Origin of the sequence: Adlercreutzia muris, assembly GCF_008831045.1 — a bacterium.
GTDB classification, from domain to species: Bacteria; Actinomycetota; Coriobacteriia; order Coriobacteriales; family Eggerthellaceae; genus Adlercreutzia; species Adlercreutzia muris.
In genome coordinates this window covers 1-96,345 of the sequence record NZ_WAJS01000005.1, presented here as the reverse complement: position 1 = coordinate 96,345, position 96,345 = coordinate 1, and the positions used below count along the sequence as shown (strand labels likewise).

Here is a 96,345-nt window from a genome sequence, read left to right as displayed (position 1 = left end):
CTTCGGGGGTGGCGGCGGGCGGGCGGGGCGACTCGGTGGAGTAGACCACCTTCAGGCCGTCTATGCCCCGGCGGCGCAGTTCCCGGCGCATGACCCGGGCCAGGGGATCCACCGAGGTCTCGAAGATGTCAGCCACGCGGAAGGCCGTCGGGTCCAGCTTGTTGCCGGCGCCCATGGACGATATGATGGGGATGCCCGCGGCCCGGGCCGCCTCCACCAGGGCGATCTTGGCGCTCACTGTGTCCACGGCATCGATCACGTAATCGTAGGCGGCGAAGTCGAAGATGCCGGTCGTCTCGGGCAGGAAGAAACAGCGATGGGCCCGCACGGTGCAGGCGGGGTTGATAGAGGCCACGCGCTCGGCGGCCACCTCCACCTTGGGGCGACCCACGGCTGGCAGCGTGGCGATGATCTGGCGGTTGAGGTTCGTTGAGTCCACCGTGTCGCTGTCCACCAGATCGAGAGCCCCCACCCCGCTGCGGGCCAGGGCCTCGACGGCAAAGCCCCCCACGCCCCCCACGCCGAACACGGCCACGCGGGACGCGGCCAGGCGCGCCAGGCCCTCGTCGCCGAGCAGCAGGCGGGTGCGGGCAAAGATATCTTCCATAGGTTCTCCCATCGACAGTCGTTCCGAGCGGCCAATCCGACAGGCGAGACAACACGACCCGAAAGCCACCGAAACCTTGATCAAGCGGGCCGGGCTCGGGGCCGCTTAGGCGACCCCGAGTGGAGCAGATGCTCTCTTTTTGGACAAAATCGCCTCGAGTGAGCTCGATCCCTGTTTTTTCGGGCCCCATTATGCCCAATATGCCTCTTCTCAAGCCGAAAAGGCTGATTTTTCACGTTCAAAGACCACTTATTTCCCAACAAAGAGCTCACTCGAGGCGATTTTGTCCATTTTCTCGCGCCCAAACTGCAATGCTCGCGATAAGGTGGGTCTCAACTTATTTCTTGTACCTAAGGAGCCCAGTCGTGAAATCCTTGCCGCCTTCCCTCCCCCGCTTCGCGGCTCTACTTGCAGCCATCGCCCTGACCTGCACCGTTGCCGGTTGCAGCACGAGCGCCGAAATCACAACCCCGACGGCGGCAGGCCCCGAATCGCCAGCAGTCGAGCACGCGGCCTCCGAGGAACCGGAGTCGAGCGCGACCGATGCCGCCGCCCTCCCCGAGACAGCCGTCAAGCCCCCCTCCGCTGAGGATCCCGGCGCATCCGGCACCCCCGCCTACCACGACCTGCCCGCCTACGACGGCAGTCCCTATGTCTATGTGAACGACGGGGAACCCGCCTTCACCGACGATGAGCGCGCGGCGGCCGCGGGCACCGAGCTCTACGGCGAGCTGGACGCCCTCGGGCGCTGCACCGCCACCTTCGCCGTGGTGGGCACCGAGACCATGCCCACCGAGGAGCGGGGCTCCATCGGCGAGGTAAGGCCCACGGGCTGGAAGATGGGCAAGTACGACTTCGTGGACGGAAAGTACCTCTACAACCGCTGTCATCTGCTCGGCTTCCAGCTGACTGGCGAAAACGCCAACGTGAGCAATCTCATCACCGGTACCCGGTATATGAACGTAGAGGGCATGCTGCCCTTCGAGAACGCCGTGGCCGACTATGTGCACGCCACGGGCAACCATGTGCTCATGCGCGCGACCCCCGTCTTCGACGGCGACGATCTGGTGGCCCGCGGCGTGCACATGATGGCCGAATCCGTAGAGGATGGCGGCGACGGCGTGGCCTTCAACGTCTTTGTCTACAACGTGCAGCCCGGCGTGGTCATCGACTACCGCACCGGAGAGAACATGGCCGCCGAGGACGCCACGCCCCTGCCCGACGTCTCCGGCGACGGGGGCGACGCCTCGTCTGATGGCGGTGGCACCGGCACCAAGGGCTCCGCCGACGGTGGCACAGCCCTCTCCGATAGCGGCGCTGCCACCGAAAAGGGCACGACCGAGTACGTGCTGAACACCAACTCGAAGAAGTTCCATGTTCCCAGCTGCTCTTCGGTGGATCAGATGAGCGCCAAGAACCGCCAGGATGTGACCGACACTCGCGAGAACATCGTCGGCCGCGGCTTCGAACCCTGCAAGCGCTGCAACCCCTAGAGGCACGGCGCGGGCCCGGCCGCTGGACGCAATGCCGCCGGCAACACCATCAGGGTACCGCTTCCGCCGCAGTGCGACTAAGCCGACTGGGCCGGCCGCAGCCAGCCGCGCCACCGCCATTCGGTCGCCGCCGGCTGCACCCGGCAGCCGGCGGCGTCGCCCCCCCCTCCCCCCGAGCACCAAAAGGCCCCCGCCACTACTGACGGGGGCCTTCTCATAGGCTGGTAGGGCCGCCCGGACTCGAACCGAGAACCAAGGGATTATGAGTCCCCTGCTCCACCATTGAGCTACAGCCCCGAATGCGTTGGCTATTCTAACGCAACTCTCCCGCGCTCGCCAAACCTACATCTTCTGGGGAGCGGAAACGCCCAGCAGCGTGAGCGTGAGGGCCAACACGATGCGGGTGGCGTCGCACAGGGCCAAGCGCGCGGTCTGCACGGCCGCGTCCTCAGTGAGCACATGGCAGTTGGTGTAGAACTGGTGGAACAGGGCCGCCAGATCCTGGGCGTAATGGGTCAGGCGGAAGGGAGCGCGATCGCGGGCCGCCAGGGCGATGAGGTTGCCGAAGTCGGCCATCTTGCGCATGAGGGCCAGCTCGGAGGGATGGGTGAGCGACGAGAGGTCGCAGCCCTCGGGGGCCACCTTCGCGGCCAGCTCGGCCATGGTCAGCTGTCCGGCCTCCACGGCTGCCACGTCGGCCTCATCGGCCGCCTTGCGCAGGATGGAGCAGATGCGGGCGTGGGCGTACTGCACGTAGTACACCGGGTTGGAGGCGTCCTTCTTCTTGGCCACCTCGATATCGAAGTCGATGGGCTGGTCGGCCGAGCGGGACAGCATGAGGTAACGGGTGGCGTCCACGCCCACCTCGTCGATGAGCTCCTCGAAGGTGACCATCTCGCCGGTACGTTTTGACATGCGCACGGCCTTGCCGTCGCGGAACAAGTTCACCAGCTGGCCGAGCTGCACCTCCAGCGCCCCGGGCCAGCCCCAGGCCTCCAGCATGCACTCGCAGCGCTTGATATAGCCGTGGTGATCGGCGCCCCACAAATCGATGAGGTGGTCGAAGCCGCGCATCATCTTGTCGTAGTGGTAGGCCACGTCGCTCATGAAGTAGGTGGCCTCGCCGTCGCCCTTGATGAGCACGCGGTCCTTGTCGTCGCCCAAATCGGTGGAGCGGAACCACAGGGCGCCGTCCTTCTCGTAGAGGTAGCCTTTCTCACGCATGGCGTCCAGCGAGCGGGACACGGGGCTTTGGCCGTTCTCGTCCTCCACGTACAGGGAGCGCTCGGAGAACCATTTGTCGAAGGTGGTGCCGAAGCCGGCGAGCACGGCCTTCTGGTTGGCCAGGGTCTGCTCGTAGGCCATCTCTCGGAAGGCCTCCAGGCGCTCCTCATCGGACACGGCGAGCCACTTGTCGCCGTCGCGGTCGATGATCTCCTGGGCGATATCCTTCACATAGGCGCCGCCGTAGCAGGCCTCGGGCATCTCCACGTCGCGGCCGAGCAGCTGCTGGTAGCGCACGCTCACGGAGTTGCCGAACACGTCCATCTGGTTGCCGTGGTCGTTGATGTAGTACTCCTCGTACACGTCGTAGCCGCCGTGGCGCATGACGCGCGCCATAGCGTCGCCGAGCGATGCCCAACGGCCGTGGCCCACGTGGAAGGGGCCCGTGGGATTGGCCGACACGTATTCCAGGTTCACGTAACGCTCACCCTCGGGGACGATTCCGCGGCCGAAGTTCTCGGCCTTATCGCGCACCTCGCGCACGACGCTCTGGAGCACGGCGTCGGACAGGCGGATATTGATGAAGCCGGGGCCCGCGATCTCAACGGCGGCAATCATATCGTTGGCGGGAATGTGGTCCGCGATGACCTGCGCCACCTCGCGGGGGTTCTTGCGAGCGAGCTTGGCGCAGCGCAAAGCGACGGTGCTCGCCCAGTCGCCGTTGGCCTCGTCGCGGGGTCGCTCCAAGGCGGCTTCGGGGGCTTCCGTCAGCTCCAGGGAGCCGTCGGCACGGGCCGCCTCGATGGCGGCGTCGATGATCGCTTCGAGAGATTCGCGAATTTCCATTGATCTTCTTCCTCTTCTGTGAGTCAGCCTTCTTCTCGCTGACAGGCTGTGCCGTACCTGCCCGCGTCTATAAGCTGCCATAATACCACGAAAGCGCAGGAAAACACAGAAGCACCCGAGCGCGATGCCCGGGTGCCTCTGCGAGCGGAAGCGCTGTCAAAACTGCGCGTCCGCACAAAATGTTGGTTGGCGAGCCCTAGGACAAGACCACCATGGCCACGGTCAGGATAGCCATGCAGACCACGCCCAAAACGATGAACAGCTTCGCGCCGAACTTCAGCCAGGTGGAGTACTCCACCTTCGCGAGGGCCAGGCCGCCCATGATAGCGCCGGAGGTGGGCGTGAACAGGTTCACGAGGCCGTTGCCGGCGGAGTAGATCATGACCATGGCCTCGACCGAGAAGTTCAGCTGGTGGGCCAGGCCGCCGAGAATGGGAATGGACACCGTGGCCATGCCCGACGAGGACGGGATGAGGAAGGACAGCACGATGTAAAGCAGGAACGACAGGGGCGCGAACACCACGGCCGACATGCCCGTGAGCGCCGCGGCTGCGTTGTTCAGAATCCACATGTCCAGGCCCGTCTTGGCCATGAGCACGGTGATGGAGCGGGCCAGCGCGATGATGAGCACGACCGACATCATGTCGGCGGCGCCGTTGATGAAGGCCTTCACGAAGCGGCTCTCGGACACGCCGCCGATGACGCCGATGATGAGCGCCATCAAGAGGAACCAAGTGGAGGCCTCGTCGAAGTACCAGCTGCCCAGGGGCACGCCCGTGAGGAAGCTCGACCAGGCCGGGGTGACCTCTTCCTCGGAGACGGAGGTAGCCTCAACAGGCTCAGAGAGCGTGGTCACCGTGGCGCCGTCGTTGGCGTCGTCGATGAAGGCGGTAATCTCGTCGCCGGTCATCGTGGTGGTGATCTCCTCGGTGGTGGCGCCGGCGTCGAAGATGGTGACGCCGAGGTCGGCCCAGGGGATGAAGGACACGATCATGACGACGAAGGTCAGCGCGAACACCACGAGGGAGGCCTTCTGGCGGCCGGTCATCTTCGGGGTCGCAAGGGCGTCGCCGTCGGCGGCCTCTTCATCGGACTCCTTCATGCCCCACTCGTCCATCATGGCCTGCTGCTCCTGAAGCGACAGGAACGTGGAGCCCTTGTCCTCCTTCACCTTCTTGGCGTAGCGCATGACGAAGACGATGGAGATGGCCAGGGTCACGAGCCAGAGGATGAGGCCGAGCACGATGATGATGGCCTGGTTCACGGCGATGCCGATGCCGGAGAGCGCGTCGACGGCCACGCCCACGGCAAAGGGGTTCACCGTGGAGCCCAGCACGCCGCAGCCGGCGCCGAGCAAGACGACGGCCGCGCCGGTGAGGCTGTCGAAGCCCGCGGCCACCATGGTGGCGGCCAAGAGCAGGTAGAAGGGCACCGTCTCCTCGCACATGCCGTAGGTGGTGCCGCCGATGGAGAAGATGAACATCAGAATGGGAATGAGCACGAGCTCGTTGCCCTTGAGCTTGTGCACCAGCGCCGCGATGCCGGCGTCGAGCGCCCCGGTCTCGGTAATGATGCCCAAAAAGCCGCCGAGGATCATGACGAACAGGCACACGCCGATGGCGTCCTGGAAGCCGAACACGGGCGCGGTGAGCACCTGGGACAGAGTCGCCCCCTGGACGCCCTCCACGCCGCTGGCGGCCATGATGACGGTGATAACAGCCAGCACCACCAAGATAATGAGCAGGATCGTGAACGAGGACAGCGGTGCCCTCTTCTTCTTGCCTTTCTCAGCCGTTGCCATGGTTATCCCTCCTTAATCTAAATGGGTAGAAAGCCCAGGGGCCGCGCGGTTATCCCTCCCGATTCCGCACGGCCCCGAGGTATCGAATATGTGCCAGCTACAGTAGAGCTACAGTAGAGCTACAGCAAAGCTACAGGGTTACTGCAGGGTGGCGTACATGACGGCCTTGATGGTGTGCATGCGGTTCTCGGCCTCGTCGAAGACCTTGGACTGCTTCGACTCGAACACCGCATCCTCCACTTCCATCTCGGTGACGCCGAAGCGCTTGGCGATGTCCTCGCCGGTGGTGGTGTTGGTGTCGTGGAAGGCCGGCAGGCAGTGCAGGAAGATGGCGGTCGGCTTGGCCATATCCATAATTTGGGTGGTCACGCGGTAGGGCTGGAGCTGCTCGATGCGCTGGGCCCACACCTCGTCGGGCTCGCCCATGGACACCCACACGTCGGTGTAGATGACATCGGCGTCGGTGGCCGCCTCCTTCACGTCCTCGGTGCACTTCACGGTGCAGCCGTTCTCGGCGGCGATGGCCTCGCAGGTCTTGATGAGCTCATCGTCCATCCAGCAGTCCTTCGGGCCGCAGCCAACGAAGTTCATGCCCAGCTTGGCGCACATCACCATGAGCGAGCGGCCCATGTTGTTCTTCAAGTCGCCGAAGAACACGAACTTCAGGCCCTTGATGTCGTAGTTGAAGTTCTCCTGCACAGTCAGCGCGTCGGCGAGCATCTGGGTGGGATGCCACATATCGGTAAGCCCGTTCCACACCGGCACGCCGGCCTTGGCGGCGAGTTCTTCCACGTCGGACTGGGCGAAGCCGCGGAACTCGATGCCGTCGTAGAAGCGGCCGAGCACGCGGGCGGTGTCCTCGATGGACTCCTTCTTGCCCATCTGGGAGGAGCCGGGATCCAGGTAGGTCACGCCCATGCCGAGGTCCATGGCGCCCACCTCGAAGGCGCAGCGGGTGCGCGTGGAGGTCTTCTGGAACAGGAGAACGATGTTCTTGCCCTCCAGGTAGCGGTGCGGGGTGCCGGTGCGCTTGAGGTCCTTGAAGTTCTTGGAGAGCTTCAACAGGTACTCGATCTGATCGGTGGAGAAGTCCAGGAGGCGCAGATAGGACTGGCCGGAAAGATTCACAGGCATAGTGTTTCCTTTCAAGAGGGCGGATGCCGCGCAAGCGGTGCCGCCGGGAGTGGGCGGCCGCTTAGGGCAGCCGCCCGACTAACGATTCAATGGGGCGCGGCGATCATGCCGCGCAAAGTGCGCCGTCGCCGGGGCGCCGACGCGGGACGCCGGTGCGCGTGGGGCCTACAGGGCCTCGCGCCAGGCCGGCATGGACATGCAGCGCGGGCCGCCGCGGCCGCGGGAGAGCTCCGCGGACGGCATGACCAGGCAGTTGATGCCGTTCTTGTACAGCACGTCGTTGGTGACGTTGTTGCGCTGGTACACCACCACGGTGCCGGGGCGGACGCACAGCGTGTTGCTTCCGTCGTTCCACTGCTCGCGCTCCGCGGCGATGCGGTCGCCGCCGCCGCAGGGGATGAGCGTGACCTTCTCGCCCACATACTCCGACAGCACGCTCTCCAAGTCCTCGTTGCGCTCGCGGATCTTGGTGCCGCCCTTGCCGTCGGGGGTGATCTCGAAGACGGTCAAAGGCCCCATGATGCCGGGATGGATGGTGAACTTGTCGCGATCGATCTGGGTGAACACGGTGTCCAGATGCATGAAGGCACGGGACACCGGGATGTTGAAGGCCAGAATGGTGTCGATGGGGCTCGTCTCATCGTTGAAGATGTTGTGGGCGATGTGGTCGATGGCGTCGGGCTCGGTGCGCTGGGAGATGCCGATGGCCAGCACGTGCTCGTTGATGTTCAGGATGTCGCCGCCCTCGATGTGGAAGGTGTCGTTGCGGCTGTAGTACTCGGGGGTGCCCACGAAGTCGGGATGGTTCTTGAAGATGTAGTCGCCGTAGATGGTCTCGCGGTTGCGGGTCTGGCTGTACATGCGGTTGATGGACACGCCGTTGCCGATCATCGCGAACGGATCGCGGGTGAAGTACAGGTTCGGCATGGGGGCGCACACAAGCTTGCAGCGATCGGACACCATGTCGACCAACAGGTGCGTGTCGCGCTGCGGCAGCTCCTGGAGATTGATGCCCGCCATGGTCTTCATGACCATGGCCTTGGTGTCGGCGTAGTTGCTCTCAATGTAATCGGTGATAATGTCGTGGTACATCTCGGTGCGGATGCCGGCCTCGTAGATCCACTGATCAAGGAACTGACGGCGCAGCTCGGGCTTCGCATCGAGCACCTCGGCCATGAGGTCCTCGAGGTAGACGACCTCCACACCCTCTTCCCTCAAGATCTTCGCGAACGCGTCGTGCTCTTCCTGGGCCACGGGCAAAAACGGGATGTCGTCGAACAGCAGCTCCTCCAGGGTGTTCGGAGTGAGGTTGAGCAGCTCGTCGCCGGGACGGTGCAAGATGACCTTCTTGAGGTTGCCGATCTCGCTCTTGACGTTTACTCCTTGCATAGAAGCTCTCCTATCTTGGAAACGGACCGATAGAAAACGTGCCAGCCACACAAGATCCCGTGCGCCCCAGAAACGCATTCCCGGGCCGTCTCGGTAGGTCGGTTGTGTTGTGACAGACTCTACCTTCCCACATTTTGCGGTTCGGCCCCTCCCAACCACCGTTTGTTTGCCAGAGCGCAAGCAAGCTGACACCAGACTGTCAACTAATGTTGAGGCGAAAGGTCCGTATTCCTGCCCAGTGGCTCGTCTGCGAAGTAAGGCCGCCCGAAGAAACCTCTCCGCGCAGACCTTCGGCAATGCTATAATCATCGGCACCGCAAGCGAAATCGCTCGCTTCGGCTTACGAGCGTCGGGATGTGGCGCAGTCTGGTAGCGCGCCTGCTTTGGGAGCAGGATGTCGCAGGTTCGAATCCTGTCATCCCGACCATTTTTGTTTCGTCGTCGCTGACGCAACGACGAACGAGGCCGATGCTGCGGTTCCGACATGCACCTGGCCTTGCACTTCACCGCTTTCCCTCACGACCCGAAGGCCGCTCGGCCGCGGTTCAGCACAATTCCAGGCACCTGTCGGATCCTCGCTGACTTCCTTGGGCGAACCTGTTCTACAAAATGTTTACTCTATTCATCTTCTTTGGTTCTGCTTGTCTAATTTCGGCATAATGCAGCTATGAGGAAAACGGAGACATACCAGCTAAAAAGGCTGTGGCTGCTGGCGCCCGGCATCGCGGCGCTGCTGCTGACGTGGGCGGCATCGGCGAATCCGGGGCTCACCGAGATGTGGTTCTCGCGGGGCGTGTACCCATGGCTATCCTCGGCCTGGGGCTTTCTGCCCTCGCTTGCGCCCTGGTCGGTGGCGCAGTGGGTCGTGGTGGCGTTTCTCGCGTTCTGCATCGGATGGCTCGTCTTCTACACCGTTGCCCTGGTGCGGGACGCGGGAGGGCGGCGGTTCGTGCTGTGGCGGGCGGCGGCCACGATGTTGGCAGTGGTGTCCGTGGGTTACTGCCTCTTCGCGCTCATGTGCGGGCTGAACTACCACCGGCTCACCTTCGCCGAGGACGCCGGGTTCGACCTGGCCCCGTCGAGCACGACCGAGCTTGCGGCCCTCTGCGAGCACCTGGCCGACGAGATGAACGACGCCCGGGCGGCCATCGACGACACCCCCGACGACTACGCCGCGGCCCGCGGCGGCTTCGAGGCCTACGCCCGCGAGGCCGTGGAAGACATGCGATCGCTGGCCGAGACCTATCCGGCGCTTTCCCGTCCGCTCTACTCCCCTCCCAAGCCCGTGCTGTTCTCCGAGCTCATGAGCTATGCCGACATCGCCGGGATGTACTTCCCCTTCACCGTGGAATCGAACATCAACGCGGACGGCCCGTTCTTCACCATTCCCGCTACCATGGGCCACGAGCTGGCGCACCAGTGCGGATTCATGCGGGAGGACGAGGCGAACTTCATCGGCTACCTCTCCTGCAAGCAATCCGACGATCCGCTCACGCGCTACAGCGGCTATACGCTTGCCTACGACTATGCGCTGTCGGCCCTCATCCGCGCCGACCGCGAGGCGGCCGTGGCCGTAAACGATGGCCTATCCGATGCCGTGCGCGCCGACCGCACCGCCCGGGCCGAGTACCTGAAACAGTTCGAGGGCCCCGTGGCCGAGGCCTCGAACGCCGCCAACAACGCCTACCTCAAGGCAAACAAGCAGGAAGACGGCACCAAGAGCTACGGTCGCATGGTGGACCTGCTTCTGGCCGAGGCGAAGCAGGAACAGAGCACGGCCCCGACCGCCTAGCCGAATAGCCGTCAGAACAAACTATCGCAAGAGCCGGTGCACGTGAGCACCAACCGAAAAGAGCAATGCAGTGTACGGGTCATGCAACTTTTCAGGATGTCCGCAAGAGAAACATGCGGCTTTTCCCGCTGCAGGCTGCTCTAGGCGCGGGCGCGAGCGAGGAAGAGACCGTACTCGAGGGAATCTACGAGAGCGTTCCACGAGGCCTCGATGACGTTCTCGGATACGCCCACCGTGCCCCAGGTATCCACCCCGTCGGTAGCGGTGATGGTCACGCGGGTGATGGCATCGGTGCCCTGGCTCTCGTCGAGCAGGCGCACCTTGTAGTCGATGAGCTCCATGGCCGCCACCTGCGGATACGACTCCACAATGGCGAGGCGCAGGGCGGCGTCAAGGGCGCCCACCGGTCCGGTGCTCTCGCCGGTGGCCACGAAGCGCGCGTCCCCCACGTGGATCTTCACCGTGGCCTCGGACAGCGCGTCTTTGGCAAGCGCGCCGGTGTCCTCGCGATCGTCCACGATGACGCGGAAGCTCTCCAGCGTGAACGCAGGCGCATACAGCCCCAGATGGCGCATGAGCAGAAGCCCCAGCGAGCCGTCGGCCACCTCGTAGGTGAAGCCCGCCGCCTCGCGGTCCTTGATGTCGTCGAGCACGTCCTGGGTGCTCACACCGGCCTCCTCCAGGTTGAACCCGAGGGCGGCCGCCTTCGACAGCAGCGATGCCTTGCCCGCCAGCTCGCTCACCACCGTGCGGCTCGCGTTGCCCACGGCCGCCGGGCTCACGTGCTCGTAGGCCTCGGGGAAGCGCGCGATGGCGCTCGCGTGCAGGCCGCCCTTGTGGGCGAAGGCGCTCGTGCCGGTGTAGGGGTGGTGGGCCGGCTTCGACACGTTGCAGAGCTCCGCCACGTACTGCGCCACGCCCGTGAGCTGCGCGAGGCTGTGCTTTCCCACGCAGGTGGCGCCCATCTTCAGCTCCAGGTCGGCAATGACCGTGAGCAGGTCGGTGTTGCCCACCCGCTCCCCGATGCCGTTCACCGTGCCCTGCACGCTCGTAGCGCCGGCGCGCACGGCCGCCAGCGTGTTGGCCACCGCGCACCCCGAGTCGTTATGGCAGTGGATGCCGAAGGCGGCGTTCGGGAAGGCGCCCGCCGTGGCGGCTACGACGGCCTCCACCTCGAAGGGCAGCGCGCCACCGTTGGTCTCGCAGAGGTCCACCGAGTCAGCCCCCGCTTCCACGGCGGCCCCCACGCAGGCCAGCGCGTAGTCGGCGTTGGCCTTGTAGCCGTCGAAGTAGTGCTCGGCATCGAACACCACACGCCGCCCGGCCGCCTTCAGATAGGCCACCGAGTCGGCGATCATGCGCAGGTTCTCCTCAAGGGTGGTCTGCAAAGCGCGCTCCACCTGGGCATCCCAGGTCTTGCCCACAATGGTTACCACCGGCGCGCCGCACGCCAGAAGATCGGCCAGGCCCGCGTCGTCGTCGGCGGCCACGCCCTTCTTGCACGTGGAGCCGAACGCCGCGATCTGGGCGTGACGCAGCTCCATGGCGGCCACCTCGCGAAAGAACGCCACGTCCTTGGGGTTCGACGCCGGAAAGCCGCCCTCGATGTAGTCGATGCCGAACTCGTCGAGGCGCCGCACGATGGCGAGCTTGTCGGCGAGCGAGAGCGTGATGCCCTCGCACTGCTCCCCGTCGCGCAGGGTGGAATCGTAGGTGTAAATGCGCGTCGCTTCCATAAGACCTCGTTCCCGCTCCGCCTCATCACTTTCTGCGATCATTATAGCGTTCGCGAAACCGATCTTTTCCGTTCCTTGCAATCTGAGCCGCCGCCAGTGACAAGTTTGAAGCGCTTCCCATCAGTCGAAGGGCGGCAGCGGGGCATCCAACCATCCCCTTTGAAAATGTCATCAGTTTTGAACTGGGATTTCTCTCTCAGTGTATGAAGTAGTCCGCACTCGCGCGGCCTTCATGTTGGGAACTGCCCCAAACTTGCCACAATACGCCAAAAAGAGGAAGGAGCCCCGAGAGGCTCCTTCGCGTCCGATCTGCGCGCGCCAGGCCCGCTTGGCCTTCGCGCGGCTGTACTTGGCGTCGCCGTGGGCGCCGTGGCCGCAGGCGTAGCCGTTGTAGCGCGGCTTCGCCGCCAGCGTGGCCTCCTCGGCCGTCTGGCGCCACAGAACGCCATCGCGCCCCGCGGCCCGAGCCTGCTGCGTCGCCGCCCGGCGCGCCCGCTCGGCCGCACAGCGCCCCGTGCGCTTTCGCTTCTTGGACATATCGCCTCACCTCCTTCAAACCCTCGGTTGCATCAGCCGCCATCATAGCACGACTCGCCAAGCGCCCGGGCGCTCGACGCACGATGTCGCCGACCTGCCGGCCGCTATCGGAGACGCCTTTACCCCAGCACTTTCTCGAAGGCGATGCGCGGGGCGCCGGCCTCGACGCCTTCCGTGAGCACGATGGGGCCGCAGTAGGTGAAGCCGGCCTTCTCGGTGGCGCGGCGCATAGGGGCGTTGTCGGCATGGGTGTCCACACGCACCGAGGCCATGCCGTCGGCGGCGGCCCTCTCGCAGGCGAAAGTGAAGAGCGCGCCCATGACGCCCCGGCCGCGACAGACCGGATCCACGGCGCAGCGGTGCACGGTGGCGTAGGGACCGCTCGCGAGCCAGGAGCCCTCGAGGGTGTCGTAGGCCGCCTCGGGCTCGGTGCCGTAGCGGAACACACCCACCACCCGGCCCTCGTCCAGGGCAACGTAAGCCGCACCTTCGGCCACATCAGCCTCCCAGGTGGCGCGGCACGGGTACCCGCACTGCCACTGGTCGAGCCCGCGGGCGGCCATGTCGGCCACCGCGGCATCGGTGATAGCGGTCATAGCGTCAATGTGCCCGGGCGTCGCGACGACGATCTCCATGGAAGCCTCCCTGCTCTCGAGCGCGTAGCTGCTGCACCAGATGCACGTGCTTAAGCTTCTTGCTAATACCCGCCTTACGATACAAGTTCTTGCAAAGGGATCGCACGGTGACGACGGAAACGCACAAGGTGTCCGCGATCCAGGGCATAGCGGAGCCGTCCGTCGAGCATGGGGGATCCTCGCGGCTCTTCGGGAGCTTGACGACTGCCGTTCCGGCTACGCCATGCCGCTGCCGCGCGGCGGCCACTTCCAAAGAATTCCCGGGGCCGGCGCGCACCGCAAACCGCCCCCCTCCTGGAAGAGCTCCAAAGGGACAGCTTTGCCCTTGCGCTGCGCTTACAAAAATGCAAGCCGCCCGTAAGGCACTTCGATGGCGACTCGCGGGCCATAGGCATAGCATCGAAGGCGCCTTGGGAAATCGCATCCGATCCACGGGAAGGAGATTCCAACATGCGCACAAAGGTAGCAGTAGCAGTGGGCTTTTCCATAGCAGCGGTGGCGGTAGCCGCGGTAATCGCCGGATGGTGGGTGCTCTCCGGCAACATGAACGCCGCGTACTACACGCAAGTGGACAACGCGCGAACCGAAGAGCTGGAATCGCGGGGCGGGGTCATCGACCCTACCGGGGGTATGAGCCTTCTCTACCGCCTGCCGGCCTACGATGAGCAGGGCAACGGGCGGGAGGTCTCGTTCGGTACCGAGCGCCAACTGAGAGAGGGGGCGTATCTGAAACTGGAGGTAGAGCCCATTCGTGGCGTGGTCGGGTGGGAGGAAGTCTCCTTCGACGAGCTTCCGCAAGAGGCGCAGGCGCACCTGAACGGCCCCGACCGCCCATAACGGTAGCACCGGGGTTGGCGTCCGTGCAAGGGCGGAGCATCGCCGCAACGGCGGAATGGAGGCCCACTTCTGTTTTCTCGTTGCAGGGCGGCCGGGTTGCGCTATACTATGCAAGTTACATCGTGCGGGCGTAGTTCATTGGTAGAACCTCAGCCTTCCAAGCTGATGAGGCGGGTTCGATTCCCGTCGCCCGCTCCAGAGCATTCGAAAGGCCGAGGTCAGCGACCCCGGCCTTCTTGTTTCTGGCGCGCCCAGTAGGAATCGAACCTACAACCTACGGATTAGAAGTCCGTTGCTCTATCCGTTGAGCCATGGGCGCAAAAACGCCGAGCCACCTCGGCAGGTTGCCTATTATAGCGCAACCGGCCCGCTATGCCCATCGCTCGCGCATATAGGCCCAGCGCTCGTCGCGGGCGGCCTCGATGGCGGCCAAGTCGGCCTCGTCATCGGCGCGGAAGCGGCCCTGGCGGCGCAGGTAGGGCTCGATGGGCTTGAACGCCTTGGGATTGCGGTTCAGGCGGAAGGCGCCCCCGGGCACACCCGACAGGGCCGGGCCCTCGTACTCGGCGAGGTACCACAGGCCCGTGTCCACGACCTCCTTGGCCACGTCCACCATGTCCTCCGAGGGAAAGCCCCAGCCCACCGGACAGGGCGCCATCACGTGGATGAAGCGGCACCCGCGCACGTCGCGGGCCCGTTCCACCTTCTTCAAAAAGTCGCTCAGATAGCCCACCGAAGCCGTGGCAGCGTAGGGAATGCCATGGGCCGCCACAATATCGAACAGGCTCTTCTTCTGCGTGAGGCAACCGTGCTCGCGCGCACCCGCGGGTGTGGTCGTCGTGGAGGCGCCGAAGGGGGTGAGCCCCGACTTCTGGATGCCCGTGTTCATGTAGGCCTCGTTGTCGTAGCAGATGTAGAGCACATCGTCGTTGCGGTCGATGGCCCCCGACAACGCCTGCAGGCCGATATCGGCCGTGCCGCCGTCGCCGGCGAACCCCACCACCGTGCAGTCGTCGGGCGCCGTCCCCTGGGCCGCAAGCCCGGCCCGAATGCCCGAGAGCACCGCGGCCGTGGCGGCGAAGGGGGTGATCATGGCGTTGTTGCCGAAGGCCAGCTGGGGGAAGTTGAAGCCCACGGCGCTCATGCATCCGGCAGGCAGGGCGCTCACCGCATGGGGCCCGAGCACCTTCAGCACCTGGCGCACCACAAGGGCGCCGCCGCAGCCAGGGCAGGCCTTGTGGCCGTAGAAGAACTCCTCATCGGTGATGTTGCGCGCGTTCACGGTCATCGCAGGCCCCCTTCCTCGTCGTCAATGCCCAAGAACACGACCCGGCCGGCCTCGCCCTGGCCGGCTGCCAAGCGCTCCAGATCGGCGAAGCAGACCCGCACCTGGTCGCGGGAAATATCGGCGCCGCCCAGGCCCCCGATGAAGTTCAGGGCCGGCCGGGCCACGCCGCGGCGGGCACAGGCAACCAGCACGGTGGAGAACACCGCGCCGCCGTCGCCGCCGAAGGAGATGTCCTTCTCCAGCACACCCACGGCCGCCACCCCGGCCAGGGCCTCGGCAAGCTGGCGGCCGGGCACCGGGCGCAGGTAGCGGATGCGCAGCACGCCGGCTCGCGTGCCCGCCGCCCGCAGCTCGTCGGCCACATCGCGGGCGATGCCGGCTGCCGAGCCCAAGGTGACCAGCACTAAATCGGCGTCCTCGCAGCGGTAGGCGTCCACAAGGCCCGGGTACCGGCGCCCGCAGGTGGCGGCGAAGCGGGCCTCCACCTCTTCCACCACCGTCTCGGCGGCCAGCATGTCGCGGTGGTGCCAGTACTGGTAGTGGCCGTTGAACTCGGGACCGGCAGAATAGCCGATGCTCACCGGGCGCTCGAAATCGAAGCGGTTGGCCGTAGCATAGGGCGGCAGGAAGGCGTCGGCAGCCTGGGCCTCAGGCACCTCCACCGACTCGTAGGTGTGGGTGAGGGCGAAGCCGTCCACGTTCACCATCACCGGCAGGCTCACGCGCTCGTCCTCGGCCACAGCGTAGGCCATGAGCGCCAGATCGAGCGCCTCCTGGTTGTTCTCGGCATACACCTGGATCCAGCCGTGATCCAGAAGCGAAAGGGAGTCGCGCTGATCGCCGTAGATGTTCCACGGCAGGGCCAGGGCGCGGTTCGCGTTCATCATCACAATGGGAAACCGCCCGCCCGAGGCGTAGGTGAGGCACTCGGCCATGTACAGCAGGCCCTGGGACGAGGTGGCCGTGAACGTGCGCGCGCCCGTAGCCGACGCCCCCATGGCCGCTGCCAGCGCGGCATGCTCGCTTTCCACGTGCAGGTACTCGCAGGCAAGGCTGCCCTCTTCCACCATGGAGGCCAAGGCCTCCACCACTGTGGTCTGGGGCGTGATGGGATAGGCCGATATCACCTGGGGCCGCGCCAGGCGCACACCCTCGGCGAAGGCCTCGTTGCCCGAGAGGAACTTCCTCATGCCGCACCTCCTTCTGCATCTTTCCGAGCGGGGGTCTCGGACATCTCGATTCGCTCAGGCAGTCCTCGCTTTGGGGAACAGGACATGAGGTCCTGCTCCCGTCGTTGCAAAACTCGCTCGGTCGAGACGCCCGAGATCCCCGCCGCCACTTCCCCGTCGCCGCGCTCGTCCACCATGGCGATGCAGGGCACGGGGCACACCTTCGCACACACGCCGCAGCCCTTGCAGAAATCGTAGTCGATGGCAAGCGCCGTGCAGACGCCCTCGCCGTCGCGCACCTTGAATATGGTGCCGTCGGGGCAGTACATATAGCAGTTGAGGCACAGCGTGCACTGCACCGGGTCGATCAGGGGCCGCAGGCTGCGCCAGCCGGCGTTCACCGAGGTGAGGTAACCGCCCTCAAAGCAGGTGGAGCGGGCGAACTCCTCGGGCCGCGCCCCCAGGCCCTCCCGCAGATGGGGCGTGAACTTCCGATCGGTCATGCCTCGCTCCCCTCTCCCTCAAGCAGCACCGCAGCCGCCAAATCGAACAGGCCCGTGCCCGAGTCACCCCCGCGCTGACCGAGGCCGCCCAGGTGGGGCAAGTCGGGCCGGGACGCCAGCGCCTCGAAGGCAGCATCCACGATGCGCACGTTCTTCTCATGCAGCCGCGCGGGCATGGTAGCGCGAATGCCCTCGTGCACGTCTTCCAAGCTAACCGCGTCGCAGAGGGCCGGAATGGCGCCCAAAAACACCGTGTTGGGAATGGGTCGTCCCAGCACGGCCGCCGAGATGCCGTCGGCGTCGATGGCCACCACGCGCGGGTCGTCCACCGCGCGGCGCGTGTTCAGCAGCATGAGGCCGCCGTCGGCCAGCTCGGCATCCCAGCTGTCATCCAGCAGCGTCTCGTCCAGGTACACCACGATGCCCGCCCGGGCCACGACGCTGCGGTCGCCGATGGGCGCCCCATCGATCTTCGTGAACGCGCGCATGGGAGCGCCCCTTCGTTCCGGGCCGAAGGTCGGAAAGGCCAGAGCGCACGCCCCAGCCGACAGGGCCGCCGCGGCGCCCAGGCACCGGGCCGCCGTAAAGGCCCCCTGGCCGCCCCGCGCGTGCCAAATGACTTCCAGCATGGGCATCCCTCTCTCAATACCGAAGGGCGACCGTAACGGCCGCCCTTGCATCTCTCTCGTTATCCCTCGCGACTATTTATTCGCATAGTAGTCCAGGCTGCGGGCGAGGTGGGTGACGAAGCGCTCCCCCATGACCGACAGGTCGCGATTGTCGGCAGACACATAGCCCAGGTGCAGCACCACATCGGTTTCCAGCGGAATGGTCGTGAGCGCGCTGCCGTCGGTGATGCCCACCAAAATGCCGCTCGTCACCGTATAGCCGTTGATGGCCATGATGAGCTCGGTGAGCGACGCGCGGTCGGTGCAGGCCACCTTCTTGGCCCGGGGCACGTCGGACAGGGCCTCCTCGTAAAAGGCGATGGGAGCGCCCTCGCCCTGGCCGAAATACACATAGGGGTAATCGGCCAGCTGCTCCAAGCTGAGCTTTTTGGCGTTCACGAGCGGATGGCTCGACGGCAGGGCCACCAGCGGCGCCGAGGCAGCCAGCTCGTGGAAGGTGAGCCCCGCCTCGGTGAAGGCCTCGGTGAGCGCCGCCTCGGTGGCCGAGGTCAGCATGACCACGCCCAGCTCGGAGGTGCCCAAGGCCACGTCATCGATGACCCCCTGGGTGGTGCGGTCGCGCAGGGCGTAGGAATAGCTATCGCCGCCGGCGGCCAGGATGGTGTGGGCGAAGGACTGCACGTCGAACAGGTAGTGCTGCCCGGAGATGGAGAAGTCGAAAGCGGTCATAGGGTTCCCTTCTATCGGTTATCCGCATTATAGCGGGCCGCACACGGCTGGAGGGCGGCGCGCGGCCATCAAGTGCAACGAGGAACTTCGGGCCCTAGGCGCCCTTGCGCTCGTCGATGAAGCGGCTGGCCTTGTGCTCGGAGGAGGTGCCAAGCTTGCCGGCGTCGTAGACGAGCACCTTGGCCGGCTTCACGCCGGTATGGGCCTTCAGCGCCGCCGACACGCGGGCGGCCACGGCGTCGAAGGGCTCGTCGGACCCCTGGGCGCGCTCCACGCTCACCTCGTAGCGGGTGGAGAAGTTCTCGTCGTAGACGCGGATGAGGTACTCGCCCGTCAGCCCCGCCTCGGCGCGCACCACGTACTCCACATCGGAGGGGAACACGTTCACGGCGCCCACGATGAACATCTCGTCCTTGCGGCCGGTGATGTGGATGCGGGCCAGGGTGCGCCCGCAGGTGCACTGCTTGTTGGACACGTATCCGATGTCTCCGGTGCGGAAGCGGATCATGGGGCGGGCCTTCTTCATGAGGGTGGTGTACACCAGTTCGCCCACCTCACCGGGTTCAAGCACCTCGCCGGTGGCCGGGTCCACGGTCTCCACGAGGATCTGGTCCTCCACGATATGCAGGCCGTCGTGGGCCTCGCAGGCCGCCGCGCAGGCGCCGTAGATGTCGGACAGCCCGAAGAAGTCCACCACCTTCGCGTCCCACAGGTTCTCGATGGCCTCGCGGGTGCTTTTGATGGAGCCGCCCGGCTCGCCGGCCACGATGATGGTGTGGATGGAGAAGTCGCGGCGCGGGTCGAGCCCCTTCTCCTTGATCTTCTCGCCCAGCGTCCAGGCGTAGGACGGGCTCGTCCAGATCACCGTGGGCTGGTACTGCTGCAGCACGAAGATGAGGCGATCGGAGGGCACCGCGCCCACCCAGATGGCCAGAGCCCCCAGACGCTGGGCGCCGATGACGTCGGGGCCGCCCACGTACAGAGCGAAGTTCAGGCCGTGCACGTAGCGGTCGGTGGGGCGCATGCCGGCCTGCCAGAACAGGCGCGCCTCGGTGTCCTGCCACAGGTCGAAGTCCTCCTGGGTAAAGGGGCTCACCGTGGGCACGCCCGTGGAGCCGGACGAGGTGGCCATGAAGATGACCTCCTCTTCGGGCACCGAGCACATCTCGCCGAAGAACGAGCCCACGTGCTGGGTCTCGCGCTCGGTCTTCTTGTCCACGAAGGGGAACTTCTCCAGGTCCTTCAGGGTCTTGATGTCGGCAGGCGCGACGCCGGCCTCGTCGAAAGAGCGCTTGTACCAGACGGTGTTCTCGTAGGCGTAGGCCACCATCTCCTGCAAACGCTCCAGCTGCATGGCCTCCAGCTCGGGCCGTGGCATGCACTCGATCTCAGGATCGTAGTACTTCTGATCGTAGGGGATGTTCTTCTTCGCCATCACTGCTCCTTGTTCCGGTCTCCTGGAATGCGGGAGACCCAGCGTCTCCTCGCCTCTTTTGCGTGGGTCAGTATGATGCCCGAAGCCACGGCGCCGAGCAAGGGCAAAACGCATACAGAATAGGGAAAGCCCGCCATCGCGAAGGTCGATGGCGGGCTTTCATCAGGGAAAACGAAGCTCTCCTCTAGCCGAGTGTGCCCTGGGCGGCCAAAACGGCCTGGGACATCTGGTAGGACACCACGACGAGGCCCAGGATCGCAATGGTGACGATCACCTTCACGGCGACGTGCCAGGTGCAAGCGCCGCGCCACATCATCACCAGTCCCACGGGCCACAGCACAATCAGGAAGAACACGATCCAGAAGGTCTGGTCGTACCACTTCTTCTCGTCGCCCGTCGTGACGATATCGTTGGCGTGCTCGCTCGTGCGGCCCTGGCCGCGACGCGTCCAGTCGCCGTAGCTGCGGCCGTTCTCGTCCTTGAAGATGCCCATGGGAAATCCCTTCGTCAATGTTGACCTTACAACTTTTGGTTGGGATTCTACCATTGCCTCCGCGCAGGGGCGCCCGAGCGCCACCCCTGTCACGAACCCGTCACAGCCAAACACCGCTTACAACCTGTATTCTCGAAGAAGATTCTCAACCGCCACGGGGTCAGCCATAACGGAAAGGACGTCTTCAGCGCGGCCATCTTCTGCCAGCTTGGCCGCAAGAGCAGCCATCCTGGCAACACCCTCGGCGCGGCCCTCAGCACGGCCCTCAGCACGACCCTCAGCGCGGCCCTCAGCGCGGCCCTCGGCCAGGCCTTCCTCGCGGCCCTCGGCAATACCCTCGGCGCGGCCTTCTGCCAAGCCTTCGGCGATGGCATCAGCGCGGGCCTCTTCCAGCAAATCTCTTACGGTCATCACGGAGCCCACCCACTCTCTGTCCTCATTGGCCGTGGAGACTTCGGCATCCATGGCGCTCACGAGCTTGTCATCTGGCGCTACGGAGCCTCTTTGAATATATTCTAGCAGATTACGCAGCCCCTCACTGGGCGCGGCAGCGGCGGCCCGTGCGTTCAGCACCACCCACGTGGAGCCGGTTTGAGCCGCAAGGGCCGGATTCTCCCGGCAAAGACGGTCGAAGGTGTACACGGGAAGGCCTGCGCCGGGCCAGTCGAAATCACAGGCAAAGATGATGTAGCTGTCGCGCAAATCCCTCCACGACGAGCCCTGGTCGAGCAACCCCGAATCGATGCTCGCTTGATAGTAGCGCAGACGGCGCCCCAAATCGGCATGGGGATTGGCCTGCATCTCCACATCGATGACGCCCAAGGCCGTCTCAGCGTACACATCGAGCCGCACCCCGCGGGATGCCACGGCGGGCTGGAGCACCTGCTCCCGGTTGAGATAGGAGATGGCACTCACTTCGGTACCGAGAACGCGCTCTAAAAAGCCCCGGCAAATATCCTCGCGGCAGAGCACGCGTCCGAACATGAAGTTGTTGGATATGGTAATACGGCTGGTCATGGCAGCCCCCTTTCCTCTCGGCGGCTGTCCCCGTCTCCGGGTTAGGGGCTCCCCAGCCTCAGTTTCACCACTGGTGAAACTGTAAGAACATTTGTTCCATTATAAGATCGTGAGATAGCGAATGCAAGAGGAAAAAGTACTGATTTGAAAAGAGAGACCCCTTCTAAACGAAGGGCCGCCCCTTTCAGGACGGCCCTCCGCAGCGCAAGGCAAAATTGACGACTTCGCTTCCCTACCTCAGCTTCTTCGCCAGAAGCTCGTTGATGATCTTGGGGTTGCCCTGGCCGCGCATGGCCTTCATGCACTGGCCCACGAAAAACCCGATGAGCTTGTCGTTGCCGTCGCGGTAGCGGGCCACCTCGTCGGGATTGGCGGCGATCACCTCGTCCACCACCGCTTCGATGGCGCCGGTATCGGACACCTGCTTCATACCGCGGGCCTCCACAATGGCCTCGGGGTCGGCGTCCTCGTCCATGATGGCGGCGAACACCTCCTTGGCCTGCTTGGAGGAGATGACATCGGCGACCGTCAGCTTCACGAGGGCCACCGCGCGGGCGGCCGAGAGCGGCGTGGCGACCAGCGCCTCGCCCTCGTGGGCATTGAGCCACGCCGTCACATCGTTGATGATGAGGTTCGCAAGCGGCTTGGCGAACGCGCCGCCGTCGGCCTCGGTGGCAGCCAGCGCCATGCACTCGTCGAAGAAGTCTGCGGTAGCGCGGCGTTCCACCAGGTGGCGAGCATCGTAGGAGGTGAGCCCGAAGTCAGCGGCGTAGCGGGCCGCCTTCTGGTCGGGCAGCTCGGGCAGCTTGGCTCGCACCCCTTCGATGAACTCGTCGGTGAGATCATAGGGTGCCAAGTCGGGCTCGGGGAACAGGCGGTAGTCGTCAGCGGTCTCCTTCACGCGCATGACGATGGTGCGCTTGGCGGACGGGTCCCAGTGACGCGTCTCCTGGTAGATGACGCCCCCCTCTTCCAGCACCTCGGCCTGACGGCAGATCTCATAGGCCAAGCCGTCGTGGAGGTTCTTGAAGGAGTTCATGTTCTTCAGCTCGGTCTTGGTGCCGAAAGCAGTGGTGCCGCGACGGCGCAGGGACACGTTGCCGTCGCAGCGAAGGCTGCCCTCCTCCATGGAGCAGTCGGAGATACGTAAGGCCAGGTAAATCTGGCGCAGCTTCTGCATGAACAGGCGCGCCTCCTCGGGCGTGCGCAGGTCGGGCTCGGTCACCAACTCGATCAAGGGCGTGCCGGCGCGGTTGTAGTCTACCAGCGAGTGCGTGGCCCCGGCGATGCGGCCCTCCCCGCCGCCGAGGTGCACCATCTTGCCGGCGTCCTCCTCCATGTGGATGCGGGTGATGCCCACATGGGCCACGTACCCGTCCTCGGTGCGCGTGATGTTGCCGTCGCGCTCACCGGGCGCAAGCGCGTCCAGGCGGTAGCGCTCGGCGGCCCCGCGGCCGTCCACATCCAGATCCAAGTGACCGCGCATGCAGAAGGCGATGGGGCCCTGGGTGGTTTGGAAGTTCTTCGCCATATCAGGGTACATGTAGTTCTTGCGGTAGAACATCGAGTGCTTCTCGATATCGCAGTTGGTGGCCAAACCCGCCAGTACGATGGACTCGATGGCCGCGCGGTTGGGCACGGGAAGCGCCCCGGGCAGCCCCAGGCACACCGGGCAGGTGTGGGTGTTGGGGGCCGCGCCGAACTCCAGCTTGCAGCCGCAGAACATCTTCGTCTCCAGAGTGGTCAGCTCGGCGTGGATCTCCAGGCCGATGACGGCCTCCCAGGTCTCGAATACCTCTTCCAGCGTCTTCATTTACGCACCCACCTTTCCGTCGGCGTAGTCGGGGGCCACCGGCGCCGGACCGTAAACGGTCTCCAGGGCCGCTGCGGCGCGGAGCATGTTCGCGTCCTTGAAGGGCGGCGCGATGAGCTGCACGCCCACGGGCAGGCCCGTGTCGGCGCCCAGGCCCACGGGCACGGACATGCCGCCGTTGCCGGCGATGTTGATGGAGATGGTGAACATGTCGCCCAAATACATCTCGGTGGGATCGCCGATCTCGCCGAGCTTGAAGGCCGTGCGCGGGGCCACCGGCGCGAGGATGCAGTCCACCGACTCGTAGGCGACGGCAAAGTCGCGGGTGATGAGGGTGCGCACCTGCTGGGCCGGGTAGTAGTACGTATCGTACACGCCGGCCGACAGAAGGTAGCTGCCGAGCATGATGCGGCGGCGCGCCTCGGGCCCGAAACCGCGGGCGCGGCTGGCCTCGTACTGGCTGCCCAGGTCCTTGTGGCCCGGATCGCAGTAGCCGTAGCGCACCGAGTCGAAGCGGGCCAGGTTGCTGAAGGCCTCGCAGGGACCCAGCACGTAGTAGGCGCTCATGGCCGCCTGGGCATGGGGCAGCTCCACTTCCACGAGCTCGGCGCCCATCTTCTCCAGGGCGAGGGCGGCCTCCTGGGTCTTGGCCCTCACCTCGGGGGCCAAGCCGGCGGCTTCCAAGAACGCGGGCACGACACCAATCTTCATGCCGCGCACCCCCTCGGCGAGGTTCGCCGTGAAGTCCACGTCGCTCGGCTGGCTCGTGCAGTCCAACGCGTCGCGGCCGGCGATGGCGTTCAGAACGAGCGCCGCGTCTTCCACCGAGCGGGCGAAGGGGCCCACCTGGTCCAGCGAGCTGCCGAAGGCCACCACGCCGTAGCGCGAGACCACGCCGTAGGTGGGCTTCACGGCCACCAGGCCGCAGAAGGAGCCGGGCTGGCGGATGGAGCCGCCGGTATCGGAGCCGAGAGACACGGGTACGAGGCCCGCCGCTACAGCCGCGGCGCTGCCACCCGAGGAGCCGCCGGGCACGCGCTCGGTATCCCACGGGTTACGCGTGGGCCCGAAGGCGGAGGTCTCGGTGGAGCCGCCGAAGGCGAACTCGTCCATGTTCAGCTTGCCGATGGGCAGCGCCCCGGCCCGCAAGGTGCGCTCCACACAGGTGGCGGTGTAGGGCGACACGTAGTCGCGCAGCATGTTCGAGGCACAGGTGGTGTGAGTGTCCGTCAGGTTCAGGTTGTCCTTGTAGCCCACAGGCACGCCGGCCAGAGGGCCCATCTCAGCCAGGCGCCCCTCGGCGATGGCCCCGTCGATGCGGGCAGCGGCATCCAGGGCCAGCGCCTCGGTAGTCTCCAGGAAGGAATGCACTACCCCGTCGGCGGCCTCGATGCGCTCGAAGGTACCGCGGGCCACTTCAGCAGCGGAGAACTCCTTGGCGGCGAGCCCCGCCTGGAGCTCGCCGATGGACATGCTTCCGAACGGCGTTGCCATTAGCGGTCACCCCCCTCACCCAGAATGGACGGGATGAGGAAGCTGCCGCTCTCCTGCTTCGGGGCGTTCTCCAAGGCCACGGCCTGGGTGAAACTGCCACGCACCGCGTCGTCGCGCATGACGTTCGACAGATCGCCGATGGGATGGAACGTGGGCTCCACGCCATCCAAGTCGAACTCGGTGATGGGCGCGAGGCTGTCGATGATGGCGTTCAGGTCGGCCGTCATGGCGACGACCTCCTCCGCCGTAAGACCGATGCGGGTGTACTCGGCAATGCCCCGCACATCAGCCTCGGAAAGATGCTGCGTCATGGCTGAGCGCTCCTTCTCGATTTCCGTAAGTTAACTGCCCTATGATAGCAAAAAGCGTGACTGCAAAACGCGCCGCCCCAGCGAGTGCGAAGATTTAGCAATTGAGCAGGGCAGTTTTTGCGTCAAATCTAGAGTTATGAGCGTCTCGCTTCCCCACACCGCACGGCAGTTTGGAAGGCAGTCGGCAAAACGCCCGATCAGAGCATTGCAGAAAACGATAAACCCTTCGAACGCGGGACGAGCGAACCCCCGAGACGCTCATAACTCGAAATTCGATGCATTTTCCGACCCCTTCGTCGACCGAGACTCCTAGGCGCAAAGCCGCTCCCCTCAAGCTACGGCCTTCACAGAGGGAAGGCGCCCCAAGCGCCCTACAGCCCCCGGGCCCGAGCAGCCTCGGCCAGGGACGCCTCGGTAATGGGCTCCCCCTCGGACACGTACACCGCCAGGCACGGAAAGCTCGGCTTGGCGGACATGAGGGCGCCCGCCTCCAAGCCGAACGACCTCTCCAAGTGCGCGAGTACCGCGCGCACGTTGGCCTTGGTCATGCCCGCGCGGCGCAAGGGCGACACTACCCCGGCCTCAGCGAGCGCCTTGAAGCCGGGGCGACGCGCAGGGTCATCGGAGGCATTGGTGCCGTCGACGATGACCGTGAAGCCGTCGGCGGCAGCCGCCTCGCGCACCTTCTGGAAGATGAAGCGCTTGCAGCGGTAGCAGCGATCGGGCGGGTTCTCGCAGATTTCGGCCTGCGCGAGCACGTCGGCCTCCATCACCGTGAGCGGCACGCCCAGAGCCTCGGCCACACGCCGGGCGTCATCCAGTTCGAAGTCCGGTTGGAAGGCAGTCTTCACCAGGTAGGCACGCAATTCGCAGCCAGCGAGCTTCGCCGCCGCCAGCAGAAGCGACGAATCGCAGCCGCCGGAGAAGGCCACGGCCAGCCTCGGCTCCCGAAGCAAGTACATCTCCAACGGCTCGCCGAACAGATGCTGGCCGGGCCCCACATCCTCGGTGTCCTCGGCGATATGCGCCTCGTAATCGGCAGCCGTGCGGCTGTCCTCCAGCGAGCCAGCCTTCCTCACATCCATGGGGACACCCACCGCAATCTCTCCTTCCATGCACGCGGGCGGCCCGAAGGCCGCCCGCCCGGCCTGCCCGGCCCACAACCGCCGCAGGCAATCATTCGATTTCGTTTAGCGCAGCGTGATGCCCTCGGGCAGCTCGACGGCACGCCAGTCGTCGTCGGCTTCCTCGTCGCGCTCGACGACCTCCTCGACCGCCGCCGGTTTCTCCTCCTCGACGCTGCCGAAAGCGGCACGGAAGGCATCCACGTGCATGCGGGGCACGGCGAACACCACCCGGAGCACCGCGCCGGGATGCTCGCCGATCCACGCGCGAATCAACTCGATCACCTGCGCAGACGGGTATCCGTTACGCCCGCAGCCGAAGGCGCCCATGATGAGCGTCTGCACGTTGTTGGCCGCGGCAATGCGGAAGATGGTCTCGATGCGATCGGCAAGCGCCTTGTCGCACTCGCGCTCGGAACGGTGGTTATCCAGTGCGTAGGCGCGAATGGGCTCGGCGATGACCAGCACGTCGGCGCGGCGCGTGTCCCCCTCGCGGGAGAACAGCACCTCGGGCACGTACAGGGCACGGTCGGTGAACAGCGAGCCCCGACGGTAATCGCGGTTCTTGTCGTAGAAGTCACGCTTGTGGGCACAAAGCACCGGGTACAGGTTGCTCTCGGAACACAGGATCTGCTCGGGGCCGAAGGCACCGTCCTCGTAGGCGCCGCCGGGACGCGTGAAGGCGCCAGGATCCACGATCATCGTCTTGCCCTCGCCGTCGCGGTACAGCGCCTCGGGAGCGAACGACGTCACCACCTTCGTCACCGTCTCGGTCGCCGCCGGCACAGCAGCTGGGCCATTATCGGCAGGCACATCCGCCGCTTCCGCAGCGGCCGCCTCGGCCATCTCCTCAGCCGCGACGGCCTCTTCGCGCGCTTCCTCGTTGCCCACCTGGGCACCGTCGGCGTCGGCCTCGGCCATCGCCGCGGCCTCCTTCGCTGCGGCGGCCGCCTCGGCACCCCACAGCAACCTGCGGCCCTCGCCCTCCTCGTAGATGCGGGCAGCTTCAATGGCCTCGTCGGTTTCCTTTCCGAAGGCCGCCTTCATCAGCCCTGTGTGCCGCACCGCCTCTCGCCGGCGCTCCTCACGCTGCGCTTCCCTATCGGGTCTCGCGCCCCTGCGCTCACGCCCGTTATCTCGATCGCTGAAACCCGCCATCCGGCACTCCTTTCCGCCAAAGCGACACAGCAGGGGGATGCCCGCCCCGCTCTTATACGTTAAATTTGAAATGCATGACGTCGCCGTCCTGGACGACGTAGTCCTTGCCCTCTTGGCGCAGCTTGCCGGCGTCGCGGCAGCCCTTCTCGCCGCCCAAGGCCACATAGTCCTCGAAGCTGGCCGTCTCGGCCTTGATGAAGCCGCGCTCGAAATCGGTGTGGATGACGCCGGCGGCCTGGGGGGCCTTCGCACCTATAGGGATGGTCCAGGCGCGGGTCTCGGTGACGCCGCTCGTGAAGTAGCTCTGCAGGCCCAAGAGCGCATAGGCCTCGCGGATGAGGCGGGCCAGGCCGCTCTCGGCAAGCCCCAGGGCCTCCATGTACTCCTTCGCCTCGACCGGGTCCATCTCGGCCAGCTCGGCGATATCGGCCTCCACCTTCGCGGAGATGGGCACGGGCACACAGCCGTCGATCTCGGGCAGCTCGGCATCTACCGCGTCCTCGTCGACGTTGGCGATGTAGAGCATCGGCTTCATGGTGAGCAGGTGCAACTCGTAAATGGCCGCCACCTCGTCGTCGGTCAGCCCCAACGTACGGGCGCGATGACCCTCGTTCAGGCCCTCGAGCACCTTTTTGGCGACCTCCAGCTTCGCCACGCCGGCCTTGTCGCGCTTGGCCTCCTTCTCCAGGCGCGGAATGGCCTTCTCCACCGTGGCGATGTCGGCCAAGATGAGCTCGGTCTTGATGGTGTCCACATCGCTTTGCGGGTCCACCTTGCCGGCCACGTGGGTCACGTCCGGGTCGCCGAAGAAGCGCACCACCTCGGCGATGGCGTCGGTCTCGCGGATGTTCGCGAGGAACTGGTTGCCCAGGCCCTCGCCCTGGGAGGCGCCAGCCACAAGCCCGGCGATATCCACGAACTCCACCGTGGCGGGCACGATCTTCGCCGGATGGTCGATCTCGGCCAGCGCGTCCAAGCGCTCGTCGGGTACCGGCACGATGCCGACGTTGGGCTCGATGGTGGCGAACGGGTAGTTGGCGGCCAGGCCGCCCTTGTTGGTCATCGCCGTGAACAGCGTGGACTTGCCCACATTGGGCAGCCCCACGATACCGATTGAGAGAGCCATGGAAATCCTTCGATCCGATTGGTTTCAGTGATTGACTATCCTACCGCAAAACAACGAAGAGCGCCCACGGGGGCGCCCTTCGCCATGGAAATCTAACGGGCCTGCGACGCTACATCGCAAAGAGCCCGAATTGCGCGGCCACGTAGGCCACCAGGATGATGATGACGAGCACCGGGGCGATGTACTTGATCATGATCGTCCAGGCACCGGCGGCGGTGAACTTGCTGGAGATGCGCACCTCGTCGATGATGGCCTTGGGCTTGATGATCCAGCCGACGAACACGCAGGTGAGCAATGCCACGATGGGCATGAGCACCGAGTTGGAGATGAAGTCGGCGAAGTCGAGCATGGAACTGCCGGCCCCGAGCGGCTCGATGAAGGAGGCTACGTTGTAGCCGGCATTGATGATGCCGCCGGCGATGACCACGAACGCGATCACGATGCCGAGGGCCTTCCTGCGGGAGCACTGCAGGCCGTCGTGCACGATGGAGACGAGAGTCTCCACGAGGGAGATGGCACTCGTGAGAGCGGCGAATAGCACCAGCAGGAAGAACAGAAAGCCGATGATGGTGGCCATGCCGCCCATGTCGACAAACACCGTGGGCAGCGTCACGAACATGAGGGAGGGGCCGGCCTTGGCGGCCACGGCGTCACCGGAGCCCATGGCCACGAAGGCCGCGGACACGATGAGCAGGCCGGCGATGAAGGACACGCCCAAATCGAAGCCGCCGATGCGCAGCACCGAAGAGGTGAGGCTGTCCTGCTTGCGCATGTAGGAGCCGTAGGTGATCATGATGCCCATGGCCAGCGACAGGCTGTAGAACATCTGGCCCAAAGCACCGATGACCAGCTCCGGCGAGAACTTGCTGAAGTCCGGCGTGAGGTAGTACAGCGCTCCCTCCACGGCACCGGGCATGGTGAGCGTGTAGATGGCAATGCCGATGGCCATGATGATGAGCGCCGGCATCATGAACAGGTTCGCCTTCTCGATACCGCCCTTCACGCCCAGGCCTACGACCACGAACACGATGGCCATGAACAGGAGCATCCAGATGTAGCTCTCCGCGCTCGAGGTGATGAAGCCGGTGAAGAAGTCGCCGCCGTCAGCGAGGGCGGCCGGCCCGTTCACCAGGTAGGCGGCCGTGTACTTCGTCACCCAGCCGCCGATGATGCAGTAGTACGGCGTGATGATGAAGGGAACCGCCGAGGCCAGAATGCCGATGAAGGCGTACTTCTTGCCGAAGCTCTTGAAGGCGCCGATGGCGGACTGGCCGGTCTTGCGGCCCAAGGCCGTCTCCAACAGCAGCAGCGACACACCGAAGGTGAACACGAGCACCAGGTACGTGATAAGGAAGGTGCCGCCGCCGTACTTCGCCGCCAGATAGGGGAAGCGCCACATGTTCCCCAGACCCACCGCCGAGGCGGCCGCGGCCAGAATAAAGGCCCACTTCCCCGACCAGGAAGCGCGCTGCTTCTTCATTTCTCCTGCCATGGTTGTCCTTTCCCATTTCCAGGCACTCCCCTGTGCCTTTCCCAACAAGCGGAACGGGCGGCTGCATCGCGCTCGCGGTGCAGCCGCCCGTCGAAACCGTGTGATTATAGCGTGAAACCGCTGAGAGACGCCCGCTTTTCCGGGGAAAGGGGCGGCTCGCCGGGGGCGAGGGTGCGGGATACTCCGATTCACTCAGTCGGCGGCTCCGACCCCCGGGCCCTTACTCGAAGAGCTCTGCGGCGCGCTCCAGCTCGCCCACGATGGCGATGTGCTGGGGGCACACGCTCTCGCAGGAGCCGCACTGGATGCATGCGCTCGCCTTGCCGGCGCCGGTGTTCCAGTTGTAGTTCTCCTGGGCGCGGTAGGCGTCGCCCATCTGGTCGTAGATGTTGAGCGACTGCATGATGGTGTTGATGTGCACCCCTTCCGGACAGCCCTTCATGCAGTAGCGGCAGTCGGTGCAGGGGACGCCGGGCAGGGCTGCCAGAGCCGCGCGGGCCTCGTCGATCACCCCGCGCTCTTCGGCCGTAAGCGGCACGCCGTCCCTCATAATGGCCACGTTCTCGGCCACCATCTCCGGCGTGTTCATGCCCGAGAGCACCGCAATCACGTTCGGTAGCGAGCCGGCGAAGCGCAGGGCCCAGGACGCGAGCGGGGCGCCCGGCTCGGCCGCGCGGAGAATATCGGCCACGGGATCGGGCAGCTTCACGAGGGTGCCGCCCTTCACCGGCTCCATGATGACCACGGGCAGGCCGCGCTCTCGGCACACTTCGAAGCAGCGGCGCGACTGGATGATGTCGCTCTCCCAATCCACGTAGTTCACCTGGATCTGCACGAAGTCCACCTCGGGGTGCGCATCCAGCACCTTCTCCAGTTCCTCGGCGTTGTCGTGGATGGAGAAGCCGAACCGTTTGATCTTCCCCTCGGCCTTCTTCTCGGCGCAGAACTCCCACAGGCCGTACTCCTCGAAGCCGGCCGTGAGGGACTCGCCCAGATTGTGCAGCAGGTAGTAGTCGAAGTAATCCACGCCGCACTCCGCCAGGGAGGTGTCGAACATGGAGCGGGCCTCCTCGGCGTTCTTGGCAAGCCAGGCCGGCAGCTTCGTGGCGATGGTGAACGATTCGCGCGGGTAGCGCTCCACAAGGGCCTTGCGAAGGGCCCATTCAGACTTGCAGCCGTGGTAGCCGCGGGCGGAATCGAAGTAGGTGAACCCCGCGTCCATGAAGATATCCACGAGCTCGCAAACTTTGTCGATGTCGATGGACGCGGGATCGTCCGCATCCCTGAGCGGCAGGCGCATGAACCCGAATCCGAGCGGCGCCAGCTTGTCGACCTTCTCCATGAAAGACCCCCTTCTTTTTATGCGCACGCGCAAAATATAAGTAAGGCCATCATAGCAGGTTAGTACGCCACACTCCAGAAGACGAGGCCCTTTGCCGGAGCGTTCTCGCCAGCGGCTTGGCGGCTCCGGGCGGCGAGCACCTCGGCCACCCAGCCGGGGTCGCGCTGGCCGCGGCCCACCATGGCGAGCGTCCCCACGATGGTGCGCACCATGGAGTGGAGGAAGGCATTGCCCCGCACGGTGATGACCCGGTGCGGCTCGCCTAAGATCTCCTCGGCGGCGATAGAGATCTCGCTCACATTCCGGCACGTGGGCTTGCCCACGGCCGAGGCGGCCATGCAGAAACTCTTGAAGTCGTGCTCGCCGATAAGGTACGCCGCCCCGCGCTCCATGGCGGCGATATCCAGGTTCGGCCCCACGTACCAGGCAGTGCGCTCGGTGAACACCGGCGGGGTGTCGCCCGTGGCGAGGAAGTACCGGTACTCGCGCCACCGGGCATCGAAGCGAGCCGAGAAGCCGCGGGGCCGCTCATCCACCGAGCGCACCACGATGCCCTCGCCGGTAAGCGCATTCAGCGACCGGCGCAGGTTGTGCAGGCTGCGACCGCGCAGCTCGTCGCTGTCCACCTCGAAGGAGACCACCTGGCCCCGGGCGTGCACCCCCGCATCGGTGCGGCCGGCGCACACCACGTCCACCGGGCGGCGGAACAGCAGGGCCAGGGCCTCTTCCAGCTCCCCCTGCACCGTGCGCTGCCCTGGCTGCTTCGCGAACCCCGCGAAGGGAGCCCCATCGTAGGCCACCGTGCACGACAGCGTCTGCTCCCGCTCGCATTCAGCAGCCCGCTCTTCCAAGGTGGGACGATGTATCTCCGCGATCCTACGCAATCAAGGCCTCCGGGCCGAACAGGTCGCGTATCTCGGCCTTCATGATGGGCGAGCGGGCGTCTACCGAGACCGGCAGCTCGGCGCGGAACTTGCGGCCGTCGGCCTGCTCCACAAGCAGTACCACCCCGTCACGGCCGGGGAACTGGCGCAGAATGCGGCTCAGATTGGCCGAGCGGCTCTGGTCGAAGGAGCGCGAGGGCACCTGCAGCTGCAGGTGGCTCGGCCGCGCATCTTCCTCGCGCAGCTCAAGGGCCTCCAGCTCGAAGGCCATGATCTGGCTGCCGCGGTCGTTTACCTCGAATTTGCCCTTCACCTTCACGATGGCGTCGTCACGAATGGCCTCAGCGTTCTCATCGTACTTGAAGCAGATGCATTCCACATGGCCGGTGGTGTCCTCCAGGGTGAACGTGGCCATCTTCGTCTGACGTTTGGTCAGCTTCACCACCACATTGGACACCATGCCCACGAAGATGGCGTTGCGGATCTCGGCGGTGCGCTCGGCCAGATCGCCCAGGGAGAACTTCGTCATGCGGGACAGCGCTCCCTCGTAGGGCGCCAAGGGATGCTCGGACACGTAGATGCCCATGATCTCCTTCTCGTAGGCGAGCTTCGTGCGCTTGTCCCACTCCACGCCGTCCGGCTCGGGCACGTCCTCCTGGAAGCCCGAATCGGCATCGTCGGCGAATAAGTCGAACATGGACACCTGGCCCCGGTCGCGGTCCTTCTGGCGCTTCGCCGCGCCCTCGAGCATCGGCGTCTCCTCGATGAAGTGCATCATCTGCTTGCGCGTGTAACCGGTGGAGTCGAAGGCGCCGCCCTTCACGAGGGCTTCCAGGGTCTTGCGGTTGTAGGCCTTCGCGTCCACGCGGTTCACGAAATCGTGCAGCGACGAGAACGGGCCATTCTCCTCGCGCTCCTCGATGATGGCGTCGGCCACGTTCTTGCCCACGCCGCGCACGCCTACCAGGCCGAAGCGGATACCCTCGGCTACCGGCGTGAACTCCGCGCGGGACGAGTTGATGTCCGGCGGCAGCACCGGCGTGCCGTTGTGGTTGCAGCTGGCGATGTAGCGGATGAGCCGGTCGGTGTTGCCCATGTAGCTGGTGAGCACAGCGGCCATGAAGTCGTTCGGATAGTGCGCCTTCAGGTAGGCCGTGCGCATCACGAGGATGGCGTAGGCGGCCGAGTGCGACTTGTTGAAGGCGTACTTGGCGAACTTCTCGGCATCTTCCCAGATCTTCTCGGCGATCTCCAGGGCATAGCCGTTCTCCACAGCACCAGAATTCCAGTCGGCCTGGAGTTGGCGCATGACATCGAGCTTCTTCTTGCCCATGGCCTTGCGCAGCTTGTCGGCCTTGCCGGCAGAGAAGCCCGACATGGCCATGGACACCTGCATGATCTGCTCTTGGTAGACCATGGTGCCGAAGGTCTCCTCCAAGATGGGCCGCAGGCGCTCGTCGTAGTAGTGGGCCGGGGTCTTGCCGCTGGCCACCTTGATGTAGTCCTCCACCATGCCGGACTCCAGCGGGCCCGGGCGGTTCAGGGCGATAGAGGCCACAACGTCAGAGAAGCGCGTGGGGGGCAGGCGCTTGAACAGGCTCACGTACAAGCTGCCCTCCACCTGGAACAGGCCGTCCATGTTGCCCGACTGCATGAGCTTGAAGGCGAGCGGATCGTCGGTGGGAATCTCCTCGGGAATGATCTTCTCGCCGGTGCGCTCCAGGATGTTCTTGCAGGCAATGGACAGCACGTCCAAGGTGCGCAGACCCAGGAAGTCCATCTTCAACAGGCCCAAGTCGGGCGTGTAATGGCCGTCGTACTGGGTGATGATGCCGCCGCCCTTGGTGTCGCGCTTCATGGGCACGTGATCGCTCATAGGGTCGCGGCAGATGATGGTGGCGCAGGCATGCACGCCCTCGCCGCGCACGTGGCCCTCGATGGAGCGGGCCGCGTCGATGATGGTCTTAACGTCCTCGTCGGTGTCGTAGGCCTTCTTCAGGTCGGGATTGGTGTCCAGGGCCTTGTCGATGGTGATGCCCAGCTCGTCGCCGATCATCTTGCAGATGCGGTCGCCCAAGCCGTAGGCCGCCTTGCGGGCCATGTCGGCATCGAGCCCCTGGCCCAGCTTCAGCGTGCCCGACAGAACGCGGGCCGTGTCGCGCACGGCATTTTTCGCCTGCAAGGTGCCGAAGGTGATGACCTGGGACACGTGGTCCTCGCCGTAGACCTCCTTGATGTGGTTGATGACCTCTTCGCGGCGGCCCTGCTCGAAGTCGACGTCGATATCGGGCATCTCCACGCGCTCGGGCGAGAGAAAACGCTCGAACAGCAGGCCGTTGGTCAGCGGGTCCAAATCGGTGATGCCCATGGCATAGGCCACGATGGCGCCGGCAGCCGAGCCGCGACCCGGACCCACGCCGATGCCCTGGGAGCGGGCCCACTCGATGTACTCCTGCACGATGAGGAAGTAGGCCGGGAAGCCCTGTTGGATGATGATGCCCATCTCGTAGTCGGCGCGCTCCTGGGCATCAGCGGGCACCGGCGTGCCGTAGCGCTTCTCCAGCCCCTCCTGCACGCGCGTGCGGAACCACGACTCCTCGGTCTCTCCCTCGGGGAGGGGGAAGCGCGGCAGGATGGAGTCGCGCTCAAGCACCACGTTGCACTTCTCGGCCACTTCCACCGTGTTGTCGCAGGCTTCGGGAAAATCGGCCAGAGCCTCGCGCATCTCGGCCTCGGTCTTCATGTAGAACTGATCGTTCTCGAACTTCATGCGCTTCTCTTCGTTCACCATGGCTCCGGTGCCGATGCACAGCATGATGTCCTGGGCGCGAGCGTCCTCCTTCAGCAGGTAGTGGAAGTCGTTGGTGGCGATGGTCTTTAAGCCCGCCTCCTTGGCCACGGCCGTCAGCTGGTGGTTCAACTCGGTCTGGGTGAAGCCGGCGTCGGTGCGCACGCCCTGGTTCTGCAGCTCGATGTAGAAGTCGCCCTCATCAAAGCAGCTGGCGAACTTCTTCGCCCACTCCACGGCGTCCTCGAAGCGGCGGTCGTCCAAAAGCTTCGGGATGATGCCGCCAATGCAGGCCGAGGTGCCGATGATGCCGCGACCGTACTTCTGCAGCATGGAGAAGGTGGTACGGGGCTTGTAGTAGAAGTTGTCCACATGAGACTCGCTGACCAGCTTCAGCAGATTGTGGTAGCCCTCGTTGGTCTTGGCCAACAGCAGCAGGTGATACAGCTTCGGCTTCACATCCTTGCGCAGCGACTCGTCGGCGGTGAAATACACCTCGCAGCCAAAGATGGGCTTCACGCGAACGCCGGTCTCCTTTTCCACGGCATCGCAGGCGTCGGAGAGCTCCACCACGCCGGACATGACGCCGTGGTCGGAGATGGCCACAGCCGGCATGCCCAGCTCTGCGGCGCGGCGCACCATGTCCTTCACGTGGGTCAGGCCATCGAGCAGCGAGTACTCGGTATGGTTGTGCAGGTGTACGAATGCCATAGGGTGTCAGCCCCTTCGATAAGGTCGGCGGCGCACGGGTTCAGTTATGGTGTGGTTATGCGCGCTGTGTCTGAAATGCTGGGCCGTAGGGGCATCGCGGCCGCAGACGTTATCCGCCGTGCCGCTCCCCTTCCGGTCGCTCTCAAGTTCCTTTATTGCTCGGGTGCCATGATACCAGCCCACCGCCCTCTCCCGCGCGAACAAACCATGAGATTTGCGTGGATTGCCAAGAGACGGCGACTGACCGCCCGCACTGCGATCACCTTTGCCTATCACAGCGCCCTCGCTATTCCTTCTCTCTTCCCGCCTGCGACCCCTCCACAACGAGAGAGGGCGCCCCAGATGGGGCGCCCTCTCAAAACAGGCTCAAATGCTGCGGGCTGCTTCAGGGCTCCGCACGACCTTGCGGGTCGCGGGCCTCCCTAGGCGGCGGCTCCGCTCACGTGCTTCAGCTGCGCCTCGCACCACTCCAGCTTCTTCTGGTTGGTGACGAGGGTGGCCTGATCCTGCGCATCGTCGACCTTCTCCAGCTCGGCGATGATCGCGCGGCACTCATCGGCCTCGGCCTTCACGGCTTCAGCGTCGATGTCCTCCACGGCACATCCGAACCGGGCGAGCACCGTCACCTTGTCGTCGAGAACCGACGTCGCGCCGCCCATGACCAGGAACTCCTTCTTCTCCTGCTCGTTCTCGCCGATGGTCAGCGTCACCAGACCGCCCTCGCGGTTGAGCGAGACGGACAGCTCGTGACCGGGCAGAACGCCGAAGTAGCCGTCGCACCCGGGGATGCTGGCGTAGGAGATCTCACCCTGGTACAGAGCGCGATCGGGAAGGGCCACCGTGCAGCGCATAACGGCCATTAGTTGCCGTCCTTCTGCATGGCGTCAAAAGCCTCGTAGACCTGCTCGATGGCGCCCTTGTTCACGAAGCACTGCTCCGGGATGTGGTCGCACTTGCCGTCGAGGATCTCCTTGAAGGAGCGCACCGTGTCCTCCACCTTCACGTACACGCCGGGCAGGCCCGTGAAGACCTCGGCCACGTGGAAGGGCTGGCCCAGGAACTTCTGCACCTTACGGGCGCGGTTCACGGTCAGCTTCTGGTCCTCGGACAGCTCGTCCATACCCAGGATGGCGATGATGTCCTGCAGGTCCTTGTACTGCTGCAGGATCTGCTGCACGCCCATGGCCACGTCGTAGTGCTCCTGGCCGACGATCTCGGGATCCAGCGCGCGAGAGGTGGACTCCAGCGGGTCCACGGCCGGGTAGATGCCCAGCTCGGCGATGGAGCGGGACAGAACGGTCTTCGCGTCCAGGTGGGTGAACGTGGTGGCCGGGGCCGGGTCGGTCAGGTCGTCGGCGGGCACGTACACGGCCTGCACCGAGGTGATGGAGCCGGTCTGCGTGGAGCAGATGCGCTCCTGCAAGTCACCCATCTCGGTGGCCAGCGTGGGCTGGTAACCCACGGCGGAGGGCATGCGTCCCAACAGAGCGGACACCTCGGAACCGGCCTGGGTGAAGCGGAAGATGTTGTCGATGAACAACAGCACGTCCTGACCCTGATCGCGGAAGTACTCCGCCTCGGTCAGGCCCGCCAGACCCACGCGCAGACGGGCTCCCGGGGGCTCGTTCATCTGGCCGTAGACCAGGCAGGTCTTCTCGATAACGCCGGAATCGGTCATCTCGAGGTAGAGGTCGGTACCCTCGCGGGTACGCTCGCCCACGCCGGTGAACACGGAGGTGCCGCCGTGCTCCTGGGCCAGGTTGTTGATGAGCTCCTGGATGCACACGGTCTTGCCCACGCCGGCGCCGCCGAACAGACCGGTCTTGCCGCCCTTGACGTAGGGCTCGATCAGATCGACGACCTTAATGCCGGTCTCGAAGGTCTCGGTGGTGGTCACCAGGGTGTCGAACGGGGGCGCGGGATGGTGAATCGGGCGCCACTCCACGTCCTCGGGCATGGGCTTGCCGTCCACGGGCTCGCCCAGCACGTTCCAGATGCGGCCGAGGGTCGCCTTGCCCACAGGCATCATGATGGGGGCGCCAGTGTCCTGGGCCTCCAGGCCGCGCACCATGCCGTCGGTGGACGTCATGGCGACGGTGCGGACGATGTCGCCGGGGAGGTGCGTCTGCACCTCGAGCACGGTGGAAACCTCGCCCGAAGGGGTCGTTGCCTTCACGGTCAGGGCGTTGTAGATGGCCGGCATGGCGTCTGCCGGGAACTCCACATCCACAACGGCGCCGACGATACGCACGATGCGTCCGATAGCGCCTCCCTTGGCCGCTTCAGTAGAAGTAGTTTCAGCCATTTAATCCTCCAAAGCTGCGGCACCGCCCACGATCTCGGTGATCTCCGTGGTAATGGCGCCCTGGCGCACGGTGTTGTACACGCGCTCCAGGGTGGAGACCATCTCGTTCGCGTTGTCGGTGGCCGACTTCATCGCGTTGCGGCGGGCACCTTGTTCGCCCGCTGCGGAATCGAGCATCGCGTAGTAAAACGCGTTGTTCAGGTAGGCGTTCATCATGTAGGACATGACCGACTCCGTGCTCGGCTCGAAGTCGATGTCGCCCGGGATGGCGGAATCGTCCCGCTCGCGGAAGGACTTGAACACGTCCTCCTCCTTGGCCTTCAGACCCAGAAGATCCGCGTAGGACTCCTCCTTCACCGGCAGCACCTGCTGCTCCACCAAGGACTGCTCGGCGGCGTTCTTCGCGTGGTTGTACACGATGAACACCTCGTCGAGCTTGCCCTCGGCATAGGCCTGCATCACGTAGCTGGACAGCTCGGCGGCCTGGGCGAACTCAGGATCGGCCGAGTATCCCGCGAAGGAGAACACCGGCTCGATGCCGCGGTAGGTGAAGTACCCGATGGCCTTTTTGCCACAGGCAGCCACCTCCACCTCGGCGCCCTCGCGCTGCTTTTCCTTCGTGAGCTTCTCCACATAGCGAAGCACGTTGGTGTTGAAGCCGCCGGCAAGACCGCGGTCGGAGGTGACGGCTACGATGAGCACCCGCTTCACCTCGTCGTGGACCTGCAGCAGCGGCTCCGTATCCAGATGAGCGTACTTTGCCGTGCTGATGAGCATGTCTGAGATGGCGACCGCCCAAGGGAGCGCGTTGTCCACGCGCTCGGAAGCGCGGCGAATCTTGGCAGCGGCGACCATTTCCATGGTGCGCGTGATCTGCTTCGTCGAGGTGACGGATTTGATTCGCCGTTCGATGTCGTGTAGGTTGGGCATGGTCTACCTACCTTACGCTGTGGCGTCGAAGGACTGCTTGAAGGCGGCGATGGCCTCCTTCAGAGCGGCCTTGGTCTCGTCGGAGAGCTTCTTCTCCTTGTTGATCGTCTCGATGATCTCCGGCTTGGAGGCGCGGATCGAGGAGAGCAACTCGGTACGGAAGCGGACGACGGCATCCAGCGGCAGATCGTCGAGGAAGCCCTCGTTGCCGGCAAAGATGGCGATGACCTGCTCGGCGACGGGCATCGGATTGTAGCGGCCCTGCTTCAAAAGCTCCGTCATGTGGGAGCCGCGGGTCAGCTGGTCCTGGGTGGCCTTGTCCAGGTCGGAACCGAACTGGGTGAAGGCCTGCAGCTCGCGGTAGGACGCCAGATCCAGACGCAGGGAGCCGGCCACCTGCTTCATGGCCTTGATCTGCGCGGAGCCACCCACGCGGGACACCGAGATGCCCACGTCGACGGCCGGGCGCTGGCCCTGGAAGAACAGGTCGGTCTGCAGGAAGATCTGACCGTCGGTGATGGAAATCACGTTGGTCGGGATGTAGGCGGACACGTCGCCGGCCTGGGTCTCGATGATCGGCAGAGCCGTCATGGAGCCGCCGCCGTTCTCGTCCGACATCTTCACCGCGCGCTCCAGCAGGCGAGAGTGCAGGTAGAACACGTCGCCGGGATAGGCCTCGCGTCCGGGCGGACGGCGCAGGGTCAGCGACATCTGGCGGTAGGCCACGGCCTGCTTGGACAGGTCATCGTAGACGATGAGCACGGCGCGGCCGCGGTTCTCAGGCCCGGCCGGCTGGCCGTTGGCGCCATTGTAGACGAAGTACTCGCCCATGGCGGCGCCGGCCATCGGCGCGATGTACTGCAGCGGAGCGGAATCGGAGGCGGTGGCGGCCACGATGATGGTGTTCTTCATGGCGCCGTGGCGCTCGAGGGTCTCCACCACGCCGGCCACCGTGGAGGCCTTCTGGCCGATGGCGACGTAGATGCAGATCATGTCCTGATCTTTTTGGTTGATGATGGCGTCGATGGCGATGGCGGTCTTGCCGGTCTGGCGGTCGCCGATGATGAGCTCGCGCTGGCCGCGACCGATCGGCACCATGGAGTCGATGGCCAGGATGCCGGTCTGCATGGGCTCGTTCACCGGCTGGCGGGAGATAACGCCCGGGGCCTTGAACTCGACGGGGCGGGTGGCCTCGGTCTTGATGGGGCCCTTGCCGTCGATGGGCATGCCGAGCGGGTTCACCACGCGGCCGAGCATGGCCTCGCCGGCGGGAACCTCCACGATACGACCGGTCGTGCGAACCTGGTCGTTTTCCTTGATTGCGGTGACGTCACCCAAAAGCACGGCGCCGACCTCGTCCTCTTCGAGGTTCTGGGCCAGACCGTACACGGTCTTGCCGCCCTCTCCGATGAACTCGAGCAGCTCGCCGGCCATGGCATCGCGGAGACCGTCGACGCGCGCAATGCCGTCGCCGACCTGGATGACCGTGCCCACTTCGCGGGACTCGACGCTGACATTCAGCTGATCCAGCTGCTTCTTCAGCGCGGCGTCAATGGACTGTGCGGTGATTTCAGTCACTAGCATTCACCTCCATCTGTTGTGTCTTTGAGGACGTTGCGGGCGCGGTTCAGCTGCGAGATCATGCTCGCATCGATGTAGTTCCCATCCACGTCCATGATGATGCCGCCCAAGATAGACCGATCGATGCGCTCGCGCAGCACCGCTTTCTTCCCCAGATCGGCTTCGGCTTTTTCCGTAATAAGCTGGCGCAGCCCGTCGTCAAGGGGCACCGCGGTGGTCACGTCGACCACGCAGATTCCCAATCGCTCGCCCAGCAGGGCGCGGAACTCGTCGTTCACCCGGGGCAGCAGGTCGGCCTGGCCACGCTCGGCCATGACCGCCAGCACTTCGCGAAACGCCAGATGGCACTCGGCGAATACGTTCTCCACCAGCGCCCGGCGCGCCTCGGGGGTGAAATCCGGGTTCGAGAGCGCCATGGTGAGGTCCAGATCGGAGCGCATGAGACGGATGACCTCGGCCATCTGCTCGCGCACCTGAAGCACGGCCTCCTGGCCGCCGGCCCCGTTGGCGCTGTCGAAGAGCACCGACGCGAAGACGGCGACTTCCTCTTTGACGACGAGACGATTAGTTGCCATTGAAGCTCCCAGCCTCTTTGACGTAGCGCTCGATGATCGCGCGATGCTCGCCCTCGGTGAGATCCTCGCCGATGAGGCGGGCGGCCACGTCCACGGACGTGTCGGCGATCGAGGACTGGAGCTCGGCCACGGCGGCCTTCTTCTCAGCCTCGATGGCGGCCTTGGCCTTGGCGATCATGTCGGCCGCCTCGGTCTGGGCCTGGGCGGTGATGTCGGCCTTCACGGCCTCGCCCACCGCGCGGGCATCAGCGATGATCTGGGCCGACTGGGTCTTGGCGTCGGCCAGCTGCTGCTGGTACTCCGCAAGCACGCGCTCGCTCTCAATCTGAGCCTCCTCGGACTTCTTCAGAGCCTCGCGGATGGTGTTCTCGCGCTTCTCGAGCATGCCGGCGAACATGGGCCAGCCGAACTTCGCGAGAATGATCCACAGGATGATGAAGGCGATGAGCATGGGGATGAACTCCGCCATGTCGGGGAGAATGGCGGACAGGCCGCCGGACTCCTCTTCGCTAGCAAACGCGAGCGCAGGGAAAGCAGCGTTCAGAGCCAGGGCACCGAAGGCGGCCTGGGCAACTGCTTTGTTCGCTCTTGTCTTCACGTGCATACCTCTTTCTTGCCTATACGTAGGCTTTCCGAATTGAATACGTGCCGGATTTAGAGGATGAACGCGAGCACGAAGCCGATGAGGGCCAGAGCCTCGGCCAGAGCGGCACCGATGATGAAGTTGGTGAACAGACGGCCACCCACCTCGGGCTGGCGGGCGGTGCCCACGCAGCAGCCGTAGCAGGCGATGCCGATGCCCAGGCCAGGGCCGATGGTGGCCAGGCCATAGCCGACGAGCTTCAGCGCAGCGATGACGAAAACAGTTTCCACAATTTCCTCCTTAAAGGTCGTTTTTGAGCCTGTTTCCCAAAAACACTTAACGGATATGGTCTCCGGCTTTGGAGGAGCCGGCTTAACCCAATGGGGGGTGCGGGGGCCTTCCAACCTCCCGGCGCCGCAGGGACGCTTAAGATCGGTGCGCCCTAGTGGGCCGACGTGGCGATCTGGATGTAGACCGCGGAGAGCACCGTGAACACGTAGGCCTGCAGGAAGGCGACGAGCGTCTCCAGGGCGTACATGGCGATGAGCAGCAGGAACCAGGGCAGCGACAGCACGCTGGAAACGGGGTCGAGCGCCTGGATGCCCACGGTGAGGAACACGCTGGAGGCCAGGGCGAAGATGCCGAGCACCATGTGGCCGGCGAACATGTTGCCGTAGAGTCGGACGGCCAGCGTCAGCCAGCGGATGCAGGTGGAGATGAGCTCCAGGAACCAGATGACCGGCACCATGGGCTTGGGCAACCCGGCCGGAGCGAAGGACTTCAGGTAGCCCAAACCGCCCTTGGCCTTGATGCCCCAGACGTTGAAGTAGATAAAGGAGATGGTGGCCAGTGCCCAGGTCACCGAGATGGTGCCCGTCGGGGTCTTGCAGCCGGGGATGAGGCCCACGAAGTTCGACACGAGAATGAAGAAGAACATGGTGGCCAGAAACGGCACGTGCTTCTTGAAGCCGTGGCCGATGATGCCCTCGCCCATGTCGTTGCGCACGAACTGGTAGCCGTACTCCACGGTGTTCACGAACTTGTTCGTGGGGATGAGGGTGAGCTTCTTGGCCACCACGAGCACGATGGCGCAGGTGATGATCCAGCAGATGACCATCCAGACAATGTACTGGGTGACCCCGCCGAACACGACGGTGGGATCGAAGGATGCCTGGAGATGGGGCACCTCAGCCGAGAGAGTTGAAAGAGCGTCCACGTATCAACCTTTCCTATGCTATTTCCGGACCAGCTTGCTCACGCCGAAGGCAATGGCGGTGAGCGAAAGCGCCACGGCTTCCGACAGGACGAAGGGCAGCGCGAGATCGCGGGCCAGTGAGATGCAGAGGAGGGCGGCGGCGAACATGAGGATGAACGAGATGAGAAGGCAGACCATGAGCACGCCCATATGTCCGAAATTGCCCGAGTCCGTCATGTGTCTCACCCGGTACAAACCGAAAACAAGCGGGGAGAACCCCACTATGCCCGCTGCCACGCCGAGTGCGATTGCCAGTGCCATACCCTGCTTCCGTTTGGGCGCCTACGCGCTGAAAACCCAATAAACCGTAATGTATGATAACGGCTTGCCAACAGATGGCGCCCGAGACAACCCTTTAATTGGTGAGCGGTGAAAAGTTCGCGTGGTCGGACGCCCCTGTGATCTGGGAAAATTGTGCACGTGCACGAAACTTGGTTGCGCCCCCCTCGGTCGGGGTTCCGGGCAACGCTCAGTCGCTCAGACAGTCCTCGCTCGGCAGAACAGGACATTTAGTCCTGTTCTGTTCGCTGCGGAACTCGCTTGGTGAGCGCCGCCCGGAACCCCTCTCCACTCAACCTTGGTTGAAGAGCGCGTTCTACTTCCCTACTCCCCCGTGTACTCGCGGACGAGGATGTCAGATTCAGCGAGAAGCTGTTGGGAGAGCTCGTCGGGGTACGGGTTCTGGTACACGATCTCCTTGATACCAGCGTTGATGAGCATCTTGGCGCACACGACGCAGGGCTGGGTGTTCACGTAAATAGTGGCACCGTCGATATCGGTGCCGAAGCGGGCCGCCTGGATGATGGCGTTCTGCTCGGCGTGCAGGCCGCGGCAGATCTCGTGGCGCTGGCCGCTCGGCACGCCGAGCTGCTGGCGCAGACACCCGGTCTCAGAGCAATGGGCCAGCCCGGTGGGCACGCCGTTGTAGCCCGTGGCCAGGATGCGGCGGTCCTTCACGATGATGGCCCCCACCCCGCGGCGCAGGCACGTGGTGCGCTCGGCCACCTGGTTGGCCAGGCCCATGAAGTACTCGTCCCAGCTGGGGCGGTTATCTGCTGACATTGGTGCTCCTTCCCATCGCGCCCCTGCTACTTCGTGCCGAAGATACGGTCGCCGGCGTCGCCGAGGCCGGGCACGATATAGGCGCGGTCGTTCAGCCCCTCGTCAATGGAGCAGGTGTAGATACGCACGTCGGGATCGGCCTCAAGCACCGCCTCGATACCCTCGGGCGCGGCCACGAGCACCATGAGCTTGATGTTCTTCACGCCTTGCTTGCGCAGGTACTGGATAGCCGCCACGGCCGATCCGCCGGTGGCGAGCATCGGGTCCACCACGAGCACGTCGCGCTGATCGATGCTGTCGGGCAGCTTCGCGTAGTACTCGTGGGGCTCGTGGGTCTCGGGGTCGCGGTACATGCCCACGTGTCCCACGAAGGTGGAGGGCATGAGCTCCTGCAGGCCGTCCACCATGCCCAGCCCGGCGCGCAGGATGGGCACGATCACCATCTTCTTGCCCGCCACCTGCTTGCAGTCGGCCGTGCAGATGGGGGTCTCCACCTTCACGTCCTCCAGGGCCAGATCGCGGGTGGCCTCGTAGCCCTCGAACAGGGCCAACTCGCGCACGAGCTGGCGGAAGTCCTTGGAGGAGGTGTTCTTGTTGCGCAGCTTCGACAGCTTGTGCTGCACCATGGGATGATCGATGACGACGACGCGGTCGTTGTACTCCATAACGCGCTTCCTTTCAGTTCTTATTACAATCCTAAGACATCGACGAGTTCTTTGAGCAGGGCGAGCGCCCTTTCCGCCTTCAGATCAGATGTCGCACCTTGCCGCTCTGCAAGCTTTCGCGCCAGTTCTCTCGTGATTATCTCCGCGTCTGCTCCATCGGTATGGAGCGCAATGAAGCTTACCCAGTCAGCAAGAGCTATTCCCAGCACTTCTTCAGCAAGCGTTTCTTGAATAAACGCATCCATGAGAGGCCTACAGCGCGGAAGTCTTCCGAAATTACCGCCCGAGTCATTTCTAGGTACCGCATGAGCCATTTCACTTTTAGAGGGATACGGCTTTACATTGGTCGGATAGTCAATACCTTTTCGGATCTCGTCATCTTTACTCGTTCTCAGTTCTGTCCACCAGTAATCCCGCCATTCGGCAGCGTAACGTGCTTGAACAATCCAAGGCGTAAGAACTTTTGCTTCTCCACTAACAGCATTATCAAGATACCAGGGAACAACACACAGAACATCCATTGGTGCGCAGGCATTAGGAGCCACCTGGTAACGAAAAGAGGGTACACGCTCTTTGGAAAGCGTATACCAGCCTTTGAGTTCTATACCAAGCACAACTTCCTCTCCAGCCAAAGCTCTTCGCACGAGCCTCACATCCGGAAAAGACTGAGAGCGTCGCTCAAATACACACTCATCCCAATTGTGATCGGGATCCCAGACCGATCGAGAGCGATTCAGCGCCTCCACTACCTGGTCCTCTATAGCCGCCCCTATGAGGGAATTCAAATTAAATAGATCGGTTGCGCGCACTCCACTAATAGGATGAGGGAAGGAAAAGGAGGCAGGCAACGCCATCAAAGCTGCGAGAACGCCATTGTAAAGATCCATGCTCGTTTTATCAATAAGTGCAGGCAAATATGCCGGAGAAGGCTCTAGAGCGCTCGACATTTCTTCTCCTTTCGCACAGATTTCTCCAGCCGCTCCTTGGCGAACGCACTAATAGCTGGATTACTTTCCGAACAATAGCATATCCGAGAAAGAGCATTGCACTGGACGCCCATGGTGGCTAGGCCGGCAAAGGGATCCCAGACCACGTCCCCCTCGTCGGTAGTCGTTTCTATGAGATAACGCATCAGCTGCTCCGGCTTCTGATTAAGATGGAGTGACTTTTTCGATCCCTCGATACGCAGCCTTTCCTTCCCGTTCAAAGACGGAACATTCCAAACATTCGTGTATCCGTGCTTATGGTTCCACTTCGCCCTCATGCCGTTCCACTGCGATTCAGTAAGGGGGTTCTTCCCGTCCAGAGAAAAGTAGGGGCGTGTCGTCGGCGCTCCATGAGCCTTCAGATATCGAGCCATCATCACCATCATCTCAGCAGGAGGAAAGTACCATAGTTTATCCTTTGTAAGATACTTTCTCGTTGCCGCATTTTTCACACCACAGGCCTCATTTGCGCGACAAAGTGGGACTCCCGATCTCAGCCACTCTTCCCGCATCCATTCCTGAAGAGACACGCTCTTCCCCGTTCCCGACGGAAGCCTGGCTTTCCACGTGTAACGAGCACATACTTCAGTTACAACTGGCACTCCCCTGATAGTTTTTGAATTGACATTACCAGCAATATGAGAAAGGCCCTTATTCCAGATACATAGCTCCTCATATTGCCATCCAGCTTGTTCGAGCAGAGGATGAACCGTTGCCCAACCCAATTCCGTTCCCCAAAACCAGAGCGTAGTATTCGCTCTGGCAAAGCGAGACCAAGCTGCAACATGCTGGTAATAGGCACTTGGGAGAGCAGCATACTCCGTAGGATCACCCGGAAAACCTCCGATTCCATAGGGACCGTCAATGTGAATCATAGTCGGGGCGGGCCAATGTCCATAGCAATCCAATGCATCTTCGCTATAAAAATGCGTATTGCCGATGCAGCTATTCTCTAGTGTCTTCAATGAAGAAAATGAAACGATTTCCGCCATGGCCACGCTCCTCTCAGTAACTCGAAATAGGATTATAGAACATTAGTATGATATATCAATGTCTAGTACTCCAGTCCCGGATACAGCGGGTGGGCGTCCAGCAGGGCGTTCACGCGGCGGCGCACATCGGCGAGCTTGGCCTCGTCGGCGGCGTTGAACACCGTGGTGGCGATGAGCTGACCCACCTCGTAGAAGTCCTCGGCGGTAAATCCGCGGGTGGTGGCCGCGGCGCTTCCCACGCGGATGCCGCTCGTCACGAAGGGCGAGCGCTGCTCGTTGGGAATGGAGTTCTTGTTCACCGTGAGCCCCACGCTCTCCAGCAGCTTCTCGGCGTCCTTGCCGGTGATGTCGGAGGCGGTGAGGTCCACCAGGCACAGGTGGTTGTCGGTGCCGCCGGACACCAGGCGCAGGCCGCCGTCGATCATGCCCTGGCCGAGAGTGCGGCAGTTCTCCACCACCGACTCCATGTAGGTGCGGTACGCAGGGCGCAGGGCCTCGCCGAAGGCCACGGCCTTGCCGGCGATGACATGCATGAGCGGGCCGCCCTGGGCACCGGGGAAGATGGCCTTGTTGATCTTGGCCCCCAGCTCGTCGGAGTTGGTGAGGATGAAGCCGCCGCGCGGGCCACGCAGGGTCTTGTGGCTCGTGGAGGTGACGATGTCGGCATGGGGCACCGGGCTCGGGTGCAGGCCCGCGGCCACGAGACCGGCGATGTGGGCCATGTCCACCATGAGGTAGGCGCCCACGGAATGGGCGATCTCGGCCATGCGCTCGAAGTCGATGAAGCGCGGGTAGGCCGAGGCGCCGGCCACAACCACCTTCGGACGGCACTCCTTGGCGATGCGCTCCACCTCGTCGTAGTCGATGACCTCGGTTTCCGGGTCCACGCCGTAGGAGACGATGTGGTACAGCAGTCCCGAGAAGTTCACCGGGCTGCCGTGGGTGAGGTGGCCGCCGTGATCGAGGCTCATGCCGAGCACCGTGTCACCGGGCTCGATGATGGAAAGATAGGCGCCGAAGTTCGCGCTGGCGCCGGAGTGGGGCTGCACGTTGGCGTACTTCGCGCCGTACAGCTCGCAGGCGCGATCGCGGGCCAGATCCTCCACCATGTCCACCTTCTCGCAGCCGCCGTAATAGCGACGGCCCGGGTAGCCCTCGGCGTACTTGTTGGTGAGCACGCTGCCCACGGCCTCCATCACGGCGCGGGAGGTGAAGTTCTCCGACGCGATGAGCTCCACGCTGCCGCGCTGGCGCGCCAACTCGGCCCGCAGGCACTCGGTTACCTGAGGGTCTTCCCCGGCGAGAAATTCCAAAGCCATAACATCGTTCCTTCCCTTTATAGGTGTATCCACGCATCAAACTTGTATCTCAATATTCCAGCATCACGCGTTCTCCCGGGTTCGCCCCAGGAAGTCAACGGGGCTTGTTACTCCTCAAGAGCCATGATCTTCTCCACCCGCCCCGCATGGCGACCCTCGCCGAAGGGGGTGGCGAAGAACGCGTCCAGAATGCGCTCGTTCTCCTCCAGCGGCACGAAGCGGCCGGAAAGCGTGATGACGTTCGCGTCGTTGTGCTCGCGGCACAGGGCGGCGAACTCGGGGTTGATGATGTTGGCGGCGCGCACACCGGGCACTTTGTCGGCGGCCATGGCCATGCCGATGCCGGTGCCGCACACAAGCACGCCGAAGTCGGCGGCGCCGTCGGCCACGTCACGGGCCACGGGCGCGGCGTAGTCGGGGTAATCCACCCGATCGTCGTTGGCAGGACCGCGGTCGACGACCTCGACGCCCTTCCCCTTCAGGTAATCCACGAGGGCCTGTTTCTGCTCGAAGCCGGCGTGGTCGCTTCCGATGCTCACGCGCATGGGCGTCCGTCCTTTCCAACGCTGGGGCACAACGCTCCTATTGTATGCGCTTGGGCCCCGCGGCGACGGGCGGAATTCCCCAACCGAGAAAAGAATCGGAAATCGGACACGCAACGCCCTATCCCTCCTCCCCCAATTCCGCCGGATCGAAGGAGCCGACGAGATCCAGGAGCTCCTGCTTCTTGTGGATGCCGAGCTTGGCGTAGAGCCGCCGGCAGTGGGTACGGATGGTGTTCTCGGACACCACGAGATCCTCGGCGATGCGGGCGACGGTGTTGCCCCGGGCGATCAGCTCCATGACCTCGGTCTCCCGGGCGCTCAGGCGGTAGTGGCGCTGCACCAGGGCCGCCTGCTTCGACATGCGGTCCTGGTAGACCGGGGGCGCCTGGCCCGGTCGGGTCTTCGGGGCCCGGGGCTGGAGGGCCACCAGCTCGATGCCCGTGGACCGGGCGCTGCAGCCGGCCGGCTCCTCGGCGGCGCGGCGCGAGAACAGGCGCCGGAAGCCGCCCTGGCCCACAAAGTACATGAGCCCGAGCAGGTACACCGCCGCCAAAGCGATGCCCGCCAAGGGGGCGATGCCGGCATAGCGGATGCCCTCGGCGAAGGTGCCTCCGAGGAAACCCACGTCATGGAGCATGTAGACGATGCAGCCGAAGAAGCCGTAGATGAAGACGGGGTTGATGCCGCGGTTGCGCGAGGCCTGGGCGCACTGGATCATCATGAGCACGGTAAACACGCTGTACACCGCGTAGAGCACCGCCGCGAGCCACCGCTCGTACTCGGGCGCGAGAAAGGGCAACAGCAGAAACGACGTGATGACGAAGGGGAAGAACGCCTGGTAGGCCCCGACCACATCCATGTGGAGGTCCTGGTGGCGCCAGGCGATGAGCAGGGCGAGGGCCGCCACGAGGGTCGCGGCCATGGACAGCACGTTGACGAGCGAGCCCACGGAGGGGTTGCCCACGGCCAGGGAGCGCATGATGCCCGTGCAGAACCCGAGCGCCCCCACGCACAGGGCGCTGCGCCAGTAGTCGCCGATGACGCGGCGGTACACCTGGGGATGCTCCCGGGGCACATCCTCGAACATCGGCTGGTCCCGGTTGATGTCGCGGCTCTCAAGAACGATGGCCAGGGCGAACAGGGGCAAGAACACGAGCGGGATGAGGAAGGCGGTCACCGCCACGGGAATGAGATAGAGGGCGAAGTAGAACACCGCGCCCCACACCGTGCCGCCGATGAGGTTGCGATCCCCTTCCTCCGAGGCCATGGAGGCGAAGAGCCGCTGCCAGAGCATGTAGAACCCCGCCGACCCGAGGCCCAGAAGGGCGCCGCCCGCGGCCACGAGCCGAAGGGCCCAGCCGTCGAAGTAGATGGCCCCGATGAGGCAGCACCATCCGAGGAAGTAGGGGGCGATGGTGAACTGCACGAGGAAGCTCCGCGTGGCCCGGGGCAGGAAGTAGGATCCCAGCAGACTGGCGAGGTAGCTCAGGGAGAACACGAGGGACTGGCACAGGAAGAACCAGAAGATGATGCCGCGGGTCTGAAACTCCAGGGGCAGGAAGGGAAACACGCCGCCCCAGACGCTGGCCGCGTTGATGGCGAGGAAGAGCCCGTAGCCCAGGGAGGCCGCATTGGGCTTGAGCAATCGATAGAGCAGGCTGCCGGTGATCGGCCCTCCCGCGCTGCCGTTCCCGCGTTCCATGACTTCCTCCCCACCCCGGTGCCGACTTGCTCATTGTAAGGCATGTGCCCGAGGAAATGGGACCGACCAACCCCCTTCTGACCAGGTTTTTTCTGGAATTCACATACATTATGCGACAAGCGGGAAGCCTTTGTGGACTAGGATTTCGCCATTCCCGGCACCGCGCGGCCGCCCCGAGCGGGCGTGCGGGCGGGAAGGTTCTCACGGCCGCGGGAGAGCGCGGCCGCCGTACCCACGAGGAAGAGAAAGAGGAGGGACGCAATGTCTAAGGAACTGAGTCGCCGCACCTTCGTCCAGGGTTCCGCCCTGGCCGGTCTCGGTGCCGCCGCCCTTGGCGGCAGCGCTCTGTTCGGCTGCTCGTCCGAGCTCGCCGAGACGGGAGCCGATGGGAAGGCCGAGCCGGCGCCGGTAGAGGAGAAGATCGTCTGGAACCACTGCGCCATCAACTGCCCGGGCCGCTGCGCGCTCAAGCTCCACGTCGTCGACGACGAGATCGTGCGCGTGGAGACCTATGCCGCCGACAGCGACGACATGGACGACATCCAGCCCCGTGCCTGCCTGCGCGGCCGGGCCTATCGCGCCTGGGTGAACCACCCCGACCGCATCAACTACCCCATGAAGCGGGCCGAGGGCTCTAAGCGCGGCGAGGGCAAGTACGAGCAGATCACCTGGGACGAGGCCATCGAGATCATCGCCCGCAACTACCAGGAGGTCATCGACAACTACGGGCCCGAGGCCGTGTACATGAACTACTGCACCGGCAACTACGGCGTGACCGCGCGCCCGTGGTTCCGCCTGCTGAACTCCCTCGGCAACGGCTATCTGGCCTTCTACGGCAACTACTCCTTAGCCCAGCTCATGTGGATCACCCCCTACATCTTCGGCGCCAGCGTGGGCGCGGGCTCGTCCCTGTCAGCCGCCCGCGATTCCGACCTGGTGCTCATGTTCGGCACGAGCCCCGTGGAGACGCGCCAGGGCGGCGCGGTGTCCCACCACGACTACGTGGCCATGCGCGAGATGACCAAGGGAAAGATCTACGTGATCGACCCCCGCTTCAACGACTCTCTGGCCGGCCGCTCCGACGAGTGGCTGCCCATCAACCCCGGCACCGACGCGGCGCTCGTGGCGGCCATCGCCCATGAGCTCATTGCGAACAACCAGGTGGACAAGGAGTTCCTGGACACCTACTGCGTCGGCTTCGACGAGGCCACCCTGCCCGCCTCGGCCCAGGGCCAGAACAAGTCCTACCAGGACTACATCATGGGCACCGGCTACGACAAGGTGGAGAAGACGCCGGAATGGGCCGCCCCCATCACCGGTATCGCCGCCGACAAGATCCGCGCCATGGCCGGCGAGATCGCCGCGGCCAAGGCCCTGTTCGTCGACCAGGGATGGGGTCCGCAGCGCCGCAGCAACGGCGAGATGACCGGTTGGTCCATCTGCATGCTGCCCATCCTCACGGGCAACATCGGCCTGCCGGGCACGAGCAACGGCCTGCGCGAGGGCTCCTACAGCGTCAACCTCACCAGCATGCCCGACGGCGAGAACCCCGTGAAGGCGAAGATCTCGGTGTTCTCCATGGTGGACGCCATCGACCGCGGCCACGAGATGACCGAGAAGGCCGACGGCGTAACCGGCGTGGAGCAGCTGCCCTGCGACATCAAGTTCGTCATCAACTACGCCGGCAACTGCATCACGAACCAGAACTCCGACATCAACTGGGTCCACGACGTGATGTCCGATGAGAGCAAGTGCCAGTTCGTGCTCGGCTCCGACATCCTCATGACCGACTCGCTCAAGTACTCCGACGTCATCCTCCCCGACCTGTTCCGCTTGGAGCAGCCCTCCATGATCGGCACCGGCGGCGACGGTGGCTACATGCTCGCCGGCTCCGAGCCCTACGCGCCGAAGTTCGAGCGCAAGAGCGCCTATGACGCCGCAGCCCTCATCGCCGCGGCGCTCGGAAAGGAGGAGGCCTTCACCGAGGGCAAGACCCAGGAGGACTGGCTCCGCGAGTGCTACGAGACCTCCCGCGAGAAGGATCCCGAGCTGCCCACCTACGAAGAGGCCATGGAAATGGGCGTCTACACCCGCAAGAACCCGGCCGGCGCCGTCATCGCCATGGCCGAGTTCCGCGCCGACCCCGTGGCCAACCCGCTTGACACCCCCTCGGGCAAGATCGAGATCTACTCCGAGGCCCTGGCCGACTACATCGCGGCCCACGAGTTCGCCGACGACGACTTCGTGGCCCCCATCCCGGTCTACGCCCCCGAGTGGTACGGCGCCGAGACCGTCACCGACGAGTTCCCCCTCCAGCTGTCCGGCTTCCACTACCGGGGCCGTCTGCACTCGTCCTGGGGCGGCGTGGAGATCCTGAAGGAGCTGAACCCCCAGGAGGCCTGGATCAACCCGTCCGACGCCGCCGAGCGCGGCATCGAGCAGGGCGATACCGTCCGCGTGGAGAACCAGTTCGGCGCCATGGAGCTGCTGGCCAAGGTGACGCCGCGCGTCATCCCCGGCACCGTGGCCTGCGCCCAGGGCGCCTGGCACGACGCCGACATGAACGGCGACCGCGTGGACAAGGGCGGCTGCATCAACACCCTGACCACCCATCGTCCCTCGCCCTTCGCCAAGGGCAACCCCCAGCACACCAATATCTGCCAGGTCACCAAGGCCTAGGGCCGCGCGCACGGAAAGGATGAGACATCATGGCACAACTTGCTTTCTACTTCGACGGCACGCGCTGCACCGGCTGCAAGACCTGCGTGTTCGCCTGCAAGGATAAGAACAACCTGGATGTTGGCATGGCCTACCGCCGCGTCTGGGAGTACACCGGCGGCACCACCGAGAAGGGCGCCGACGGCACCTGCACCACCTCCTGCTTCAGCTATTACACCTCGGTCAGCTGCAACCACTGCGACAAGCCCATCTGCATGGCCAACTGTCCCCAGGGCGCCATCAGCAAGGACGACGAGACCGGGCTCATGGCCGTGGACGCCGATTCCTGCATCGGCTGCGGCACCTGCGCGAACGCGTGCCCCTACGCCGCCCCGAAGGTGGATCCCGAGACGGTGAAGGCCGTGCGCTGCGACGGCTGCGCCGACCTGGTGGCCGCCGGAGAGCTGCCCGCCTGCGTCATGGCCTGTCCGGCCCGAGCCCTGAAGTTCGGCGACGCCGAGGCCATGGCGGCCCTCGGCGAGCGCGGAGCCACGGCCCCGCTGCCCGATCCGGCCGAGACCGAGCCGAACTACTTCATGACCCCGACGGCCGATGCCCGCGCCGCAGGCTCCAGCGAGGGCTTCATCGGCAATCCCCTCGAAGTGGCCTAAGGGCTCGCGGCGCCCGGCCGAGGGAAACGAACGGCCGGGCGCCGCAGCGGCGTCCTTCGGGCGCTTTTCGGGCGGGGGTGCGCTACCATGGGCACCCCTGCCCTGTTTTTTCGCCGCGCGACACCAAGGCGCGCGGCTTCGCGAGAGGAGGTGCGCGCCATGGCCCAACTCGGGTTCTTCTTCGACGGCTCCCGCTGCACTGGCTGCAAGACCTGCGTCGTCGCCTGCAAGGACGGCTTCGATCTGGGAGTCGGCGTGGCGTTTCGCCGCGTCTACGAGTGCGTGGAGGGCTGCACCGAGAAGGACGGCGCGGGCATCTGCTCCACCACCTGCCGCGTTTTCTACCTCTCCCTCGGCTGCAACCACTGCTCCCGGCCCGTCTGCATCGAGGTGTGCCCCACCCAGGCCATGGCCAAGGACGAGGCCACGGGACTCGTGGCCGTGAACACCAGGAAGTGCATCGGCTGCGGCTACTGCCACCTCGCCTGCCCTTACAACGCCCCTCAGGTAGATAAGAGCCGGGGCCACTCGGTGAAGTGCGAGGGCTGCCCCGACCGCCTCGCCGCCGGCGAGGCGCCCCTCTGTGTGCTGGCCTGTCCCGCCCGGGCCCTCGGCTTCGGCACCGCCGAGGCCATGGCCGCTCGGGGCGAGCGGGCCAGCGCCCCTCCCCTGCCCCCGGCCGAGGAGACCTGCCCGAACCTCTATATCAAGCCCAGCCGCGACAGCCGGGCAGCCGGTGGCGGCGTGGCCATCGGCAACGTTGCCGAAACCCGTTAGGACGCCCCGTGATCGGACTCGACACCGCCCTCGGCGAGATAACCCTCGTCCTGTTCACCACCCTCGCGCCAGCCGGGGCCATGGCCCTGCTGCTCATGGGGCTGCCCATTCTGAGCGGCCGGGCTTCCTGGGCCGAGGTGCGGCGCATCAGCACCTACCTGTGCCTGCCGCTCATCGTGGCCATGGTGGGGCTCGTGGCCTCGGCCACCCATCTGGGCAGCCCCGCCAACGCCCTCTACGTCTTCGCGGCCGTGGGCTCCTCCCCGCTGTCCAACGAGGTGCTCTGCGCCGTCGTCTTTCTCATGCTCGGCGGCCTCTACTGGCTCTACTCGTTTCACCGCGCCCCCAGCCCGCGCTTGCTGCGCCTGTGGATCGGCGCCATCGACCTGGCGGCCCTGGCGTTCATCGCCTCCGTGGGATTGGCCTACTCCGCCCGCACCATCATCTCCTGGAACCTGTGGGAAGTGCCTGCGGCCATTGCGGCCAATGCCCTGATGGGCGGCCCGCTGGTGGCCCTCGCCGGCTACGCCGCGGGCCGCTGCGCCTCCCTCACGAACCGCCGGGCGCGGCACCTCATCGCGCTCGCAGCCATAGCCCTGACCGCGAACGTCGCGGTCTACGGGCTCCAGGGGGTCGATCTTGGGAACATGGGCAACGCCGTGGCCTCCGCGACCGACCTCGTGCCCGCCTACGGGGCAGCCGTCGCGGCCTTCGCCCTACTGGGCGCCGCCGGCATCGTCGTTGCCTGGCGGACGACGCGGAACCTTCCGACCGACGGCACCCCGCCCGCGGACGCGGGCCGCTTCCGCCTCGTGGGGCGCCTCTGCGCGGCGGCGGCTCTCAGCCTGGCGGCCATCTTCGTCATGCGGTTCTGCTTCTACTTGGCCCACCTGACCGTGGGCCTGGGGGTGTAGGGCACGGCTGCGCACATCAACGCCCGCCGCCCTCGCTGCGCACCCGCCCTAGCTGCGCACCCGGGCCACGGCATCGCGCCAGCGGGCAAGGCGGCTGGCGCGGGCAGCCTCGTCGAAGGTGGGCAGGAAGCGCTCCTCCCCTTCCCGCAAAGCTGCGAGCGCCGCCGTGTCGGGCCAAAAGCCCGTGGCCAGGCCGGCCAAAAACGCCGCTCCCAGGGCCGTAGTCTCGGCGTTGGCCGGGCGGCGCAGGGGCACTCCCAGCATGGCGGCCTGGAACTGCATGAGGAAATCGTTGGCCGCCGCGCCCCCGTCAACGTTCAGCACCGACAGCGGCACGCCAGCGTCCTCGATCATGGCCTGCGCCAGGTCGCACACCTGGTAGGCGAGGGCCTCCAAGGCCGCCCGCACAATGTGAGCGCGACCGGCCCCGCGGGTGAGCCCCAGGATGGCGCCCCGGGCATCGGCGTCCCACCAGGGCGCCCCCAGGCCCGTGAAGGCCGGCACCACGACCACGCCCTCGGTGCTCGGCACGCTGCGGGCAATGGCATCGGCGTCGGCCACGCTGTCGATGATGCCGAGCTCATCGCGCAGCCACTGGATGAGGGCCCCGGCCATGAACACGCTGCCCTCTAAGGCGTACTCGGTGCCCTTCGTGCCCGGGGCCGAGGCTGCCACGGTGGTGAGGAGGCCGCTTCGGCTCGCGCAGGCCTCATGACCCGTGTGCATGAGCAGAAAGCAGCCGGTGCCGTAGGTGTTCTTCGCCTGACCGGCGGAAAAGCAGCACTGGCCGAACAGGGCCGCCTGCTGGTCGCCGGCCACGCCGCGGATGGGAACGCCCTGCACAAGCCCCGGGTTCGCCGTCACGCCGAAGTCGCCGGCCGAGGGGCGCACCTCGGGCATGAGGGAGGCGGGAATGCCGAAGAGCTCCAGCAGATAGGGGTCCCAGCAGCCTTCGTGGATGTTGTAGAGCATGGTGCGACTCGCGTTGGTCACGTCGGTGGCGTGCACGGCCCCGTAGGTGAGCTTCCAGATGAGCCAGCTGTCGACGGTGCCGAAGGCGAGCTCGCCGGCCTCGGCGCGGGCCCGGGCACCGGGCACCTCCCCCAAAATCCAGGCGATCTTGCTCGCCGAGAAGTAGGCGTCGGGAACCAGGCCCGTGCGGGCCGTGATCTCGGCCGCGACCGCCGGGTCGCCCGTCAGGGCCTCCACCATGGGAGCCGTGCGGCGGCACTGCCACACGATGGCGTTCGCGATGGGCTCGCCGGTGGCGCGGTCCCACACCACGGTGGTCTCGCGCTGGTTGGTAATGCCGATCGAATCGATCTCGGCCGGGCTCACGCTGTAGGTGAGCAAGAGCTCGGTCAAGGCGCCCAGCTGGGACGACAGGATGTCGTGGGGATCGTGCTCCACCCAACCCGGCTGAGGGTACAGCTGCGGAAAGGGCCGCTGCACGCTGCCCACAGCCCGGCCGCCGCGATCGATGAGCATGGCCCGAGACGACGTAGTGCCCTGATCGAGCGCGATGACGTACTTCTTCATGAGCGTTCCTCGATCCACTCCAAGACGAAGTCGTAGACTTCTTCCCTACCGATCTCATTCAAAATCTCGTGGCGCATGGCGGGGAAGAGCTTCAGCGTCACGTCCTCGGCGCCGGCGGCTTCCATGGCCCCGGCGGCCCGGGCCACGCCGCAGCCGCAGTTCCCTACCGGGTCGGCATCGCCGGCCACGAAGAGCAGGGGCACCTCGTGAGGCGTGGCCCGGTAGGCCGCGGGGCTGTTGGCGCGAGCGGCCAGCTCGGTCAAGGTGGCGTAGGCGCCGGCCGAGAACATGAAGCCCGCGCGCTCGTCGGCGATGAAGGCGTCCACGACCGCCGGGTCACGGGAGAGCCAGTCGAAGGGCGTGCGCGCGTCCTTCACCTGATGGCTGTAGGCGCCGTCGGCCAGGCTGTGCAGAAGCTTGCTTTTGTAGTCGGCCCCGCGCACCTTGACGATGGCGCGGGCAAGCACATTGCCCGCCGCGGCCACGACCTCGGGCTGGTTGGCCGTGCCGCAGAGGACGGCACCGGCAAGCCCCTTCCCGAAGCGCGGCAGGTAGTTGCGCAGCACGAGGGAGCCCATGGAGTGGCCGAACATGAAATAGGGCACCTCGGCCGCCACCTGCTGGCTCACGAGCAGGCGCAGCGACTGCACGTCGGCCACGAGCGCGTCACCGCCGCGCACCGGGTGCATGCGTCCGCGATGGGCCGCAGTGGGAGCCGTGTCGCCATGGCCCACGTGGTCGTGGCCGCACACCAGGTAGCCGGCGCGGGCGAGGCAGCGGGCGAAGTCGTCGTAGCGGCCGATATGCTCGGCCATGCCGTGGATGAGCTGCACTACGCCCCGGGGACGGAAGGTGCCGAGGCTCTTCCCCGCTCCCTGGGCGCGATCCTCCCGCAAGGAGGCGGGCAGCCACAGCACAGCGTGCACCGCGCTCTCCCCATCGGCGGAGTCGAACGTGAAGTCGATGGGGTCGAGAGAGATCGCGGCGCTATCAGCCGGAGCGCCGGCCGCAACGGCAGCGGGCCCGGTTACGACAGCTGCCGGCTCGCCGGCCTCGCTGATCGGTGAGAGGTCGGTTGGGGAATCAGTCATGGGAGCACTCCTCTATATCGCGGGAACTGACGGGGCCGCATCGCAGCACGCTCGGCTTGACGGTCGTGCAATCGATCACCGTCGAGGCCAATCCACCGCCACTGGCGCCGCACGGGCCCTCGAGGACGCCGGCTGTGCGGGAAACCAGATCGCCGTCGAGCAGCTCGGGCACGGCGGCCGCGGGAGCACCCGACAGGTTCGCCGAGGTGACGGCCAAGGGGCAGCCCACGGCGCGGATGAGGGCGAGCGCCTCAGGAGAGGCCGGCATGCGCAGGCCGATGGTGCCTTCCGGCGAGCGGAACGCAGGGGGCACCGCCTCGGAGGCCCGCACCACCAGGGTGAGGCCGCCGGGCCAGAAGCGCCGGGCCAACCGATGCACCCAGGGGAGGACTTCGGCACCGTAGCGGTCGAGGGCCGCCGGGCCTTCCACGAGCCACGCCACGGCCTTGCCGGCGGGGCGCCCCTTCAGCCGAAAGAGCACGCCGGGGTCGTCCACGGCATCCACGGCCACCCCCACCCCGTACACGGTGTCGGTGGGCATGACCACCGCCTCGCCGGCGGCAAGGGCGTCCGCAGCCTCATCCACGGTCAAGAACTTCACGATGGAATCACCTCGCATTCTGAGACGATGGCCTCGGCCACGCGCAGGCCGTCCACAGCAGCGCTCATGATGCCGCCAGCATAGCCGGCCCCCTCCCCGCAGGGATAGAGCCCGGCGATGTTCGATTGGAAGCCCCCGTCGCGCTCGACGCGCACCGGGCTCGAGCTGCGGGCCTCCACGGCGGTCATGACCGCCTCGGGACTTGCGAAGCCATGGAGCTTGCGATCGAGGGCCGGCAGGGCCTCGACCAGGGCGTCGGCCACAAAGGACGGAAGGCAGTCGCGCAGGTCGCGCCAGGCCGCGCCCCGCGGGTAGGTGGGGCGCACCGCGGCAGACGGCGCTGTCGGGGCCATGCTGCCCAGAAAGCCGCCGACAGTCTGGGCCGGCGCGGTGTAGGGCGCGTTGCCGCCCGCGCACCCCAGATCATAGGCGGCCCGCTCCAACGCGCGCTGGAAGGCGACGCCCGCCAGGGGGTCGTCGCCGGGCAGGTCGTCGGAGCGCACCTCCACGAGCAGGGCGGCATTGGCGTTGGCGCCGGCGCGGGCATGGCGGCTCATGCCGTTCACGCACAGGCCGCCCTCCTCGCTGGCGGCAGCCACCACCTCCCCGCCCGGGCACATGCAGAAGCTGTACACGCCGCGCCCGTCGCCGGTCTTCACGGCCAGCTTGTAGTCGGCCGCCCCGAGGGCCGGATGAGCCGCGGCCGTGCCGTACTGGGCCTCGTTCACCAAAGCCTGGGGATGCTCGATGCGCACGCCCACGGCGAAGGGCTTGCGGGCGAGGCTCGCGCCGAGGCGGCCGAGCAGATCGAAGGTATCCCGGGCCGAATGGCCGCAAGCCACCACGATGCGGTCGGCTGGAACCGCCTCGACAGATCCCGTGCGCTCGTCGACGAGGACGGCGCCGGTCACACGGCCGTCTTCCACTGCCACATCGGCCAGGCGCGTGAGGAAGCGCACCTCGCCGCCGGCCTTCTCGATGGCCCGGCGCAGATTGCGCACCACGTCCACCAGAAGATCGGTGCCGATATGGGGCTTCGCGTCCACGAGGATGTCCCCAGGCGCCCCGGCCTGAACGAAGGCCTCCAGCACATGGCGGATGTGCGGGCTCTTGATGCCCGTGTTCAGCTTGCCGTCGGAAAACGTGCCGGCGCCCCCTTCGCCGAACTGGATGTTCGTGCGCTCGTCGAGGGGCGCGCCCGTATTGAAGGCCTCCACGATGGCCACGCGCTCGTCCACGGCGGCCCCGCGCTCCACCACCAGCGGTGCCAGGCCGGCGCGAGCCAGGTACAGAGCGCAGAACAGCCCCGCCGGCCCCGCGCCCACGACGATGGGGCGCATCTCGCCGCCGACAACGGCGGGCACCGCCAAGGGCGGCGTCGGCTCAAAGGGGCGCACGGTCACGCCCTTCGCTGGCGAGGGCACTGCCCCGTCGACCAGGGCCGCGGCCACGGTCACCACCCCGTGCACGTTCGCCTTCTTGCGAGCGTCGATGGAGCGCTTCAGCAGCCGCACCTCGCCGAGGGCCGTCGCCTTCATCCCGAGGGCCCGGGCCACCTCCTTGCGGAAGAGCCCCTTATTTCCAGGAAGCAGCGCGTCAAGGGAGACGGGAATGTTCGATGCCTGGATCATCGCCTATCTTCCTTCCCGCAACCGAGCCGTCGCGCTCTTCCCCGCGAGCAGCCCCGAGGCCCAGGCCCAGTGCAGGTTGTAGCCGCCGCAGGGGGCGTCCACGTCCAAGGCCTCACCGACCACGTAGAGGCCTGGCACGCCGCGCACCTCGCAGGTACGCGCGTCAACGGCAGTCACCTTAACGCCGCCGCGATGAACCTGGCACTGGCGCACATCGCCTGTCCCCGTTACCGGCAGGCGCAGCCCCTTGAGCACCGGGGACAGGCGCGCAAGCCCAGCCTCGTCCACCGCAGCATCTCCCCTCAGTCCGCACGCCTTCAGCAGCACATCGGCCACCGGCGCAAGCACCATGCCACGCATCAGATCTTCCCAGGTAATCGACCGCCTGAGAGCGCCTTGCAGCCGCGTCTGCCGGGCGCGCAAGAACGCTTCCGCGTCCTCCTCGGGCACGGCAGCCACGAAATCGACGGCCAGCTGGTCGCCCGGCTCCATGAGCCGGCTGAGATTGAACGCGGCGATGCCCGACACGCCGTACTTTCTAAACATCACCTCGCCCACCTCGCGAGCGACCAGACGCCCCCCGCGCCAGAGCTCCAGCGCCCCGCGCACGCGAATGTTGTCCAGCTGGCGCGGCCAGCGCGGGTCGGTGGCGATGGGGCCGAGCGTCGGCGCAGTCGCGCAGAAGGGCACGCCCGCAGGCAGCAAGCGTTCCCCCACCGCGCCTCCGACGGCCACGATCACTGCATCGGCCCGCTCCAGCCGGCGGTCGACCAGGCGCAGCGTGAAGCGGTCGCCCTCGCCGCGCGGCGCCTCCACGGCAGCCACTTCGCTTTCCACAAGCTCCCGTACCCCAGCCGCCGTGCACGCTGCGCGCAGGCAGTCGAGCACGCTCGTGGCCTTGTTGGCCAAAGGATACAGCCGCCCCTCCCCCTCTTCGCGCCATACGAGCCCGCGCTCGGCGAAGAAGCGCAGCACCGCATTGGCCCGCACGTCCACTGGAAGCAGCGAGTCGTCGCCAGGCGACGCACCGCCTTCGAACGTCGCCTCGCAGGCGCCCAGCGCCTCTTCCACAAACGAGGCGTTGCGGTACCGCCCCGCGTCGATCACTGCGTTGGAAAAGTTGCAGCGGCCGTTGCCCGTGGCCAAAATCGAGCGCCCCACGCGATCGGACGCCTCGTACACGGTCACGCGCACCTCGGCGAGCGCACCAGCGCCGCGAGCCGCCTCGGCCGCGGCCACTGCCGCCGCAAGTCCCGCCGCCCCGGCGCCTATGATTGCAATCGTCTTCATGGGCCCAGTATAAAAGAAAGGCGACCCTCCGCAGAGGATCGCCTTCGTTCTGAATCAAACCCACAGCTTCGCGCTAGGCAGCGAGGCGTCCGCGGATCGGGGAAACCGCTCCCTCGGCGGCCCTACTTGCTGTCCAGCTGCGGGATGGGGGCCTCGTCGCGCTCCTCGAGGTTGCCCTCGTACACGTAGTGGCGCGTCTCACGGGCGATGAGGCCCGAGAGCAGCAGCACCATGATGATGTTGGGGATGGCCATGAGCGCATTGGTGATATCGGAGACCGTCCAGACCACATCGCCCACGCCGATGGCGCCGAGGAAGGCCACCAGCACGTAGAGCATCTGGTAGGGGCGGATGGCGCGCTTGCCGAACAGGTAGGTGACGCAGCGGTTGCCATAGTAGGACCAGCCGAGAATGGTGGAGTAGGCGAACAGGATCATGCCGAAGATGAGGATGGGCGTGCCGATGTAGGGGATCTCGGCGAAGGCCGCCGAGGACAGGGCCGCACCGGCGGTGATATTGCCGGCCATGATCTCAGCCTGCAGGTCGGCGTTGCCGAGCATAGTGGACACGAGCACGAGGCCGGTGAGCAGGCAGATGACCACGGTGTCCCAGAAGGTGCCGGTCATGGAGACGAGCGCCTGGCGCGCCGGGTTGCGCGTAGCGGCCGCCGAGGCCACGATGGGCGCCGAGCCGAGGCCCGACTCATTGGAGAACAGGCCGCGGGCGCAGCCGAACTGCAGCGCCAGCATAAGGCCGGAACCGAGCGCACCGCCGAAGGCCGCCTTGGCCGTGAAGGCGCTCTCCACGATGAGACAGAGCGCCGGCCAGACAAGCTCCCAGTTCATGCCGAGGATGACCACGCAACCCCAGATGTAGGCGAGCGCCATGAAGGGCACGAGCTTCTCGCAGACGTTGGAGATGACCTTCACGCCGCCGAAAATGACCACGGACACCATGATGACGATGGCCAGGCCGATACCCCAAGCCGGTACGCCGGGCAGGTTCGTGGAGATAACCTCGGTCATGGCCGAGGACTGCACGGCCGAGCCAATGCCGAACGACGCGATGGCCGCGAACAGGGCGAAGGTGCCGGCGCCGAGCATGGCCCACCAGGGAGTGTTGCCAGCCTTGTCGATAAAGCCGCGCTTCCAGGCGTACATGGCGCCGCCGAGCATGTTGCCGTTGTGGTCCTTCACGCGGTACTTCACCGCGGCGAAGGTCTCGGAGTACTTGGTGGCGATACCGAAGACGCCGGTAATCCACATCCAGAACACCGCGCCCGGGCCGCCGGCGATGATGGCCGTGCCCACGCCGACGATGTTGCCGGTGCCGATGGTGGCCGACAGGGCCGTGCACAAGGCGCCGAACTGGCTGATGTCTCCGGGGGCGTCGGGGTCCTTGGTTACCGATAGCTTGATGGCCGTCGGCAGCTTCCGCTGGATGAACCCGGTGCGGAAGGTCAAAAAGATGTGGCTGCCCAGCAGCAGCACGAGCATCGGCGGTCCCCATACGAAGCCGTCGATGGCGTTGATGGCGTTCACGATCATATCCATGAATCGCACTCCTCTCCTACGGGCGCGTCGGCACAGGGCCCGCGAGCGTAAGGCCCCCAAACCCCATCGCGGTCCGAGCCGCCGCCAGAGCGACCCGGGCACTTTAACGCGCTAAAGTACCCGCATTATAGGCAGAGAAGCTGAGCGGCAATGTTAACAATGAGAGAATTACCAGCGAACGGCAGCCGCACGCCCCGCGCGCCGTGGGGTGTGCGGGGCGCGGGGCGAGTAGATTCCTGTTTTATGGACAAAAATGCTTCGAGTGAGCAGACATCCGCCAACTGAGAGCGCAAAAACAGGCATCCGGCTCGTCAAGGGCGACTAAAAAGCCCGGATTACGGTCATTTGCAAGCACCCTGGGCCCGCAAAACGGCCTTAGCGAGCTCACTCGAAGCGTTTTTGACCACAAAAGCAGAAACTGCTCTCGAAACAGCTGCAGCTAGGCTGCCAGATCGGAATCAAAAGCTCAAGCGGAACGACCCCACTTGGGCGGCCCCGGCGCTACAGCTGGGCCTTGTCCACCACGGGCACGGGTTCGGCGTACTCCTCGTCCAGATGCCCCTCGTAGACGAAATGCCGGGTCTCCCGCGCGATCATGCCCGACAGCAACAGCACCACGATGATGTTGGGGATGGCCATGAGCGCGTTGCCGATGTCCGAGATGGTCCACACCACGTCCCCCACCCCGATGGCCCCGAAGAAGGCCACGGCCACGTACACGATCTGATAGGGCTTGATGCCCTTGGGCCCGAACAGGTAGGCCACGCAGCGGTTGCCGTAGTAGCTCCAGCCCAAAATGGTGGAGTAGGCGAACGAGCACATACCGAGCACCAGGATGGGCGTGCCAAACACGGGAATCTCGGCGAAGGCGGCGCTGGCCAGCGCCGCGCCGGTGGCGATGGAGGGGTCGGCGAGGATCTCCTGGCCGATCTCGGGATGGGCGATCATCGTGGACACGAGCACGAGACCGGTGAGCAGGCAGATGACGCCGGTGGACCAGAAGGCGCCGGTCATGGAGATGAGCGCCTGGTCGGCCGGGTTGCGGGTCTTGGCGGCGGCCGCCACGATGGGGGCGGTGCCCAGACCGCTCTCGTTGGAGAACAGCCCGCGGGCGCAGCCGAATTGCAAGGCCATGATCATGCCGGAGCCCACGGCCCCGCCGAAGGCGGCCTTCGCCGTGAAAGCGCATTCCAGGATGAGCCCCACGGCCTGGCCCAGCACCGGGGCGTTCATGGCCATGATGACGAGGCAGCCGAGGGCGTAGGCGCCGGCCATGACGGGCACGAGCCATTCGCACACCCGGGCGATGGAGTTCACGCCGCCGAAGATGACCGCCGCCACGGCCACCACGATGACCAGACCCACGGCCACGGCCGGAATGGCGGGAATGGACGAGGTGACGATGCCCGAGATGGCCGCCGCCTGCACCGCCGAGCCGGTGCCGATGGTGGCGATGATAGCGAAGGCGGCAAAGGCCACGGCCCCTAGCGTCGCCCACCAGGGCACCGTGCCATCGGGCCGGGCGAAGGCCCGCTTCCACACGAACATGGCGCCGCCCATCATCTGGCCGCGCCGGTCGCGCACACGGTACTTCACCGCCGCGTAGGTCTCCACGTACTTGGTGGCAATGCCGAACAGGCCGGCGATCCACATCCAGAAGATGGCACCCGGGCCGCCTGCAAGAAGCGCCGTGGCCACGCCCACGATGGAGCCGGTGCCGATGGTGGCCGCCAGCGCCGTGGCCAGCGCCCCGAAGCTAGAGATATCGCCTTTGCCGTCGGGGTCGCGGCGCACCGACCTGCGGATGGCCGCCGGCAGCTTGCGCTGGATGAAGCCGGTGCGGAAGGTGAGGTAGACGTGGGTGCCCAGAAGAAGCGCGATCATCGCGGGGCCCCACACGATGGAGTCGATAGTGGTGAGGATGTCAGTCATAGGTGAGAGAGGCCTCCCGTAGTTCGTCCGCCGACGAGGGGCGGGAGGACCCCGTGCTCAAACAAGTCCTCGCTTTCGGAAACAATGGTGTATGAATTTTACACCATTATTTCCGAGACTGCGGAATCTGCGCGCGGGCCCCTCCCGCCCCTCGTCGGCTTCCCCGCTCCCCTTGTGCCGACCTCTCACGCGCCCCCAATCCTCACCTCGGAAAAGAGCAGTGCGGCCGCAGATGGGCCGCACAGGGAACAACTTCGTTACAGCCGATGGCGGCTACAACTGCACCGGGTTCCAGGAGCCGTCGATATCGCAGATCCAGGCCTCGGCGTCCTCGATGGTGAAGAAGGTCAGGCGCTCGTCGTCGGCGCTCGCCCAATCTTCCCCGAGGGCCACCATGTGCTTGAAGCCCTCTTCGCGGGTACGGGCGTCGGCGGTGTCGGTCAGGTTCGCCTTCCCGCGCAGGATCACCCATCCGGCACCCGACTTCCAGGCGGTCAGCTCCACGGAGGGGTTCGCGGCCATCTCGCGGTAGCAGTCCTTCGTGGTGGCGGTGCAGAACTGGATATCGCCGTCCTGCATCATGGCGAAGCTGAAGGGGCGCACGTGGGGCCGCGGCCCTTCCGGAGTCTCCTCTACGGTGGACAGGTACCACGCGGGAACGCTGGTCAGGTAGCTGACGATGGTCTCTTTTCCTTGGGACATGGGAAATTCCTTTCTAAATGAAGTTCACGGCGATGACGGCGGCCAGCATAAGCAGAATGGCACCCGTACCCACGCCGTCGCGCCAGGTGAGAGCAAGGGGGTTCAGGCGCGTTATGCCCACGCCGCCGTGGTAGCAGCGCGCTTCCATGGCGCCCGAGAGCGTCTCGGCGTGCCGAAAGGCGCTCGCGAACAGCGGCACCATAAGGGCCGTGAGCGTGCGCACGCCCCCCTTGAAGGGGTTCACGTTGAAATGGGCCCCGCGGCTGACCTGGGCCCGGTAGATGACGCCGAGCTCGGTCATGAACTGAGGCAGGAAACGCAGGGCGATGCCGAGGATCATGCCGAGCTCGTGAGCGGGTACGCCGATGCGGGCCAGCGGCGCCATAAGACGCTCGAAGGCCGCAGTGATATCCAGAGTCGTGGTGGTCAGCGTGAGCAGGCTCATGCCCATAAGCAGCAAAAGCAGACGACAGCCGATGAAGACGGCCGATTGCAGGCCCTTCTCGCTGATGCAGATAACGCCCCACTGGAAGTACACCTGGCCGCCTTGGACGAACAACACGTTCAGAAGCGCCGTCAGCACCACGAGCACGAGCAAGGGCGCCAAAGAGCGCACCACCTGGATAAGCGGGATGCGCGACGCCGCGTAGAAGCCGGCGACGAACAACGCCGCCACCGCCAGGGAAAGCGGGGTGGTAGCGCAGAACACCGCCGCCATGAGCACGAGGGACAGCACGAACTTCACCCGCGGATCCATGGCGTGCACCGCTGATTCCTCGGGCCAGTACTGGCCGATGATGGCGCGCTCAGCCATGATCGACACCGCCCTCGGCGCACAGGTCGCCGCAGGCAGCCCCCGGAGCGGCATTGCCGGCATCGGCAGCCACCTCGCCCGTGCCGTTCGCGATGCCATCCAGCTGCGCGGCAATATCGGCCGCAAGCGCCTCCTCGTCGTAGAGCGCGCGGTTAAGCGCGAACCCCGCCTCACGCAGGGCGTTCGCGAAGGCCTGGGACGCCGGGGCGGCCAGCCCCACCGCCTTCAAGGCCGCCGGGTCGGCGAAGACCTCGGCGGGCGTGCCGAGGGAGAACATGCGGCCCTCGGACAGCACGAGGATGCGGTCGGCCAGCACCGCCAGATCCTCCATAGAGTGCGACACCATCACAACCGTCATCCCCGAAGCGTGAAACGATGCGATGAGCGCCAGGAAATCGGCGCGGGAAAGCGGGTCGAGCCCGGCCACCGGCTCGTCGAGCACGAGAACCTCGGGCTCCATGGCGAGCACGCCGGCGAAGGCAACGCGGCGCTGCTGGCCGCCGGACAGGTCGAAGGGGCTGCGCTCGCCGATCTCGTCGACCGACAGGCCCACGAGGGCGAGGGCCTGCTCCACCCGGCGCGCCACCTCGTCCTCGGGCAGCTTCATGTTGCGCGGCCCGAAGGCCACGTCATCGTAGACCGTGGTGGCGAACAGCTGGTTCTCGGGGTACTGGAACACAAGGCCCACCCGACTGCGCACCGTGGCGGCAACGCCCTTGGCGGCCAAGTCCTCGCCGTCGGCGGTGACCCTGCCGCATGTGGGATGCACGAGCCCGTTCATATGCTGGATGAGCGTGGACTTGCCGCTGCCGGTATGCCCCGCCACACCGAAGAATTCCCCCGGCTCCACGGCAAACGTCACCTCGCGCAAAGCCCAGCGCGCATCGGGGGCGTTGCCCCAGTCGGCACGGCGCTCCTGCTTCTCGGCGGCCCGCTTCCCGCGGCGACGCTTCGTCTGGCCGCCGTCGTAGGAGTAGCTCACATCTTCGAACGCAAGGCGCATAGCTCCTCCTTCAGCTCGTCGTCGGACACGCAGGTGCGCACGGGCACGCCGCGGGCCTGCAGATCAAGGGACAGGCGGCAGGCAAACGGCACCTCCAAGGACAGCGCCCGCAGCTCGTCGGCCCGGGTGAGCACCTCGGCGGGCGCGCCGTCGAGCACCACCGCGCCGCCGTCGAGCACCACCACCCGCTCGGCCGCGGCGGCCTCCTCCATGTAGTGGGTGATCATCACCACGGTCATGCCCGCGGCGTGCAGCTCGCGCACCACCCGCATGAGCCCGGCGCGGCCGCGCGGGTCGAGCATGGCCGTGGCCTCGTCCAAGATGAGGATGGCCGGGTCCATGGCCAGCACGCCGGCAATGGCCACGCGCTGCTTCTGGCCGCCGGACAGCGCGTGAGTCTCGTGCTCCTCGAAGCCCATGAGGCCCACCTCGGCGAGCGCCCGAGTCACCCGCTCGCGCAGCTCCGGATTGGGAACGCCCAGGTTCTCGGGCCCGAAGGCCACGTCGTTCTCGATGAGGCTCGCCACGATCTGGTCGTCCGGGTTCTGGAACACGAGCCCGGCGTTGGAGCGGATGAAGTAGGTCTGCTCGTCGTCGCGCGTGTCGCATCCGAACACGCGCACCTCTCCCTCGTCGGGCAGAAGCAAGGCGTTTACGTGCTTGGCGAGCGTGGACTTGCCCGAGCCGTTGCCGCCGAGCAGGCAGAGGAACTGCCCCTGGGGCACCGTGAGGTCCAGATGGCGGAAGACAAAGCGCTCGCCGTCGTAGGTGAAGCCCGCGTCGCGGAAATCGACGAACACCTCCTCGGCGGAGCCGTCCGTACGGGCGCCCGCCCCAGCGCCGCCCTGCAGCGAGCCGGCCGGGGAGGCATGGCCGTCGGGCGCGGTTGCGCCCGCAGCGGCGATTCGGTCGGGAGAGGGGACAGATTGCGTCACTTAGAAGCCCTTCACTTGGTCTTTCTTCGGTGTGATGAGATTTGAGATGGCCTTGTACACGATAAGCGTGAGCACGGAGTTCAGGATGCCCTTCGCCAAGTTGAACGGAATGAGGATGGGCACGATCATGGCCACCACCGCATCCACCGGCACCCCGAGCCAGGCGGGCGTGACCACCAGGTTGCCGAGCACGGCCATGACCACGGCCACCACAATGCCAAGCACAAGCCCGATGACGGCGCCCTTGAAGTTATGGATGCGCTGGTAGACGATGGCGGCCGGCAGCACGTAGCCGATGACCACGAGGAAGTTCATGAGCGCGCCGGTGAAGTCGGCGAACAGGATGCCATGGGCCACTACGGAAATGACGCCACAGGCAAGGCCGGCGGCGGGCCCGTAGGCGAAGCCGCATACCATGGCGGGCATGAACGAGGCATCGTAGGACAGCCACGCCACACCGGGCAGCAGCGGGAACTCCACGAACGTGAGCAGCACCGAGATGGCGCAGAGCAGCGCGATGGTCACGAGCACGCGGGTGGACCAGCGGTTCGTGTTGGCCAGGGCACGCTGGGCCGTGGGAGTCTTCGCGGGGCGCACGGGGCTTGCAGCAGCAGGGTGGTTGGTGGGCTTGTCGGCCATGGGAATCACCTTCTTCCGGCGAGGCATCTTGTCTGCGCGGATTCGCCTTCCCCTCGCCAGAAAGAAAACGAGCCCGTATGAATTCGGTTCATACAGGCCTCGTCGGTTCGCGCTCCCCTTGTCGGGTGCCGGCCCCGTAAGACCGGTGCACGAACATCTGCCTCTTCCATCCGGACTGTAACCGTTGGCCCCGGATTTTCACCGGGTCAGCCTGGAAGCCGCACGGGCTTCGCAGGGTCGCGGGCTTGCCGGAAGCGCTCGGATGCGCCGCCGTGCTTACCGCCAGTGAGGATTTCCACCTCGCCCTGAAACAGAATTCACGGGATGCATTGTAGGGCAGGCGGGCCGAACACGCAAGCCCCCGGGCTATCGGCGCGGCCCTGGGGCCCATAGGCCCCGACGATGGACGCATGCCCCCGCCGTTTCCGTTCTTCGCGGAATGCGAACCGGGGCCCAGCGCCTCGCGTTCCTTCGCGCCCATCCCGCGCGCGGCGCCCCTAGAGGCGCGGATACAGCACATAGCCCCTATCGGCGGCGCCGTCGGACCGATGGCGCTCGTGGGGGCAGATGTCCATGGAGAAGGCGCGCTCGATGGCGCCAGCGGCAAGCACCTCCTCGGCCGACCCCTCGGCCGTGACGCGTCCGCGCTCCATGACCACGAGACGGTCGGAGTAGCGCAGGGCCAGGTCCAGGTCGTGAATGACCATGGCCACGGTCTTGCCGTCGCGTCGGTTCAGATCGCGCACGAGGGCCATGAGGTCGTGGCAGGCGTTAATGTCCAGATAGGTGGTGGGCTCGTCCAGCACGATGAGGTCGGTGTCCTGGGCCAGCGTCATGGCCACGAAGGCCCGCTGCCGCTCGCCGCCGGAGAGCTTGCGCACATCGTGATCGCGAAAGCGCGCCACACCGGCCCGCTCGAGAGCCGCCTCCACCCGCTCGCGATCGCGCGGCCCGAGCCGTCCGCCCATGCCCGTGTGGGGGTGGCGCCCCAAGGCCACGAGCGCCTCCACGCTCACAGGCGGGACGCGGGAGGACTGCGCGAGCACGGCCAGCTCGCGGGCGCGCTCGCGGGCCGAGAGAGAACCGGTGTCGCGGCCCTTCACCTCCACGCGCCCCGACGCCGGGCGCAGCAAACCGCTGGCGAGCTTCACGAGCGTGGACTTGCCGCAACCGTTAGGGCCGATGATGCTCGTCACCGATCCGGATTCGATGCGGGCGGAAAGCCCCTCGATGAAGGGGGCGCCCGGCTTGTAAGAGAATGCCACGTTGTCGTAGCGGATAGCGCATAGCTGCGCCTGCGCAGAGGTGCCGTCGGCGGCCTCGGTTTTCGCAGCGTGCTCAGTCAAGGCCGCCTCCTTTGTTCTTCAAGATGAGGTAGATGAAGAAAGGACCTCCGATGAACGCCATCAGAATGCCGACGGGCAGCTCGTAGGGGGCGAACAGCACGCGGGCGAGCAGATCGCACCCCACGACGAAGGCAGCTCCGGCCAGAGCGGACACCGGCACCACCCACCGGTTGTCGCAGCCGACGAAGAAGCGCACCAGGTGCGGCACCACAAGCCCCACAAAGCCGAGCAGTCCCGCGAAGGAGACGGCGGTGCCGGCGAGCACCGCGGCCACGGCGAGCATGGAGAGGCGCAACCGGCTCACATTGAGCCCGAGCCCGTGGGCCGCCTCGTCGCCGAGCGCCAGGATGTTCAGCTTCGATGCGCCGGCGAGCGCCGCCGCAAGCCCCACAGCGATATAGACGGCCGGCCAGCCCAGGTCGCGCATGAGCACGCCGGAAAGGCCGCCCACGAGGAAGGTGGACGAGCCGACGTAGGCATCGGGGTCCACGATGAGGATGGTGTTCATGCCGGCGCCGAACACGGTGGTGATGGCAATGCCGGCGAGCACTACGGTCAGTCGGCTGACCCCCGCGCCGAGTGACAGCGCGAAGATGATGAGCGCCGTTGCCAAAGCGCCGGCGAAAGCCGCGAGGGGCGTGAGCCACAGCGCCCCGGGCGCAAGGGAGGCGGCCAGCAGCACGAACAGTCCCGCACCGGAATTCACGCCGATGACGTTGGGGCTCGCAAGCGGGTTGTCGAGCGATGCCTGGATAAGCGCGCCGGAGGTGGCGAGGGCCGCGCCGGCCAGCAGCGCCGCCAAAACGCGCGGGACGCGGACGTTCTCCAGAATGCTGCGGGCCGTATCGGGCACATCGGCGCCTGCCGCCCATGCCGCCAGCTCCGGCAGGCTCACCGAGGAGGCGCCGAGCATCAGGCCCGCGGCCGCGGCCACCGCCAGCAGGACGGCGGTCGAAGCCAGGACGACAATGTTCTTCGGAATGTTGCTCATAGGGCTGCCATCCTCGTCATCTTACGGGAAGGGGCCGCTCTAACCGCGCGCGGGCTGCCCGTAGAGGCTGTCGAAGAGCCCCTGGTAGGCATCGGACCAGTGCGCGTTGGGCTTGGAGAGGTACAGGGTCGGGTCCAAGGTGATGTAGCGCCCGTTCTGCACCGCCGACAGGCTGGACCAGGCCGGGTTGGCCGCCGTGGCCTCCTCCAAGTTGCGCATGGCCGCCTCGGCATCGTCGCCCATGGGGATGACGAAGATGAAGTCGGGATCCATCTCGATAACCGCTTCCAGGCTGAAGTCCTTCAAGAGGCTGCGATTCTCGCCGGCCAGGTTGTTCACGCCGAGGTCGGCCAGCATGGCGCCGGTCTGGGTCTCGGGGGCCTGCACGCGGGTGCCGCCGGAGAACGTGGTGAGCACGAGCGCCGTCGGCGGGTTCTCGGCCGGCACCTGAGCCACGATGTCATCGATGGCCTGCTCCACCGCAGCCGCGTTCTGCTCGTAGAGATCCTCGCGGCCGGTGATGTCGGTGAAGGTGCGCATGAGGCGCAGGTAGTCGTCGAACGTGGTCACCTGAAAGTACGCCACGGGAATCCCGGAGCCCACGAGCGCGTCGCGCAGGTCGGCCTGGCTGGAATCGCCGCCGCGGCCGCCGGTGCCGCTCGTCATGATGACGAAGTCGGGGTCAAGCGCGATGATAGCCTCCAGGTTCACGCTGGCGAAATCGCCCACCGTGGCCACATCGGGGCTCGCGATGGTCCAGCCCGCCGCCTGAAGGGCGTCGTCGGACACACCCACGAGCGTGCCGCCGGCGAGCTCCCAGGCATTCGCGAAGCTGCCCATGCAGGCCACCACGCGCTGGGGGTTGTCCACGGTCACCTCGTTGCCCAAATCATCGGTGAAGGTGACCGGCCCGGGCACGGCATCATCGGCGCCGGCCGCATCGGATGCGGGAGCCTGCTGCTCCGGGGCGGCGGTGTTGTCGGCAGCCGGAGCGGCGGCCTCCTGCTGGCCGCACCCAACCAGGGCCAGGGCGAGCGCCGCTGCGGTGGCACATAGGACGATTCTCTTCATGCTAGTTCTCCTCTTCTTCCAGCTTCTGGCCGTGGGCGCAGTAGTCATCCTGGGCCAGGATGTCGCCGTCGTGGTAGTAGGCGGCTCGCGCCCGGCAGCCGCCGCAGCCGTCCTTGTAATCGCACGTGCCGCAGGCGCCGGAATAGGCCTGGGTGCGCAGGCGCTCGAAGACGGGGCTCGTCTTCCAGATCTCGTCGAAGGGCTGCATTCGCACGTCGCCGGCTTCCTCGGTCATGTAGGCGCAGGGGCGCACGATGCCCTCGCTGCCCACGACGCAGTAGGTGAGCCCGGCCAAACAGCCGCGGGTAAAGCGCGTGTCGATACCGAGCTGCTTGGCCACGCGGGTGAACTGCGGGGCGCAAGTAGGCTTCACGTCGATGGACACTTCCGCCGACTTCCGCATGATGTCGCGCAAAAGCGCCTCGTTCTCAAGCACCTCCAGACTCGTCTCCTGGATATACTCGCCCCGGCCCACGGGGATCAGGAAGAAGATGTAGTGGGCGATGGCGCCGATCTCTTCGGCGAAGTCGGTGATGGCGCACACCTCGTCGCGATTCCAGTCCACCACGGTAGTGTGCAGCTGGAAGGGCAGGCCCGCGCGCTTGCAGGCCTCGATGCCGGCACGGGTGAGCTCGTAGGCGTTGGCCAGGCCGCGGAACTTGTCGTGCTTCTCGGGCACGAGACTGTCCACGGAGATGCCCATGGCGCAGGCGCCGGCCTCCTTCAGCTTCTGGGCCACTTCATCGGTGATGAGCGTGCCGTTGGTGCCGAACACCGGACGCAGCCCGCAGGAAGCCGCGTGGGCCACCAGCTCGTAGATGTCGGGGCGCAGAAGCGGCTCGCCGCCGGAGAAGATCATGATTTTGAAACCGGCCTTGGCGATCTCGTCGATCATCTTCTTCGCCTCGTCGGTGGAAAGCTCGCGATCCGTGGCCTCCTCGGCATCTTGGTAGCAGTGCACGCACTTCAGGTTGCACTGGTTCGTGGTCATCCACGATACGATCATGGGATTCTCCCCTTTCCTATGGTCTCACTGCATGCTTCTCGAGCATAGGAAGAGCATAGCCGCGAAGGCGCCGGCCGGGCATCACCTGAACGGCCTAGGTTGGACGCAACAAAAGTAGGTTCAGGCTAACTGGTAGGAGAAATCGCGAACCGCCTCGGCCACGGCGGCCCGACGCTGGGCAGTACGGCCGGCTTGGGACCAGGGTGCGTCCTGGGTGAGCCGGACCAGGTCATCGCGGGTGTAGAGGAACGCGTCGTCGATGGATGCCACGCGGCTATCGATGGCCGCATGCCCCGCCGACACGTCGACGAGCAGCATCGCACGGCCGCGGCGGCTGCGCATGGCCGCTCTCACGGCTCGCTTGTCGAGCAAGGGCACCGCGCCGGGTGCGGCCACGACGATGTCGGCGTTGCCGAGGGCCACGGGCAGCGCCTCGGCGGAAACGACCGGCGAGGCCTGCGCGGCCCCGTGCGGGGCGGGAGCTGCGCCGACGAAGGAGAAGCGCCCGACGCCGGCCTGGGCAAGAGCGGCCACCGCGGCGGCCACAAGCCCGTCATCGCCCACGGCGAGCACCTGCCGCCGGTCAAGGTGGTCGAACACGCGCCGCGCCAGCTCGGCCACGGTCGCGCCGAGTGCATCGGCCGTTTCCGCGCCGTCTGCCACGGCCAATCGGGCCGCAAGGGCGCGGGCCGCATCGCCGAGCGCCTCGAGCCGCGGCCCAAAGGAGCCCCGCGCCCGAGCCGGGGCAACCCCAGCGCACCAGGCCGCGGCCATATCCTCATCAGCGGCCGCAAACTCGTCGATGGCGGCCACCGCGGCGAACAGGTGGGCCGCCGCATCGGCGCCCTCGGCAAAGTAGCCGTGGGCGGCCAGATCAGCCCCCGCATTCGCCGCACTGTCGAGCAGCCCCAAGACAAGATCGTAGGAATCCACGCCGTCCTCCACGACGGCGTACACCTCGAAGCGCTCCCCCGTCGCCAGCACGAGCGCCTCAGCCACGCTCCAGTGCCCGGCAAGCACCGTCAGCACGGCGCCCAGGGCGCCCTCCCCGGCAAGGGATGCGGACAAGGGAAGGAAGGGCGCCCTGCGCGGGTTGACACCGACCATGACGAGCGTCATGGCGTCACCCAGCCGAAACGGCGATCAGCGCGAGCATAGCCGCAAAGCCGCCGATGGAGAGGAGGGCTCGGGTGCGGGTGCCCACCGCGCAGGGCGCGAGGAAGGAGAAGACGGCATAGAGGCTCCACACCGCCGACACGAGAAGAGACAAGACAATACGCGGCCAGAGGTAGCCCACGCTTCCCTGGCAGTGGAAGTGGGTCATGGCCGCCGAGAGCGCCACCATATGGGTGAATCCGATGAGCATGGCCCCAACGAACACCACGAGCCCCGCAAGGGCCGCAGCGCGGGCGATGGTGGCCAGGGTATCGAGGGCCGGCGTATCGAGCGAGAACAACTTGGCGGATCGACGCGCCATAAGGCGGCGTTGGTACAGCAGAAGCCCCGAGGCCGCCGCGCTCACCGCGAAACAGGCGCAGGCCGCGAACACGAGCACGATATGGGGCACGAGCAGGGGCCACTGGTAGAGAGCCATGTTGTCGGCGCTCACCGGATCGAGGATCTTCAGCCACTGGGAGGCCACGATGAGCAGCGCCGCCACCGGCCCCACAATGAGCGCAAAGCCGAGGCCGCGTCTTGTGACGACCAGCCCCACCGCCGTCACCACGGCGAGAACCCAGGCAGCCAGCATGATGATGTTCGGTCCCGACAGCAGCGTGCCGGAGGTGGTGGTGGACTCGATGCCGATCACGGCGGAGTGCAATGCCACGGCCGCGAAGAAGAGCGCCCTGGCCGCCCGTGCGCTGCCCTCCCGCTCGCGCAGGATGCCGTGGGCCGCCAGGGCGCTCGCCGCGCCGTAGGCCAGTACGCAGACTATTTCCAAGTAGAACAGGAACATGGGGCTTGCGGGCTCGTCCTCTCTCGTAACATCCCCATCATAGCGAAAGGGGCGCCGCCCGGTATCGCCCAAACGGGCTACATGGCGCCGTTTGGGCGCGCGGCGCGGCCGATGAGCCGCCCGACGCGACGGCTGCACAGGCGCTGCGGGCAGCGGGCTCGAACAGCCGCGCCGCGCTCCCTCCTAGCAGCGCCGCAAGATGCCGGTCTCGAAGCCGTAGGTCACGAGCGCCGCGCGGTTGGCGCGGCCCGATTTGGCCGTCATGTGGGACAGATGGGCCTTCACCGTCTGCTCGGACAGCGTCAGGCGCCCGGCGATCTCCTTGTTCGAGAGACCGCCAGCGATGTAGTAGAGGATCTGCTGCTCGCGCAGGGTCAGCCCGTGATCGGGATCGGTGACGAGAATCATGGGAGACGGGATGCCAAGGCAGCGAGCCTAGGCGAAGTCGTAGAGGTCCTTGGCGGCTTCCTGGAAGTCGGCGTAGGCCTCGGCGGCGATGACCTCGTCGTCCACCAGCTCGAAGGAGACCGGCTGGCCCTCCTCGTCCACCTCGGTCACCTCCAGCACCACGACCTCGCCTGAAGAGGTGGCCGGATGCTCGTCGTCGATGGGGAAGAAGAACCCGAACGAGCTTTCGCCCTTCAGCACCAGGCCGAGGAACTCCAGCTCGACCCGCTCGCCCTTCTCGTCCACCAGGGTGATGGTGACGCCCTCCTCGGTTGGCGGGCAGAAATTGGGGGCAGAACCTTCGCGTACCATAGAATCTCCTTGTAACTCGCCGCCGGCCGGAGCCGCTATTGGGCCCGTCCGTGACGGTGCTTTTTCTTCTTGTTGCTCGTCGACTTCGGCTTGGCCAGGACGGCGTGCTTGCCCGTCGGGGCCCCCTCGCCGACAGTCTCGGCCGCAGAAACCTCGGCGCGCTGGGCCTCCAAGCGCGCCAGGGGCACCTGGGCGATGCCCGTGGAGGCCGAGTGATCGAACTCGAAGCGGCCGATCTCGGTGCCGTACTTCTTCTGCAGCTTCGCGAACTTCGGCTCGCGGGTCTTCCACATACAATACAACGGGCAGGCGATGGCGATGGACGAGTAGGAGCCGGCGATGAGGCCGATGGCCATGGCGAAGGCGAAGTCCTTCAGGGTCTCGCCGCCGAACAAGAGCATGGCGAACACGGGGATGAACGAAGTGAGCGTCGTGTTGATGGTGCGAATGAACACCTGGTTCATGGAGTGGTTGGCCATGGTCATGAAGGTGCAGCGGATGTCCTCGCCCTTCATGTTGTCGTTGATGCGATGGAACACGACCACGGTGTCGTAGAGCGAGTAGCCCAGGATGGTCAGCAGGGCCGCGATGGTGTTCGGATTCACTTCCCGGCCCACGAGCGCGTAGATGCCCACCACCAGGATGAGGTCGTGCAGCAGCGCCACAATGGCCATGACGCCCATCTTGTACTCGAAGCGGATGGCGATGTAGACGATGATGAGCAAGATGGACACGAGAAACGCGATGACCGAGCTCTGGATGACGCTGGCGCCCCAGTCCGGGCCGATGGTGGTCACCTCGAAGTCGCCGGACTCAAGGCCGAGCTTGTCGGCCACCTGATTGGCACGAGTGGTGGCATCCTCGGCCGAGGTGGTGGTAGTGCGCACGAGGAAGCCGGGCTCGCCGCCCGTTTCGGTAGTCTGGATGACCGCGTCGGGCTCGCCGGCCTCGTCGAAGGCGTCGCGCATCTGCTCGATGGTCACGTCGCCGGTGCCATGGAAGGCCACCGAGGTGCCACCCACGAACTCGATGCCGAAGTTCAGGCCGCGCACGCCCACCACGACGAAGCACAGGGCCATGGCGATGGCGGCGGCGGTCAGGAAGATCTTGCGGTAGCCGAGGAAGTTGATGTCGTGCTTGATAAAGCGGCCGCGGATCTTGCGCACGGCCCTCACCGTCTGGGAGGCATCGGCCGGGTCGTCCTCTTCCACAATGGTACGGGTCTCGGCGGCGTTCATCTGGCTTCCGATCTCGGCCTCGCGCTCAGAGGTGCCCTCGGCCGCGGCCAGCTCAGCATAGCCCTTGGAGGCATCGATGGAGTCCTTGATGCCCCAGAAGCCGGGGTGGCGGGCGATGACCTTCGGGGCCAGCAGGCGGATGAGCGGCGCCTTGAAAATGACCATCATCACGATGTCGCAGATGATGCCGAGCGCCAGCGTCATGCCGAAGCCCTTGACCGACGAGGCGGCCAGGAAGAACAGGCACAGCGCCGAGACCATGGTCACCAGGTCGGCGTCGATGGAGGTGAGGATGGCATGCTTCACACCGGTGAGCGAGGCGGCCTTCACCGAACGGCCCATGCGAATCTCCTCGCGGAAACGCTCCACCGTGAGGATGGAGGAGTCGGCGGCCATGCCGATGGTGAGCACGATACCGGCGATGCCGGCCAGCGACAGGCTGAACAGGCCGAAGGCAGACAGGGCGGCCAGAATGCCCAGGTAGAGCACGGCGAACACGGCCATGGCCGCGGCGGTGATGAGGCCGAGGCCCTTGTAGAAGAACAGCAGGTACAGCATGACCAGCGCCAGGCCGATCAGGGCCACGACGACACCGGAGACCAGCGCATCTTGGCCGAGGGTGGGGCCGACCACCTGGGACTGGGCGTACTCGAAGGACACGGGCAGCGAGCCGGATTCCAGGATGGTCTGGAGGTTCTTGGCCTCGTCCAGGGTGTAGTTGCCGGTGATGGACACCTCGCCGTTGGGAATCTCGGACTGCACGGCCGGGGCCGACTGCACCTCGCCGTCCAGGATGATGACGATGAGGCCGTGGTCGGCCACCAACTCGCGGGAGGCCTCGGCGAAGGCCTTGGTGCCCTGGCTGTTCAAGGTGATGTTCACGGCGTAGTCGCTCGAGGTCTCCGAAGCACGGCCTACGGTCACGTTGGTGATGTCGGCGCCGGTGACAATGGGCGTGTAGGTGCCCGGATCCACCTTCAGGTGCTCGGTCTTGCCCGAGGGGAAGGCGTTGCCGAACTCGTCGGTCACAGTGCCCTCGCCGGCGTACTGGCCGTTCTCGATGGCCTCCTTCACTTCCTCGTCGGTGAAGGAATCCAGGCGGGCGAACTCCAGCGAGCCCGTGCGGCCGATGGTGGCTAGGGCCTGCTCAGTGTCGGACAGACCCGGGATCTGCACGAGGATCTGGTCGGTTCCCTGCTCCTGCACCGTGGCCTCCGACGCGCCGAGCGCGTTCACGCGGCTCTCGATGATGGCGCGGGACTTCTCCATGTCCTCGGGCGTGACCGGCTCGCCGTCGGTGGACTTCGCCGTCAGCACCACGGACAGGCCACCCTGAATATCGAGACCCTGGTTGATCTTCTCGTTGGGCGGCGTGAACAGCACCGCCGATACAACGACGAGCAGCGTGGTGAGAATGAGCAGCCAGATGTTGCGACGATCGTGCGTGCGCGCCGGCTTCTTCTTGACATTGCGTTCCAGTGCCATGGGACTTGCCTTTTCTTTCCGTATCGCGAATCTCTTCTCAGCGAACGGCGCCGCATCCTCCCTGAGCACGGCGCATTCACGTTAACTTGCCTATTGTGCCACAAAAGAACTACCGTGAACAGCCGCTATTTCCCCCTCCCCTGCCTCCCTGCCCTGTCGCAGCCGCAACGGGACCGCCCGACCGCAGTCCGAGCACCCGCCGCCCGACAGCCCGCCCCGCCCTAGCGGCCCAGCGAAATCTTCTCAAGCCGCAGCCGCGCCTATGCCCCTAAAGCAAGCTAATAGGAATGCGTACATCCGGATCGGAAAACCGAACGGCTCCCTCCACCGCTGCCCAGACCTCCGCAGGTATCCGAGACGAGGCCGTATCGGCGAGAAGGTCGCAGACCGACCTCTCCCCGCCCAGTGCGTAGGACTGCCCCCATTCGGACTGGTTGAGCTCGAGGAGAGCGGAGGAGCGCAACTCCTTGAACCGGGAAACCACCACGCCCGCGTCATTTCGAGCCATGAGCATCTCGAAGCCGCTCGGGCGAAATCTCCCGTCCAGATGAAGGGGCACAAAGAAGAGCGCTATGGCGATCACGAGAAAGAGCAGTATCCCTACAAGCACTTTGAGCATTCTGTCCATGGAGAGCCTCCTAGCCCAACTGCATTACGGAGAATGTATCACAGAGTGCAAACCGACCAAGGGTCAATGCTCCTGCGTCTTGCAACAGACGGCGTGACTTTGATGGGGGTGACGTCCCCTCGACCTCCTACCAGCCAGTTCCGGCCATTCCGGAGTCGACGGCGGCAGCATAGCGCACCTCGCCCGACGAGGAGGCCACGGATGCCCTGGGCGGCTCGTATCCCGACCCGACGCGGGGGGGGGCAGCCGGTCGCGGACAGGCCGCGCCGATCCAGCGCGGCCGTCTCCCGGCCCTCGTCTCTGCGGCGCCTGAGGGGCGTGGCCGACCCGGCGCGGGTCCTGGGCGGCACGGCCCTGCCGGAGGCCCGCCTGCTGCGCAGCCGGGCCATGTGCGAGGCGCCCGGCCGCGACCACGCGCACGGCACCGACGCCATCCTGGACTTGTACAGGTGCTGGTTCTCCGACTCCATGGTGCCGAGCGAGGGGCCGTCCACCGCGATCAGGCCGGCGTTTCTGCGCAGGCAGGCGAGCACCCGCGGCGCGCCCTTGCGGGCGAGCCCCATGTCTATGCACGCCTCCAGCAGCGCCGCGGCGGCCTCCCTCCCGCCGTCGTTGACGACCTCCACGAGCCGCCGCCCCATGGCCGCGTCGTCGAAGCAGGACAGCAGCGCGCGGTCGACGTGGAACGGGTCGAGGTGGCCGACGACCTCCACGCGCAGCGGGAAGTAGGCGCCGCCCCGCTTGCACCAGCCCTCCCCGTCGGTGCCCAGGTGCACGCGCTCCAGCGCGGACAGGTCGAACTCGGAGCCGATGGCGGCCACGGCCTCCGGCCAGAACTCCCCCGGCGCGCACGCGCACCCGTGGCGCACGCAGTGCTCGCGGGCCGCCTTGCGCCCGCGCGCCACCTTGCCCGAGTAGGCCGCCATCGCCTCGATCTCCACCTTGGACGGCTCGCCGGGGGCCGTGCCCTGGAGCGCCACCCATGTGCCGTCGGCTTCGACGCACACCTGCGCGGCCGCGGTCCTGCCGCCCGGCTTTATCCCCAGGTCGAACAGGTCGCGGGCCGCGCGGGCGTCCTCCTCGGCTCAGCGCTCGCCGGCCGCGTGCACGGCGGCTATCACCATCTTGGCGCTCACGCGCGAGCCCCCCGGCCCGGGCGAGCAGCCCGGCCGCGGCGGCGCAGGGCACCTCGGCGCCCGCCTCCACGAGGAACTCCTCGGCGGCCGGCGACACCCTGGCGCCCCAGGGAGGGTCCAGCTCGTCGGCCAGCGGGACGCAGGCGCCGCCGCCCCTCGCGCGCAGCCTCCGTCAGCGGAAGGAGACGTCGCCGACGACGGTGGCCGGCGAGCGCTCCCGCACGTCGTGGACGCTCAGGCCGGAGGGGGGGGCTCGGCGCACAGCGCCGCGCCCGGGCGCTCCAGAGCCCGGCCCATGGCCCGGGCCATGATCGCGTGGCCCTCGGTCAGGGCGCTGCGCTCGAACGAGGCGAACGTCAGGCCGCCGGACATGAGCGTGCCGGTGAAGATGTCGGCCATGGCGGCCTCCGCGGCTGCGGATGCTGTAGAATTGCCCATCGGGGATTCCTCTCTTTCTCGATTCTTGGTCGATAAGAGATCAGGGGAATCCTCCTCGTTTTGCTCCGGCTCATCGGCCGGCCTCACGGCCGCCCTCGTCGCCGGAGTCGCTATGCATCCCCAAAAAGGTTACGCCGTGCTTGCAACATCACCTCTCCTCAAGCGTGAACTCCCTTATATCGGAAGGATCGGAGAAATCCAGCTGTCCCAGGACGGCGGCAAGCTCATCCGGCACCGGCTCTACAGTGGGTCCCTTCCCCTCCGCCACACCGACCACCGCCGACTCGTCGCCGTCAACAAGCACGCCCGTACCATCTGGCCGCACAAGCCATTCCTGCCAGGTTCCATCACTCCAAGCGAGGGTAACTTGAGCCAAAGGCACTTTATCTGCAACAAACTCCTCGAACAGGCTGAGACGCTCCCGGACAATGCGCGAGTAATTCCCGTCAACGTCAGAACTCGTATCGAGCCAATCATCCACGTACTGCAATGCTACGAGTCTACCCTCTTGCAAAAGTGGGTAGCAGTTGAATCCTAGACGCTCAAGATGATAGTCGGTCTTCTCGTCAGAAAGGCTCCCCTCCATATAGAACTGCGGAATGGGAGCGCCAATCCAGTAATCGCTCAAGGTCGCCTCCGGCGCCCCCGGTCCATCCCCAGCAATACCCCCTTCGCGCTGATAGCTTTCCGCGGATAAAATCGATGCCTCCATCACCCGCTCATCCAGCGTATCGGGGCCCAAATACCGAGACTCCTCTTGGGGGGAGCATCCCACCAGCAGAGCCATGAACAGCAAACCCGCACCACCAACTCCCCCAAGCAAAAAACCAAGAGAACGGATTCTTTCGCCCAACATAGTATCATCCTCCTCAATGCCTACGGATTGAGACAAGCACCAGAGGTATTGAACCTATAAGCTTTCCCGCCGATAGTCCATGTGCCATTCGCCAACATGGCACCCTCAGGGCCGGGTGCCGGAGTGTTGTTCAGCGTTCTCAGGTAATACCAAGTTGTGCCGTCCTTGAACCAACCCCGTCGCATGGCGCAATTAGAGTCGAAGGCGTACCAATAGCCGTCTATCTTCTGCCAGCCAGTCGCGGCAGCGCCAGTGGAGTTCAGGTAGTACCACTTGCCCTCAATACTCTGCCAACCCGTCAACATGTAGCCAGACGAGTTGAAATAGAACCAATTCGAGCCGACCTCAAGCCAACCTACGGATTTTGCGCCGGCATTGCTCAGGTAACTCCAACTCGATCCGCCAAAAGGCTTTTGCCAGCCCGTAAACAAAACGCTCCCTCTATCCCACTTGAAGGTATTGCCTTCGTTGGTGTTATAGAAAAACTGATAATAACCCGACGATTTGGTCGCAAAAATCACACCGGGACTCTGAATGCCTGGATTGACAATGCGCACCGCCATCGCGCCCGAACTGTACGTTCTGTAGCCATCCACGATCACCGCATGGCCCGATCCATTGTTTGAAGTTGTTCGGGCGTGTATAGGCAAACCGGCGTTAATCCAACGCCCAATAACCAACTCGCTCGGCGCACCGGAGATATGCGTCGTTGCGATCCGCGTAGAAGAATTGGGGTACGTGAACCGCGTGTATGCAGAACGGGTGTCCGCAACCGTTCCGCCACTCAAAGACCCCTTCACGTCATTGCTCAACGACACTGCCGTCCAAGTGTTGTTCTTTGTCAAATATCGCCCGGCCTGACATGCACTTGCCGCCCAGCATATCGGGTCGCTCCCCTGCGTCACATAAGGTACGCCGAGCGCTTTGGAAGAGGTGACCGTGACCGCCGCCGCAAGGCTCTCCGCCTCTGCACTATCCAATACGTTCGCTTTCGGTGAAGCCATGGCCGTCCATTCTCCAGCATCGATTCCATCGTAACACCGCACTTCATCAAAGCCAATCTTGTAAGCACTCTGGGCTTCCTCATCGAGGTAGATAAGATCCTCGTCGCAGAAGGCAAACTGCATCGCGCCCTCATCACCCAACCGTCCGAGGTCTTCCCCCATCGTCTCGGCAACATTAGTAGAAAGGGTAAATGTGGCACCCTCTGCTGTCTCAACTGAGAAAATGAAAGCAGCCAACTCGTCGTCACAATAGATCGTCCAACACTGGGATCCCGCATAAACAGGATTCGAGGACGAAATGTCGTAAACACCTCGCGGCCCTTCTATGGAAAGCGAATCCAAATCTACGCCGATTTCCGCAGCAAAGGAGTCTGCGAGCGCGCTAATATAATCCTGGCATTCGCTTTCCGGCATGGGGGCTGGCTCATCACCGTAAGCCCATGGAGGCTCAACCGAGACCAAGACAGCGAGCGCCGCCAGGAGCGCCATCCACCAACCCGCTCCTTTTGCCATACTCATCTCAAGCTCCTCTCTCGTGACGTGGGACCATATTCACCCTTATCCCTTAATCGCTTTAAGAGGCCGAAATGTTTCACCCCGATGAAACATTTCCTATTTTTTCAGGCTGCCTCGTCGAGATCGATCCTCACGAGAGGCTGATTTCCCGCGATAGGCTCGCTCAACTTATAGCAGTAAGTCTCCTTCCCCCGTACTTCTATCACACTGCCGGCAAGCACTTCGAGGGCAGCCTCTTCCGCAGCGGCATAATCATCGAGAGACGCCAAGAGGCCTATCAATCCCCGTGAAGATAAAAAGACAGAATCCATAGACAGTCGCACAGTAAACAAAACCGTACCTGACACGGGCACGATATGCACCGACTCCCCATACTCTTCGCCTCCACCAGACACCAGCTCGCCAACAAGCACCTCAGGACTGCCGAATGAAAGGTCAATCCCCGATTCGCATTCGATGGCTTCGGGAAGAGAAAGCGTCATCTCGAATGTCGCCACAACCTCCTGCCCCTCGACGGAAAGGCCGAGCATGCTCACCGAGGCACTGGGCCCTTCTTGGACTTCAACCGGAAAAAGCCCGTCCACATCATCCGACGTACCGCACGAAACGGGAGCAGGAAGGGGACTCGATTGCCGAGATGCGTCTTCCCAAAGGCCGGGGACAATAATAAGGCAGGCAAGGGCCGCCGCACAAACACCGATGCCCGCAAGACGCAGCCAGCCAGAAAGCGCACGGCGCTTTGAGCCACGAGGGGCTCCGCCCGACGGCACCACGCGCCCGCACGCTTCAGGCAAGACAGCAGCTTCTTTCCTGCGAACCACATGGGCAACCGTCCGGTCATTCAGCCCCTCTGGCACCTCGATATCACCCATCACGCGCTTGTAGTCATCGAAGTTCATCGTGTCCCCCTCGATAGCGCTTCTCCAAAAGACGTCGGGCGCGACGCAGGCGCGTCCGAATGGTGGCGGGGCGCGTCTGCGTCATCTCGGCTATCTCCTTCGTCGAAAACCCTTCCACGTAAAATAAATAGATGCATTCCCGCTGTTCCGGGGAAAGAGCATCGACGTAGTCCCACACCTCGTGCTCGGCGTTGAAATACCGCGTCTGCGACACCGGAAAGACCCGGCCCCGCCGCTCAGCAGCCCGCTCCAGATCGCTGTCTGACACCGGTCGCTCGCGTCTTGTCGACGCCTTTCCCAGATACTGCTTGTAACGGTTCGAGGCCACCTTAATGAGCCAGCGACCGAGGTGTCTTTCATCATGGAACACCTCATCGGATGTGGCGAAAATCTCAAATACTTCCTGGTAAACGTCTTCGGCGATCGATACATCAAACCGTTGCGCCCGCAGAAAACGGTACACATGAGGCCCATGGGCCTCCAGAACCCGGCGTAACTCTCCCTCCGACCTCATGGCCGAGCCGATCCCAGCAGGGCCGCGAGCTCGCGGCGATTGGCGACGCCGCATTTCTCGTAGATATGGCTCGTGTGGGCCTTCAGGGTGCCCTCGGCGATGAAGAGCTCGCTGCGGATGGCCGGCCCGTTCTTCCCCTGGGCGATAAGGTGCAGGATCTCAGTCTCGCGCGGGGTGAGGCGGGCGTGTTCGGCCAGCTCGGCCACGCGCGCCTCGCGACGCTCCTCGTCGGGGGTCTTCTCCACAAGGCCGCCCACGTCCAGGATGCGCACGCCCCAACGGCTGGCCAGCTCCTTCTCCGAGAGCAGGATGAGCATGGCCGCCACCATCATGGCCACCACGAGCCCGGCGATGAGGGCATCCTGCATGCTGGCGGGAAGACCGGCGGCTCCCAGGGCCTCCGAGGCGCCCTTGCCCCCGACGACGAAGATCTGCTCGGCCCCCTTGACAGCGGCGAAGGCCACCACGGTCACGCCGAGGCGCTTCGCGATATCGTAGAGCAGCAGCGCCACGATAATGCCCACGAGCGAGTAGCTCATGGAGATGAGGTAGCTGGAGACCGCCGCCCCGAAGACCCCCTCGCTCGGCACGAGCAGAAAACCGCACACGATGAGCACGAAGGGCGACCGGTACAGGGCGCCGATGTTGAGCCGACTCGAGAAGAAGTAAGCTCCGGCGAAGAGCACCGCCATGACGATGGCCGTGGACAGGGACGAGTGCATGCCGGCCCCGGCGGCCAGCTGGTGCTGACGCAATCCGTAGGCGAAGGAGAACAGGGCCAAAAGAGCGAAGATCTTCCACGGGTAGGTAAACTTCGGCACCACCGGCGAGGGGCGGTCGGCCACGGGCAGGGCGCGAAAGGCCATCCGCAGACAGAGGATGGCGGCCACGGGCAGGACCACCATGGCGCAGGCCACCCGAAGCCCGTCGAGGCCGCTGCAGAAGAACACGAATACCACGCCCGCGAGCTGCGAGGCCGTAGTGTATAAGAAGATGCGGATGAGAGAGATGCAGCTTAAGACCTCGGCCCACAGCACCAGAAAGAGCCCGAAGCCGAGGCCGCCGAGAGCTGCGCCGAGCACAGCGAGGGCCGCTTGAGCGCCCTCGGGAAGGGGCGCCGCCCCCGCGGCGATGAGGGCGAGAGAGGCGGCCACCATGGCACCGGCGGACACAGCGCGCACCGCACCGGTGGCGTTCAAGGGCACGAGGCGCCGGGCCGCGAGGGCCACGGCAATGGAGATAAGGACCATGGCGCAGTCGAAGACGTCGTGCAGATCGAAGGGGGCGGCCAATCGTAGGGCCGGCGCCGCCACGGCAAGGGTGACCCAGGCCCGGGCGCAGCCGAGCGCGAACAGGTAGGGCAGGATGCCCGCCAGGTAGAGGGCGCGATCCTCCCTCCCCTTCCGTATGTCAGCCAGCAGTTTCCCCATGGCGGGCATTATAGCAGGCGAGATAGGCCGAATTGAAGAGGGCCCGGCCGACAGGGAGGGAGGTCGACCGGGCCCGAGAGGGAAATGGCAAGGGGAGCTATCGGCTCGCGACGAGCTTTCCGGTGTAGTAGCCCGAGGTGATGGCGCGGCCGATGGAGAGGCCCTCGATGTCCATGGGGTAGTCCACGCCGCCGAAGAACTGGCCCGAGGCGTTGCCCACGGCGTACAGGCCGGCGATGGGCTCGAAGGCCTCGTTCAGACACTGGTGATCGCCGTTGACCACCAGGCCGCCCAGGATAGCCGGCAGCTTGTTGGAGCCGCGGGGAATGGCGTAGTAGGGGCCGCCTTCGATGGGCACGAGGTACTTTGCGGACTTGCCAAAGTCCTCGTCGCGGCCGGCGGCGCACAGCTCGTTGTAGCGGGCCACGGTCTCGGCGAGATGGGCCGGGTCCACGGCCGTGAGCTTCCAATCGTTCTCGGCGGCGTAGGCGTTCATGGCCTCGGCCAGCGCCTCCACGGTGTCGGCGGTAATCCACTTCTCGGGGTTCACCTTGTTGTCGCCGTTGTACTGGGAGATGTCGTAGGGCGCGGCGGCCTTCCAATCCTCGTAGTAGTCCTCCCAGTTGGCGGGCACGAGGCTGAAGAACTTGGCGGCCGTGGAGTCCTCGAAGCCAGCGCGGGCCAGGTAGGGGCGGGCGAAGTTGTTCATGTAGCCCATGCGGCAGCAGGTCTCGTCCATGAAGCGGTTGCCCTCCTGGTCCACGAAGAGGAAGGGCATCTCCAGGCGCACGAAGGCCGGCTCGCCGTGGATCATCTTCGTGTGGGTGTGGGGCGTCATGATGGCGCCGGCGTTCATGCCGGCCACCAGAGCGCTGCCGTCGCGGAAGTCGGTGAACAGGCTGAAGCCCTTGGTGTCGGGGGCGTAGTAGTCGAGCATCTCCTGGTTGGAGGAGTAGTCGCCGCAGGCCAGGATGACGCCCTTGGCCGCCGTGAACAGGTGGTGGCCGTCCTCGGCCTCGCAGATGGCGCCCGTGACCGCGCCGGACCCATCGACGGCCAGCTGCACGCAGGGGGTGTTGTAGAAGAACTCGGCGCCGGCGGCGGCCAGGTTCTCGGCGATGACCGTGGCGGCGGCGTTGTGGTTGCCCTCCACATGGAAGTAGGTGTTGGCGTGCAGGTGGATGTCGTAGCCGTTGTAGGTGAGCACCGCGTCGTGGGGCTTCGATTCCACGCCGCCCTTGGCTGCCTCCTCGGCCCACCAGGCCAGAGCCTCCTGGGAGTTGTGGGCCCAGATGTTCACGAGATCGCGGTCGGAGCGGTAGTCGCTCTTCCAGTTGATGAAGCTCACGCAGGCCTGCACCGCGGCCTCGTCGGTCTTGCTCAGATCGATGGACGCGGCCATATTGCCCGTGGTCTGGGCGGCGTTGATGTTCTGCACGCAAGCCACCCGCGCCCCGGCCTCCAGGGCGGTGTGCACCGCAGCCAGGCCCGACTCGCCGGCGCCCACGACCACCACGTCGTAGTCGTGGGTCTCCACGAAGTCGGTGATGGGGGTCTGCGGAGCCAGAAACGACGGGCCTGCAGCCGCGCCGGTCTCGGCCAGGCCGGCCTCGGCGGCCGCCTCGGATCGGGTCTTGGGCTGGCCGCAGCCGGCCAGGCTCGCGGCCCCGGCAGCACCCAAGGCGGCGATGCCGCCGAACTTGAGCAGGTCGCGACGGGTGAAGTTGGTAGCAGTCATGGTAACTCCCTCTCTTTCGTGCGGGATCCAGAGAGCAGGCGCGCCCGACGCTCCCGTGAGCTTCAGGTGGCGCATTGCCATCGGCCCCGCAAAACCTCCTCGGGCGCGCCGCGCACCGTCGTCCGCGGCCCGGCGCTCCCGCGAGCACCGCACGCCCATCTAACTGTTCGGTCGCGAAGAGCGCTCAGGAGGGGGGCGGGAGCCCTTCCCTGCCGCGCCTTGCGACGGCGCCCACTATGGCTGCCGGCGGCGCCCGGCGCATCGGAAAGTGCGCCAGAAAAAGATTATTCCCGTAAACTTTTTCCTAAACCATTACAATGAGCTGGGAAAACTTTTAGCTGCTCTTTCCCCTTCCCGTCCGCGAAAACTCCTCCGTCTCTCGCGCCGCGACAGGCCCTTCGCCTCCCGAGAGCCGGCGGCACGTGCGCCCCTCCGGCTCTCGAGGCGTTTTCTGGCTTGCAAACAACGACCTTGGAACCCGATCGGTCCGAAAAACATCCAAAAGCAGCCAGCTTGTAATACCTCGTTTCCGTTTCCCCAGGTCACGTATTACCAGTCCCAGCAAAATCACAGTCCAAGGTGCCAAGGTCGTGCTTTTCAAGCCAGAAAACGCCTCAGGCCCGGAAACCCACGCCGTCGAGACGGGGCGGCGCCCTACTGCCGGCAGCATGCCGAAACCAAGCGAAAGGGTCCCACACGCACCCGAACCTTGAGCTGCTGACTTACCACAGCGGAACATTCGTGAAGGCGGCGGCTGGGCATGCCGGTCACCGGCGAACCCCCTACAATACGCCCATGCGAATTTTCCTGTACGGCATATCGGCGCTCTCCTGGTGGCTCTCGGCCCCGGCCACGCCCGGCGACGGGAACCGGGTGGGTCAAAATGCGCTGCGGAACTGCAAACCCGATGCCGCGACAATCCAGTATCTCGCGCACTGCTGCCCGCAAATCCCCCGGCCCTACCACGTTACGGTTTCCGCGCGCATGAAGCGGTGCCCTGACGGAATTGCGCCCCATCGCTCCCAGTTCAAGCTTGCCGGCAGGCCGTTCTGCCGTGTGGCCAGCGGAATATACGCGCCCTGCCCCGAACTGTGCTTCGTCCAAGTCGCGAACAACCTGAATCTCCACGAACTCGTGAAAGTGGGCAACGCGCTGTGCGGCACCTTCTTCATCGACCCCAAAACGCGCAACGGCCTGGGGAAGCGCCGACCCCTTACCAGCGTGCAGCGCATCAGGGCATTCATCGGGCGCAATCCGGGCATCCTCGGCGCGAAACCGGCGCGCCGGGCCCTCGGCCTCATGGTAGACGGCGCCGCATCGCCTCCCGAGGTGTTTCTGGCCATGGCCCTGGGCCTTCCCCATCGCTTCGGGGGCTACCAACTGCCGGGCATCGCCGCCAACCGCCGCATAAGGCCCAGCTCCAAGGCCCGCGCCATCGCGCACCGAAACACGCTCGTTCCCGATATCCTCTGCGAGAGCGGCCGCCTCGACATCGAGTACGACTCCAACACCGAGCACGCAAGCGCCGCGCAGCTGACGCGCGATGCCCAGAAACGGCTGGCCCTTGAAGCCGACGGGTACAAAGTCATCACGGTTACCGCACGGCAGATAGGCAGCCAGGGGGAAATACGGAAAATCGCCGAGCAGTCAAGACGGCGCATGGGCGCCCGGCTGAGGCCCCAAAGCGCCGCATTCCGCCAGCAGCAGCGCGCCCTCTTCCGCACGGGCTGGTCGCTTAGCCGATACCACCGCCGCGAATGGCTGGAAGGCGCCCCCGAACCGGTCGCACCCACTCCGCTATGCCCGACACCCGCCGATGCGCTCGCCGCACCCGATCGTGCCCTGCGGTGTCCGGCCGCGCCCAAGCGCTGGCCGCCTTCGGATGCCGGAACGTTTTCTGGCTTGGAAAGCACGACCTTGGAACCGATCTTGCCCGAAATCGAGGGAAGCGCCTCCCCCGGTATTACGTCACGAGGGAATACTCCGAAAATGTAATACGCCCCTCCCCCTTCAAGTGCTAAAACGGTTCCAAGGTCGTGCTTTTCAAGCCGAAAAACAACTCGGCACGCGACAAGAACCGCCCCGGCATCTCCCAGGGCATATCGGCCAGATTAGGTTCGCAGGGAAGCCGGCGGACGGGTACCCGCGCCGACAGCCGCGCGCCCCTCCCCTAGTGCAGGAACATGGCGTCGCCGAAGGAGAGGAGGCGGTAGCGCTCGGCCACGGCGTGCTCGTAGGCGGCCATGACGGACTCGCGGGTGCTGAAGGCGGAGACCAGCATCATGAGCGTGCTTCGGGGCACGTGGAAGTTGGTGATGAGCGCGTCTACTACATGGAACCGGTATCCCGGCAGGATGTAGAGGCTCGTGGCCTCCCGGTCGCGGGGCACCAGCGCGCCGGCCCCCCCGTTGGCCGCGGGATCCCAGGCGCTCTCCAGGCTGCGCACGCTCGTGGTGCCCACGGCGATCACGCGGCCGCCGGCAGCGCGGGCAGCGGCGACGGCATCCACCGTGGCCTGCGGCACCGTGTAGAACTCGGTGTGGATGACGTGCTTCTCAGGGTCTTCCTCGTCCACGATGCGGAAGGTGTCCAGGCCCACTTCCAGCTCCACCGTGGCCCAACCGACGCCCTGATCGCGCAGACGTTCGATGAGCTGGGGGGTGAAGTGCAGGCCGGCCGTGGGGGCGGCCGCCGAGCTCTCGCGGCGGGAGTACACGGTCTGGTAGAGCTCCTCGTCGCCGGCGTAATCCTTGATGTAGGGGGGCAGCGGCGTGTGGCCCACGGCGTGCAGGGCCTCGTCCAGGCTGGGCAGCGGCGTGGCCAACCTCGCCACGCGCTCGCCGCGCTGGCCGTTTCGGGCCCAGTCGATGATCTCGGCCGACAGCACCACATTCCCCGCGCCGTCGGTGAAGTCCACCACGGCCCCGGCCCCGGGCTTCAGGCGCTTGCCCGGGCGCACGAGCACCTCCCAGAAGGCCACACGGTTGGTGCGGGGCTCGGGGCCTGCGCACTCGCGCAGCAAAAACACCTCGGCCGCCCCGCCGGTGCCGCGCTTGGCGCCCAGCAGGCGCGCCGGCATGACGCGGGTCTCGTTGGCCACGAGCAGATCGCCCGGCCGCAGATAGTCCGCGATATCGCGGAAGATGCGGTCCTCCACCGCACCGGTGGCCCGGTCCATCACGAGCAGGCGGCAACGGTCGCGCTCGGCGGCGGGCTCCTGGGCGATCAGCTCGTCGGGCAGGGCGTAGTCGAAATCATCGGTTCTCATGAAAAGCGCTCCTTAAGAATTGCATCGGCGGTATACTACCACGTTGATCTTGAAACGACTGCGGGAGCGCCCTGCGGACGGCCCGCGCGGCCGCTCGCGCTCGCGCCCCGCTCCCCAAGGCCCCACCTGGAAAGGAATCCCATGGACCCCACCCCGCGCGCCTACCGCGTCATCTGCTTCGATTTGGACGGCACTCTGCTTCCCATGGACCTGGACGTGTTCATGGGCCGCTACTTCGCCGCGCTCTACGACTTCGTGGAGGCCCGCGGCATCGAGGGCGGCCCCTTCTTGGAGGCGCTCAAGGCCGGCACCCGCGCCATGGCCGTCCACGACGACGGCCGCACCAACGCCGAGGCCTTCTGGGACACCTTCACCGACTTCATAGGTGATGCGGATGTGGATTGGGAGCCGCTGCTGACCGAGTTCTACGACGGCCCCTTCGCGGCCCTCGGCGCCGATGTGGAGCCCAACCCGGCCGCCGCGGCGGCCATCGAGACCCTGGCGGCGAAGGGCTACCCCCTGCTGCTGACCACCATGCCCATGTTCCCGCCGACCGCTGTGCGCCACCGCCTGGCCTGGGCCGGCATACGCCCCGAGGCCTTCGCCCGCCTGACCCACTACGAGAATTCCCGCACCGTGAAACCGCGGCCGCTCTACTACGCCGAGAACCTGGCGGCAGCCGGGGTGGATGGTGCCGACGTGCTCATGGTGGGCAACAACACCGTGGAGGATCTCTCCTTCATGCACCTGGGGGCCGACGGCTACCTGGTGACCGATTGGCTGCTCGACCCGGCGGGCTTTGACCTGGCCTCGGTGAAGCACGGCACCATGGCCGACTTCGCCGCCTTCGCGGCCGCCCTGCCGCCCTGCGCCAATCCGGCCGCGGCCATGGAGACGGGCCCCATCGACCCGGCCGAGGCCGAGGCGGCACGGGCTGCCAACGACGGAGGCTCCCTGGACGGAACCCGCGCCGCGGCCCACGCCGCCGCGGCCACCGACGACGTGCTGGCCGCCCAGGCGCCCAGCTCCCGGGAGGTGTAGGCTATGGCGCTGTTCGACTGCACCTGCGAGGCCACCTCCGGCCACGCTCGGGCACTGTCCTATGAGACGGCCCACGGCGCCTTCCGCACCCCCATGTTCATGCCCGTGGGCACCTCGGCCACGGTGAAGGGCGTCACCACCGACCAGCTGCGCGAGCTGGGGGCCCAGGTGGTGCTCGCCAACACCTATCATTTGGCCATGCGCCCCGGGGCCGACCTGGTGGAAGAGGCCGGCGGCATCCACCGTTTCATGAACTACGACGGCCCCATGCTCACCGATTCCGGCGGCTTCCAGGTGTTTTCCCTGGCCGCCACCGTGAAGCTGTCCGATGACGGCGTCACCTTCAAGTCCATCTACGACGGGTCCAACATTCACTGGACGCCCGAGGAGAACATGGTCATCCAGCAGAAGATCGGCGCCGACATCGCCATGCAGCTGGACCAGTGCGCCCCCTATCCAGCCGCCCGCGAGTTCGTGGCGAAGGCCGTGGACTACTCGAGCGCCTGGGCGCGCCGGTGCCTGGCGGCTCACACGCGCCCCGACCAGACGCTCTTCGGCATCGTCCAGGGCGGCATGCATCTCGATCTGCGCCTGGAATCTATCCGCCGGCTGCGGGAGATCGAGGACGAGTCGCTGGCAGCCGGGCACCGGCGCTTCGGCGGCTTCGGCATCGGGGGCTACTCGGTCGGCGAGGACCACGAGGTGATGTTCGAGACCTTGGGCGCGGTGGCCCGGGCCTGCCCTGAAGACCGCCCCCGCTATCTCATGGGCGTGGGCAACCCCACCACCCTGGTGCGTGCCGTGCGCGAGGGCGTGGACATGTTCGACTGTGTGCTGCCCACCCGCACGGCCCGCATGGGCACGGCGTTCTCCAGCACGGGCCGCATGAACATGCGCAACGCGAAGTTCGCCCGCGACTTTACGCCGCTCGATCCCGCCTGCACCTGCCCCACCTGCCAAAACTACACCCGCGCCTACCTGCGCCACCTGGTGAAGCAGAACGAGATGCTCGGCGCCATGCTGCTGTCGGTGCACAACCTGCACTTCCTGCTGGATTTGATGCGCCGGGCCCGCGAGGCGGTGCTGGCCGACGCCTACGAGGACTTCTACCGGGCCTGGATGGACTCGCCGGCCGCTGCCGACTACTAGGCAGGCGGCATCTGGAGCGACCGTCACCTCGCCCTGCCCGCCGTCCCGACCGATTCCAGGTTCCGAGCGTCAATAGCGCCCTGCTTTCTCTACCTTGGGAAACGGGGCGCTTTCTTGCTTCATACCATCTTTCCGTCAATGAGGTGCCGCGATTTTCCATCTGTTTCGTTACAGCTTGTCAACAAGTGGCCACGGGAAGGAAACGAGTGCGGCCGGACGCTGACAGTCCCATAACGAGACGTTAAACTGAACTCAATGTCACGGGCTCGCACACCGCCGGAGATGAAGGGGAAGCAGGCAGCGGTCCGCGGCGACGACCTTCGACGCAGTCTGAAAGGACTTGATGATTATGACCGCAACGCTTGCCGACCAGTTGGCCCCCTACGGGATCGACTACGTGGACGCCATGGACCGCTTCGGCGACAACGCCGACCTCTACGAGCGCCTGGCCCTGAAGTACCTGGACGATGAACACCTCGTGGCCCTCAAGGCCGCCATGGAAGCCGCCGACTACTCCGAGGGCTACAGCCAGGCCCACGCGCTCAAGGGCGTGGCCGGCAACCTCTCCTTCAAGGATCTGTTCCAGTGCGCGGCGCTCGTGTCCGACGCCCTCTACGCCGGCGAGTACGAGGCCGCCGCCGAGCACATGCCCGAGGTAGAGCGCACCCACGAGCTCGTCATCAAGGGGCTTTCCGCCTGGCAGAACGGTACGCTGTAAGCCACGGCGCGCTGCCCCGGAACCGAGACAGCGAAATACCCCGGCATTTCCCGCGCCCCCGGCCCCGACAGCCTCCCGCTGCCGGGGCCTTCTCATGGACTCCGCAAGCCGGCGGCCGGCTGGAGGCCGCTTCGCTTCCCGAGACCACCAAAACGAGAGATCGATCTTTTTCGCGAAATTTGGGACAGGCTGCAACACCTTCACCTCAGAAAAAGTTTTCGATTCAACAGGATGCATTCCTGTCAATCAGATCGTAAAATAGGGACATCGATAACGCTTTCGACGCAGATTCCACCCTGACGAGAGAAGGCGAGCCATGGGATTTTTCAACCACTCTACAGGAAATACAACGAGGGCGGCAGCCACCCTGGGCATGATCATGCTGTTCAGCCTCGGGCTTTTCGGATGCGCCACTCCCCCCAGGAGATGCCCCGGATGGCATTGAAGATACCGGGCCAGCTCAACTTGACGAGCGCATCTTGGAGACCATGAAAAAGGGTCGCCTGGTATGACCAAATTGGAGTAGACGTAGCCACGCTGAGGAATACGGAAACCGAACCCACTTCCAACACCTACACCATCGCAGGGCGCATTCCCCATTACACTATAAAAAACGGAGAGCTCCGGAGAGACTCGTTCGATACATCGGCGCTTCTGCAAAACGAACGTGTCGTCGCCTGTCAGGAGGTGCCCCACTGGATGCCCCCGAGCAGTCCCGACCCCCGCACCGACGGAGTCGTCGCCTATCCTCGATGGAGGATCGCCCCCCCCTCATCGCCTACGAGCTACTTCTCCCTCAAAATATGCCGTTAGCAGAAATAGGGCTGACCGGCGATGCCGCCGAAAGCTATTGGCTCATCGGGGAGGATGGAAACGGAGTATGCACCGAAATCGGTGCGTCTGGCAACGAGAGCGATGGGATCCTCCGGCAAGTTCCCGAAGACATCCTCGCCGTCCTCGACCAGATCGACTTCTCCGCTCCCTCCTCCGCCGTGGAATTCACCGCGAGCGCCGACCCACCCCGATAGGACCCTACAGGCAATCCCCGCACAGAATGATCGTGTCCCCAATGTTGGTGTAAGAGCCGTTTCACTTGAGAAATGAGAAACGGCCATCGCCTAGAATCTTGAATTGTCTATGTTCGGGATGAAAGGGATGGCCGCAATGGACAGTTTAAAGCAACAGACGACGGTAGGCCATGACATGCCAAGATTCGGCGATGGGATGGTCAACATCCAAGAGCCCATCCGCATCATGGCCGAATCGATCGTCAACGAGGTCATGGACGCGCAGGCAGAGGATGCGTGCGCGGACGGCGATCAGAGGAACGGCTGCCGCGAGCGCACGCTCGTCGCCAGCGTCGGCGCCATCAGCCTGCGCATCCCCAAACTGCGTCGCGGCAGCTACTTCCCAGAGGACCTCCCCGTGCGCTATTCGCGTGCGGATCGGGCCGTCGTCGCCGCAGTGTCCGAGGTGGTGGCCCCAGGCGTGTCCGCGAGGAAGATCGAGCGTGTTGCAGCGCAGATGGGCATAGAGCGCATGAGCGCCTCCCAGGTGTCGCGCATATGCAAGTCGCTGGACGATATCGCGCTCGACCTGCAGGGCCGCGATCTCTCCGATGTTGCGTTCCCCTGCATCTGGCCGGATGCCGCCTACATCAAATGCCGTGACGCGGGCCATGTCTCGTCATGCGCTCTCGCGACGGCCATAGGGGCGGGGCCGGACGGATGCCGGCGCCTTCCCGGGCTCGACGCCGTAGACGCCGAATCCTGCGCCGGATGGCCGGCTTTCCTGCGCTCGCTGCGCGAGCGGGGCGCAGATGGCGTCATCTGCGTGACGAGCGATGCCCGCGAGGGGCTGCGTCGTGCGACAGGGGAGGTCTCTCCCGGCGCCGCGCGGCGGCGCCGCATCGTGCATCTGACGAGGAGCGCCGCGTCGTGCGCGCCCACGCGCCGGAAGAGAGCGGCCGTGCTGGCCATCCTGCACGCGGTCTTCTCGGAGCGAGACCCGGATCTCGTGCGCGAGCTCTACCATCTGGCCTGCGAGGAGATCGAGGGCTTCTGCTCCAAAGCAGCGGCGCTCTTGGAGGAGGCGGAGGCCGACGCGCTGGCCTACCCTGGTTTTCCCTATGCCCATCACAGGCGCTCGCGCACCAGCAACGTGCGGGAGCGCGCCGACCGCGAGCTCAAGAGGCGAAGCCGCGTGGTGCAGGCATTCCCGTCAAAAAAGTCATTGATCCGCATGATAACGTACAATCTCTTGCGCACTTTGACAGCAGCATAGTCTAGATACCAAAAGACACGGCTCCGGCCTTCGGTATGATTTGAGTGTCGAATTCAATCATGCTAGGAGGCTGAGCCATGTCCGATC

At 65.5% G+C, this 96,345-nt stretch carries 84 protein-coding genes, 4 tRNA genes, 1 pseudogene and 1 riboswitch; of the genes and pseudogenes, 14 read left to right on the top strand and 75 right to left on the bottom strand.

Annotation, left to right across the window (positions count from 1 at the left end; translation table 11 throughout):
- The coding region (locus F8D48_RS02660) for a tRNA threonylcarbamoyladenosine dehydratase (RefSeq protein WP_151429854.1) at positions 1 to 607 on the bottom strand (607 nt) is incomplete at its 3' end.
- 365 nt (positions 608 to 972) lie between these two features.
- Between F8D48_RS02660 and F8D48_RS02655 the strand changes: the two genes are divergently transcribed.
- Entirely contained in the window at positions 973 to 2,100 is a 1,128-nt protein-coding gene (locus tag F8D48_RS02655) for a DNA/RNA non-specific endonuclease (protein ID WP_257475599.1), read from the top strand.
- Between the two features lie 222 nt (positions 2,101 to 2,322).
- Here F8D48_RS02655 and F8D48_RS02650 read toward each other — a convergent pair.
- The 5 genes from F8D48_RS02650 to arcA all read right to left on the bottom strand — a co-directional run bounded on the left by F8D48_RS02650 (position 2,323) and on the right by arcA (position 8,494).
- A tRNA-Ile gene (locus F8D48_RS02650) sits at positions 2,323 to 2,397 on the bottom strand.
- 45 nt (positions 2,398 to 2,442) lie between these two features.
- On the bottom strand, positions 2,443 to 4,170 hold the full coding sequence (argS, locus tag F8D48_RS02645) for an arginine--tRNA ligase (RefSeq protein ID WP_151429852.1): 1,728 nt from the start codon (positions 4,168 to 4,170) through the stop codon (positions 2,443 to 2,445).
- Between the two features lie 196 nt (positions 4,171 to 4,366).
- Positions 4,367 to 5,971, bottom strand: a complete 1,605-nt coding sequence (locus tag F8D48_RS02640) for a YfcC family protein (RefSeq protein WP_151429851.1) — start codon at positions 5,969 to 5,971, stop codon at positions 4,367 to 4,369.
- A 138-nt stretch (positions 5,972 to 6,109) separates the two neighbouring features.
- A complete protein-coding gene (argF, locus tag F8D48_RS02635) occupies positions 6,110 to 7,105 on the bottom strand; it encodes an ornithine carbamoyltransferase (RefSeq protein WP_151429850.1) in 996 nt (331 codons plus the stop codon).
- Positions 7,106 to 7,270: 165 nt separating this feature from the next.
- Positions 7,271 to 8,494 carry an arginine deiminase gene (gene arcA / locus F8D48_RS02630; protein WP_170272701.1) on the bottom strand — a complete coding sequence of 408 codons (1,224 nt, stop codon included), beginning with the start codon at positions 8,492 to 8,494 and terminating at the stop codon, positions 7,271 to 7,273.
- Between the two features lie 350 nt (positions 8,495 to 8,844).
- Between arcA and F8D48_RS02625 the strand changes: the two genes are divergently transcribed.
- A tRNA-Pro gene (locus tag F8D48_RS02625) sits at positions 8,845 to 8,921 on the top strand.
- A gap of 240 nt (positions 8,922 to 9,161) precedes the next feature.
- Complete coding sequence (locus F8D48_RS02620; protein WP_151429848.1) at positions 9,162 to 10,286, top strand: DUF3810 domain-containing protein; 1,125 nt, start codon at positions 9,162 to 9,164, stop codon at positions 10,284 to 10,286.
- Between the two features lie 140 nt (positions 10,287 to 10,426).
- On the opposite strand, the gene cimA is transcribed toward F8D48_RS02620, so the two are convergent.
- From cimA to F8D48_RS02605, 3 genes are all read right to left on the bottom strand, one after another.
- Entirely contained in the window at positions 10,427 to 12,022 is a 1,596-nt protein-coding gene (gene cimA, locus F8D48_RS02615) for a citramalate synthase (RefSeq protein ID WP_151429847.1), read from the bottom strand.
- A 171-nt stretch (positions 12,023 to 12,193) separates the two neighbouring features.
- Complete coding sequence (locus tag F8D48_RS02610; RefSeq protein ID WP_151429846.1) at positions 12,194 to 12,559, bottom strand: hypothetical protein; 366 nt, start codon at positions 12,557 to 12,559, stop codon at positions 12,194 to 12,196.
- Between the two features lie 119 nt (positions 12,560 to 12,678).
- Positions 12,679 to 13,194, bottom strand: a complete 516-nt coding sequence (locus F8D48_RS02605) for a GNAT family N-acetyltransferase (protein ID WP_136434438.1) — start codon at positions 13,192 to 13,194, stop codon at positions 12,679 to 12,681.
- A gap of 450 nt (positions 13,195 to 13,644) precedes the next feature.
- Between F8D48_RS02605 and F8D48_RS02600 the strand changes: the two genes are divergently transcribed.
- Both F8D48_RS02600 and F8D48_RS02595 read left to right on the top strand, forming a co-directional pair.
- Positions 13,645 to 14,031, top strand: a complete 387-nt coding sequence (locus F8D48_RS02600) for a YxeA family protein (RefSeq protein WP_151429845.1) — start codon at positions 13,645 to 13,647, stop codon at positions 14,029 to 14,031.
- A 124-nt stretch (positions 14,032 to 14,155) separates the two neighbouring features.
- Positions 14,156 to 14,229 (top strand) — tRNA-Gly (locus F8D48_RS02595).
- Positions 14,230 to 14,274: 45 nt separating this feature from the next.
- On the opposite strand, the gene F8D48_RS02590 is transcribed toward F8D48_RS02595, so the two are convergent.
- The 35 genes from F8D48_RS02590 to F8D48_RS02420 all read right to left on the bottom strand — a co-directional run bounded on the left by F8D48_RS02590 (position 14,275) and on the right by F8D48_RS02420 (position 50,037).
- Positions 14,275 to 14,350, bottom strand: a tRNA-Arg gene (locus tag F8D48_RS02590).
- Positions 14,351 to 14,401: 51 nt separating this feature from the next.
- Positions 14,402 to 15,319 (bottom strand): thiamine pyrophosphate-dependent enzyme, encoded by a 918-nt coding sequence (locus tag F8D48_RS02585; protein ID WP_151429844.1) that lies wholly within the window; start codon positions 15,317 to 15,319, stop codon positions 14,402 to 14,404.
- A complete protein-coding gene (locus F8D48_RS02580; protein WP_151429843.1) occupies positions 15,316 to 16,509 on the bottom strand; it encodes a transketolase C-terminal domain-containing protein in 1,194 nt (397 codons plus the stop codon). The genes F8D48_RS02585 and F8D48_RS02580 overlap by 4 nt, the downstream gene beginning before the upstream one ends.
- The gene (locus F8D48_RS02575) at positions 16,506 to 16,991 is read right to left on the bottom strand and encodes a 4Fe-4S binding protein (RefSeq protein WP_151429842.1); all 486 of its coding nucleotides are present in this window, start codon (positions 16,989 to 16,991) and stop codon (positions 16,506 to 16,508) included. Before F8D48_RS02575 ends, F8D48_RS02580 begins: the two co-directional genes overlap by 4 nt.
- Positions 16,988 to 17,620: a 2-oxoacid:acceptor oxidoreductase family protein gene (locus F8D48_RS02570; RefSeq protein WP_136434448.1), complete on the bottom strand. Its 633-nt coding sequence runs from the start codon at positions 17,618 to 17,620 to the stop codon at positions 16,988 to 16,990. Before F8D48_RS02570 ends, F8D48_RS02575 begins: the two co-directional genes overlap by 4 nt.
- Before the next feature lie 72 nt (positions 17,621 to 17,692).
- On the bottom strand, positions 17,693 to 18,349 hold the full coding sequence (locus tag F8D48_RS02565) for a LysR substrate-binding domain-containing protein (RefSeq protein WP_135971200.1): 657 nt from the start codon (positions 18,347 to 18,349) through the stop codon (positions 17,693 to 17,695).
- A gap of 94 nt (positions 18,350 to 18,443) precedes the next feature.
- Positions 18,444 to 19,784, bottom strand: coding sequence for a phenylacetate--CoA ligase family protein (locus F8D48_RS02560; protein ID WP_151429841.1), 1,341 nt, complete (start codon positions 19,782 to 19,784; stop codon positions 18,444 to 18,446).
- Positions 19,785 to 19,968: 184 nt separating this feature from the next.
- A complete protein-coding gene (locus F8D48_RS02555; RefSeq protein ID WP_240806188.1) occupies positions 19,969 to 20,277 on the bottom strand; it encodes a holotricin-3 in 309 nt (102 codons plus the stop codon).
- A 117-nt stretch (positions 20,278 to 20,394) separates the two neighbouring features.
- Entirely contained in the window at positions 20,395 to 21,294 is a 900-nt protein-coding gene (locus F8D48_RS02550; protein WP_151429840.1) for an Rpn family recombination-promoting nuclease/putative transposase, read from the bottom strand.
- Between the two features lie 232 nt (positions 21,295 to 21,526).
- Positions 21,527 to 23,107, bottom strand: a complete 1,581-nt coding sequence (gatB, locus tag F8D48_RS02545) for an Asp-tRNA(Asn)/Glu-tRNA(Gln) amidotransferase subunit GatB (protein ID WP_151429839.1) — start codon at positions 23,105 to 23,107, stop codon at positions 21,527 to 21,529.
- Positions 23,108 to 24,601 carry an Asp-tRNA(Asn)/Glu-tRNA(Gln) amidotransferase subunit GatA gene (gatA, locus tag F8D48_RS02540; protein WP_151429838.1) on the bottom strand — a complete coding sequence of 498 codons (1,494 nt, stop codon included), beginning with the start codon at positions 24,599 to 24,601 and terminating at the stop codon, positions 23,108 to 23,110.
- Positions 24,601 to 24,912, bottom strand: coding sequence for an Asp-tRNA(Asn)/Glu-tRNA(Gln) amidotransferase subunit GatC (gatC, locus tag F8D48_RS02535; protein WP_028027217.1), 312 nt, complete (start codon positions 24,910 to 24,912; stop codon positions 24,601 to 24,603). The genes gatA and gatC overlap by 1 nt, the downstream gene beginning before the upstream one ends.
- 371 nt (positions 24,913 to 25,283) lie before the next feature.
- Positions 25,284 to 26,009 (bottom strand): ATP-dependent sacrificial sulfur transferase LarE, encoded by a 726-nt coding sequence (larE, locus tag F8D48_RS02530; protein ID WP_240806187.1) that lies wholly within the window; start codon positions 26,007 to 26,009, stop codon positions 25,284 to 25,286.
- A 93-nt stretch (positions 26,010 to 26,102) separates the two neighbouring features.
- The gene (locus F8D48_RS02525; protein WP_240806186.1) at positions 26,103 to 27,194 is read right to left on the bottom strand and encodes a TIGR02452 family protein; all 1,092 of its coding nucleotides are present in this window, start codon (positions 27,192 to 27,194) and stop codon (positions 26,103 to 26,105) included.
- A 52-nt stretch (positions 27,195 to 27,246) separates the two neighbouring features.
- Positions 27,247 to 28,320 carry a redox-regulated ATPase YchF gene (gene ychF / locus F8D48_RS02520; RefSeq protein WP_151429837.1) on the bottom strand — a complete coding sequence of 358 codons (1,074 nt, stop codon included), beginning with the start codon at positions 28,318 to 28,320 and terminating at the stop codon, positions 27,247 to 27,249.
- A gap of 109 nt (positions 28,321 to 28,429) precedes the next feature.
- Positions 28,430 to 29,812: a sodium-dependent transporter gene (locus F8D48_RS02515; RefSeq protein ID WP_151429836.1), complete on the bottom strand. Its 1,383-nt coding sequence runs from the start codon at positions 29,810 to 29,812 to the stop codon at positions 28,430 to 28,432.
- 220 nt (positions 29,813 to 30,032) lie between these two features.
- Positions 30,033 to 31,154, bottom strand: coding sequence for an aldo/keto reductase (locus F8D48_RS02510; RefSeq protein ID WP_151429835.1), 1,122 nt, complete (start codon positions 31,152 to 31,154; stop codon positions 30,033 to 30,035).
- 59 nt (positions 31,155 to 31,213) lie between these two features.
- On the bottom strand, positions 31,214 to 32,038 hold the full coding sequence (truA, locus tag F8D48_RS02505) for a tRNA pseudouridine(38-40) synthase TruA (protein ID WP_151429834.1): 825 nt from the start codon (positions 32,036 to 32,038) through the stop codon (positions 31,214 to 31,216).
- Positions 32,031 to 35,537, bottom strand: coding sequence for a DNA polymerase III subunit alpha (gene dnaE, locus F8D48_RS02500; RefSeq protein WP_151429833.1), 3,507 nt, complete (start codon positions 35,535 to 35,537; stop codon positions 32,031 to 32,033). Before dnaE ends, truA begins: the two co-directional genes overlap by 8 nt.
- A 422-nt stretch (positions 35,538 to 35,959) precedes the next feature.
- On the bottom strand, positions 35,960 to 36,397 hold the full coding sequence (locus F8D48_RS02495; protein WP_151429832.1) for a F0F1 ATP synthase subunit delta/epsilon: 438 nt from the start codon (positions 36,395 to 36,397) through the stop codon (positions 35,960 to 35,962).
- Positions 36,397 to 37,842 carry a F0F1 ATP synthase subunit beta gene (gene atpD / locus F8D48_RS02490; protein ID WP_151429831.1) on the bottom strand — a complete coding sequence of 482 codons (1,446 nt, stop codon included), beginning with the start codon at positions 37,840 to 37,842 and terminating at the stop codon, positions 36,397 to 36,399. Before atpD ends, F8D48_RS02495 begins: the two co-directional genes overlap by 1 nt.
- On the bottom strand, positions 37,843 to 38,772 hold the full coding sequence (gene atpG / locus F8D48_RS02485; protein WP_151429830.1) for an ATP synthase F1 subunit gamma: 930 nt from the start codon (positions 38,770 to 38,772) through the stop codon (positions 37,843 to 37,845).
- 12 nt (positions 38,773 to 38,784) lie between these two features.
- Entirely contained in the window at positions 38,785 to 40,356 is a 1,572-nt protein-coding gene (atpA, locus tag F8D48_RS02480) for a F0F1 ATP synthase subunit alpha (protein WP_205717313.1), read from the bottom strand.
- Positions 40,350 to 40,928 carry an ATP synthase F1 subunit delta gene (gene atpH / locus F8D48_RS02475; protein WP_151429828.1) on the bottom strand — a complete coding sequence of 193 codons (579 nt, stop codon included), beginning with the start codon at positions 40,926 to 40,928 and terminating at the stop codon, positions 40,350 to 40,352. The genes atpA and atpH overlap by 7 nt, the downstream gene beginning before the upstream one ends.
- Positions 40,918 to 41,526: a F0F1 ATP synthase subunit B gene (gene atpF, locus F8D48_RS02470; RefSeq protein ID WP_369872567.1), complete on the bottom strand. Its 609-nt coding sequence runs from the start codon at positions 41,524 to 41,526 to the stop codon at positions 40,918 to 40,920. The genes atpH and atpF overlap by 11 nt, the downstream gene beginning before the upstream one ends.
- Positions 41,527 to 41,582: 56 nt before the next feature.
- Complete coding sequence (gene atpE, locus F8D48_RS02465) at positions 41,583 to 41,801, bottom strand: ATP synthase F0 subunit C (protein ID WP_022739598.1); 219 nt, start codon at positions 41,799 to 41,801, stop codon at positions 41,583 to 41,585.
- 152 nt (positions 41,802 to 41,953) lie between these two features.
- Positions 41,954 to 42,727, bottom strand: coding sequence for a F0F1 ATP synthase subunit A (gene atpB, locus F8D48_RS02460; RefSeq protein ID WP_135970892.1), 774 nt, complete (start codon positions 42,725 to 42,727; stop codon positions 41,954 to 41,956).
- An 18-nt stretch (positions 42,728 to 42,745) separates the two neighbouring features.
- Positions 42,746 to 43,027 carry a hypothetical protein gene (locus tag F8D48_RS02455; RefSeq protein ID WP_135970891.1) on the bottom strand — a complete coding sequence of 94 codons (282 nt, stop codon included), beginning with the start codon at positions 43,025 to 43,027 and terminating at the stop codon, positions 42,746 to 42,748.
- A gap of 342 nt (positions 43,028 to 43,369) precedes the next feature.
- Complete coding sequence (locus tag F8D48_RS02450; RefSeq protein ID WP_151429826.1) at positions 43,370 to 43,828, bottom strand: deoxycytidylate deaminase; 459 nt, start codon at positions 43,826 to 43,828, stop codon at positions 43,370 to 43,372.
- A 26-nt stretch (positions 43,829 to 43,854) separates the two neighbouring features.
- Positions 43,855 to 44,493 (bottom strand): uracil phosphoribosyltransferase, encoded by a 639-nt coding sequence (upp, locus tag F8D48_RS02445; RefSeq protein ID WP_135970890.1) that lies wholly within the window; start codon positions 44,491 to 44,493, stop codon positions 43,855 to 43,857.
- Positions 44,494 to 44,516: 23 nt separating this feature from the next.
- Complete coding sequence (locus tag F8D48_RS02440; protein ID WP_151429825.1) at positions 44,517 to 45,440, bottom strand: hypothetical protein; 924 nt, start codon at positions 45,438 to 45,440, stop codon at positions 44,517 to 44,519.
- On the bottom strand, positions 45,425 to 46,471 hold the full coding sequence (locus F8D48_RS02435; protein ID WP_151429824.1) for a DNA methyltransferase: 1,047 nt from the start codon (positions 46,469 to 46,471) through the stop codon (positions 45,425 to 45,427). Before F8D48_RS02435 ends, F8D48_RS02440 begins: the two co-directional genes overlap by 16 nt.
- 62 nt (positions 46,472 to 46,533) lie before the next feature.
- Positions 46,534 to 47,790, bottom strand: coding sequence for a serine hydroxymethyltransferase (glyA, locus tag F8D48_RS02430; RefSeq protein ID WP_151429823.1), 1,257 nt, complete (start codon positions 47,788 to 47,790; stop codon positions 46,534 to 46,536).
- 107 nt (positions 47,791 to 47,897) lie between these two features.
- Positions 47,898 to 48,335 (bottom strand): ribose 5-phosphate isomerase B, encoded by a 438-nt coding sequence (gene rpiB / locus F8D48_RS02425; RefSeq protein ID WP_151429822.1) that lies wholly within the window; start codon positions 48,333 to 48,335, stop codon positions 47,898 to 47,900.
- A gap of 118 nt (positions 48,336 to 48,453) precedes the next feature.
- Positions 48,454 to 50,037: a helix-turn-helix transcriptional regulator gene (locus tag F8D48_RS02420; protein ID WP_151429821.1), complete on the bottom strand. Its 1,584-nt coding sequence runs from the start codon at positions 50,035 to 50,037 to the stop codon at positions 48,454 to 48,456.
- 261 nt (positions 50,038 to 50,298) lie between these two features.
- Here F8D48_RS02420 and F8D48_RS02415 point away from each other — a divergent pair, with 261 nt between their 5' ends.
- From F8D48_RS02415 to F8D48_RS02400, 4 genes are all read left to right on the top strand, one after another.
- On the top strand, positions 50,299 to 52,716 hold the full coding sequence (locus F8D48_RS02415; RefSeq protein WP_135971566.1) for a DMSO/selenate family reductase complex A subunit: 2,418 nt from the start codon (positions 50,299 to 50,301) through the stop codon (positions 52,714 to 52,716).
- Positions 52,717 to 52,745: 29 nt separating this feature from the next.
- Positions 52,746 to 53,366 carry a 4Fe-4S dicluster domain-containing protein gene (locus tag F8D48_RS02410; RefSeq protein WP_151429820.1) on the top strand — a complete coding sequence of 207 codons (621 nt, stop codon included), beginning with the start codon at positions 52,746 to 52,748 and terminating at the stop codon, positions 53,364 to 53,366.
- A 159-nt stretch (positions 53,367 to 53,525) separates the two neighbouring features.
- Positions 53,526 to 54,143 (top strand): 4Fe-4S dicluster domain-containing protein, encoded by a 618-nt coding sequence (locus tag F8D48_RS02405; RefSeq protein WP_151429819.1) that lies wholly within the window; start codon positions 53,526 to 53,528, stop codon positions 54,141 to 54,143.
- An 8-nt stretch (positions 54,144 to 54,151) separates the two neighbouring features.
- On the top strand, positions 54,152 to 55,057 hold the full coding sequence (locus F8D48_RS02400) for a dimethyl sulfoxide reductase anchor subunit family protein (protein ID WP_151429818.1): 906 nt from the start codon (positions 54,152 to 54,154) through the stop codon (positions 55,055 to 55,057).
- 48 nt (positions 55,058 to 55,105) lie between these two features.
- Here the strand turns inward: F8D48_RS02400 and glpK are convergent, their stop codons facing one another.
- The 30 genes from glpK to F8D48_RS02250 all read right to left on the bottom strand — a co-directional run bounded on the left by glpK (position 55,106) and on the right by F8D48_RS02250 (position 87,799).
- Entirely contained in the window at positions 55,106 to 56,596 is a 1,491-nt protein-coding gene (glpK, locus tag F8D48_RS02395) for a glycerol kinase GlpK (RefSeq protein ID WP_151429817.1), read from the bottom strand.
- Positions 56,593 to 57,687: an alpha/beta fold hydrolase gene (locus tag F8D48_RS02390; protein ID WP_151429816.1), complete on the bottom strand. Its 1,095-nt coding sequence runs from the start codon at positions 57,685 to 57,687 to the stop codon at positions 56,593 to 56,595. The genes glpK and F8D48_RS02390 overlap by 4 nt, the downstream gene beginning before the upstream one ends.
- Positions 57,680 to 58,288, bottom strand: a complete 609-nt coding sequence (locus F8D48_RS02385; protein ID WP_240806185.1) for an L-threonylcarbamoyladenylate synthase — start codon at positions 58,286 to 58,288, stop codon at positions 57,680 to 57,682. Before F8D48_RS02385 ends, F8D48_RS02390 begins: the two co-directional genes overlap by 8 nt.
- Positions 58,285 to 59,919 carry an NAD(P)/FAD-dependent oxidoreductase gene (locus F8D48_RS02380; RefSeq protein WP_151429814.1) on the bottom strand — a complete coding sequence of 545 codons (1,635 nt, stop codon included), beginning with the start codon at positions 59,917 to 59,919 and terminating at the stop codon, positions 58,285 to 58,287. Before F8D48_RS02380 ends, F8D48_RS02385 begins: the two co-directional genes overlap by 4 nt.
- A gap of 3 nt (positions 59,920 to 59,922) precedes the next feature.
- On the bottom strand, positions 59,923 to 61,209 hold the full coding sequence (locus F8D48_RS02375; RefSeq protein ID WP_151429813.1) for an NAD(P)/FAD-dependent oxidoreductase: 1,287 nt from the start codon (positions 61,207 to 61,209) through the stop codon (positions 59,923 to 59,925).
- Between the two features lie 122 nt (positions 61,210 to 61,331).
- Positions 61,332 to 62,762 (bottom strand): alanine/glycine:cation symporter family protein, encoded by a 1,431-nt coding sequence (locus F8D48_RS02370; protein WP_151429812.1) that lies wholly within the window; start codon positions 62,760 to 62,762, stop codon positions 61,332 to 61,334.
- A gap of 501 nt (positions 62,763 to 63,263) precedes the next feature.
- Complete coding sequence (locus F8D48_RS02365) at positions 63,264 to 64,694, bottom strand: alanine/glycine:cation symporter family protein (RefSeq protein WP_151429811.1); 1,431 nt, start codon at positions 64,692 to 64,694, stop codon at positions 63,264 to 63,266.
- Positions 64,695 to 64,967: 273 nt separating this feature from the next.
- Positions 64,968 to 65,396 carry a pyridoxamine 5'-phosphate oxidase family protein gene (locus F8D48_RS02360; RefSeq protein WP_135970173.1) on the bottom strand — a complete coding sequence of 143 codons (429 nt, stop codon included), beginning with the start codon at positions 65,394 to 65,396 and terminating at the stop codon, positions 64,968 to 64,970.
- A gap of 13 nt (positions 65,397 to 65,409) precedes the next feature.
- Positions 65,410 to 66,210, bottom strand: coding sequence for an energy-coupling factor transporter transmembrane component T family protein (locus tag F8D48_RS02355; protein ID WP_151429810.1), 801 nt, complete (start codon positions 66,208 to 66,210; stop codon positions 65,410 to 65,412).
- Entirely contained in the window at positions 66,203 to 67,213 is a 1,011-nt protein-coding gene (locus tag F8D48_RS02350) for an energy-coupling factor transporter ATPase (RefSeq protein ID WP_151429809.1), read from the bottom strand. Before F8D48_RS02350 ends, F8D48_RS02355 begins: the two co-directional genes overlap by 8 nt.
- A complete protein-coding gene (locus F8D48_RS02345; protein WP_240806184.1) occupies positions 67,189 to 68,148 on the bottom strand; it encodes an energy-coupling factor transporter ATPase in 960 nt (319 codons plus the stop codon). The genes F8D48_RS02350 and F8D48_RS02345 overlap by 25 nt, the downstream gene beginning before the upstream one ends.
- The gene (locus F8D48_RS02340) at positions 68,149 to 68,787 is read right to left on the bottom strand and encodes an ECF transporter S component (RefSeq protein ID WP_016308463.1); all 639 of its coding nucleotides are present in this window, start codon (positions 68,785 to 68,787) and stop codon (positions 68,149 to 68,151) included.
- A gap of 154 nt (positions 68,788 to 68,941) precedes the next feature.
- Positions 68,942 to 69,104, bottom strand: a riboswitch (FMN riboswitch).
- 180 nt (positions 69,105 to 69,284) lie between these two features.
- The gene (locus tag F8D48_RS02335) at positions 69,285 to 70,133 is read right to left on the bottom strand and encodes an ABC transporter ATP-binding protein (protein WP_240806183.1); all 849 of its coding nucleotides are present in this window, start codon (positions 70,131 to 70,133) and stop codon (positions 69,285 to 69,287) included.
- A complete protein-coding gene (locus F8D48_RS02330) occupies positions 70,126 to 71,124 on the bottom strand; it encodes a FecCD family ABC transporter permease (protein WP_151429808.1) in 999 nt (332 codons plus the stop codon). The genes F8D48_RS02335 and F8D48_RS02330 overlap by 8 nt, the downstream gene beginning before the upstream one ends.
- A 39-nt stretch (positions 71,125 to 71,163) precedes the next feature.
- A complete protein-coding gene (locus F8D48_RS02325; RefSeq protein WP_151429807.1) occupies positions 71,164 to 72,195 on the bottom strand; it encodes an ABC transporter substrate-binding protein in 1,032 nt (343 codons plus the stop codon).
- A gap of 1 nt (position 72,196) precedes the next feature.
- Positions 72,197 to 73,201 (bottom strand): putative heme d1 biosynthesis radical SAM protein NirJ2, encoded by a 1,005-nt coding sequence (nirJ2, locus tag F8D48_RS02320; RefSeq protein WP_151429806.1) that lies wholly within the window; start codon positions 73,199 to 73,201, stop codon positions 72,197 to 72,199.
- Positions 73,202 to 73,321: 120 nt separating this feature from the next.
- On the bottom strand, positions 73,322 to 74,320 hold the full coding sequence (locus tag F8D48_RS02315; RefSeq protein WP_151429805.1) for a glutamyl-tRNA reductase: 999 nt from the start codon (positions 74,318 to 74,320) through the stop codon (positions 73,322 to 73,324).
- Positions 74,321 to 74,324: 4 nt separating this feature from the next.
- The gene (locus tag F8D48_RS02310; protein WP_016308455.1) at positions 74,325 to 75,158 is read right to left on the bottom strand and encodes a hypothetical protein; all 834 of its coding nucleotides are present in this window, start codon (positions 75,156 to 75,158) and stop codon (positions 74,325 to 74,327) included.
- Positions 75,159 to 75,341: 183 nt separating this feature from the next.
- Complete coding sequence (locus F8D48_RS02305) at positions 75,342 to 75,566, bottom strand: response regulator transcription factor (protein WP_016308454.1); 225 nt, start codon at positions 75,564 to 75,566, stop codon at positions 75,342 to 75,344.
- Between the two features lie 27 nt (positions 75,567 to 75,593).
- Positions 75,594 to 75,917 (bottom strand): DUF1292 domain-containing protein, encoded by a 324-nt coding sequence (locus F8D48_RS02300; protein WP_135970182.1) that lies wholly within the window; start codon positions 75,915 to 75,917, stop codon positions 75,594 to 75,596.
- Positions 75,918 to 75,952: 35 nt separating this feature from the next.
- Positions 75,953 to 78,640 (bottom strand): protein translocase subunit SecD, encoded by a 2,688-nt coding sequence (secD, locus tag F8D48_RS02295; protein WP_151429804.1) that lies wholly within the window; start codon positions 78,638 to 78,640, stop codon positions 75,953 to 75,955.
- Between the two features lie 268 nt (positions 78,641 to 78,908).
- Positions 78,909 to 79,268, bottom strand: a complete 360-nt coding sequence (locus tag F8D48_RS02290) for a hypothetical protein (RefSeq protein ID WP_151429803.1) — start codon at positions 79,266 to 79,268, stop codon at positions 78,909 to 78,911.
- Positions 79,269 to 79,306: 38 nt separating this feature from the next.
- A complete protein-coding gene (locus tag F8D48_RS11555) occupies positions 79,307 to 80,275 on the bottom strand; it encodes a UPF0236 family transposase-like protein (RefSeq protein ID WP_170272700.1) in 969 nt (322 codons plus the stop codon).
- 363 nt (positions 80,276 to 80,638) lie between these two features.
- A complete protein-coding gene (locus F8D48_RS02280) occupies positions 80,639 to 80,842 on the bottom strand; it encodes a hypothetical protein (RefSeq protein WP_151429802.1) in 204 nt (67 codons plus the stop codon).
- A 148-nt stretch (positions 80,843 to 80,990) separates the two neighbouring features.
- On the bottom strand, positions 80,991 to 81,698 hold the full coding sequence (locus tag F8D48_RS02275; RefSeq protein ID WP_151429801.1) for a hypothetical protein: 708 nt from the start codon (positions 81,696 to 81,698) through the stop codon (positions 80,991 to 80,993).
- Positions 81,699 to 81,718: 20 nt separating this feature from the next.
- On the bottom strand, positions 81,719 to 83,221 hold the full coding sequence (locus tag F8D48_RS02270) for an N-acetylmuramoyl-L-alanine amidase family protein (RefSeq protein ID WP_151429800.1): 1,503 nt from the start codon (positions 83,219 to 83,221) through the stop codon (positions 81,719 to 81,721).
- A gap of 101 nt (positions 83,222 to 83,322) precedes the next feature.
- On the bottom strand, positions 83,323 to 84,117 hold the full coding sequence (locus tag F8D48_RS02265; RefSeq protein ID WP_151429799.1) for a hypothetical protein: 795 nt from the start codon (positions 84,115 to 84,117) through the stop codon (positions 83,323 to 83,325).
- Positions 84,104 to 84,631, bottom strand: coding sequence for an RNA polymerase sigma factor (locus F8D48_RS02260; protein ID WP_257475598.1), 528 nt, complete (start codon positions 84,629 to 84,631; stop codon positions 84,104 to 84,106). Before F8D48_RS02260 ends, F8D48_RS02265 begins: the two co-directional genes overlap by 14 nt.
- On the bottom strand, positions 84,628 to 86,061 hold the full coding sequence (locus F8D48_RS02255; RefSeq protein WP_170272698.1) for a helix-turn-helix transcriptional regulator: 1,434 nt from the start codon (positions 86,059 to 86,061) through the stop codon (positions 84,628 to 84,630). The genes F8D48_RS02260 and F8D48_RS02255 overlap by 4 nt, the downstream gene beginning before the upstream one ends.
- Positions 86,062 to 86,158: 97 nt before the next feature.
- A complete protein-coding gene (locus F8D48_RS02250; protein WP_170272697.1) occupies positions 86,159 to 87,799 on the bottom strand; it encodes an FAD-dependent oxidoreductase in 1,641 nt (546 codons plus the stop codon).
- A 984-nt stretch (positions 87,800 to 88,783) separates the two neighbouring features.
- Here F8D48_RS02250 and F8D48_RS02245 point away from each other — a divergent pair.
- Positions 88,784 to 89,794 (top strand): hypothetical protein, encoded by a 1,011-nt coding sequence (locus tag F8D48_RS02245; RefSeq protein WP_205717312.1) that lies wholly within the window; start codon positions 88,784 to 88,786, stop codon positions 89,792 to 89,794.
- A 175-nt stretch (positions 89,795 to 89,969) separates the two neighbouring features.
- Here the strand turns inward: F8D48_RS02245 and queA are convergent, their stop codons facing one another.
- Positions 89,970 to 91,067: a tRNA preQ1(34) S-adenosylmethionine ribosyltransferase-isomerase QueA gene (gene queA / locus F8D48_RS02240; RefSeq protein ID WP_151429794.1), complete on the bottom strand. Its 1,098-nt coding sequence runs from the start codon at positions 91,065 to 91,067 to the stop codon at positions 89,970 to 89,972.
- A gap of 141 nt (positions 91,068 to 91,208) precedes the next feature.
- Here queA and F8D48_RS02235 point away from each other — a divergent pair, with 141 nt between their 5' ends.
- The 4 genes and pseudogenes from F8D48_RS02235 to F8D48_RS02220 form a co-directional block, all read left to right on the top strand.
- Complete coding sequence (locus F8D48_RS02235; RefSeq protein ID WP_205717311.1) at positions 91,209 to 92,108, top strand: HAD family hydrolase; 900 nt, start codon at positions 91,209 to 91,211, stop codon at positions 92,106 to 92,108.
- Between the two features lie 3 nt (positions 92,109 to 92,111).
- On the top strand, positions 92,112 to 93,257 hold the full coding sequence (tgt, locus tag F8D48_RS02230) for a tRNA guanosine(34) transglycosylase Tgt (RefSeq protein ID WP_151429793.1): 1,146 nt from the start codon (positions 92,112 to 92,114) through the stop codon (positions 93,255 to 93,257).
- A 349-nt stretch (positions 93,258 to 93,606) separates the two neighbouring features.
- Positions 93,607 to 93,975 carry an Hpt domain-containing protein gene (locus F8D48_RS02225; protein WP_170272696.1) on the top strand — a complete coding sequence of 123 codons (369 nt, stop codon included), beginning with the start codon at positions 93,607 to 93,609 and terminating at the stop codon, positions 93,973 to 93,975.
- A gap of 1,164 nt (positions 93,976 to 95,139) precedes the next feature.
- A pseudogene (locus tag F8D48_RS02220) lies at positions 95,140 to 96,222 on the top strand (IS256 family transposase); the annotation flags it as partial.
- Positions 96,223 to 96,345: the final 123 nt, after the last annotated feature.

Bases quoted from the DNA above. Each gene is read 5' to 3' on its own strand.
- F8D48_RS02305 (WP_016308454.1), bottom strand. From the start codon at position 75,566: ATGATTCTCGTCACCGATCCCGATCACGGGCTGACCCTGCGCGAGCAG.
- F8D48_RS02265 (WP_151429799.1), bottom strand. From the start codon at position 84,117: ATGAACTTCGATGACTACAAGCGCGTGATGGGTGATATCGAGGTGCCA.
- atpA (WP_205717313.1), bottom strand. From the start codon at position 40,356: ATGCTAGTGACTGAAATCACCGCACAGTCCATTGACGCCGCGCTGAAG.
- queA (WP_151429794.1), bottom strand. From the start codon at position 91,067: ATGAGAACCGATGATTTCGACTACGCCCTGCCCGACGAGCTGATCGCC.
- F8D48_RS02495 (WP_151429832.1), bottom strand. From the start codon at position 36,397: ATGGCCGTTATGCGCTGCACGGTGGCCCTTCCCGATCGCGCTCTGTAC.
- F8D48_RS02580 (WP_151429843.1), bottom strand. From the start codon at position 16,509: ATGAGGAAGTTCCTCTCGGGCAACGAGGCCTTCGCCGAGGGTGTGCGC.
- F8D48_RS02450 (WP_151429826.1), bottom strand. From the start codon at position 43,828: ATGTCAGCAGATAACCGCCCCAGCTGGGACGAGTACTTCATGGGCCTG.
- argF (WP_151429850.1), bottom strand. From the start codon at position 7,105: ATGCCTGTGAATCTTTCCGGCCAGTCCTATCTGCGCCTCCTGGACTTC.
- arcA (WP_170272701.1), bottom strand. From the start codon at position 8,494: ATGCAAGGAGTAAACGTCAAGAGCGAGATCGGCAACCTCAAGAAGGTC.
- F8D48_RS02235 (WP_205717311.1), top strand. From the start codon at position 91,209: ATGGACCCCACCCCGCGCGCCTACCGCGTCATCTGCTTCGATTTGGAC.
- F8D48_RS02570 (WP_136434448.1), bottom strand. From the start codon at position 17,620: ATGCTGGAAGTCATTTGGCACGCGCGGGGCGGCCAGGGGGCCTTTACG.
- F8D48_RS02620 (WP_151429848.1), top strand. From the start codon at position 9,162: ATGAGGAAAACGGAGACATACCAGCTAAAAAGGCTGTGGCTGCTGGCG.
- gatB (WP_151429839.1), bottom strand. From the start codon at position 23,107: ATGAAGACGCTGGAAGAGGTATTCGAGACCTGGGAGGCCGTCATCGGC.
- F8D48_RS02440 (WP_151429825.1), bottom strand. From the start codon at position 45,440: ATGTCGAGCGCTCTAGAGCCTTCTCCGGCATATTTGCCTGCACTTATT.
- F8D48_RS02350 (WP_151429809.1), bottom strand. From the start codon at position 67,213: ATGCGCCTTGCGTTCGAAGATGTGAGCTACTCCTACGACGGCGGCCAG.
- F8D48_RS02355 (WP_151429810.1), bottom strand. From the start codon at position 66,210: ATGGCTGAGCGCGCCATCATCGGCCAGTACTGGCCCGAGGAATCAGCG.
- glpK (WP_151429817.1), bottom strand. From the start codon at position 56,596: ATGAAGAAGTACGTCATCGCGCTCGATCAGGGCACTACGTCGTCTCGG.
- F8D48_RS02360 (WP_135970173.1), bottom strand. From the start codon at position 65,396: ATGTCCCAAGGAAAAGAGACCATCGTCAGCTACCTGACCAGCGTTCCC.
- F8D48_RS02455 (WP_135970891.1), bottom strand. From the start codon at position 43,027: ATGGCACTGGCAATCGCACTCGGCGTGGCAGCGGGCATAGTGGGGTTC.
- F8D48_RS02390 (WP_151429816.1), bottom strand. From the start codon at position 57,687: ATGACTGATTCCCCAACCGACCTCTCACCGATCAGCGAGGCCGGCGAG.
- F8D48_RS02290 (WP_151429803.1), bottom strand. From the start codon at position 79,268: ATGGACAGAATGCTCAAAGTGCTTGTAGGGATACTGCTCTTTCTCGTG.
- glyA (WP_151429823.1), bottom strand. From the start codon at position 47,790: ATGGCTTTGGAATTTCTCGCCGGGGAAGACCCTCAGGTAACCGAGTGC.
- F8D48_RS02405 (WP_151429819.1), top strand. From the start codon at position 53,526: ATGGCCCAACTCGGGTTCTTCTTCGACGGCTCCCGCTGCACTGGCTGC.
- F8D48_RS02610 (WP_151429846.1), bottom strand. From the start codon at position 12,559: ATGTCCAAGAAGCGAAAGCGCACGGGGCGCTGTGCGGCCGAGCGGGCG.
- F8D48_RS02255 (WP_170272698.1), bottom strand. From the start codon at position 86,061: ATGGGGAAACTGCTGGCTGACATACGGAAGGGGAGGGAGGATCGCGCC.
- F8D48_RS02575 (WP_151429842.1), bottom strand. From the start codon at position 16,991: ATGACCGATCGGAAGTTCACGCCCCATCTGCGGGAGGGCCTGGGGGCG.
- F8D48_RS02420 (WP_151429821.1), bottom strand. From the start codon at position 50,037: ATGGAACGCGGGAACGGCAGCGCGGGAGGGCCGATCACCGGCAGCCTG.
- F8D48_RS02525 (WP_240806186.1), bottom strand. From the start codon at position 27,194: ATGGCGGGTTTCAGCGATCGAGATAACGGGCGTGAGCGCAGGGGCGCG.
- F8D48_RS02330 (WP_151429808.1), bottom strand. From the start codon at position 71,124: ATGAGCAACATTCCGAAGAACATTGTCGTCCTGGCTTCGACCGCCGTC.
- F8D48_RS02280 (WP_151429802.1), bottom strand. From the start codon at position 80,842: ATGGGCAATTCTACAGCATCCGCAGCCGCGGAGGCCGCCATGGCCGAC.
- F8D48_RS02380 (WP_151429814.1), bottom strand. From the start codon at position 59,919: ATGATCCAGGCATCGAACATTCCCGTCTCCCTTGACGCGCTGCTTCCT.
- gatC (WP_028027217.1), bottom strand. From the start codon at position 24,912: ATGACGCAGCATCTTTCCGAGGCTGATGTGCGGGGCATTGCCGAGTAC.
- F8D48_RS02565 (WP_135971200.1), bottom strand. From the start codon at position 18,349: ATGACCGCTTTCGACTTCTCCATCTCCGGGCAGCACTACCTGTTCGAC.
- cimA (WP_151429847.1), bottom strand. From the start codon at position 12,022: ATGGAAGCGACGCGCATTTACACCTACGATTCCACCCTGCGCGACGGG.
- rpiB (WP_151429822.1), bottom strand. From the start codon at position 48,335: ATGCGCGTGAGCATCGGAAGCGACCACGCCGGCTTCGAGCAGAAACAG.
- atpG (WP_151429830.1), bottom strand. From the start codon at position 38,772: ATGCCCAACCTACACGACATCGAACGGCGAATCAAATCCGTCACCTCG.
- atpD (WP_151429831.1), bottom strand. From the start codon at position 37,842: ATGGCTGAAACTACTTCTACTGAAGCGGCCAAGGGAGGCGCTATCGGA.
- atpH (WP_151429828.1), bottom strand. From the start codon at position 40,928: ATGGCAACTAATCGTCTCGTCGTCAAAGAGGAAGTCGCCGTCTTCGCG.
- F8D48_RS02260 (WP_257475598.1), bottom strand. From the start codon at position 84,631: ATGAGGTCGGAGGGAGAGTTACGCCGGGTTCTGGAGGCCCATGGGCCT.
- F8D48_RS02640 (WP_151429851.1), bottom strand. From the start codon at position 5,971: ATGGCAACGGCTGAGAAAGGCAAGAAGAAGAGGGCACCGCTGTCCTCG.
- ychF (WP_151429837.1), bottom strand. From the start codon at position 28,320: ATGGCTCTCTCAATCGGTATCGTGGGGCTGCCCAATGTGGGCAAGTCC.
- F8D48_RS02585 (WP_151429844.1), bottom strand. From the start codon at position 15,319: ATGACCGTGAACGCGCGCAACATCACCGATGAGGAGTTCTTCTACGGC.
- F8D48_RS02410 (WP_151429820.1), top strand. From the start codon at position 52,746: ATGGCACAACTTGCTTTCTACTTCGACGGCACGCGCTGCACCGGCTGC.
- F8D48_RS02415 (WP_135971566.1), top strand. From the start codon at position 50,299: ATGTCTAAGGAACTGAGTCGCCGCACCTTCGTCCAGGGTTCCGCCCTG.
- upp (WP_135970890.1), bottom strand. From the start codon at position 44,493: ATGGAGTACAACGACCGCGTCGTCGTCATCGATCATCCCATGGTGCAG.
- nirJ2 (WP_151429806.1), bottom strand. From the start codon at position 73,201: ATGATCGTATCGTGGATGACCACGAACCAGTGCAACCTGAAGTGCGTG.
- F8D48_RS02365 (WP_151429811.1), bottom strand. From the start codon at position 64,694: ATGACTGACATCCTCACCACTATCGACTCCATCGTGTGGGGCCCCGCG.
- argS (WP_151429852.1), bottom strand. From the start codon at position 4,170: ATGGAAATTCGCGAATCTCTCGAAGCGATCATCGACGCCGCCATCGAG.
- tgt (WP_151429793.1), top strand. From the start codon at position 92,112: ATGGCGCTGTTCGACTGCACCTGCGAGGCCACCTCCGGCCACGCTCGG.
- F8D48_RS02375 (WP_151429813.1), bottom strand. From the start codon at position 61,209: ATGAAGACGATTGCAATCATAGGCGCCGGGGCGGCGGGACTTGCGGCG.
- F8D48_RS02340 (WP_016308463.1), bottom strand. From the start codon at position 68,787: ATGGCCGACAAGCCCACCAACCACCCTGCTGCTGCAAGCCCCGTGCGC.
- F8D48_RS02515 (WP_151429836.1), bottom strand. From the start codon at position 29,812: ATGGCAGGAGAAATGAAGAAGCAGCGCGCTTCCTGGTCGGGGAAGTGG.
- F8D48_RS02270 (WP_151429800.1), bottom strand. From the start codon at position 83,221: ATGAGTATGGCAAAAGGAGCGGGTTGGTGGATGGCGCTCCTGGCGGCG.
- F8D48_RS02555 (WP_240806188.1), bottom strand. From the start codon at position 20,277: ATGGGCATCTTCAAGGACGAGAACGGCCGCAGCTACGGCGACTGGACG.
- F8D48_RS02315 (WP_151429805.1), bottom strand. From the start codon at position 74,320: ATGACGCTCGTCATGGTCGGTGTCAACCCGCGCAGGGCGCCCTTCCTT.
- dnaE (WP_151429833.1), bottom strand. From the start codon at position 35,537: ATGGCATTCGTACACCTGCACAACCATACCGAGTACTCGCTGCTCGAT.
- F8D48_RS02245 (WP_205717312.1), top strand. From the start codon at position 88,784: ATGAAGCGGTGCCCTGACGGAATTGCGCCCCATCGCTCCCAGTTCAAG.
- F8D48_RS02550 (WP_151429840.1), bottom strand. From the start codon at position 21,294: ATGACCAGCCGTATTACCATATCCAACAACTTCATGTTCGGACGCGTG.
- F8D48_RS02600 (WP_151429845.1), top strand. From the start codon at position 13,645: ATGCGCACAAAGGTAGCAGTAGCAGTGGGCTTTTCCATAGCAGCGGTG.
- F8D48_RS02300 (WP_135970182.1), bottom strand. From the start codon at position 75,917: ATGGTACGCGAAGGTTCTGCCCCCAATTTCTGCCCGCCAACCGAGGAG.
- F8D48_RS02310 (WP_016308455.1), bottom strand. From the start codon at position 75,158: ATGTTCCTGTTCTACTTGGAAATAGTCTGCGTACTGGCCTACGGCGCG.
- F8D48_RS02370 (WP_151429812.1), bottom strand. From the start codon at position 62,762: ATGGATATGATCGTGAACGCCATCAACGCCATCGACGGCTTCGTATGG.
- gatA (WP_151429838.1), bottom strand. From the start codon at position 24,601: ATGGCAACGCCGTTCGGAAGCATGTCCATCGGCGAGCTCCAGGCGGGG.
- F8D48_RS02225 (WP_170272696.1), top strand. From the start codon at position 93,607: ATGACCGCAACGCTTGCCGACCAGTTGGCCCCCTACGGGATCGACTAC.
- F8D48_RS02275 (WP_151429801.1), bottom strand. From the start codon at position 81,698: ATGTTGGGCGAAAGAATCCGTTCTCTTGGTTTTTTGCTTGGGGGAGTT.
- secD (WP_151429804.1), bottom strand. From the start codon at position 78,640: ATGGCACTGGAACGCAATGTCAAGAAGAAGCCGGCGCGCACGCACGAT.
- F8D48_RS02510 (WP_151429835.1), bottom strand. From the start codon at position 31,154: ATGGAGAAGGTCGACAAGCTGGCGCCGCTCGGATTCGGGTTCATGCGC.
- F8D48_RS02605 (WP_136434438.1), bottom strand. From the start codon at position 13,194: ATGGAGATCGTCGTCGCGACGCCCGGGCACATTGACGCTATGACCGCT.
- F8D48_RS02560 (WP_151429841.1), bottom strand. From the start codon at position 19,784: ATGGCGAAGAAGAACATCCCCTACGATCAGAAGTACTACGATCCTGAG.
- F8D48_RS02435 (WP_151429824.1), bottom strand. From the start codon at position 46,471: ATGGCGGAAATCGTTTCATTTTCTTCATTGAAGACACTAGAGAATAGC.
- F8D48_RS02325 (WP_151429807.1), bottom strand. From the start codon at position 72,195: ATGAAGAGAATCGTCCTATGTGCCACCGCAGCGGCGCTCGCCCTGGCC.
- F8D48_RS02250 (WP_170272697.1), bottom strand. From the start codon at position 87,799: ATGACTGCTACCAACTTCACCCGTCGCGACCTGCTCAAGTTCGGCGGC.